At 71.4% G+C, this 115343-nt stretch carries 99 protein-coding genes, 1 tRNA gene, 1 other RNA gene, 3 pseudogenes and 3 riboswitches (1 of these 107 cut by a window edge); of the genes and pseudogenes, 56 read left to right on the top strand and 48 right to left on the bottom strand.

The window, feature by feature from the left end; genetic code table 11:
• The 3 genes in view from cobN to cobA are tightly spaced (each overlapping or abutting the next) and all read left to right on the top strand, a layout consistent with a single transcriptional unit that may run on beyond the window.
• Window positions 1–1302 carry the 3' portion of a cobaltochelatase subunit CobN gene (gene cobN / locus Q2K20_RS10400; RefSeq protein ID WP_269504631.1) on the top strand. Its footprint begins 2421 nt before the window's first position, so the window shows 1302 of its 3723 coding nt (coding positions 2422–3723); the start codon falls outside the window, past its left edge; its stop codon occupies window positions 1300–1302.
• Complete coding sequence (gene cobF, locus Q2K20_RS10395; protein ID WP_269504561.1) at window positions 1295–2083, top strand: precorrin-6A synthase (deacetylating); 789 nt, start codon at window positions 1295–1297, stop codon at window positions 2081–2083. Before cobN ends, cobF begins: the two co-directional genes overlap by 8 nt.
• Window positions 2080–2916 (top strand): uroporphyrinogen-III C-methyltransferase, encoded by an 837-nt coding sequence (gene cobA, locus Q2K20_RS10390; protein ID WP_269504563.1) that lies wholly within the window; start codon window positions 2080–2082, stop codon window positions 2914–2916. Before cobF ends, cobA begins: the two co-directional genes overlap by 4 nt.
• A gap of 54 nt (window positions 2917–2970) precedes the next feature.
• Here the strand turns inward: cobA and Q2K20_RS10385 are convergent, their stop codons facing one another.
• The 9 genes from Q2K20_RS10385 to Q2K20_RS10345 form a co-directional block, all read right to left on the bottom strand.
• Entirely contained in the window at window positions 2971–3729 is a 759-nt protein-coding gene (locus Q2K20_RS10385) for a (2Fe-2S)-binding protein (RefSeq protein WP_119192613.1), read from the bottom strand.
• Window positions 3722–4504: an ABC transporter ATP-binding protein gene (locus Q2K20_RS10380; protein WP_119192614.1), complete on the bottom strand. Its 783-nt coding sequence runs from the start codon at window positions 4502–4504 to the stop codon at window positions 3722–3724. The genes Q2K20_RS10385 and Q2K20_RS10380 overlap by 8 nt, the downstream gene beginning before the upstream one ends.
• A complete protein-coding gene (locus Q2K20_RS10375; RefSeq protein ID WP_390890272.1) occupies window positions 4501–5634 on the bottom strand; it encodes a FecCD family ABC transporter permease in 1134 nt (377 codons plus the stop codon). Before Q2K20_RS10375 ends, Q2K20_RS10380 begins: the two co-directional genes overlap by 4 nt.
• Before the next feature lies 1 nt (window position 5635).
• A complete protein-coding gene (locus Q2K20_RS10370; RefSeq protein ID WP_159149076.1) occupies window positions 5636–6634 on the bottom strand; it encodes an ABC transporter substrate-binding protein in 999 nt (332 codons plus the stop codon).
• Between the two features lie 120 nt (window positions 6635–6754).
• A riboswitch (cobalamin riboswitch) is annotated at window positions 6755–6897 on the bottom strand.
• Window positions 6867–7997, bottom strand: a complete 1131-nt coding sequence (locus Q2K20_RS10365; RefSeq protein WP_269504570.1) for a cobalamin biosynthesis protein — start codon at window positions 7995–7997, stop codon at window positions 6867–6869. It overlaps the preceding riboswitch by 31 nt.
• Window positions 7975–8748, bottom strand: coding sequence for an ABC transporter ATP-binding protein (locus tag Q2K20_RS10360; RefSeq protein ID WP_154830967.1), 774 nt, complete (start codon window positions 8746–8748; stop codon window positions 7975–7977). The genes Q2K20_RS10365 and Q2K20_RS10360 overlap by 23 nt, the downstream gene beginning before the upstream one ends.
• Entirely contained in the window at window positions 8745–9830 is a 1086-nt protein-coding gene (locus Q2K20_RS10355) for a FecCD family ABC transporter permease (protein WP_163376540.1), read from the bottom strand. Before Q2K20_RS10355 ends, Q2K20_RS10360 begins: the two co-directional genes overlap by 4 nt.
• A gap of 4 nt (window positions 9831–9834) precedes the next feature.
• The gene (locus Q2K20_RS10350; protein ID WP_159148688.1) at window positions 9835–10878 is read right to left on the bottom strand and encodes an ABC transporter substrate-binding protein; all 1044 of its coding nucleotides are present in this window, start codon (window positions 10876–10878) and stop codon (window positions 9835–9837) included.
• Between the two features lie 54 nt (window positions 10879–10932).
• Window positions 10933–11112: riboswitch (cobalamin riboswitch) on the bottom strand.
• Between the two features lie 12 nt (window positions 11113–11124).
• A complete protein-coding gene (locus Q2K20_RS10345; protein WP_235027867.1) occupies window positions 11125–12219 on the bottom strand; it encodes an alpha/beta hydrolase in 1095 nt (364 codons plus the stop codon).
• Window positions 12220–12278: 59 nt separating this feature from the next.
• On the opposite strand from Q2K20_RS10345, the gene Q2K20_RS10340 reads away from it, so the two are divergent.
• The 4 genes from Q2K20_RS10340 to Q2K20_RS10325 all read left to right on the top strand — a co-directional run bounded on the left by Q2K20_RS10340 (window position 12279) and on the right by Q2K20_RS10325 (window position 16509).
• Window positions 12279–13232: an ATP-binding cassette domain-containing protein gene (locus Q2K20_RS10340; RefSeq protein WP_163376539.1), complete on the top strand. Its 954-nt coding sequence runs from the start codon at window positions 12279–12281 to the stop codon at window positions 13230–13232.
• A complete protein-coding gene (locus Q2K20_RS10335) occupies window positions 13229–14809 on the top strand; it encodes an ABC transporter permease (protein WP_268099509.1) in 1581 nt (526 codons plus the stop codon). The genes Q2K20_RS10340 and Q2K20_RS10335 overlap by 4 nt, the downstream gene beginning before the upstream one ends.
• Window positions 14810–14921: 112 nt before the next feature.
• The gene (locus Q2K20_RS10330) at window positions 14922–15797 is read left to right on the top strand and encodes a serine hydrolase domain-containing protein (RefSeq protein ID WP_269504580.1); all 876 of its coding nucleotides are present in this window, start codon (window positions 14922–14924) and stop codon (window positions 15795–15797) included.
• 202 nt (window positions 15798–15999) lie between these two features.
• A complete protein-coding gene (locus Q2K20_RS10325) occupies window positions 16000–16509 on the top strand; it encodes a DUF3145 domain-containing protein (protein WP_159148118.1) in 510 nt (169 codons plus the stop codon).
• 219 nt (window positions 16510–16728) lie between these two features.
• Here Q2K20_RS10325 and Q2K20_RS10320 read toward each other — a convergent pair whose 3' ends face one another.
• From Q2K20_RS10320 to aceE, 5 genes are all read right to left on the bottom strand, one after another.
• A complete protein-coding gene (locus Q2K20_RS10320) occupies window positions 16729–18165 on the bottom strand; it encodes an acyl-CoA carboxylase subunit beta (protein WP_269504582.1) in 1437 nt (478 codons plus the stop codon).
• A 255-nt stretch (window positions 18166–18420) separates the two neighbouring features.
• Window positions 18421–18672: a meromycolate extension acyl carrier protein AcpM gene (gene acpM / locus Q2K20_RS10315; protein ID WP_067714230.1), complete on the bottom strand. Its 252-nt coding sequence runs from the start codon at window positions 18670–18672 to the stop codon at window positions 18421–18423.
• Between the two features lie 102 nt (window positions 18673–18774).
• Window positions 18775–19701, bottom strand: a complete 927-nt coding sequence (locus tag Q2K20_RS10310; protein ID WP_096905694.1) for an ACP S-malonyltransferase — start codon at window positions 19699–19701, stop codon at window positions 18775–18777.
• A gap of 155 nt (window positions 19702–19856) precedes the next feature.
• Entirely contained in the window at window positions 19857–21101 is a 1245-nt protein-coding gene (locus Q2K20_RS10305; RefSeq protein WP_159148116.1) for a PucR family transcriptional regulator, read from the bottom strand.
• 5 nt (window positions 21102–21106) lie between these two features.
• On the bottom strand, window positions 21107–23902 hold the full coding sequence (aceE, locus tag Q2K20_RS10300; RefSeq protein ID WP_159148114.1) for a pyruvate dehydrogenase (acetyl-transferring), homodimeric type: 2796 nt from the start codon (window positions 23900–23902) through the stop codon (window positions 21107–21109).
• A 306-nt stretch (window positions 23903–24208) separates the two neighbouring features.
• Between aceE and Q2K20_RS10295 the strand changes: the two genes are divergently transcribed.
• A complete protein-coding gene (locus tag Q2K20_RS10295) occupies window positions 24209–24643 on the top strand; it encodes a DUF3052 domain-containing protein (protein ID WP_096905691.1) in 435 nt (144 codons plus the stop codon).
• 97 nt (window positions 24644–24740) lie between these two features.
• Window positions 24741–24813 (top strand) — tRNA-Val (locus tag Q2K20_RS10290).
• Between the two features lie 64 nt (window positions 24814–24877).
• Here the strand turns inward: Q2K20_RS10290 and Q2K20_RS10285 are convergent.
• The 3 genes from Q2K20_RS10285 to Q2K20_RS10275 are packed head-to-tail and all read right to left on the bottom strand — an operon-like array spanning window position 24878 to window position 27110.
• Entirely contained in the window at window positions 24878–25909 is a 1032-nt protein-coding gene (locus Q2K20_RS10285; RefSeq protein ID WP_163376533.1) for an SURF1 family protein, read from the bottom strand.
• A 51-nt stretch (window positions 25910–25960) separates the two neighbouring features.
• Window positions 25961–26452, bottom strand: coding sequence for a low molecular weight protein-tyrosine-phosphatase (locus Q2K20_RS10280; RefSeq protein ID WP_268817100.1), 492 nt, complete (start codon window positions 26450–26452; stop codon window positions 25961–25963).
• The gene (locus Q2K20_RS10275; protein ID WP_069389227.1) at window positions 26442–27110 is read right to left on the bottom strand and encodes an HAD hydrolase-like protein; all 669 of its coding nucleotides are present in this window, start codon (window positions 27108–27110) and stop codon (window positions 26442–26444) included. Before Q2K20_RS10275 ends, Q2K20_RS10280 begins: the two co-directional genes overlap by 11 nt.
• 86 nt (window positions 27111–27196) lie before the next feature.
• Between Q2K20_RS10275 and cobC the strand changes: the two genes are divergently transcribed.
• From cobC to Q2K20_RS10245, 6 genes and pseudogenes are all read left to right on the top strand, one after another.
• The gene (gene cobC / locus Q2K20_RS10270) at window positions 27197–28315 is read left to right on the top strand and encodes an Rv2231c family pyridoxal phosphate-dependent protein CobC (protein ID WP_163376531.1); all 1119 of its coding nucleotides are present in this window, start codon (window positions 27197–27199) and stop codon (window positions 28313–28315) included.
• Between the two features lie 2 nt (window positions 28316–28317).
• The gene (locus tag Q2K20_RS10265) at window positions 28318–29475 is read left to right on the top strand and encodes a Nif3-like dinuclear metal center hexameric protein (RefSeq protein ID WP_096905686.1); all 1158 of its coding nucleotides are present in this window, start codon (window positions 28318–28320) and stop codon (window positions 29473–29475) included.
• 11 nt (window positions 29476–29486) lie between these two features.
• Window positions 29487–30218: a zinc ribbon domain-containing protein gene (locus Q2K20_RS10260; protein WP_159149159.1), complete on the top strand. Its 732-nt coding sequence runs from the start codon at window positions 29487–29489 to the stop codon at window positions 30216–30218.
• 26 nt (window positions 30219–30244) lie between these two features.
• Window positions 30245–30880: pseudogene (locus Q2K20_RS10255) on the top strand (histidine phosphatase family protein); the annotation flags it as partial.
• Between the two features lie 49 nt (window positions 30881–30929).
• An RNA gene (gene rnpB / locus Q2K20_RS10250) (RNase P RNA component class A) lies at window positions 30930–31356 on the top strand.
• A gap of 104 nt (window positions 31357–31460) precedes the next feature.
• Window positions 31461–31628 carry an SPOR domain-containing protein gene (locus tag Q2K20_RS10245; RefSeq protein ID WP_132061872.1) on the top strand — a complete coding sequence of 56 codons (168 nt, stop codon included), beginning with the start codon at window positions 31461–31463 and terminating at the stop codon, window positions 31626–31628.
• Window positions 31629–31658: 30 nt separating this feature from the next.
• Here Q2K20_RS10245 and Q2K20_RS10240 read toward each other — a convergent pair whose 3' ends face one another.
• Entirely contained in the window at window positions 31659–33329 is a 1671-nt protein-coding gene (locus Q2K20_RS10240; protein ID WP_185951730.1) for a CYTH and CHAD domain-containing protein, read from the bottom strand.
• A gap of 113 nt (window positions 33330–33442) precedes the next feature.
• Here Q2K20_RS10240 and Q2K20_RS10235 point away from each other — a divergent pair, with 113 nt between their 5' ends.
• Window positions 33443–34951 carry a flavin-containing monooxygenase gene (locus Q2K20_RS10235; protein WP_269504598.1) on the top strand — a complete coding sequence of 503 codons (1509 nt, stop codon included), beginning with the start codon at window positions 33443–33445 and terminating at the stop codon, window positions 34949–34951.
• 62 nt (window positions 34952–35013) lie between these two features.
• Window positions 35014–35832 (top strand): SDR family NAD(P)-dependent oxidoreductase, encoded by an 819-nt coding sequence (locus Q2K20_RS10230; protein ID WP_159148781.1) that lies wholly within the window; start codon window positions 35014–35016, stop codon window positions 35830–35832.
• Between the two features lie 27 nt (window positions 35833–35859).
• On the opposite strand, the gene pip is transcribed toward Q2K20_RS10230, so the two are convergent.
• Together pip and panB are read right to left on the bottom strand one after the other, a co-directional pair.
• Window positions 35860–36873 carry a prolyl aminopeptidase gene (gene pip / locus Q2K20_RS10225; RefSeq protein ID WP_390890273.1) on the bottom strand — a complete coding sequence of 338 codons (1014 nt, stop codon included), beginning with the start codon at window positions 36871–36873 and terminating at the stop codon, window positions 35860–35862.
• 2 nt (window positions 36874–36875) lie between these two features.
• Complete coding sequence (panB, locus tag Q2K20_RS10220; RefSeq protein ID WP_159148780.1) at window positions 36876–37754, bottom strand: 3-methyl-2-oxobutanoate hydroxymethyltransferase; 879 nt, start codon at window positions 37752–37754, stop codon at window positions 36876–36878.
• Window positions 37755–37952: 198 nt separating this feature from the next.
• Here panB and glnA (Q2K20_RS10215) point away from each other — a divergent pair, with 198 nt between their 5' ends.
• From glnA (Q2K20_RS10215) to Q2K20_RS10195, 5 genes are all read left to right on the top strand, one after another.
• Complete coding sequence (gene glnA / locus Q2K20_RS10215; protein WP_067714196.1) at window positions 37953–39293, top strand: type I glutamate--ammonia ligase; 1341 nt, start codon at window positions 37953–37955, stop codon at window positions 39291–39293.
• 11 nt (window positions 39294–39304) lie between these two features.
• A complete protein-coding gene (locus tag Q2K20_RS10210; protein ID WP_269504637.1) occupies window positions 39305–42394 on the top strand; it encodes a bifunctional [glutamine synthetase] adenylyltransferase/[glutamine synthetase]-adenylyl-L-tyrosine phosphorylase in 3090 nt (1029 codons plus the stop codon).
• An 82-nt stretch (window positions 42395–42476) separates the two neighbouring features.
• On the top strand, window positions 42477–42848 hold the full coding sequence (locus Q2K20_RS10205) for a hypothetical protein (RefSeq protein WP_269504602.1): 372 nt from the start codon (window positions 42477–42479) through the stop codon (window positions 42846–42848).
• On the top strand, window positions 42845–43810 hold the full coding sequence (locus tag Q2K20_RS10200) for an endonuclease/exonuclease/phosphatase family protein (RefSeq protein ID WP_154830951.1): 966 nt from the start codon (window positions 42845–42847) through the stop codon (window positions 43808–43810). Before Q2K20_RS10205 ends, Q2K20_RS10200 begins: the two co-directional genes overlap by 4 nt.
• 15 nt (window positions 43811–43825) lie before the next feature.
• Entirely contained in the window at window positions 43826–44374 is a 549-nt protein-coding gene (locus Q2K20_RS10195) for a DUF732 domain-containing protein (protein WP_269504604.1), read from the top strand.
• 81 nt (window positions 44375–44455) lie between these two features.
• Here the strand turns inward: Q2K20_RS10195 and Q2K20_RS10190 are convergent, their stop codons facing one another.
• Together Q2K20_RS10190 and Q2K20_RS10185 are read right to left on the bottom strand one after the other, a co-directional pair.
• Window positions 44456–45265, bottom strand: a complete 810-nt coding sequence (locus Q2K20_RS10190) for a DUF1206 domain-containing protein (RefSeq protein ID WP_269504606.1) — start codon at window positions 45263–45265, stop codon at window positions 44456–44458.
• A gap of 45 nt (window positions 45266–45310) precedes the next feature.
• Window positions 45311–45727 carry a hypothetical protein gene (locus tag Q2K20_RS10185; RefSeq protein WP_067714187.1) on the bottom strand — a complete coding sequence of 139 codons (417 nt, stop codon included), beginning with the start codon at window positions 45725–45727 and terminating at the stop codon, window positions 45311–45313.
• A gap of 189 nt (window positions 45728–45916) precedes the next feature.
• On the opposite strand from Q2K20_RS10185, the gene Q2K20_RS10180 reads away from it, so the two are divergent.
• Window positions 45917–46321 (top strand): hypothetical protein, encoded by a 405-nt coding sequence (locus Q2K20_RS10180; protein ID WP_159148443.1) that lies wholly within the window; start codon window positions 45917–45919, stop codon window positions 46319–46321.
• A 117-nt stretch (window positions 46322–46438) separates the two neighbouring features.
• Here Q2K20_RS10180 and glnA (Q2K20_RS10175) read toward each other — a convergent pair whose 3' ends face one another.
• Window positions 46439–47872, bottom strand: a complete 1434-nt coding sequence (glnA, locus tag Q2K20_RS10175) for a type I glutamate--ammonia ligase (RefSeq protein ID WP_067714185.1) — start codon at window positions 47870–47872, stop codon at window positions 46439–46441.
• 219 nt (window positions 47873–48091) lie between these two features.
• Between glnA (Q2K20_RS10175) and Q2K20_RS10170 the strand changes: the two genes are divergently transcribed.
• Window positions 48092–48577 (top strand): RDD family protein, encoded by a 486-nt coding sequence (locus Q2K20_RS10170; RefSeq protein ID WP_069389424.1) that lies wholly within the window; start codon window positions 48092–48094, stop codon window positions 48575–48577.
• 91 nt (window positions 48578–48668) lie between these two features.
• On the opposite strand, the gene Q2K20_RS10165 is transcribed toward Q2K20_RS10170, so the two are convergent.
• The 4 genes from Q2K20_RS10165 to sucB form a co-directional block, all read right to left on the bottom strand.
• Entirely contained in the window at window positions 48669–49424 is a 756-nt protein-coding gene (locus Q2K20_RS10165) for a DUF4191 domain-containing protein (RefSeq protein WP_159148444.1), read from the bottom strand.
• A gap of 85 nt (window positions 49425–49509) precedes the next feature.
• Window positions 49510–50526 carry a lipoyl synthase gene (gene lipA, locus Q2K20_RS10160; RefSeq protein WP_096905676.1) on the bottom strand — a complete coding sequence of 339 codons (1017 nt, stop codon included), beginning with the start codon at window positions 50524–50526 and terminating at the stop codon, window positions 49510–49512.
• Window positions 50527–50547: 21 nt separating this feature from the next.
• Window positions 50548–51225 carry a lipoyl(octanoyl) transferase LipB gene (gene lipB / locus Q2K20_RS10155; RefSeq protein ID WP_159148446.1) on the bottom strand — a complete coding sequence of 226 codons (678 nt, stop codon included), beginning with the start codon at window positions 51223–51225 and terminating at the stop codon, window positions 50548–50550.
• 104 nt (window positions 51226–51329) lie between these two features.
• Complete coding sequence (gene sucB, locus Q2K20_RS10150) at window positions 51330–53654, bottom strand: 2-oxoglutarate dehydrogenase, E2 component, dihydrolipoamide succinyltransferase (RefSeq protein ID WP_317176787.1); 2325 nt, start codon at window positions 53652–53654, stop codon at window positions 51330–51332.
• Between the two features lie 312 nt (window positions 53655–53966).
• Here sucB and Q2K20_RS10145 point away from each other — a divergent pair, with 312 nt between their 5' ends.
• Window positions 53967–54332, top strand: a complete 366-nt coding sequence (locus Q2K20_RS10145; protein ID WP_096905674.1) for an oxidoreductase — start codon at window positions 53967–53969, stop codon at window positions 54330–54332.
• 29 nt (window positions 54333–54361) lie between these two features.
• On the opposite strand, the gene Q2K20_RS10140 is transcribed toward Q2K20_RS10145, so the two are convergent.
• Entirely contained in the window at window positions 54362–55873 is a 1512-nt protein-coding gene (locus Q2K20_RS10140; RefSeq protein WP_269504614.1) for a leucyl aminopeptidase, read from the bottom strand.
• 142 nt (window positions 55874–56015) lie between these two features.
• Between Q2K20_RS10140 and gcvT the strand changes: the two genes are divergently transcribed.
• Window positions 56016–57128, top strand: coding sequence for a glycine cleavage system aminomethyltransferase GcvT (gene gcvT, locus Q2K20_RS10135; protein ID WP_061229909.1), 1113 nt, complete (start codon window positions 56016–56018; stop codon window positions 57126–57128).
• 32 nt (window positions 57129–57160) lie between these two features.
• Entirely contained in the window at window positions 57161–58252 is a 1092-nt protein-coding gene (locus tag Q2K20_RS10130) for a branched-chain amino acid aminotransferase (protein WP_096905672.1), read from the top strand.
• Window positions 58253–58263: 11 nt separating this feature from the next.
• Here Q2K20_RS10130 and Q2K20_RS10125 read toward each other — a convergent pair whose 3' ends face one another.
• From Q2K20_RS10125 to Q2K20_RS10115, 3 genes are read right to left on the bottom strand one after another with little or no spacing between them, the layout of a single operon-like run.
• Window positions 58264–59040: an adenosylcobinamide-GDP ribazoletransferase gene (locus Q2K20_RS10125; RefSeq protein ID WP_269504620.1), complete on the bottom strand. Its 777-nt coding sequence runs from the start codon at window positions 59038–59040 to the stop codon at window positions 58264–58266.
• 6 nt (window positions 59041–59046) lie between these two features.
• A complete protein-coding gene (cobT, locus tag Q2K20_RS10120; RefSeq protein WP_269504622.1) occupies window positions 59047–60795 on the bottom strand; it encodes a nicotinate-nucleotide--dimethylbenzimidazole phosphoribosyltransferase in 1749 nt (582 codons plus the stop codon).
• Between the two features lie 40 nt (window positions 60796–60835).
• Window positions 60836–61537: a DUF3043 domain-containing protein gene (locus Q2K20_RS10115; protein WP_096905669.1), complete on the bottom strand. Its 702-nt coding sequence runs from the start codon at window positions 61535–61537 to the stop codon at window positions 60836–60838.
• A gap of 166 nt (window positions 61538–61703) precedes the next feature.
• On the opposite strand from Q2K20_RS10115, the gene Q2K20_RS10110 reads away from it, so the two are divergent.
• Entirely contained in the window at window positions 61704–62051 is a 348-nt protein-coding gene (locus Q2K20_RS10110; protein WP_067714160.1) for a HesB/IscA family protein, read from the top strand.
• Window positions 62052–62124: 73 nt separating this feature from the next.
• Complete coding sequence (locus tag Q2K20_RS10105) at window positions 62125–63102, top strand: carbohydrate kinase family protein (protein ID WP_159149169.1); 978 nt, start codon at window positions 62125–62127, stop codon at window positions 63100–63102.
• Window positions 63103–63120: 18 nt separating this feature from the next.
• Here Q2K20_RS10105 and asnB read toward each other — a convergent pair whose 3' ends face one another.
• Window positions 63121–65046: an asparagine synthase (glutamine-hydrolyzing) gene (gene asnB / locus Q2K20_RS10100; protein WP_067714154.1), complete on the bottom strand. Its 1926-nt coding sequence runs from the start codon at window positions 65044–65046 to the stop codon at window positions 63121–63123.
• A 229-nt stretch (window positions 65047–65275) separates the two neighbouring features.
• On the opposite strand from asnB, the gene Q2K20_RS10095 reads away from it, so the two are divergent.
• Both Q2K20_RS10095 and Q2K20_RS10090 read left to right on the top strand, forming a co-directional pair.
• Complete coding sequence (locus tag Q2K20_RS10095; protein ID WP_317176786.1) at window positions 65276–66394, top strand: cytochrome c oxidase subunit II; 1119 nt, start codon at window positions 65276–65278, stop codon at window positions 66392–66394.
• Between the two features lie 36 nt (window positions 66395–66430).
• Window positions 66431–66847, top strand: a complete 417-nt coding sequence (locus tag Q2K20_RS10090) for a cytochrome c oxidase subunit 4 (protein WP_067714151.1) — start codon at window positions 66431–66433, stop codon at window positions 66845–66847.
• A 101-nt stretch (window positions 66848–66948) separates the two neighbouring features.
• On the opposite strand, the gene Q2K20_RS10085 is transcribed toward Q2K20_RS10090, so the two are convergent.
• A complete protein-coding gene (locus tag Q2K20_RS10085) occupies window positions 66949–68583 on the bottom strand; it encodes an HNH endonuclease signature motif containing protein (protein ID WP_317176785.1) in 1635 nt (544 codons plus the stop codon).
• Window positions 68584–68723: 140 nt separating this feature from the next.
• On the opposite strand from Q2K20_RS10085, the pseudogene Q2K20_RS10080 reads away from it, so the two are divergent.
• Window positions 68724–69296, top strand: a pseudogene (locus tag Q2K20_RS10080) (DUF6512 family protein).
• An 83-nt stretch (window positions 69297–69379) separates the two neighbouring features.
• Here the strand turns inward: Q2K20_RS10080 and Q2K20_RS10075 are convergent.
• Entirely contained in the window at window positions 69380–70537 is a 1158-nt protein-coding gene (locus Q2K20_RS10075; RefSeq protein WP_067713690.1) for an acyl-CoA dehydrogenase family protein, read from the bottom strand.
• A gap of 148 nt (window positions 70538–70685) precedes the next feature.
• Window positions 70686–71210 (bottom strand): DUF3253 domain-containing protein, encoded by a 525-nt coding sequence (locus tag Q2K20_RS10070; protein ID WP_069389987.1) that lies wholly within the window; start codon window positions 71208–71210, stop codon window positions 70686–70688.
• A 135-nt stretch (window positions 71211–71345) separates the two neighbouring features.
• Here Q2K20_RS10070 and Q2K20_RS10065 point away from each other — a divergent pair, with 135 nt between their 5' ends.
• The gene (locus tag Q2K20_RS10065; protein WP_069389985.1) at window positions 71346–72914 is read left to right on the top strand and encodes an FAD-binding protein; all 1569 of its coding nucleotides are present in this window, start codon (window positions 71346–71348) and stop codon (window positions 72912–72914) included.
• A gap of 34 nt (window positions 72915–72948) precedes the next feature.
• On the opposite strand, the pseudogene Q2K20_RS10060 reads toward Q2K20_RS10065, so the two are convergent.
• From Q2K20_RS10060 to Q2K20_RS10040, 5 genes and pseudogenes are all read right to left on the bottom strand, one after another.
• A pseudogene (locus tag Q2K20_RS10060) lies at window positions 72949–75406 on the bottom strand (AAA family ATPase).
• Between the two features lie 95 nt (window positions 75407–75501).
• Window positions 75502–77124 carry a cytochrome b gene (locus Q2K20_RS10055; protein ID WP_159149175.1) on the bottom strand — a complete coding sequence of 541 codons (1623 nt, stop codon included), beginning with the start codon at window positions 77122–77124 and terminating at the stop codon, window positions 75502–75504.
• Window positions 77121–78311 (bottom strand): ubiquinol-cytochrome c reductase iron-sulfur subunit, encoded by a 1191-nt coding sequence (locus tag Q2K20_RS10050; RefSeq protein WP_119192992.1) that lies wholly within the window; start codon window positions 78309–78311, stop codon window positions 77121–77123. Before Q2K20_RS10050 ends, Q2K20_RS10055 begins: the two co-directional genes overlap by 4 nt.
• Window positions 78308–79192: a c-type cytochrome gene (locus Q2K20_RS10045; protein ID WP_159149176.1), complete on the bottom strand. Its 885-nt coding sequence runs from the start codon at window positions 79190–79192 to the stop codon at window positions 78308–78310. The genes Q2K20_RS10050 and Q2K20_RS10045 overlap by 4 nt, the downstream gene beginning before the upstream one ends.
• 55 nt (window positions 79193–79247) lie before the next feature.
• Window positions 79248–79859, bottom strand: a complete 612-nt coding sequence (locus tag Q2K20_RS10040; RefSeq protein WP_159149177.1) for a heme-copper oxidase subunit III — start codon at window positions 79857–79859, stop codon at window positions 79248–79250.
• A 291-nt stretch (window positions 79860–80150) separates the two neighbouring features.
• Between Q2K20_RS10040 and trpD the strand changes: the two genes are divergently transcribed.
• A complete protein-coding gene (gene trpD, locus Q2K20_RS10035; RefSeq protein WP_120285798.1) occupies window positions 80151–81209 on the top strand; it encodes an anthranilate phosphoribosyltransferase in 1059 nt (352 codons plus the stop codon).
• Here trpD and Q2K20_RS10030 read toward each other — a convergent pair.
• Window positions 81196–82827 carry a DEDD exonuclease domain-containing protein gene (locus Q2K20_RS10030; RefSeq protein WP_269502510.1) on the bottom strand — a complete coding sequence of 544 codons (1632 nt, stop codon included), beginning with the start codon at window positions 82825–82827 and terminating at the stop codon, window positions 81196–81198. The two genes, trpD and Q2K20_RS10030, sit on opposite strands and share 14 nt — an antisense overlap.
• A 154-nt stretch (window positions 82828–82981) precedes the next feature.
• On the opposite strand from Q2K20_RS10030, the gene Q2K20_RS10025 reads away from it, so the two are divergent.
• The 4 genes from Q2K20_RS10025 (at window position 82982) to Q2K20_RS10010 (ending at window position 86678) form a co-directional block, all read left to right on the top strand.
• Window positions 82982–83200: a hypothetical protein gene (locus tag Q2K20_RS10025; RefSeq protein ID WP_096905661.1), complete on the top strand. Its 219-nt coding sequence runs from the start codon at window positions 82982–82984 to the stop codon at window positions 83198–83200.
• A gap of 79 nt (window positions 83201–83279) precedes the next feature.
• Window positions 83280–83428, top strand: a riboswitch (cyclic di-AMP (ydaO/yuaA leader).
• Between the two features lie 12 nt (window positions 83429–83440).
• Complete coding sequence (locus tag Q2K20_RS10020; protein WP_119192985.1) at window positions 83441–84052, top strand: C40 family peptidase; 612 nt, start codon at window positions 83441–83443, stop codon at window positions 84050–84052.
• Window positions 84053–84484: 432 nt separating this feature from the next.
• On the top strand, window positions 84485–85408 hold the full coding sequence (locus tag Q2K20_RS10015) for an NlpC/P60 family protein (protein WP_227022238.1): 924 nt from the start codon (window positions 84485–84487) through the stop codon (window positions 85406–85408).
• 136 nt (window positions 85409–85544) lie between these two features.
• Window positions 85545–86678, top strand: a complete 1134-nt coding sequence (locus tag Q2K20_RS10010; protein WP_067713719.1) for a glycosyltransferase family 4 protein — start codon at window positions 85545–85547, stop codon at window positions 86676–86678.
• Between the two features lie 34 nt (window positions 86679–86712).
• Here the strand turns inward: Q2K20_RS10010 and Q2K20_RS10005 are convergent, their stop codons facing one another.
• Window positions 86713–88512 (bottom strand): long-chain fatty acid--CoA ligase, encoded by a 1800-nt coding sequence (locus Q2K20_RS10005; protein ID WP_317176784.1) that lies wholly within the window; start codon window positions 88510–88512, stop codon window positions 86713–86715.
• Window positions 88513–88653: 141 nt separating this feature from the next.
• On the opposite strand from Q2K20_RS10005, the gene Q2K20_RS10000 reads away from it, so the two are divergent.
• The 5 genes from Q2K20_RS10000 to Q2K20_RS09980 are packed head-to-tail and all read left to right on the top strand — an operon-like array spanning window position 88654 to window position 92731.
• A complete protein-coding gene (locus Q2K20_RS10000) occupies window positions 88654–89115 on the top strand; it encodes an SRPBCC family protein (protein ID WP_154830756.1) in 462 nt (153 codons plus the stop codon).
• Window positions 89112–89999: a hypothetical protein gene (locus Q2K20_RS09995; RefSeq protein WP_096905656.1), complete on the top strand. Its 888-nt coding sequence runs from the start codon at window positions 89112–89114 to the stop codon at window positions 89997–89999. The genes Q2K20_RS10000 and Q2K20_RS09995 overlap by 4 nt, the downstream gene beginning before the upstream one ends.
• Window positions 90000–90043: 44 nt before the next feature.
• Window positions 90044–90784: a lysophospholipid acyltransferase family protein gene (locus Q2K20_RS09990; protein ID WP_096907274.1), complete on the top strand. Its 741-nt coding sequence runs from the start codon at window positions 90044–90046 to the stop codon at window positions 90782–90784.
• 6 nt (window positions 90785–90790) lie between these two features.
• Window positions 90791–91288 carry a polyadenylate-specific 3'-exoribonuclease AS gene (locus Q2K20_RS09985; protein ID WP_067713732.1) on the top strand — a complete coding sequence of 166 codons (498 nt, stop codon included), beginning with the start codon at window positions 90791–90793 and terminating at the stop codon, window positions 91286–91288.
• Window positions 91289–91324: 36 nt separating this feature from the next.
• The gene (locus tag Q2K20_RS09980) at window positions 91325–92731 is read left to right on the top strand and encodes a class II 3-deoxy-7-phosphoheptulonate synthase (protein ID WP_067713735.1); all 1407 of its coding nucleotides are present in this window, start codon (window positions 91325–91327) and stop codon (window positions 92729–92731) included.
• Between the two features lie 63 nt (window positions 92732–92794).
• On the opposite strand, the gene pknB is transcribed toward Q2K20_RS09980, so the two are convergent.
• Window positions 92795–95017 (bottom strand): Stk1 family PASTA domain-containing Ser/Thr kinase, encoded by a 2223-nt coding sequence (pknB, locus tag Q2K20_RS09975; protein ID WP_240341428.1) that lies wholly within the window; start codon window positions 95015–95017, stop codon window positions 92795–92797.
• Between the two features lie 131 nt (window positions 95018–95148).
• Between pknB and Q2K20_RS09970 the strand changes: the two genes are divergently transcribed.
• Window positions 95149–95517, top strand: coding sequence for an Rv2175c family DNA-binding protein (locus Q2K20_RS09970; RefSeq protein WP_067713740.1), 369 nt, complete (start codon window positions 95149–95151; stop codon window positions 95515–95517).
• Here the strand turns inward: Q2K20_RS09970 and mptB are convergent.
• The gene (mptB, locus tag Q2K20_RS09965; protein WP_269502536.1) at window positions 95486–97096 is read right to left on the bottom strand and encodes a polyprenol phosphomannose-dependent alpha 1,6 mannosyltransferase MptB; all 1611 of its coding nucleotides are present in this window, start codon (window positions 97094–97096) and stop codon (window positions 95486–95488) included. The two genes, Q2K20_RS09970 and mptB, sit on opposite strands and share 32 nt — an antisense overlap.
• Window positions 97097–97099: 3 nt before the next feature.
• Window positions 97100–98179, bottom strand: coding sequence for a polyprenyl synthetase family protein (locus tag Q2K20_RS09960; protein WP_119193378.1), 1080 nt, complete (start codon window positions 98177–98179; stop codon window positions 97100–97102).
• Between the two features lie 96 nt (window positions 98180–98275).
• Between Q2K20_RS09960 and metF the strand changes: the two genes are divergently transcribed.
• The gene (gene metF, locus Q2K20_RS09955; protein WP_096905653.1) at window positions 98276–99253 is read left to right on the top strand and encodes a methylenetetrahydrofolate reductase [NAD(P)H]; all 978 of its coding nucleotides are present in this window, start codon (window positions 98276–98278) and stop codon (window positions 99251–99253) included.
• Window positions 99254–99280: 27 nt separating this feature from the next.
• Here metF and Q2K20_RS09950 read toward each other — a convergent pair whose 3' ends face one another.
• The 3 genes from Q2K20_RS09950 to Q2K20_RS09940 are packed head-to-tail and all read right to left on the bottom strand — an operon-like array spanning window position 99281 to window position 102176.
• Entirely contained in the window at window positions 99281–100009 is a 729-nt protein-coding gene (locus Q2K20_RS09950) for an LppM family (lipo)protein (RefSeq protein ID WP_096905652.1), read from the bottom strand.
• Complete coding sequence (locus tag Q2K20_RS09945) at window positions 100006–101592, bottom strand: phytoene desaturase family protein (protein WP_269502542.1); 1587 nt, start codon at window positions 101590–101592, stop codon at window positions 100006–100008. The genes Q2K20_RS09950 and Q2K20_RS09945 overlap by 4 nt, the downstream gene beginning before the upstream one ends.
• Window positions 101589–102176, bottom strand: coding sequence for a GNAT family N-acetyltransferase (locus Q2K20_RS09940; protein WP_096907272.1), 588 nt, complete (start codon window positions 102174–102176; stop codon window positions 101589–101591). The genes Q2K20_RS09945 and Q2K20_RS09940 overlap by 4 nt, the downstream gene beginning before the upstream one ends.
• A 92-nt stretch (window positions 102177–102268) precedes the next feature.
• Between Q2K20_RS09940 and Q2K20_RS09935 the strand changes: the two genes are divergently transcribed.
• From Q2K20_RS09935 to ftsW, 11 genes are all read left to right on the top strand, one after another.
• Window positions 102269–102673 carry an SAV_6107 family HEPN domain-containing protein gene (locus Q2K20_RS09935; protein WP_119193376.1) on the top strand — a complete coding sequence of 135 codons (405 nt, stop codon included), beginning with the start codon at window positions 102269–102271 and terminating at the stop codon, window positions 102671–102673.
• Between the two features lie 177 nt (window positions 102674–102850).
• Window positions 102851–103267: a DUF3040 domain-containing protein gene (locus tag Q2K20_RS09930; RefSeq protein WP_096905650.1), complete on the top strand. Its 417-nt coding sequence runs from the start codon at window positions 102851–102853 to the stop codon at window positions 103265–103267.
• 460 nt (window positions 103268–103727) lie between these two features.
• The gene (gene mraZ, locus Q2K20_RS09925; RefSeq protein WP_067713759.1) at window positions 103728–104204 is read left to right on the top strand and encodes a division/cell wall cluster transcriptional repressor MraZ; all 477 of its coding nucleotides are present in this window, start codon (window positions 103728–103730) and stop codon (window positions 104202–104204) included.
• Between the two features lie 170 nt (window positions 104205–104374).
• Window positions 104375–105397: a 16S rRNA (cytosine(1402)-N(4))-methyltransferase RsmH gene (gene rsmH / locus Q2K20_RS09920; RefSeq protein WP_119193375.1), complete on the top strand. Its 1023-nt coding sequence runs from the start codon at window positions 104375–104377 to the stop codon at window positions 105395–105397.
• Entirely contained in the window at window positions 105394–106197 is an 804-nt protein-coding gene (locus tag Q2K20_RS09915; protein WP_269502550.1) for a hypothetical protein, read from the top strand. Before rsmH ends, Q2K20_RS09915 begins: the two co-directional genes overlap by 4 nt.
• A 29-nt stretch (window positions 106198–106226) precedes the next feature.
• Window positions 106227–108125 (top strand): peptidoglycan D,D-transpeptidase FtsI family protein, encoded by a 1899-nt coding sequence (locus Q2K20_RS09910; protein ID WP_269502552.1) that lies wholly within the window; start codon window positions 106227–106229, stop codon window positions 108123–108125.
• Window positions 108126–108200: 75 nt separating this feature from the next.
• Window positions 108201–109760 (top strand): UDP-N-acetylmuramoyl-L-alanyl-D-glutamate--2,6-diaminopimelate ligase, encoded by a 1560-nt coding sequence (locus tag Q2K20_RS09905; RefSeq protein ID WP_269502554.1) that lies wholly within the window; start codon window positions 108201–108203, stop codon window positions 109758–109760.
• Window positions 109757–111274: a UDP-N-acetylmuramoyl-tripeptide--D-alanyl-D-alanine ligase gene (locus tag Q2K20_RS09900; RefSeq protein WP_269502556.1), complete on the top strand. Its 1518-nt coding sequence runs from the start codon at window positions 109757–109759 to the stop codon at window positions 111272–111274. The genes Q2K20_RS09905 and Q2K20_RS09900 overlap by 4 nt, the downstream gene beginning before the upstream one ends.
• Entirely contained in the window at window positions 111259–112353 is a 1095-nt protein-coding gene (gene mraY, locus Q2K20_RS09895; protein WP_269502558.1) for a phospho-N-acetylmuramoyl-pentapeptide-transferase, read from the top strand. Before Q2K20_RS09900 ends, mraY begins: the two co-directional genes overlap by 16 nt.
• Before the next feature lie 5 nt (window positions 112354–112358).
• A complete protein-coding gene (gene murD, locus Q2K20_RS09890) occupies window positions 112359–113873 on the top strand; it encodes a UDP-N-acetylmuramoyl-L-alanine--D-glutamate ligase (RefSeq protein WP_317176783.1) in 1515 nt (504 codons plus the stop codon).
• 4 nt (window positions 113874–113877) lie between these two features.
• The coding region (gene ftsW, locus Q2K20_RS09885; protein WP_317176782.1) for a putative lipid II flippase FtsW at window positions 113878–115343 on the top strand (1466 nt) is incomplete at its 3' end.

The following is a 115343-nucleotide window of genomic DNA, read 5'->3' as shown; positions in this document are numbered from 1 at the left end:
GCCGCCACTGTCGACGAGCTGGACGCCGTCATCCACGCACTGGACGGCGGGTTCATCCCGGCCGGGCCCTCGGGATCCCCGCTGCGGGGTCTGGTCAATGTGCTGCCCACGGGCCGGAACTTCTACACGGTGGACCCGCGCGCCGTCCCGTCGCGGCTGGCGTGGGAGACCGGTCAGGCCATGGCGGACTCGCTGCTGGACCGGCACGTCGCCGAGACCGGGGAGTACCCGAGCTCGGTGGGGCTGTCGATCTGGGGCACCTCGGCCATGCGCACCTCCGGGGACGACATCGCCGAGGTCCTGGCACTGCTGGGCGTCCGCCCCGAGTGGGACGAGGCCTCCCGCCGGGTCACGGGCCTGGAGGTGGTCCCGTCCGAGGAACTGGGCCGCCCGCGCGTCGACGTGACCGTGCGCATCTCGGGCTTCTTCCGCGATGCGTTCCCGCACGTCATCGGGATGCTCGACGACGCCGTGCGGATGGTCGCCGAGCTGGACGAGCCCGACGAACACAACTTCGTCGCCGCCCACACGCGGGCCGATCTGGCCGAGCACTCCGACCACCGCCGGGCCACCACCCGCATATTCGGCTCCGCACCGGGCTCCTACGGCGCCGGGATCCTGCAGACCATCGAGGCGGGCAACTGGCGCGACGACCGAGACCTGGCCGAGGTCTACACCCGCTGGGGCGGGTACGCCTACGGCCGCGACCTCGACGGAGTCCCCGCGGCCGACGACATGCGCACCAACTACCGGCGCATCGCGGTGGCGGCCAAGAACATCGACACCCGCGAGCACGACATCGCCGACTCGGACGACTACTTCCAGTACCACGGCGGGATGATCGCCACCGTCCGCGCGCTCACCGGCGCCGAGCCGCGCGCCTATGTGGGCGACTCGACCACGCCTGATGCCGTGCGCACCCGGTCGCTGGCGGAGGAGACAACGCGGGTATTCCGCGCCCGCGTGGTGAACCCGCGGTGGATCGCGGCCATGCAACGTCACGGCTACAAGGGCGCGTTCGAGCTGGCGGCCACGGTGGACTACCTCTTCGGGTTCGACGCCACCGCCGGCGTGGTCCACGACTGGATGTACGACTCGCTCGCCCGCGAGTACGTCCTGGACGAGACCAACCAGGAGTTCCTGCGCCGGTCCAACCCGTGGGCGCTGCGCGGGATGATCGAGCGGCTCTCCGAGGCCGCCGACCGCGGGATGTGGGCCGAGCCCGACGCGGACATCATGGACCGGATGCGGCAGGTCTACCTCGATGTGGAGGGCGATCTCGAGGAGTCCCACGGTGACTGAGTTCCCCACCGGCCGCAGGCGGGTGCGGGTCGTGGGCATCGGCTCGGGCGGGCTCGACCAGATCACGGTCGAGGCCGCCCGGGCCCTGCGCGCCAGCGACTACGCCCTCGCGGCCGTCAAAGGCCCGGCCGACCCGTTGGTCGACCTCCGCGCGCGGCTGCTCGCCCGCCACGCGCCGGGCGTCGAGTTGGTGGGTGTGCCCGATCCGGAGAGGGACCGCTCGTCGTCGTCGACCTCCTCCGACGCCGGGTATCGCGGCGTGGTGACGGACTGGCACGAGGCCCGCTCCCTGGCCTGGGAACGCGTCGTGGCCTCCCGGCCCGGCGATGTGGCGATCCCCGTGTGGGGCGACCCGGCGTTCTACGACTCCACGCTGAGGATCCTCGACCGGATCGCCGAGCGCGGTGCGCTGGACCTGGAGGTGGACGTCGTGCCCGGGATCTCCGCGCTCCAGGTTCTGGCCGCGCGCCACCGTCTGGTCCTGCACGAGATCGGCGGCACGGTCACCGTGACCACCGGTCGCCGGCTGCGCGAGGTCGTGGCCGCCGGCGCCGACAACGTGGTGGTGATGCTCAACGGCGACCTGCCGCTCGATGACCTGGCCGACTGGCACATCTGGTGGGGCGGGAACCTCGGCGACGCCGGCGAGACGCTCGTCGCGGGCCGCGTGGGCGACGTCCTGCCGGACCTGCGCGCGCACCGCGAGCGGCTGCGCGATGAGCACGGCTGGGTGATGGACGTGTATCTACTGCGACGCGGAGAAGGGACGACGGCCCGATGACGGCTGAGAAGGACACCGCCGGGGCGACGGCCGGGACGACCGGCGGGAAGGACAGCGCCGGCGCCACGGCCGCGCGGGACTGCGCGGGCCGGGTCGTGCTGGTCGGCGGCGGGCCGGGGGACCCGGGGCTGATGACCGTGGCCGGCCTCGACGCCGTCCGCACCGCCGATGTGGTGGTGACCGACCGCCTGGGACCGGTGTCGATCCTCGACGAGCTCGACCCCGGCATCGAGGTGATCGACGTGGGCAAGGTGCCCTTCGGTCCGGCGACCCCGCAGGAGGAGATCAACCGGATCCTCGTCGAGCACGCGCGGCGCGGGCGCACCGTCGTCCGACTCAAGGGCGGCGACAGCTTCCTGTTCGGCCGCGGCGCCGAGGAGCACCTCGCGTGCACCGCGGCCGGGGTGCCCGTCACCGTGATCCCGGGCGTCACCTCGGCCCTGTCGGTTCCGGCCCTCGCCGGCGTCCCGGCCACCCACCGCGGGCTCTCGCAGGGCGTGTCGGTGATCTCCGGCCACGTCCCGCCGGACAGCCCGCACTCGACCCTCGACTACGGCGCGCTCGCCCGATCCGGGACCACGCTCGTGCTGCTCATGGCGGTGACGAACCTCGCCGCCATCACCGCCGAGCTTCTCGCCGAAGGGCTTGCAGCGGATACTCCCGCGATCATGATCGAGAACGGCTCGACCCCGGCGCAGCGCGTCCTGCGTGGGACGCTGGCGACGATCGCGCGGCAGGCGGCCGAAGCGGAGGTCGCGCCGCCCGCGATCACCGTGATCGGGGCGGTCGCCGGGCTGGCAGGGCAGCTGTCCGCCGGAACGAGCTGTGGGTAGTCGGCCGGCCGGGTCCGCCCTCGACGAGTGGTCGCGGATGCGCGGATCGCGAAACTATGGCCGACGGACGAGCTCGGCTCGGTGGTCCTCCGGGGCACGGCGCGGGCAGCTCGCGCACGTGCCGCCGTCGGTGGCCAGATAGATGAGGCAGCAGGAGCTGCGGCGGACGAACCGGCGCGTCCGCTCGGGGCCCTCCACATCGGTGTACCGAGCCGGTAGCAACGGCGGGCGGCACACGGCGTGTGCGAGCTCGGAGCCGCGGTTCGGGTCGCCCGCCGCGCGGCCCGCCTCGAGCGCGCGGTTCGCGATGGAGTCGGTCGCGATCGCCCACAGCGCCCGCGGTGCCGCGCCCGAGACCTCCGCGAGGGCGGCGATCACCTCGCCGTGGGCCTCCAGCAGCGCGTCGGCGTAGGCCGCGGTCGACGGCAGGAGGTGTTCCGACAGCGCCGAGTGGAGATAGCCGTTCGGCTGCAGCGAGACGGAGAGCCGCTGCGGTCGGGGATCGGGCGCGCGGCCGATCGCGAGCAGCATGACCAGCGGCGCGGCCACCAGCGTCGAACTGGCCGAGTACCACCACAGCGTGCCATTCACCCGCGGATCGCCATGGTTCCAGCGCCGGCCGGTGTTCTCCACCCGCCGGGCCAGCCACCGCGGGTCCGTCAGCACCGATCCGGGCAGGACCTCCGGGCCGTGTTCGATGGTGCGGACGAAGTCGCCGAGGAGGTCCGAGACGCCCGAGTACGCGGCTGTCACGGTCTCGGGGGCGCGGAGCTCGTCGTCGTCGCCGTCGTCACCCACGGTCCCGTCACTCATCGGCGAGCCCCGCCACGTCGAGCGTGCGGCGGCCGTCCGGCCCCGCCCGCACCTCGCCACGCACCCCGAACACCTCCCGCAGTACCGCGGCGTCCAGGACCTCCTCCGGCGCGCCGGTCGCGACAAGGTGACCGCGGTGCAGGACCGCGATGACATCGCAGTACTCGGTGGCCATCCGCAGATCGTGGATCGTGAGCAGCACCGCCAGCCCGTCGGCCGCCAACTCGCGGAGCAGGAGGAGAACCGACAATTGCTGGTGCAGGTCGAGGTGATTGGTCGGCTCGTCCAGCAGGAGCACCTCGGGCCGCTGGGCGAGGGTGCGCGCGATCGACACGCGTTGCTTCTCGCCGCCGGACAATGCCACCACGTCTCGCTCGGCCAGCTCGGTCAGCCCGACCCGGGCGAGGACATCCTCCACGACCGCCGAGTCGTCGGCGCCGAAGGGCTCGAGAAGTCCCCGTGTGACCGTCCGGCCCAGGCGAACCGATTCGCGGACCGTGATGCCGCCCAACGAGACCGGTTCCTGCGTACTGGCCCCCACCGCGCGGGCCAGCGTGCGGCGACGCAGCGAGGAGACGTCCGCTCCGTCCACCGAGACCATCCCGGCCGACACCGGCAGGGCGCGGTAGCAGGTGCGCAGCAGCGTCGTCTTGCCGCTGCCGTTCGGGCCGACGAGTGCGGTGACCCGGCCGGGCGCGACCGTGAGGTCGACACCGTGGAGGATCCGTCGACCGCCGAGCCGGGCGGAGACGCCGTGCGCGGAGAGGGTGCTCATCGCGACGCCTTCCCGTAGCGGTGCCACAGCATGAGCAGGAACACCGGGCCGCCCACGACGCCGGTCACCACGCCCACCGGCAGCTCGGTGCCCTCGCTCACCGCGCGGGCGGCGAGGTCGGCCAGCACCAACGCGACGGCGCCGAGCAGCGCCGCCGCGGGAAGCAGGCGCGCCGCCGTGCGGCCCGTGAAGAACCCCGCGAGGTGGGGGATGAGCAGGCCGATGAAGCCGATCGTCCCGGAGACCGCCACCGCGCCCGCGGTGAGCAACGAGACGAGCAGCAGCATGAGCACCCGGAAGCGCGGGACGTTGACGCCCATCGCGGTGGCGCCGTCGTCACCGGTGAGAAGCAGGTCGAGGTGGCGGCTGCACAGCATCACCACCGTGCCGGCGACGGCGAGGATAGCCACGGGCGCCCACAGCATGGTCCACCCGGCGTCACCGAACCCGCCCGCCAGCCAGCGCATGACGGTACCGAGTTGATGGTCGTCGCCGAGGACCAGCAACGTGAACGTGTTGAGCGCACCGAACACCATCGTCATGGCCGCCCCGACCAGCACGATGGCGGTCGTATCATGGGCGCGGCGGGCCACCAGGACGACGCCCGCCAGCGGGAGCAGCGCGCCGAGGAACGCCGCGATCGGCAGGGTGGACACGCCCCACATCCCGGCGCCCACGCCGAGGACCGTGAGCACCACGACGCCGAAGCCCGCGCCCGAGGAGACACCGAGCAGATACGGGTCGGCGAGCGGATTGCGGGTGACCGCCTGGGCGACGCCACCCGCCACGGCCAGCGACGCGCCCACGGCCGCCGCCATGAGCGCCCGGGGCAGTCGCGACTCGAGGACGATCGCCTCGCGGGCGTCGGTCCACCACGGGTCGAAGACCCCCGGCGCCAGTCGGTGCGCGACGATCGCCCACACGTCCCCGATCGGGATGGACACCGAGCCCAGGGAGACCCCGGCCGCGATCGTCATCGCGAGCACCGCCACGAGCGGGAGGCAGATGAGCCACAGCGACCGCCGCCCGGTGGGCGGGGCATCGGCGATGCGCCCGGAGCCGGGGCGGGGATCGATGCCCGTGCCGGCGCGGTCAACGCGCCCGCCGGTGTTCTCGGCGACGGTCGTCATGTCACTGCCCGAACGCGTGCGGGTGCAGCTCACGGGCGATGGTCTCGGTGGAGGTCGTCATCCGCGAGCTCTCGAAGAAGTCGGACAGCGGGACCACCACGATGCGGTTCTCACGGATTGCCGGCGTCGTGGACATGATGGGCTGCGCGCGCAGGTAGGCGATCTTGTCCTCCGCGCTGGTGGCGCCGTAGTCGAGTACCACGATCGCCTCGGGCTGACGCTCGCCCAGGATCTCCCATGTGGACGTGAGATAGGGGCGGTCGCCCTCGGAGAAGATGTTGTCCGCGCCCGCGTACTCGCCGATCAGTTGTCCGATGCCCACGCCGCCGATCGTCGTCGGTTCTGATTCGCCGCCGTCGTAGAAGAACGTGGGGGTGCCGGTGGCACCCGACGCATCGAGCGTCTCTCGGACCTCCCTCATCTCGGCGGAGATCCGGTCCGTGAGGTCCCGTGCCCCCGGCTCGACGTCGAGGATCCGGCCGAGCTGGGAGAAGTCGGTCTCGAGCATCGACAGGTCGCCGAAGCCTTCTCCGCAGTACTCGGAGAACAGGAAGGTGTTGATCCCCGCGGCCTCGAGGGCGTCGCGGCTGCGGCCTTCCTTGTCGTCGAAGGCGCTGCGCATCCCGGCCACCACGAGGTCCGGCTCGAGGTCCACGATCTGCTCCCAGGTGGGGTACTCCTCCGAGAGGGACGGAATGGCCTCGAACTGCTCGGCGACCTCCGGCAGGACATCGTCCTGCTCGCCGTAGCCCATGCCGACGATCCGGTCGCCGGCCCCCATCTGGATGAGGGTCTCGGTGACGTGGTCATTCATCGAGATGATGCGCCGGGGCGCAGCGGTGTAGGTGGTCTCGCGCTCACAGTTGGTGACGGTCACAGGGTCGGCGAACGACTCGACCGGGCCGCCTTCCGCGAGCGCCTCGCCGCGGGAGCAGCCGGTGAGGGCGACCCCCGCGACGAGGAGGGTGGCGAGCGTGATTCTGGGGTGGCGACGGAACATGATCAGTCCTCGGATCGTGTCGTGCGGTCGACGACACGTGAGACCCGCAGGAGGGTAGGAGTCGACGACGACACCACGTCACCTGACAGGACCCCGGATCGCAGACCTCGGCGATGTACTCGGAGTCGCGAACATCCGGGCAGGTAATCGGGCTCGCGGACACGAAAGTGGCCACACACCGTTGCGGGTCAGCGCCGGATTCCCACCGGTCTTCCCCTGCTCGTTCCGGATGTCAGCAGTACGCCCTCAGGATAGGCACACCGCGTCCGCGTGCGGTGCAGGTACCCCGGCTCGGCGGAGCCGACCACCCGCGCTTCGTGGCCCGGCGACGCCCGAGGACGGCGCGACGCACGACCACACCCAGCACGGCCATCGCGGCGGTGGCCAGCTGGACGCGGTCGTGCAGCAGAACCGCGCGGCGGATGTCGTCGGCCCGGACCGACCGGCCGTCACCGAGGACCGCCCGGTCCTCCACGCCGTACGGGTACGGCGTGGGCCCGCCGAGCCTGACCCCGAGCGCTCCCGCGCACACGGCCTCGACGACCCCGGCGTTCGGGCTCGGGTGCGCCCGCGCATCACGGAGCCACGCCCGCAGGGCCCCGGCGGGACTCCCGCCCACGGTCGGGGCGCAGACCACCCCGAGCGCGCCGGCCCCCCGGGCCGGCAGGAACCCCAGCACGTCGTCGAGCCGCGCCGCGGCGGTGCCGAAGTGGCGGTACCGCTCCGAACGGTGACCCACCATCGCGTCGAGCGTGTTGGCCGCGCGGTGGACGGCGGCGCCGGGCGAACCCGCCACCGCGGCCCAGAACAGCGTCGCCACCGCCGCATCGGAGGTGTTCTCCGCGACCGACTCGACGACCGCTCGCGCGAGATCCTCCGGGCCGAGCGCGGCCGGATCCCGTCCGCACAACCACGGCAACAGGTCCCGGGAACCCGCGTGATCGCCCCGGGCGAGCAGGTCACCCTGCCGCCGCGCGACCGCGAGCAACGAGGACCCGCCCAGGCATGACCACACCACGGCCGCGTCCCACACCACGGCCGCCGCGAGGTTCCTCCCGGCCAGACGGCGGACGACCGTCACCGCAGCGGCGGTGCCCCCCACGAGGACGCCGGTGAACAGCAGGCCCGCCGCCCGCTGCGCGTTGGGCGTCCGGCCGGGCCGCAGGAGTCGCGACTCCACGGCGAGCGCGACCCGGCCGAAGCCCGCGACGGGGTGGAACCGTCGTGGGTCGCCGACGAGGCGATCGAGGGCGAACCCCGCCGCGATGCCCGCCGCGCGGGCGGCAAGCGCGTACCCGTCACCGCGGCGGCGCGTGCACGACGCGCGGTGCGGGTGGGGGTCAGCGCGCGAGATAGCGGACATGCGCCCCCCGCCCGTCATGGGTCACCTCGGCCTCCACTCCGTACACCTCCCGGATCAGGTCGGCGGTGAGCACCTCGTGGGGCGCGCCGCCGGTCACGAGTCGCCCACCGGACAACACGATCAGATGGTCGCAGAACGTGGCCGCCAGGGTGAGATCGTGCAGGGCCGCGATCACCGTGGTGTCCGTGGCGCGGACCAGGGCCAGCAGGTCGAGCTGGTGGCGGATGTCGAGGTGGTTGGTCGGCTCGTCGAGGACCAGCACACCGGGTTCCTGGGCCAGGGCCCGCGCGATCTGCACCCGCTGCCGCTCGCCGCCGGACAGCGTCGCGTACCGCTGGTCCAGGCGGTCGCCGAGGCCGGTCGTGGCCGCCGCGCGCCGCACCACCCCGTCGTCCCCGGGACCCGGACCCGACCAGGCCGCGCGATGGGGGATGCGGCCGAGTTCGATGACCTCCCGGACCGTGGGGTTCTGGTCGGTGGTCGCCTCCTGCGCCACCAGGGCCACGCGCCGGGACAGGCGTTTGCGGGGGATCGACCGGATGTCCGTGCCGTCGAGGTGCACCGATCCGGTATCGGGCCGGAGCAGGCCCGTCAGGATGCGCAGGAGCGTCGACTTGCCGGACCCGTTCGGCCCCAGCACCCCGACCATCGTGCCGGGGGCGGGAGCTACGGTGACGTCGTCGAGGATGGTCCGGCCGCGCACGGACCACGAGACACAGCGCGCCTCGAGCGTCGACGGGGCGGCGGTCATCGGCCGTGTCCCCGTCGCAGGAGGAGCCCGACGAAGGCCGGGACGCCGATGAGTGCGGTCGCCACCCCGATCGGCAACTCCTGGGGCGCGATCACGGTGCGGGAGACGGCGTCGATCCACACGACGAACACGGCGCCCATCAGCGCCGCGGTCGGGACGAGGACCCGGTGCCGGCCCCCGACCAGGGCCCGCGCGGCGTGCGGCAGCACCAGACCCACGAAGCCGATCGCCCCGCAGGTGCTCACGATGACGGCCGTGACGAGCGCCGTCACCACCATGAGCACCAGCCGCGTGCGGGCCACGTTGACGCCGAGGGCGGCCGCGGCGTCCTGGCCGAAGGTGAACGCGTCGAGGCTGGAGGTGTGCAGCAGGCACGCCACCAGCCCGAGCAGGACCACGACGCCGCACACCGCCACGTCCGACCAGCGGACGGACGCCAGCGAGCCCAGCAGCCAGAACAGCACGCCGCGGGTCTGCTCGGCGTCGGCGGCGATGTAGACGACGAACGAGGTCACCGCGGAGAACAGCTGAGTCGCCGCGACCCCCGCCAGCACCACCCGGTCGGTGGTGCCGCCGGACGCGAAGGCCAGGACCAGGACGAAGCCGAACGCGGCGAGCGCTCCGACGAACGCCCCCGTGGTGAGCCCGACCGCGCCCGCGCCGACCCCGAGCACCACCACGAGGACCGCCCCGGTCGAGGCGCCGGAGGAGATGCCGAGGATGTACGGGTCGGCCAGGGGGTTGCGCAGCAGCGACTGCAGGATGACGCCGCACAATGCGAGCCCCGCCCCGGCCAGGGCCGCCATGAGGGTGCGCGGAAGCCGCAGGTTCCAGATGATCCCCTCCTGGATCCGCGTGAGCCCGGAGTCGGAACCGGTGAGGCGGGCCAGGGCGGACTGGACGACGTCGGTGGCGGTGAGTCCGGACGGGCCGATGGTGATGACGAGCGCCGTCGACACCGCCAGCAGCCCCAGGCCACCGAGCCATAGGGTGACCAGTGCGGACGGTCGCCGCAGAGCCGGCCGCCGGCGCGGTGGCGCCGGGACCACCGGGGCGGTGGTCCTCTCGGGTGCGAGGGTCATCGGGTCAGTTGGCCGGGTCCGGGGCGCCGACCGGGCCCGGCTCGGCGAGTCCCAGCTCGGTGAGCCCCGCCGCGACGGTCTCCACCCCGTAGATCGTGCGCAGCGACGGGTTCATCTCGGCACCGGTGATGTCGATGAACCGCTTCTCCCGGACCGCCGCCATCTCCCGGGTGACGGGGTTGGACTCGAGGTAGGCGATCTTGGCCCCCGCGGTCTCGGCGGTCTGGCTCTTGCGGGTCAGGTCGCCCACGACGATCACGTCCGGGTCGCGCTCGGCCACGACCTCCCAGCTGATCTGCGGCCACTCCTGGGTGGTGTCGTCGAAGACGTTCTCCAGGCCCAGGGTGGTCGAGATGAGGCCGGGGGCACCGCAGCAGCCGGCCAGGTACGGGGACTCGGAGTTGGCGAACCAGTACATCGCGGAGATCCCGCGGGCGTCGACGCTCTCGACGGCCTCGTCGAGCCGGCGCTGCAGGTCCGCCACCAGCTCGTCACCGGCCTGCTCCACGTCGAAGATCGTCGCGAGCTCGGTGATCTCGCGGTAGAGCAGGTCCGGGGTCAGTGGGGTCTCGCGGACGCCGTCCCCGGAGTCGGCGACCTTGCCCACACAGTCGGTGGGGGAGAGGTACGTACCCACGCCGAGTTCGTGGAACTGCTCGCGGGCGGCGACCCCGCCCTCGCCGAGGGTGCTGCCGAAGGAGGCGGTGACGAAGTCCGGCTCCACGTCCAGGACGGCCTCCATCGACGGCGCGTTGTCGGCCAGGCGGGGGACAGACCTGTTCACCTCGGAGAACTCGGGTAGGACCGGGTCTGTCCAGGTGGCGGTGCCGACCATCCGGTCGCCGAGGCCGAGGGCGTACAGGATCTCGGTGGAGCCCTGGTTGAGCGAGACGACCCGTTCGGGCGGGGCGTCGAGCTGCACCTGCTCCCCGCAGTTCTCGATCGGATCGGTGCCCGGGCCGGCGATCGCGGCCGGGTCGTGGGCGGTGCAGGAGGTCAGGGTGAGAAGGGTGACGCCGGCGAGGGCGACCAGGGTGGACGAACGCATGGGTGTGCTCCGAGGTCGCGGGCCTGGAACGCGAAGCCCGGTGATGACCTGGCGGTTGTCACCGCGAGGGCCAGCCGGTATTCGGACTCGGGATCACCTGGACGGAAGCGCCTTCCCAGACCGTGCGGCCCAGTGGCACCGTGCCCCGCCATCACCCTCACCGCTGCGCGTCAGCTCCGGATTCGCACCGGATTCCCGCGACCGATCGGTCTCGCTGGCGATCACAAGGTAACACGCGCTCCAGGGTCAGTACGCCAGCCCCATCCGCATCGCGCCCACCGCTTCTGACAGCGCCGAGCGCGCGAGCGGGGTGGCCCCGACGGCGTTGACGAACGGGTGGACCAGTGTCTCGTGGCGGCGCAGCGAGACCGGGACACCGGCATCGGCCATCTTCCGGGCGTAGGCCTCGCCCTCGTCGCGCAGCGGGTCGAACCCGCCCGTGGCCACGTGGGCGGGCGGCAGTCCCGAGAAGTCCTCCGCAAGCAGGGGGGAGGCGCGGGGGTCAAGCCGGTCCTCGTCGGACCGGATGTAGGTCTCCTCGTACCAGTCCATGTTGGCCCGGGTGAGGAAGAAGCCGTCGCCGAACAGCTCGTACGAGCGGGTCCGCGCGGACATGTTGGTGGCGGGGACGAACAGCAGTTGGAAGTCCGGCATCTTCTCTCCGGCGTCGCGCGTCTGCTGGCAGACCACCGCCGCCAGGTTGCCACCGGCGCTGTCACCGCCCACCGCGATGCGCGTCGGGTCCACGCCGAGTTCGTCGGCGTGGTCGCGGACGTACCGGAACGCGGCGATCGCGTCCTCGACCGCGGTGGGGAACCGGAACTCGGGTGCCAGCCGGTAGTCCACGCTGATCACCTTGAGCCGGCCCGTCTTGGCGATGTAGCGGCAGGTCGCGTCGTGCGAGTCGACGCTGCCGAGCACCCAGCCGCCGCCGTGGAAGAACACCAGTGCGGGCAGCGTCTCGTCACCGTGGACCGGCGAGTACAGGCGCGCGGGCAGGTCGGCCCGGTCCGGGTCGGTGCCGCCGAGCGGGAGGACGATGTCGGTGACGACGGCGAGGTCGATCTTCTTCCCCGAGACGGTGAACGCCGACCGCTCGACGGCCGAACGTGCCTTCTCGACGGTCAGATCCTCGTATTCGCCCTCGGACGTCATCGAGATGACCCGGAGCCCGGCCTGGAAGTGCGGGTCGAGGACCTGGCCGTCCATCCGTCGCGGGGTCCCGCCCACGAGTCGGAGTAGCGGGCCGGGCAGGCACCCGGCAGCGGTCATGACGGCTTTGGTCAGGCGATCCGGGATCGACGGGGAAAAGACTCGGTGGCCGGACATGGGAGAGCGCATGGCCACATTGTGACGCAGATCCCTGGGATGATCGGGGTAATCGGACGAAGGAGCTGATCATGCGTTCAGAACACGAGAGCGTGGTGCGGGTCGAGGGCCTGGTCAAGACCTTCGGCCGCGCCCGGGCCCTGGATGAGCTGGACCTGGACGTGCGCCGCGGCGAGGTCCACGGGTTCCTCGGACCCAACGGGTCGGGCAAGTCCACCACCATCCGGATCCTGCTCGGGCTCATGCGCGCCGACTCCGGGCGGGCGACGGTGTTCGGCGGCGACCCGTGGCGCGACGCGGTCGAACTCCACGCCCGGCTCGCCTACGTCCCCGGCGAGGTGACCCTGTGGCCGCGGCTGACGGGCGGCCAGTGCATCGACCTGCTCGGCCGGGCGCTCGGGGGACTGGACCCGGGCCGTCGGGACGAGCTGATCGAACGTTTCCGGTTGGACCCGACCAAACGCACACGTGACTACTCCAAGGGCAACCGACAGAAGGTGTCGCTGATCGCCGCGCTGGCCTCCGACGCCGAACTGCTCGTGCTGGACGAGCCCACGTCCGGCCTGGACCCGCTCATGGAGCAGACGTTCCAGGAGTGCGTCCGCGAGGCCGTCGATGGCGGCGCCACCGTGCTGCTGTCCAGCCACATCATGGGCGAGGTCGAGACCCTCGCCGACCGCGTGAGCATCATCCGCGACGGCCGCACCGTCACCTCGGGGACGCTGGCCGATCTGCGGCGTCACACGACGACCGAGGTCCACGCCGTCACCGACGCCGATCCGGGTTCACTCGGGCGCGTGACGGGGGTCGACGGCCTGCGGATCGAGAAGGCCGCCGACGGTCGGTTCGAGGTCCGCTGCCACGTGCCGGCCCCTAGGCTCGGCGAGGTCACCGGCCTCCTTCACGCGGCCGGCATCCACACGCTCACCGCGAGCCCCCCCAGCCTGGACGACCTGTTCCTCAACGCCTACTCCGGTGCCGGTGCGGCCACCGGGGGCGAGGAGCGGACAGGGGACCGGCGATGACCTCGCCGTTCGCCGGCACCGGCCTGCTGGCACGCATCGCCCTGCGCACCGGGTGGCGGGCCGCGGCCGCCTGGGTCCTCGGCCTGGCCGCGCTGTACCTCGTCACCGGGCTGTCGATCGCAGCCCTCTACGACACCCCGCAGGAACTCGCCACGTACGGCGCCTCGGTCGGCGAGTCGATGATCATGCTCACCGGCCGGGTGGCCGGGCTCGACACCCTCGGCGGCGTGATGATGAACGAGTACTCGTTCATGGTCGCCTTCGGCATCCCCGTCATGGCGATCGCCCTGACCGCGCGCGCCACCCGCAAGGAGGAGGAGTCCGGACGGTCCGAACTGCTCCTGGCGGGCCGGGTCGGCCGGCTCGCCCCGACGGCGGCCGCCCTCGTCGTCGTCGTCGGGGTCTTCACCGTTCTCGGCCTTGCGCTGTGGGCGGCGACCCTCACCGTCGACCTCGACCGCGCGGGCGCGGCGCTGTACGTGGCCTCCATCGTCGCCGCCGGCTGGGTGTACGCGGCCGGCACCGCCGTCCTCGCGCAGGTGTTCGCCCACAGCCGGACCGTGTGGGCGGCGGCGATGTCCGTGGCCGGACTGACCCTGATCACCCGCGGGATCGGCGACGTCAACCGCAACTGGTTGAGCTGGACCTCGCCGCTGGGCTGGCACGGGCTGACCCGGCCGTTCGGCGAGTCCTCCGTGGTGCCCCTGTTCGTCGCCGTCGTCGCCGCGGCCGGGCTCGCCGCGGCCGCGCTGTGGCTCGCCGCGCGCCGCGACGTGGGCCAGGGGATGGTCCCGGCCCGGACCGGCCCCGCCACCGCGTCCCGGTGGCGGGCGTCCCGGACCGGGACCGCCGTACACCAGCACCTGGGCGCGCTGACGGGCTGGACGATCGGCGTGGTGGCACTGATGGCCATGTACGGCGCGCTGATGAACGTGGTGGTCGAGACGATGATGTCCAACCCCGACCTCGCCGTGTTCCTCGGCGATTCGGGCACCGTGGTCGACTCCATCGTGCAGATGCTGGTGGCGTTCAGCGGATTCCTCGGGGCCGGGTTCGCGTTGCAGACGCTGACCGGGTTGCGCGGCGAGGAGACCGCCGGGCGACTCGAGATGGAACTGTCCACGGGGCGTTCGCGGTGGTCGTGGCTCGCCGCCCACACCGCGGTCGTCACCGTCGGCACCGTCGTCGTGGTCCTCGCCGGCGCCGCCGCGTTCGGGATCACCGCCGCCGCCGTGCTCGACGACCCGGGCCTGGCGGGACGCATCATCGGCGCCGGGGCGTGGTATGTGCCCGCCGCGCTGGTGTTCGGCGCGATCTCGATCGGCCTGTTCGGCGCATCCCCGAGACTGCAGGTCCTGGCCTGGGCGCCGTTCGCCCTCGCCGTCGTCGTCACCCTCATGGGGCCCACGCTCCGGCTCGACGAGGACCAGATGCGCCTGTCCCCGTTCGGCGCGGTGGGCACCGCGCCCGTCGGCCCCGTCAACGCGATCGGCGTGGCCGTGCTCCTCACGGTGACAGTCGTGCTGGTCGCCGTGGGGCTGGCCGGCTTTCGGCGTCGCGACGTGCCGCGGACCTGACCGCGGCGCCCGGCCCGACCTGACAGACTGGCTCGCACGGACGCCACACCTCACCGGCGCGGCCGTCACGGACACCGGCGCCGCCGGTCGCACGCGAACCAGAGAGGAACCGATGTCGAACGAGTTCGATCGAGACAGGCTCTCCACCGCACTGTCGGTGGTCGCGGACTGGCCGGTGGACACCGTCTCGGCCGCGGTGGTCGGCCCCGACGGCGCCCTCGCGGTCCACGGCGACGACACCCGCGTGTACCGCCTGGCCTCGGTGACCAAGCCCCTCGTCGCGGTGGCCGCGCTCCTGGCCGTCGAGGAGGAGGCCATCGGCCTCGATGACCCCGCGGGGCCCGAGGGGTCCACGGTGCGTCACCTGCTCGCCCACTCCTCGGGGCTGGACTTCGCCGACCGCGACAAGGTCCGCGCGGAGCCGGGGGAACGGCGGATCTACTCCTCGGCCGGGTTCGAGGTGCTGGCCGACCACATCGCCGACGCCACCGGGATCGCGTTCGGCGACTACCTCCACGAGGCTGTGTGTCAGCCGCTGGGCATGGAGTCCACCACGCTCGAGGGCTCCGCCGGGCACGGGGCCTCCGCCAACCTGGCCGACCTCATCGCGTTCGCCCGCGAGCTCGTGGCCCCGCGGCTGCTCGCGACCGAGACCCTCGAGGAGGCCGTGACCGAACAGTTCCGCGGCCTCGACGGGATCGTGCCCGGGTACGGCATGCACAAGCCGTGCCCCTGGGGCCTGGGCTTCGAACTCCGCGACGCCAAGCACCCCCACTGGACCGGGCAGCACAATTCGCCCGCGACCTTCGGGCACTTCGGGCAGTCCGGGACCCTGCTGTGGGTCGAACCGGAGATCTCCACGGCGCTGATCGTGCTCACCGACCGCGACTTCGGCGACTGGGCCAAGCCGCTGTGGCCGGAACTGTCCGACAGGGTGGTCGATGCGGCAACCCGGCGTTCGCGCGAAGAGGACTCGCTCGGGGGGTGAGTCCGCCACCCGCGACACGCCCGCACTCGTGCCGGGCGCGGGAATCACCGTGCTGTAACTTTGCTGAGAGTCGAGAAGTGTCGCTGGTGTAATTCAATCACTTCAGGCACAGTGTTAACTACAAACAACAGAAGCAACATCATTCACACGATTTCGTGAGGTCGTTGGGGAAGACGTCCCTCAGTGAGTCGGGAGTGAAGTGATGTCTGACCATAACTATCTCGCGGATACGACGACCGGCGTGGTGTTCATCCATGCCGCGCCTACCGCGTTATGCCCTCACGTCGAGTGGGCTCTCGCAGCCACGCTCGACGCCAACTCAGCCATGCGCTGGGAGGACCAGCCGGCCCAGCCGGGCGCTCGCAAAGCGATCGTCGACTGGATCGGCCCGGTCGGCACCGGCGCGCGTCTGGCCGATTCGCTGGCCAAGTGGTCGATGCTGTCTTTCGAGGTCACCGAGGACCCGAGCGACCTCGTCGACGGCGAACGCTTCTCCCACACGCCCGAACTCGGGATGTGGCGGGGGCAGACGGGCGCCAGTGGCGACGTGGTGCTCAGCGAGAACCGGCTCCGGCATCTCATGAAGGCCGGACCCGCCGCCTTCCATGCCGCGGTGGAGGACGAGCTCGGCGCCGCCTGGGACCGCGCCCTCGAACCGCTGCGCGGCCACCCGGCCGCCGCCGAGGTCACCTGGCTCTCCCGGGTCGGCTGACCCACCGCACCACCGCACTCCCGCACTCCGGACAGCGCCCGCCCCAGTTCTCGGGGGTGGGCGCTGACTCGTGTGCGCGACACGCTGGCGGCACCCGGCACCGGCTGCGGGTGGCCACCGCGTCGTCCCGGGACACGACTTCGCCCCCTCCCGTCAGATCGGGGAGGGGGCGCAGTCGTCGGGTGCGGATCTGCCGAAAGTGCTCCGGCCGGGGTCAGGTCACAGCGGGATGTTCTTGTGCTGGCCGCGGGTGTGCGCGGCCGCGTCCAGCGCCTCGGCGATGCGTCGGCGGGTGTCGGTGGGCTCGATGACCTCGTCGACCACACCGATGGAGACCGCGCGCCCCACGCCACCGGCGATGGCCGCGTGCTCATCGGCCAGACGGTCGTGCAGGTCCTCCCGCTCGTCCTCGGGTGCCGCCGCGAGGGTGCGCTTGTGGAGGATGCCGACGGCGGCCTTGGCGCCCATCACCGCGACCTCGGCGTCGGGCCAGGCGAACACGGCGGAGGCTCCGAGAGCGCGCGAGTTCATCGCGATGTAGGCACCGCCGTAGATCTTGCGGGTGACGAGCGTGACCCGGGCGACCGAGGCCTCGGCGAACGCGTGCAGCAGCTTGGCGCCGCGGCGCACCACGCCGTCCCACTCCTGCGAGACGCCGGGCAGGTAACCGGGGACGTCCACGATCACGACCAGCGGCACGCCGAAGGCGTTGCAGAGCCGGACGAACCGTGAGGCCTTCTCCGCGGACTCCGAGTTGAGGCAACCGCCCAACCGCAGCGGATTGTTGGCGATGACACCCACGGTGCGGCCGGACATCCGGCCGAAGCCCACCACGATGCTGGGGGCCCACTTGGCCTGCAGCTCCTCGAAGGTGGTGCTGCCGTCGAGCTCCGAGGAGTCGAGCAACCCGTGGACGAGAGGACGGACGTCATACGCGCGCTTCGGTGAGTCGGGGAGCAGGCCCGCAAGATCGGTGTGATCGCCCTCGAGGGCACGCGGGTCGAACTCACCCTGCGCGGACAGCAGGGTCACGAGACGACGCGCCCGGTGCAGGGCATCGCGCTCGTCGGTCGCGGCAATGTGGCACACCCCCGACTTGCGGTGGTGCACGTCCTGGCCGCCCAGGCCCTCCATGTCGACCTGCTCGCCGGTGACTGAGCGGACCACGTCGGGACCGGTGACGAAGATCTTGCCGGCCGGCGCCATGATGACGACGTCGGTCAGCGCGGGGCCGTAGGCGGCGCCGCCGGCGGCGGGCCCGAGCACGACGGAGATCTGGGGCACGTGGCCCGATGCGCGGACCATGGCCTCGAATACGAGGCCGACCGCGTGCAGCGCCTCGACGCCCTCCGCGAGTCGCGCCCCACCCGAGTGCCAAACGCCGACGACGGGCAGATGCTCGTCGATCGCCACGTCGATGGCGTGCACGATGTGCCGGCACCCGTCCAGGCCCATGGCGCCACCCATGACAGTGGCGTCCGTCGCGTACGCGATGGTGGGTTCGCCGTCGATCAGGCCGCGTGCGGCCATGGCGCCGGAGGCGTCGGGCTCGGTGATGAACTCGAGCGAAGCCGGGTCGAAGAGGTTCTCGAGCCGGACGACGGGATCTCGAGGGTCGATCTGGGTGTTCTGGTCAACAGGGCTGGTGATGGTCATATGTGCAGTCCTTTCCTCGGCGCGCGTCCCTGGGAGGGAGAGCGCGCCTGCGATGGACCCCCGGACTGGCTTGTGGGCGATCGGCGTTCGGATCGGGACCCCCGTCCCGGTCCGGACCTCCCGCCCGGCACCCCGCGGTGAGCGGGGTGATCATTGCTGGGCCCTGTGTGGGGGAGGGGACGCGGGCTCGACGTGGTGCACCGACCGCACCTTCGGCCCTGACTGCGTCCCCGCCCCGGCACACGGGGCCGGATGTCAGCTCTGGTCGAGCTTCTGGATGTAGTCGACCGCGTCCTGAACAGTACGCAACTTGGCGAGGTCCTCGTCGGGGATCTCCACCCCGTAGCGGTCCTCGGTCTGCACGGCGATCTCCACCATGGAGAGCGAATCGATGTCGAGATCGTCGACGAAGGACTTCTCCGGGGTCACCTCGGAGGGTTCGATCCCGGTGACCTCCTCGACGATCTCCGCCAGTCCTGCGATGATCTCGGCCTCGGTGCGTGCCATGTGGTGTCCCTTTCTGATGGGTGGTGCCGTGCCCGGCGGGCGCGACGGATGGTCTGGTCGCGATCGCCGGCCGGGGCCGACGATCGGGGGTGGGAGGAGCGGTCAGGCGCCGCTGAGTGCGGGGACCGACTCGAGGGCGAGTTCGAGGTCCTCGGGGGTGGTCACGCCGTACCGGGGAACGTCACGCATCATGCGCTTGGCCAACCCGACGAGTGAGCCGGAGGGCGGCAGCTCGATGAACGCATCGACGCCCAACTTGAGCATCGTCTGCGTACAGAGGTCCCACCGGACGGGATGGGTGATCTGGGAGACGACCCTGTCGAGGGCGTCGCGACCTGAGGTGACGACCATGCCGTCGGCGTTGGAGACCAGCGTCAGCTCCGGGTCGTTGACCTCGATCGTGTCGGCCAGGTCGCGGACCTCGTCGACGGCGGAGGCCATGTGGTGGGTGTGGAACGCCCCGGCGACCTCCAGCCGGCGCAGTCGCGCCCGGCTCGGTGGATTCTGCTCCAGGGCGTCGCAGGCCTCGAGCGGGCCGGCGGCCACGATCTGGCCCGCGCCGTTACGGTTGGCCGGCTGCAGCCCGGCGGTGTCCAGCGACAGCAGGACATCGGCCTCGACCCCGCCCAGCACCGCGATCATGCCGGTGGGGCGCTCGGCACACGCCCGGGACATCGCGGCACCGCGGACGGACGCCAGACGCAGGGCGTCGGCTTCCGACACCACCCCGGCGATCGCCAGTGCGGCGATCTCGCCGATCGAGTGGCCGGCCACCATCGTGTCGCAGGGCACCTGGCCGCGACGGCGCAACTCGGCGGCACCGAGCAGGGCCGAGGCGACGACGAGTGGCTGGGTCACCGCGGTGTCGGTGATCTCCTGCAGGGTCGCAGTCGTGCCGAGACGCTCGAGGTCGAGTCCGCTCGATGCGGACCACTCGTCGAGACGGTCCGAGGCACCGGGCAACTCGAGCCAGGGCGCGAGCATCCCGGCTTTCTGAGACCCTTGTCCAGGGGCAGTAAGGCAAAGCACGGGTATCAGAGAACACGCCCCGCCCCTCTTAGGATGATGTTCCCCAAGCCAGAAACACAGCCGGGATTTTGTACGATTCCCACAAATGGCGAGCTGGCTGGTCGTCCATCTCCGGTCGGTTCGGTTTCGTTACACCTTGTTACGGGAGTGATTGATTACGACTCCTGAGTGCTTCGGTCGGCGAACTTCCCGAGGACGAGGGCGATTCTCAGGACAAAAGCGTCCCTCGCGTTAAGCGGGTCGAATTTGGTGATTTGACTCACTCTCTTGAGGCGGTACCGCACGGTGTTGGGATGGACGTACAACTCGCGGGCACACGCCTCGACGTGCCCGCCGGAGTCCAGATAGGCCCGGAGGGTGTTCTCGACCGAGGTGTCTGCGCCCCTCAGCGGTGTGACGACCCGGTCGACCAACATCGTCGCCGCGCCCCGGTCGCCGGCGAGGACCCGCTCGGGCAGGAGGTCGATCGCCGCGACCGGTCGGGGGGCGCCGGGCCAGCCACAGACCGCCGCCACGCCGGAGAGCGCCTCGGTCGCGCTGTCCGGGGCCTCGGCGAGGGAGCTCACCGTGTGCCCGACGACGACCGGCGCGTCGGGTGAGAAGGAGTCGAGGACCTCGGCCGGGACGGCGGAGGAGGACTCGAGCTCCCCGGAGAGGATGACGACGAGGCGCGCGCCCTGTACCACGGCCAGTGCGTGGCGGCCGGCCGCGACCGCGGCTTTGTGGGCGGCGGGCACCGACGCCAGTCCCAGTTCTTCACGGGGCCTGCCGACGATCACCGTCGCCGCGGTGGTGGGGTCCCAGTTCAGTGCCGAGGCCCCGGAGGCGAGGTCGGCATGACGATCACCGCGGACCACGGCGTCGACCAGCATCGCCTCCATCCGGGTGTCCCAGGCTCCCCGGTTCTCCGCGGCGGCGGCGTAGACCGCCGCCGCGGTGAAGCCGAGTTCACGGCCGAACTTGAGCACCGCGGTGATCATGAGTCCGCGTTGGCGCTCGTTGTGGGTGATCCGGGGCATCACCAGCTCGAAGTACTCACACGTCGACCGGACGAGCTGGACCGTCTGCTGCAGGGTCAGCCCCTGGCCGAGCCCCTTGGGGAGCAACTTGAACCCCGCGATGGTGTCCGTGTGCGGAGCCTCGGGGTTGCGCATCCAGGTGACGAAGTCGCGCACCGCGCTCTGGATGATCAGCTGGATCTCGGCCCGCTGGTCGGCGGACAACTCGGCGAAGAACGCCAGATCCTGTTCCAACGCGCGGACCGCCTCGGTCGACAGGGTCCCCGAGTACCGGGTGATGCGCTTGAGCAGGGCATCGGAGACGGGACGATCGTCCGGCGGCGTCGCGGAGCGTCGCCGGACGGGTTGTGCGTCCCTCTCCCCGGTCCCGGGGTCGGCCATGTCTGTCACGCCACTCCGGGGTCCGTCGTCGGCTCGGGGGCGGCCATGACGTCGTCGATCCGGTACAGACGCGCCGCTTCGAGCAGGGTGGTCTTGTCGATGGTCCCCTCGCGGGCCAGGCCCGCGAGGACGGCCACGACGATCGATTCGGCGTCCGTGTTGAAGAAGCGGCGGGCGGCGGGCCGGGTGTCGGAGAACCCGAAGCCGTCACATCCGAGGACGGTGAAGTCCCCGGGGACCCAGGCGCGGATCTGGTCCGGAACCGCCTTCTGGAAGTCGCTCACCGCGACCTTCGGCCCCTCGGCCGACGCCAGTGCCGCGGTGACGAACGGGATGCGCGGCTGCTGATCGGGGTGGCGGAGCTCGTGGCGTTCGCACTCGAACCCGTCACGGGCGAGCTCCGTCCACGAGGTCGCCGACCACAGGTCGGCCGCGACGTCCCACTTGTCGGCGAGCATCTTCTGCGCCTCGACCGCCGCATACATCGCCACGCCGGACGCGAGGATGGAGGCCTTGTGGCTCCCGGCCTCCGCCGCGCGGAAGCGGTACAGACCGCGCAGGAGGGCGTCGACGTCCAGGTCCCCGGGCTCCGCCGGCTGCGGAACGGGCTCGTTGTACAGGGTGATGTAGTACGACACGTTGCGGTCGATGCCGTCGGTCTCGGTCTCGTTGGCCGCGCCGGGGCCGTACATGCGCTCGATGCCCGCGCGCATGATGTGGGCGACCTCGTACGCCCACGCCGGGTCGTAGGAGATGATCCCCGGGTTGGTCGCGGCCAACAGCGGGGAGTGGCCGTCCATGTGCTGCAGGCCCTCGCCGGTGAGCGTGGTGCGGCCGGCGGTGGCGCCCAGCAGGAAGCCGCGGGCGAGCTGGTCGGCGGCGGCCCAGATGCCGTCGCCGGTGCGCTGGAACCCGAACATGGAATAGAAGATGTACAGAGGGATCATCGGCTGGCCGTGGGTCGCGTACGCGGTCCCGGCGGCGGTGAACTCGGCGACGGACCCCGCCTCGCTGATGCCCTCGTGCATGATCTGGCCGTCCTTGGCCTCCTTGTAGCTCAGCATGAGGTCGTGGTCGACCGAGGTGTAGTTCTGCCCGTGCGGGTTGTAGATCTTCAGGGTGGGGAACCACGAGTCCATGCCGAAGGTGCGGGCCTCGTCGGGGATGATCGGCACGAAACGGTCGCGCAGGGACTCGTCGCGCATGAGCTCCTTGGCCGTCCGCACGAGCGCCATGGTGGTGGCGACGGCCTGCTTACCCGACCCCTTGCGGAGTGACTTCAGGGCGTCGATGCCCGGCACGGCCAGGGGGGTGAAGGTCTGGCGCCGCTCGGGGACGTGCCCGCCGAGGGCGGACCTGCGGTCCAGCATGTAGCGGATCTCCGGCGAGTTCGGCCCCGGGTTGTAGTAGGGCGGCTGGGTCGGATCGGCCTCCAGCTCCTCGTCGGTGATGGGGATCTGCTGCTTGTCGCGGAACAGTTTGAGGTCGTCGAGCGTCAGCTTCTTCATCTGGTGGGTCGCGTTGCGGCCCTCGAAGTTCTGGCCCAGTCCGAAGCCCTTGATGGTGTGGGCCAGGATGACCGTCGGCCGGCCGGTGTGCTCGAGCGACGCCTTGTACGCGGCGTGGATCTTGCGGTAGTCGTGCCCGCCGCGGCGCAGCGCCCAGATCTCGTCGTCCGTCATATCCTCGACGAGCTTGGCGGTGCGGGGGTCGCGGCCGAAGAAGTGCTCGCGGATCCAGGCGCCGTCGTTGGCGCGGAAGGTCTGGTAGTCGCCGTCGGAGACCGAGTTCATCAGCGAGACGAGCGCGCCCTCGGTGTCCTTGTCGAACAGGGCGTCCCATTCGCGACCCCAGACCACCTTGATGACGTTCCAGCCGGCGCCGCTGAAGTACGACTCCAGCTCCTGGACGATCTGGCCGTTCCCTCGGACCGGCCCGTCGAGACGCTGGAGGTTGCAGTTGATGACGAAGGTGAGGTTGTCGAGGGCGTCGTTCGCGGCGATCTGCAGCGCGCCGCGCGACTCGACCTCGTCCATCTCACCATCACCGAGGAACGCCCACACGTGCTGCTGCGACGTGTCCTTGATGCCGCGGTTGTGGAGGTAGCGGTTGAACCGTGCCTGGTAGATGGCGTTGATCGGCCCCAGACCCATCGAGACCGTGGGGAACTCCCAGAACTCGGGCAGCGAGCGGGGGTGGGGGTAGGAGGGGAGTGAACGCCCCGGATGGCTCTTCTCCTGCCGGAACCCGTCGAGGTCCTGCTCCCGCAACCGGCCCTCGAGGTAGGCCCGGGCGTACATGCCCGGGGAGGCGTGGCCCTGGAAGTAGATGTGGTCGCCGCCGCCGGGATGGTCCTTGCCGCGGAAGAAATGGTTGTACCCCACCTCGTAGAGCGGGGCCGCCCCGGCGTAGGTGGAGATGTGACCGCCCACGCCGATCCCGGGCCGCTGGGCGCGGTGGACCATGATGGCGGCGTTCCACCGGATCCATCGACGGTAGGTCCGCTCCACCGCCTCGTCGCCGGGGAACTCCGGCTCGAGACTCGTGGGGATGGTGTTGACATAGTCGGTGGACGTGAGGGCGGGCAGCGGAACACGCTGCTTGGAGGCCCGCTCGAGGAGACGCAGCATGAGGTAACGGGCGCGCTCGGGCCCGGCCTCGGCGAGCAGGCCGTCGAGCGAGTCCATCCACTCCTGGGTCTCCTCGGGGTCGGAGTCCGCCAGGTAGGAGGCGACCCCTTCCCGGAGAATCGGCACGTTGGTGGGTGCGGTCCCGTCCCGTGGGCCTTCGTTTCCGCTCATGCGTATCGTCCTCACTTCTGTGATTCGTACCGTGGACGCCCGGTGGGGCCACCACATGTCGTGGTACATCGTCGGGCCCGGGCCGCGGCCCGCAGGTGTGGGCGGATCGCGTCAGGCTCGGGGCGGGCCACCGTAGGCCCACCGGTTCCGATTGTGCCCCAAAGCGTGACGCGCGACACCGTCGCCTGAGCCGACACACCGCCAAATGGGCGGTAGTCGTTTCCCCGGCGGGTGTGCGCGGGTAGTGTTCCTGGTCAGCGAAAGACCCGAGAAGTAGCACGACGGAGTAGAGGGAGGAACACCACGGTGGTCGCCGCGGCGAACCAGCAGGACGGAGCGGACCAGGTAGCTGGTCAGCTCGAACTGACGGAGGGCATGCTCGTTCAGGAGGTCGGATGGGATTCCGACTGTGACGAGTCGATCAGCGAGGCCGTCGAGGACGCCGTCGGATCAGAGCTGCTGGAGGAGGACACCGATGAGGTGGTCGACGCGGTACTGCTCTGGTGGAGGGACGGTGACGGCGACCTGGTCGACCGACTCATGGACGTCATGACCCCCCTGGCGGACGACGGCTCGGTGTGGGTCCTCACCCCCAAGACAGGGCTCGACGGGCATGTGGTGCCCGCAGTGATCGCGGAGTCCGCCCAGACCGCGGGGATGCTGCAGACGCGCACCGCCGCGCTCGGGGACTGGGCCGGAAGCCGGCTCGCCCTGCGGAAGAACAGCATGCCCCGCAAGTGATCGCGGCACCCCGGACCCCTCGTGCGCCCCGGGGTGGGGCGCTGTCCCGGGTGGGATAATCTGACCGCACCGGCGCGATCGACGCGTCGGTGCGCACGCGCGCGTAGCTCAGCGGTTAGAGCTCTGGTCTTACACACCAGCGGTCGGGGGTTCGATTCCCTCCGCGCGCACCGATGATGAAGACCGACCGATGACAACCGACCGCACCCGGTGCCGAGGGCTCGGCGTAGGTGGTCAGGTCCGGAGGCGGTCCGCTCGGCGGAAAGCCCTGCGCTGCTCGGCGTCGTTGCGGTCGCCGTAGCGGGCCCGCATCGCGCGTTCACGGGCGGACGCCTCGTCGAGCTCGGTGGCTCCCCGGCCGCCGCCGTCTGAGCCGCCGCCCGACGAGTCACCGTTCGCGGGATCGCCGCCGCCGTCGCGGCCGAGGTCATCGGTGTCGCCTCCCCGGGCGTCGACCCCCGCGGTGGGCGTGGTGCCGTCATCCGGCGTCCCCGCCCCCTGATCGGCGTCGGCGTCGGCGGCCGCGACCTCGGCGTCGCGCCGCCGGGCCCGGATCTCCGCCCAGGCGAAGTAGATGAGCGCGGCCGGGGCGAGCACGCCGAAGGCCAGCCACTGCAGTCCGTAGGACAGGTACGGGCCGTTCTCGATGCCGGGGATCGGGGCGGGGGAGAGCGATCCTGGCTGGCCCCCGGCCAGCTGCAGGTAGCCCTCCGACACGAGGTCGTGCCCGAGGGTGTCGCCGATGACGACCGGGTCCACCACGCGCACCGCGGGCAGTCCGGCCATCGGGACGGGCTCGGCCTCGCCCGGCTCGGTGACCCGCAACCGGGCGGTGATCTCGACCTCGCCGGCGGGGGCGGCGGGATAGTCCGGGACCGCGTTGTTCTCCCCGACGAGCACGTATCCGCGGTTGACCAGCATGTCCGCGCCGTCCACGGGGTCGAACACCGTGAGAACCTGGTAGACCAGCTCGCCGTCCACCGACCGGAGTCGCAGCAGCGCCTCGGAGTCCGGTCGCCACTCCCCGGTGAGGGTGACCAGGCGCCATTCGCGCTCGGCGTAGGCCTGCGGGCCGTCCACCACCTGCGCCAGCGGCGCGGGCTCGGCCTCGACGGATTCGGCCAGCCGGGCGTTGCGGGCGTCGAGATCGTTGCTCTTGCCCAGCTGCCACGGGGCGAGCAGCGCGAAGCACGCCCAGGCGAACAGGGCCGCGGCGAGGACGCCGATCACCCATCCCGGGGTCAGGAAACGCCGCAGTATCCGCATGCTCCCAGGGTATCCGTCCCGGCGCGGCGGGTCCCGTGGCAGGTGTGCCCGCTACCCCGTGAGCTCGCGCACCTCGGCGACCAGCCCGGGCAGGGCCGCGGTGATCTGCAGGCGGGTGCGGGTGAAGCCGCTGTCGTCTCCGTAGTAGGGGTCGGCCACGTCGGTGCCGTCTGCGCCGTGCTCGTGTGCACGGGGGTCGTAGGACCGCAGCAGCCGGATGCGGCCCGGGTCGACACCCGCCCGACGCAGGTGGTCGCGGTGGCCGGTGTCGAGGGCCACCACCAGGTCGGCGTCGTGGTCGCCGGGGGACAGCTGCGAGGCCACGTGCCCGGTGTCGTAGCCGTGGGCTGCGAGTTCGGCGGCGGCGCGCGCGTCCATGCCGTTGCCGACGTGCCAGTCGCCGGTGCCGACGCTGGAGACGGTCACCCGGTCGCCGAGTCCGGCGTCGTGGAACGCCCGGCGGGCAATGACCTCGGCCATGGGGGAGCGGCAGATGTTCCCGGTGCAGACGAACACCACCCGCACCCGCGACTCACCACCCACGGATGATCTCCTCCAGCGCCGCGGTGTCGACGGCCGACCAGTGGGCGCGGTCCCACTCGTCGGGCCGCCCGTAGCCCCAGCGCACGATCGCGGTCGGGACGCCGTATCGGGCGGCGCCCTCGATGTCGTGTTCGCGGTCGCCGATCATGAGTACCTGCCCGGTCCCGCCGCCGTCGACGGGCGTCGGGTCGATCCCCATCGCCGAGAGGGAGTGCGCGATGACGTCGGCCTTGGCCATCCGGCCGACGGAGATGTCCGCCCCACCGATGAACTCGAAGGGGGCGGCCAGGTCGAAGTGCCCGAGGATCCGGCGCGCGGCGACCTCGTCCTTGCTCGTGGCGACCGCCATCCGGTAGCCGTCCACGGCGAGCCGGTCGAGCAGCGCGTCCATCCCCGTGAAGACGGCGTTCTCCAGCCACCCCACCTCGTCGTAGCGCTCGCGGTAGGCCGCCACCGCCCGGTCCAGGTCGGACCCGGCGAGGCCGAGCGAGGTCAACGTGTCGACCATGGGCGGGCCGGCGATGGAACGGATGTCGCGGTCGGAGTCCCAGCGCGCGCCCACCACGCCGAGCGCGTGGTGGAGGGACTTGGCGATGCCGTCGAGGGAGTCGGTGATGGTGCCGTCGAGGTCCACGAGGAGGATCGGGCGGTCGGTCATGCCGCCATCCTCCCAGAGTCCGCCGGGCGGGTTCCCCCGCCGGTCCGGGGCCGCGCGCCGTTCGTGGTCGTCCTACGCTTCCGGGAATGAGCGAGATACCCGGAGAGCGTCCCGACCAGGCGTCGTGGGCGGCGCTGCGACACCACGGTGACGCCGAGCTGGTCCCCGGCGCCCTGGACTTCGCCGTCAACGTGCGCGGATCGGGGCCGCCGGGGTGGCTCCGCGACAGGTTGGCGGCCCGCCTCGCCGACCTGGGGGGATACCCCGGGGGCGACGACGACGAGGCCGCCGTCTCCGCCGTGGCCGCCCGTCACGGGGTCGGACGTGACCGCGTCCTGCTGCTGGGCGGGGCCTCGGAGGGGTTCCACCTACTCGCCGCCCACGCGGCCCGGAACCTGCTGCGAGCGGCGGTGGTGCACCCGTCCTTCACCGAACCGGAGCTCGAACTGCGACGGGCCGGCGTGCCGGTGGAGCGGGTCCTCCTGCCGGTTCCGTTCGACCTCGACCCCGGCCTCGTCCCCGAGGAGGCGGACCTCGTCGTCGTCGGCAATCCCACCAACCCCACCTCGGTGGCGCACCCCCGGTCCACCGTGGCGGCGCTGTGCCGGCCCGGACGGGTGACGGTCGTCGACGAGGCGTTCTGCGACATCCTCGCGGACGAGGCGGCCCACACCCTGGCCGGTGCCGACCTGCCGGGCCTCGTGGTGCTGCGGTCGCTGACCAAGACGTGGGCGCTGGCCGGCCTGCGCGTGGGGTACGCCGTCGGGGACCCGTCGGTGTTGGCCGATCTCGCCGCGCGCCGTCCGCACTGGCCCCTGGGCACTCTCCAACTGGAGGCCATCCGGGCGTGCGTCGGTCCGGCGGCCGATCCGGAACTCGAGGCCGCGCGGGCGCAGGTCGTCTCCGATCGGGACACCATGGTCCGCGCCCTCGACGCCGCCGGGATCGAGGTGGTGGTGCCCCCGTCCGCACCGTTCGTCCTGGTCCGCACTCCGGCCGGGATCGACCCGGTCGCGTTCCGGACCGGGCTCGTGCGCCGGGGGATCGTCACCCGCCGCTGCGACACGTTCCCCGGCCTCGACGCCACCTACCTGCGACTGGCGGTGCGGCCGGGCACGATGGTGGACGAACTCGTCGGAGCCTGGCTCGGACAGGTCGCGGGACGGACAGGTCCCGCTGCGGCGGGTGAACAGGAAGGGGAGTGACCATGACCACCGGCAGGCCCACCCTGGCCGACGTCATCGACCTGTTGGAGCACGCCTACCCGCCGCGGCTGGCCGAGTCGTGGGACCGCGTGGGGCTGGTCGCCGGGGACCCGGCGGCCGAGGTCGGACGGGTCGTCGTGGCGGTGGACGCCACCGACGCCGTGGTCGACCACGCGCTCGCCGAGGGCGCCGACCTGCTGCTGGTCCACCACCCGCCGCTCATGCGCGGCGTGCACTCCGTGGCCGCCGACACCCCCAAGGGCCGGCTGCTGCACAAGCTCATCGCCGGCGGGTGCGCGCTGTACTCCGCGCACACCAACGCCGACTCCGCACGGCCCGGCGTCAACGATGCCCTCGCCGACGTGCTCGGCCTGGTCCCCGGCCGCCCCCTGGCCCCCACCGGTGACGGCACCGTCGACCGGTGGGTGGTGACCGTGCCCGACGACGACCTCGACGACCTGCTGAACGCGGTGTTCGCCGCCGGGGCCGGACGGATGAGCGGCTACACCGAGTGCTCGTTCTCCGTCCAGGGCACCGGGCGGTTCCGTCCCGGCGTCGGCACCGACCCGACGATCGGCACCGTCGGCGAGCCCGAGCGGGTCTCCGAGACGCGGGTGGAGTTCGTGGCGCCGCCCGAGCTGCGGTCCGCGGTGCGGCGAGCCGTCCTGGCCGGGCACCCCTACGAGGTGCCCGCCATGGACGTGTTCGTCAACCACGCCGGACCCGGGCCGGGGCCCGAGGACACCGGGCTCGGGCGGATCTGCGAACTCGACGCACCGATGACGCTTGCGCAGTTCACCGAGCTCGTGGCCGAGCGTCTGCCCACCACCGAGTGGGGGGTCCGCGCCGCGGGCGACCCCGACGCCGAGATCAGGCGCGTCGCGCTGTGTGGCGGATCCGGCGACTCACTGTTGGGTGCGGCCCGCGCGGCGGGCGCCGACGTCTACCTCACCGGGGACCTGCGCCATCACGTTGTGGACGAGCACCTTCGCTCGGGCGGACCCTTGCTCGTCGACGCCGCGCACTGGGCGCTGGAGTTCCCGTGGTGCGCCCAGGCCGCGGCCCTGCTCGAGGAGGGGGCGGACCTCACCGCGACGGTGTGCGATCAACGGACGGACCCCTGGACGGTGGCCGCCGGGGGAGGGCGCGTGCAGCGGTAGTCTTGGCACCCATGAAGGCCGATCCCCACGACCAGCGTCGACTCGTCGACATCGCCGACCTCGACCTGCGCCTGGCGAGTCTCGAGCACCGGCGGTCGCAGCTACCCGAGCAGACGACCCTGGACGAGCTGGAGGCCGAGCGGCGGGCCGCCACCGAGTCCGTCGCCCGTGCCCGGATCCACCTGGAGGATCTCGACCGCGCACTCGCCAAGCTGCGGTCCGATCTGGAGGCCGTGCGCCGGCGCCGGGCGGCCGACTCCGATCTGCTGGCCAAGGGCGGCCTGTCCGAGCGGCAGGCCACCGAACTGGACTACGAGCTGCGTTCGCTGGCCCGCCGCCAGGAGGCCCTCGAGGGCGAGCTGGGTGAGCTGGGCGAACGTCACGAGGCCATGGAGGCCGACGTCCGCCACTCCGGGGCGATCGTCACCGACCTGGACGCGCGGATCGGGATGGCCGTGACGCTGCGCGACACCGCCCTCGCCGAGCTCGAGGACGCGGTCACCGAGACGATGGCCGAACGGGCCCGGGAGGCGGAGACCGTCCCCGCCGACCTCCTCGATCACTACACCCGTAGCGCCGCGGAGGCGGGCCGAGGGGCGGCGATCCTCAACGGAGGCCGCTGCTCGGCCTGCGCCATGGACCTGGACCGGAGTACCGTCTCGGCGTTCCGCTCCGCCCCCGCGGACGAGGTCCTGAACTGCCCCGAGTGCGGCGTGATCGTGGTCCGCACCGACAACTCGTGACCGGCGGACCGGGCTCGACCGGCGGACCAGGCTGGACCGGCGCCACCGGCCGCCCCACCCGGATCGTCCTGGCCCGCCACGGCCAGACCCCGCTGTCGGTGGACCGGCGCTATTCGGGCCAGGGCGACCCCGAGCTCACCGAGTTGGGCGTCACCCAGGCCGAGCGCACCGCCGCCCGGCTCGCGGCACTGCCGGATCTCGCCGCGGTGGTCTCCTCCCCGCTGCGCCGGTGCCTGGGCACCGCCGAGCGGGCCGCCGACGTCGCCGGCGTGCCCCTGGTGGTGGACGAGGACCTCATCGAGACCGACTTCGGGGGGTGGGAGGGGCTCACCTTCCGGGAGGCCGCCGAGCAGGATCCAGACCTCCACTCGCAGTGGCTGGGCGACACCGCCACCGCGCCCCCGGGCGGCGAGAGCTTCGCCGTGGTGCGGGCGCGCGTCGAGCGGGGACTGCGGCGCATCGTCGCCGACCGCCCCGGCGGCGTGGTCGCCGTCGTCAGCCACGTCACCCCTATCAAACTGGCGATCCGGGCGGGCCTGGGCGCCGGTGACGAGCTGCTGTTCCGGCTGCACCTGGACCTCGCCTCCGTCTCCGACGTGCGTTTCTACTCCGACGGGCCGACCTCGGTGCACCTGGTCAACGACACCTCCCACCTCGTCTGAGCCCGCACCCCGACCGGCCCGCGCGGGCGACTAGACTCCCTGGGGCGAACGAGTCGGCCGGACGGCCGCGGACAGGGGAACCGGCGCTATCGGTGGCCAGGCCCCGGCCCGAGGAAAGTCCGGACTCCACAGAGCAGGGCGGTTGCTAACGGCAACCCGGGGTGACCCGCGGGACAGTGCCACAGAAAACAGACCGCCGCGCCTGCGGGCGCGGTAAGGGTGAAACGGTGCGGTAAGAGCGCACCAGCGCCCCGGGTGACCGGGGCGGCTAGGTAAACCCCGCCCGGAGCAAGGTCGAAGGTCGCACCGCTCGCGGTGCGGCTGCGCGGATGGCGTGCAGCGATGCACGGGAGGGCTGCTCGCCCGAGTCCGCGGGTGGACCGCTCGAGGTACCCGGTGACGGAGTGCCCAGATGGATGGTCGTCGCCCTCCGCCCGCGGAGGGCACAGGATCCGGCTTACAGGCCGGCTCGTTCGCCCCGTTCCCGGCAGGCGGTGCTGCGGCGCGCGGTGGCGGGCCCGGACCCGGATAGTAGGGTCCGAGGTGACAAGCCCGTCCCGTCGAACCGAGGAGGCCCACCGTGTCGGACGAACAATGGTACTACGACATCGCCACAGGTCAGGCGCAGCAAGGCAAGGTGACCAACTGGGACAACCGGATGGGCCCCTATGCCACGCGCGGCGAGGCCGAGGCGGCGCTGGCCAAGGCGAAGGCCCGCAACGAGGCCTGGGACGCCCAGGACGACTAGTACGAGCCCGGGAGGTCGAGCCGGGCTGTCCTACTTCTTCCCGCCCTTCTTCTTGCCGCTCTTCTTCTTGTCCTTCTTCTTCCGGCGCCGCCGTGCCGCACGCCGTGACTCGGACAGTTCGCGATAGGCGGCCGTGACCGCCGCGGCGTCGCTCTCGAACCCCTCGAGGGTGCGCTCGGAGAACGCCCGCTCGTGCTCGAAGAGCACGCCGAGGCCGAACGTCGACTCACCGGCGAACTCGGCCCGCCGCGCGATGCGCCGGATCCACTGCCGGGTGGTGACGCTGTCCTGGACCTCCCCGAGCACCGTGTGCAGCCGGTCGCAGGCCGTACGCAGCGGGGCCACCGTGAGGTCCTCCGTGTTCGGCACCGCGCTGACGTTGCGGCGCAGTGCCTTCGCGCGCTTGCGCACGACGTGGGTGAGTTCCTCCCGCTGGGCCAGCGTCAGGTCGAGGGAGTCCAGGTCGCGCTCGGTTCGGGTACGGACCTTGGTGAACTTGGAGAACTGCCGGTCCACCCCGCGCAGCAGTGTCTCCTCGGCCTCGCGCCGCTTCCTACCGCCCTTCGACGGAGCACCGCCCTTCGACGACGCCCCGCCCCCCACTGCGGCAGGGCCGGTGCCGGCGACGCGGACCAGCTCGTGGAGTCGGTCGACCACGTCGAGGTACCGGTCGGAGAGCAGCGCCGCGGTGACGCGTTCGCCCGCGCGCTGCTCCTCGAAGTCCAACTCGGTGCGCAGGAGATGCCGGGTCCGTGCGGTCACCACGTCCTCGGGGTAGTCGGCTGCCAGCGCCCCGAGTCGCTGGTCGACCACCTGGATGTCCCGGGCCTTGCCCAGCACCGCGGCGAGTTCCTTGAGTTCGGCGAGGAGCGCGGCCGGGTCGATGTCGGTGCCGGCGGTCTCCGCCCCGAGCTCGTCGGCGTACGAGCTGATGGTGCTCCGCAGGCCACGGACCGCGACGCGCATCTGGTGGACGCCCACCACGGTGACGCGCCGGGCCGCCGGATCGTGGTCGAGGAGTTGCTGCAGGTCCTGGACAAGGGCGTCGCGCACGGGCGAGACGCCGCGCTCGTAGAGGTCGGGGAGTGGGCCGATGGTGCGGGCGAGTTTGGACGACGACGACGAGGCGTGAGCCCCGGCGTCCGCGCAGGCGGCGGCGACGGTCGCGAGGAGATCGTGTGCATCGGGTCGCGCCGGATCGACCAGTTCGGTCTCCCATTCCCGCCATCCCGCCGTTGATCCGCCGGCGACGAACGACTCGGTGGAGACACGGTCGTCGCAGAACTCGATCACCGCGGCCCCGTCGGGGTCCCGCAGCGTGAGGACCTGCCGGCGGTTGTCGATGCGGGCGACGGGCTCGAGGGGCCGACGGCGGACCAGCCCGGCGACGGCCGTGACGAGCTCCGCGGGGACGACGTCGTCACGGGGGTCGCCGTCGCCGAGCGGGGCCTGCAGTTCGACGCGTCCCGCCCGGTCGGGCAGTTTGAGGTGCCAACCCTCGTCGTCCCCGCCGGTGCGGCGCCGGAGTGTGACCTTGTGCCGGGTGAGCGAGAGGTCGGCGGTGTCGTAGTAGGTGGCGGAGAGCTGGTGCTCCACCGGGACGTCCGCGACGAGAGGCGCCAGGGCGTCGACCGTGGGCAGCGGGGTGTGCTCGTCGACCTCGAACTTGCTCTCGACCTCGACGGTCTCGTTGATCGTCATGGTCCGGTTGTATCAGTAAAGGATGAACACCGGCAGTGAGCGCCGCCCCTTCCGGACTTACCGGCGGGTAAGGTCAGTGGCTACGGTCACACGTTCGTCGTAAGGGAGAGATTGTGGATCAGCCGAAAATCGTCGACGTCCTGGTGGTGGGGGCGGGGTTCTCCGGGCTCGGTGCCGCCATCCGGCTCGCGCAGGAGGGCTTCGACGACCTCGTCGTCCTCGAACGCGGCCCCGACGTCGGCGGGACGTGGCGCGACAACAGCTATCCGGGCGCGGCGTGCGACGTCCCGTCCCACCTGTACTCGTACTCCTTCGCCCTCAACCCCGACTGGTCACGGGCCTTCTCGCCGCAGGGCGAGATCTACGACTACATCCGGAAGGTCACGCACGAGGCCGGCGTGCGCGAGAAGATCCGCTTCGGCGTCGACGTCACCTCGGTGGACTACGACGAGTCCCGCGGCCGGTGGACGGTGCGCACCAGCGAGGAGGAGTACGACGCCCGCGTGGTGGTGCTGGGCGTCGGGGCACTGTGCGAGCCCAGGCTCCCGGAGATCGACGGCGTCGGCGACTTCGCCGGGCCCGTCTTCCACACCGCCCGCTGGGACCACTCGGTGACGCTGGCCGACAAGCGGGTCGCGGTGATCGGCACGGGCGCCTCGGCGATCCAGGTGGTGCCGTCCATCGCCCCGACCGTGGCGCACCTCGACGTCTACCAGCGCACCGCGCCCTGGGTCCTGCCCCGGATGGACCGGCAGTACCCCCGGTTCGAGCGGTCGCTGTACCGCCGGGTGCCCGGGCTGCAGCGCGCGGTGCGGGCCCTGCAGTACGCCAGCCGCGAGTTCCAGGTGGTGGGCCTGACCCGCACCCGCGCGGCGCTGGCACCCATCAAGGCGCTCGGACGGGCACACCTGGCGATGCAGGTGCGCGACCGTGCCCTGCGCGCGCGGCTCACCCCGCACTTCGAGATCGGGTGCAAGCGCATCCTGCTGTCCAACACCTGGTACCCGGCACTGTCCCGGGACAACGTCGACGTGGTCACCGAGCCGATCACCCGCGTCACCGAGGGCGGGATCGTCACCGGTGACGGAACCGAGCACCCCGCCGACGTCCTGGTGGTGGCCACGGGCTTCCACGTCACCGATTCACCGTTCTTCGAGCGCGTCCGCGGAACGGACGGGCGCACCCTGGCGGACAAGTGGCAGAGCGAAGGGATGGAGGCCTACAAGGGGACCACGGTCGCCGGCTACCCCAACCTGTTCGTCCTGGTGGGCCCCGCGACCGGACTCGGGCACTCGTCGATGATCTACATGATCGAGTCCCAGCTCAACTACCTCGTGGACGCGCTGCGCACCATGCGGGACCGCAGCCTGCAGACCGTCGAGGTGCGTGCGGCCGTCCAGGACGCGTACAACCGCGAACTGCGCGACAGCACCGGCGAGACCGTGTGGGTGACCGGTTGCCGGAGCTGGTACCTCGACGACAAGGGCAACGCGCCGGCCGTGTGGCCGGACTACACCTTCACTTTCCGCAACCAGACCCGGGAGTTCGACCTGAGCGCCTACCGGCGGACCGCGGCCGACGACACGGCCGCGACGCGTACCGGGCAGGAGTCCCTCCGGTGAGCGCCCCGATCGGCAGACTGTTCGGCGCCGTCGGGTCACTGGCCCGCCGCCCCCGCTGGCGGATGGACGGCAAGGTCGTCGTCGTCACCGGCGCCGGCTCGGGGATCGGGCGCGAACTGGCGCGCGAGGCCGCGCGGCGCGGCGCCCGGTTGGCACTGAGCGACATCGACGCAGACGGACTGGCCCGGACCGTCGAACTCGCGCGCGGTGACGGCGCCACCGACGTGCACTCGCAGCGTCTCGACGTCACAGAACAGGCGATGGTCGCTGAGTACGCGGGGGCGGTCGCCGAGCACTTCGGTGTGGTCCACCTGGTCGTCAACAACGCCGGCATCGCGTTCACCGGGGCGGTCGAGCAGTCCGGCTACAAGGACATCGCCCGCGTGATGGACGTCGACTACTGGGGCGTCGTGCACGGCACCAAGGAGTTCCTCCCGCACCTCATCGCCTCCGGCGACGGCCACCTGGTCAACATCTCCAGCATCTTCGCGTTCCTGTCCGTGCCCACCCAGAACGCCTACAACGCGGCCAAGGCGGCGGTGCAGCAGTTCACCGAGTCCCTGCGGATGGAGATGATGGCGGCCGGGCACCCCGTCGACGTCACCTGCGTCCACCCGGGCGGGATCAAGACCGCCGTCGCCCGGAGCGCCGGCGCGGCCGAGGGGCTGGACAGCGCGAACTTCGCCACGATCTTCGACGCGAAGTTCGCGCGCACCGAGGCGTCGACCGCCGCGCGGGTGATCCTCGACGGCGTCGAGCGACGTAGGGCGCGCGTGCTGGTGGGGGTCGACGCCCACCTGCTCGACGCCCTGGTCCGGCTGTTCCCGACCGGCTACCAGAAGGGCACGGTCGCGATGTCGCGCCGCTTCGGGGTGGTCTGAGACGGGGGCGCGCCCGGCCCGGGCTCCTCAGGGACGGAAGCGGTCCGTGGCCTCCAGCAGGTGGTGCGTCGTGCCGGGTTCGGCCATCGCGTGCCCCGCGTCGGGGACGATGTGCAGCTCCGAACCCGGCCACGCCGCGTGCAGCTCCCACGCGCCTGCGACCGGGCACACCACGTCGTAGCGGCCGTGGACAATCACGGCGGGCAGGTGGGCGATCCGGTCCATCCGGTCCAGGATCGCCCGGCCCCGCAGGAACGCGTCGTGGACGAAGTAGTGGTTCTCGATCCGGGCGAAGGCCAGGGCGAAGCGGTCCGGGTCACCGCCGGTGCCGGCGGGTCGGGGGAGCAGGGTCGAGGTGGACGTCTCCCACGTGGTCCACGCGCGGGCCGCCTCGAGTTCGACCTGCGGATCCCCGCAGTGCAGGAGCCGGTGGTAGGCCGCGACGTGGTCGTAACCCGGCTGATGGACGGCGTCGGGGCCGTCCGCGGCGAGCAACGGCGCGAGGTAGCCCTCCCACACGTCCGGGAACAGGTGCGCGGCCCCACCGCGGTAGAACCAGTCGATCTCGCTCGGGCGGCACAGGAAGACGCCGCGCAGGATCAGTCCGCGGACCCTGGAGGGATGCTCCTGGGCGTACGCCAACGCCAGGGTGGAGCCCCACGAGCCGCCGAAGACCAGCCACTCCTCGACCCCGAGGTGCTCCCGCAGTCGCTCGAGATCGTCGACCAGGTGCCAGGTGGTGTTGACCGTCAACTCCGCGCCGTCGGCGACGTGCGGGGTGCTCCGCCCGCACCCCCGCTGGTCGATCAGGATGATCCGGTAGGCGGCCGGGTCGAACATGCGTCGGTGCTCGGGCGTCGTCCCGCCACCGGGTCCGCCGTGGACGAACAGGACGGGGGCGCCGTGCGGGTTTCCGGAGCACTCCCAGTACACGTGCTGCCCGTCGCCCACGTCGAGCATCCCGCTGTCGTAGGGCTCGATCGCCGGGTACGGGGCACGTCGGGCGGCCCCGTGTCCGCTGTCGGTCGTCGGTGCCACCACGGTCAGAAGGAGTGCTCGGCGCCGGGGAAGGCCCGCGAGCGGACCTCGGTTCCGTACTCGCGGGCGGCGTCACGCAGCGTGTCGGCCAGCTCGGCGTACCGCTTGACGAACTTCGCGGTGCGGCCCGTGCTGTGCCCGGCCATGTCCTGCCAGACCAGCACCTGGGCGTCGCACCCGTTGCCGGCCCCGATGCCCACGGTGGAGATCTCCAGTTCTGCGGTCACCTCCCGGGCCAGGTCGGCGGGCACCATCTCCATCACCACGGAGAACGCCCCGGCCTCCTGGACGGCACGCGCGTCGGCGCGCAGCTGATCCGCCGCGTCGCCGCGTCCCTGGACCCGGAACCCGCCCAGCCCGTTGACCGACTGCGGCGTGAAGCCGATGTGGGCCATCACGGGGATCCCGGCGTCGACGATCGCCTTGATCTGCGGGACCATCCGCACGCCGCCCTCGAGCTTGACGGCCTGGGCACCGCCCTCCTTCATCATGCGGGTGGCCGCGGCCACGGCCTGCGTCGGCGAGGCCTCGTAGCTGCCGAACACCAGATCCGCTACGACCAGCGCCTTCGGGGCGCCGCGGGTGACGGCCCGCACCAGCGGGATCATCTCGTCCTCGGTCACCGGGACCGTCGTGTCGTAGCCGTAGACCACGTTGGCGGCCGAGTCGCCGACGAGCAGCACCGGGATCCCGGCCTCCTGGAACAGCCGCGCGGAGACGAAGTCGTAGGCGGTGAGCATCGGCCACGGCTCGCCGGTGGCCTTGAGCTCGGCGAGGTGGTGCAGACGGGTGACCCGGGTCAGGCCCTGCGGCCCGTCGCCCTTCGGCGTCTGGTCCGGTGCGCCGACGGCGCCGTAGACCGGGGAGTCGGGGGTGTCGCTCATGGGAGTGGGGCCTTCCTTCGGTGACCTCGAGGCCGGCTGGGCGCCGGTACCCGGGTGGACAGGGGGCGGTGACGTGCGCGGCGGGATCCGTTCGCTGTCGCGGACGAGTCTGCCACGACGGGCCCGGAGGGGGCCGGTGGGCGTCGCGGCGGGCGGATGTCACACGCTCGTAACACGACAGGCACTAGGTTGGAGCGCATGAACCGCCAGCAGGAGTACGTTCTCAGGACCTTGGAAGAGCGCGACATCCGGTTCGTCCGGCTCTGGTTCACCGACGTCCTCGGCACCCTCAAGTCGGTCGCCGTGGCGCCGGCCGAACTCGAGGGCGCCTTCGGGGAGGGGATCGGCTTCGACGGCTCCGCCATCGAGGGCTTCTCCCGGGTCTCGGAGGCGGACACCGTCGCCAAGCCCGACCCGTCGACCTTCCAGGTGCTCCCGTGGGCCCACGCCGACGGCAAACAGCACTCCGCGCGCATCTTCTGCGACATCTTCAACCCGGACGGCAGCCCCAGCTGGGCCGACCCCCGGCACGTCCTGCGGCGTCAGCTCAGCAAGGCCGCCGACCTCGGGTTCTCGTGCTACGTGCACCCCGAGATCGAGTTCTTCCTGTTCAAGGACCTGGACACGGACGGCGCGGAGCCGGTGCCCACCGACAACGGCGGCTACTTCGACCAGGCCGTGCACGACTCCGCCCCGCACTTCCGGCGCCACGCGATCGAGGCGCTCGAGGCGATGGGCATCTCGGTGGAGTTCTCCCACCACGAGGGCGCGCCGGGCCAGCAGGAGATCGACCTCCGCTACGCCGACGCCCTGAGCATGGCGGACAACATCATGACGTTCCGCTACGTGGTCAAGGAGGTGGCCATGAACAACGGGGTGTGGGCGTCGTTCATGCCCAAGCCCCTGCGTGACCACCCGGGCTCGGCCATGCACACCCACATGAGCCTGTTCGAGGGCGACGCCAACGCGTTCCACGACCCGGACGACGAGTACCAGCTGTCCGATACCGCGAAGTCGTTCGTGGCGGGCATCCTCACCCACGCGCCCGAGTTCTCGGCGGTGACCAACCAGTGGGTCAACTCCTACAAGCGACTCATCGGCGGAGGCGAGGCCCCCACCGCGGCCACCTGGGGCCGGGCCAACCGGTCGGCGCTCGTCCGTGTGCCCATGTACACGCCCAACAAGGCGTCCTCGCGCCGCATCGAGGTGCGTAGCCCGGACTCGGCCTGCAACCCGTACCTGGCCTACGCGGTGATGTTCGCCGCCGGGATCAAGGGCGTCCAGGAGGGGTACGAGCTGCCGCCGGAGTCCGAGGACGACGTGTGGACCATGAGCCGGCGCGAGCGGCGGGCGATGGGATACACCGACCTCCCGGGCAGCCTCGAGCAGGCGCTGGACGCCATGGAGGAGTCCGAGCTCGTCGCCGAGGCGCTGGGCGAGCACGTGTTCGAGTTCTTCCTGCGCAACAAGCGGCGCGAGTGGCGCGAGTACCGCAACGACGTGACCCCGTACGAGCTGCGGCACTACCTCAACTTGTGACCGGGGGCGGCATCGTGAGCAGGGACTCCTCGCGCCCTCGGTTACCGAGCCCGGGCCGCCTCGGGCTGCTCGACGACCGGGCCGCGGACTGGCTCGACTACCTGGGGTGGACCGACGACGACGCGGTCCCGGTGCTGTGGTCGCTGTCCCGGGCTCCGGACCCCGACCTCGCTCTGGGAGCCCTGGTGCGGCTCCACGAATCACTCGCCGCCGGGTCCCACGATGAGAGTGGCTCTGCCCGCGCCCGCGCCGGTGCCGACGTCGCGGCGCTGGACGACGCGCTGCGATCCGACTCGCGGCTCCGGGCGCGGCTGCTGGGGCTGCTCGGATCCTCGAGCGCGCTGGGGGACCACCTCGTCGCCGAACCCACCCGGTGGGCGCTGCTGCGCGGGGGGCTGCCCGCGTTCGAGGACGTCCTGGCCGACATGCTGGGAGCGGTCGAGGCCGTGCCCGAACAGGCCGTGGAGGGCGCGCCGTCGCCGTCCCAGGGAGAGGACCTGCGCAGCGTCGGTACGTATCGCGCCGGGGTCACCGGCGGCGCCGCCGTCAGCGTGCTGCGCTCGACCTACCGCGACCACGTGGCGCTGCTCGCCGCGCACGACGTGGCCGGGTCGGTCGAGGACGACGAGCCCGTCCTGCCGTTCACAGAGGTGGGCCGGCGCCTGTCCGACCTCGCGGACGCGGCATTGACGGCCGCTCTCGCGGTCGCGGTGGCCACCGTCTACCCGGACTCGCCGATGCCCGCCCGGCTGGGCGTGGTGGCCATGGGCAAGGGCGGGGCGCGCGAGCTCAACTACATCTCGGACGTCGACGTCATCTTCGTGGCCGAGCCGGCCGACGCCAGGACCGGCCGCGTGGCGGGGGAGCTGATGCGCATCGGGTCCATGGCCTTCTTCGAGGTCGACGCGGCGCTGCGCCCGGAGGGCAAGTCGGGCGAACTGGTGCGCACCCTCGAGTCCCATACGGCTTACTACAAGCGGTGGGCCAAGACGTGGGAGTTCCAGGCCCAGCTCAAGGCGCGCCCCATGACCGGCGACCTGGCCCTGGCGGTGGAGTACCACGACACCGTCCACCCGATGGTGTGGACCGCCGCCGAGCGGGACGACTTCGTGCACGACGTGCAGGCCATGCGTCGACGCGTGGAGGAGAACGTTCCCGAGGCGCTGCGCGAGCGTGAACTCAAGCTTGGGCGCGGGGGCCTGCGCGACGTCGAGTTCGCCGTGCAGTTGCTGCAGATGGTCCACGGCCGCACCGACGAGGACCTTCGCGTCACCAGCACCGTCGAGGCGCTCGGCGCGCTGCGCGACGGCGGGTACATCGCCCGCGAGGACGGCGCGGAACTACTCGCCGCCTACGAGTTTCTCCGCCTGCTCGAGCACCGCCTGCAACTGCAGCGTTACAAGCGCACCCACCTGCTGCCGGAGGACGACGACGAGGAGGCCTACCGCTGGTTGGCCCGCGCGGCGCACATCCGGCCGGACGGGCCGAACGACGCCGCGCAGGTGCTGCGGCAGAGTCTGCGCGAGCTGCGCCGCCGCGTCCGCCGCCTGCACTCCAAGCTGTTCTACCGACCGCTACTGGACTCGATCGCCTCGTACGACGCCGAGGCCCTCTCGCTCAGCTCGGAGGCGATGGAGCGTCAGCTGGCCGCACTCGGCTTCGCGGCGCCCCGCAATGCCTTGGGTCACCTGCGGGCGTTGGCGGGACAGAGCAGTCGCCGCGGCCGTATCCAGGCGCTGCTGCTGCCCACGTTCATGGAGTGGCTCGCGGACACCGCGGACCCGGACGCGGGACTGCTGGCCTACCGGCGACTGTGCGAGGAGAACGAGGAGATCACCTGGTTCCTGCGCACCCTGCGGGACGACAGCATCGTGGCCCGCCGCCTCGTACGGGTGCTGGGGACCTCGGCGTTCGTCGCGGGCCTGCTCATGCGCAACCCCGAGGTGATCCCCGACCTCACCGACGGCGCGCAGGGCCCGGTGCTCGTGGCCTCCAAGGTCTCCGACATCGCCTCCGCGCTCACCGCCTCCGCCGCCCGGCACCCCACTCCCGAGCGGGTCATCGCCACGGCGCGGTCGCTTCGCCGCGCGGAGCTGGCCCGGATCGGGGCCGCTGACGTCCTGCAGATGATCTCGGTACCCGACGTCGGGCGGCGACTGTCGGCCGTGTGGCGGGCGGTGCTCGAGGCGTCCCTGGCCGCCGTGGTCCGCGACATGATGCCCGAGGGCGGTGTGCAGCCGGCCCGCCTCGCGTACATCGGGATGGGGCGGCTCGGCGGGGACGAGCTGTCCTACAGCAGCGACGCGGACGTGATGATCGTGTGCGACCCGGTCGAGGGCGCCAAGGAGGACGAGGCGGTCCGGTGGGCCACGCAGGTGGCCGAGCGGGTGGGCAAGCTGCTGGCCTCGCCGTCGTCGGATCCCCCGCTGGACCTGGACGCCGACCTACGCCCGGAGGGCCGGAACGGCCCACTCGTGCGCACCCTGGCCTCCTACCGTGCCTACTACGCCAAGTGGGCCGAGACGTGGGAGTTGCAGGCGCTGCTGCGGGCCTCGTTCGCCGCCGGGGACCGCGAGCTCGGGCTGGATTTCCTCCACATGATCGACGAGTTCCGTTACCCGGAGCAGGGCGTGCCCCCGAAGGTCGTGCAGCAGATCCGCCGGATGAAGGCGCGGATCGACTCGGAGCGCCTGCCGCGTGGCGCGGATCCGGCCACCCACACCAAACTCGGCCGCGGTGGCCTGGCCGACGTGGAGTGGAGCGCCCAGTTGTTGACGATGCAGCACGCCGCCAGGGTGCCCGGGCTGCACACGACGTCCACACTCGAGGCACTCGACGCCGCCGCCTCGGCCGAGTTGCTGCCGGAGTCCGAGCGCGACGCACTGGTCGACTCGTGGCTCATGGCCGCCCACGCCCGCAACGCGTTGGTCCTGGCGCGCGGCAAGGCGGTCGACCAACTGCCGGGTCAGGGCTCGATCCTGGCGGCGGTGGCGATGATCTGCACCGGTTCCGCCGACGGCGCGGGGTTCCTCAACGAGTACCTGCGCGTGACCCGTCTCGGTCGCAAGGCGGTCGACCACGTGTTCTGGGGCGAGGACTGACGCCGGCCCCGGGGGTGAGCCGGGTCCGGGACCAGGGTCGTCCCTGATGCGGCAGGTGCTCCCACGCCGATAACCTGGGTCCATGCCTGTGACCATGAACCTCATCCTCACCCTCGACGGCGTGACCTACGGCGAGCTGTACGAGTTCGTCGACGCCGTCCGCGCCGCCGGGGTGCCGGCCGACGAGCGGGTCCGCTGCCTCGGTTCCGACGACAAGGGCGACCGCTTCGAGGTGGACCTCGGCCCGGACCGCCGCCGGGCAGGATCGGCCCGTGCGGCCTCCGGCGCGCTGGTGGGCCAGCCGGTGGAAGGTCCCGCCGCGCCCGGGGCTGCGTCGTCGTCCTCACCGACCGTGGCGTCGGTCGCCGAGACGGTGCGCTCGATGGTGCGTAACGGCGACGACCTGGACCGCGTGATCGCCGCGCTGGGGGACCTGCGCAAGTTCCTGCGTTGAGCCCTCGCCGCCCGGTCGCCCGGGCTGTCGCCGTCCTCGCCGCGCTCGTCGCCGGCGCGGGTGTGGCGCTACACCACTCCCGCTCGGAGATCCCGGCCGTGCCGGTGCTGGCGAGCTTCGCGGTCGCCGCCTGGGCGTTCTCCCTGGTGGCCCTGATCGCGGCACTGCGTGCGCGGTCGGTGCTGCTCGGGATCATCGCCGTCGTGTTGGTGGGTGCCGGGGTGGTCCAGTACGGGCCCCTCGTGGCACCGCCACGCCAGATCAACGACGACGAGGGCATCCCGATGCGGGTGATGGTGCAGAACCTCGAGTTCGGCCGAGCCGCCCCACACGACGTGGTCCGGGCCGTCCGCACCGGCGGGGTCGATCTGCTCATGACCGTGGAGACGACCCCGGAGGCGGCGGACGCGCTGCGCACGGCGGGTCTCACGGGGCTGCTGCCGCACGAGGCCGCCTCGACCGCTCCCACGACGCAGGGGGTCGCGGTGTGGTCGCGGTTCCCGCTCTCCCCGCCCGAGCGGGTCCCGGGCTTCAGCCTCGGGCTGGTACGCACCGAGATGGCGGGGCCGGGCGGCCCGGTGACGGTGGTGGCCGCGCACCCGGTGGCCCCGGTGTTCGACGCCCCCGCCGCCGTGGAGGAGGCCGATCGCCTGCGCTGGTACCTCGGCAGCCTTCCCGGGCCCGCGCCGGTGGTGGTGGGCGGGGATTTCAACGCCACCTGGGATCACGTGCGGTTCCGTGACCTGCGGGGCCTCGGGTACACCGACTCGGTCTCCGGCGGGAGTGACGGCTGGGTACCCACCTGGCCGGCGGGTCGACGGATCCCGCCGCTCATCGGGATCGACCACGTGCTGGCCCGCGGGGCGGTCGCGGTGGGGGACACGGACACCGTGGAGGTGGCCAGGACGGACCATCGCGGCGTGGTCGCGACGGTGCTTCTGCCCGCGCCGCGGGCTCGGTGACCTAGCATGCGCACCATGAGTTCACGCATCCGCCTGATCGTCAGCGGCGTCACCTCGGCCGCGGCGGTGGCCCTCCTCGCGGGGTGCGGCGGGGCGACGGTGGACGGTCAGGCCCCGGAGGTGTCCTCGGACCCGGCCGCGTCGGCCGCCTCGTCGTCGCCGTTCGCCGAGGAGCGGCCGGAGAAGCCCACCGGTCCCGTCCCGCCCCCTCCGCCGCAGTCGCCGGCGCCCGAACCGATGCCGGGGGAGCCCGAACCACTGCCTCCGCCCGAGGACGCGCCCGGACCCGAGCCGGAACCCGCGCCCGCGGAGCCCGCGCCGCCGGCTCCGGGTGCGGGGGACTTCGTCGCCCTGCTCGAGCGGCGGGGTGTCGTCCTGCCCGAGGGCGTGGACCCGGTCGCCACGGCCACCGAGGCCTGCGGCCGGTTCGACGGCGGGCAGCAGATGGACGAGGTCTCCGGATGGCTGGGTGAGCGGGCCCGCCTCGACGCGGACGGCCAGGGCTTCTTCCTCGGCGCCGCGGTGGGGACCTACTGCCCGGAGAACTTCCCCAAGCTCGGCTGAGGCACGCCCGGCCGGGTCACGCCCGGCGGGGGAGTGCTCGGCGGGGGAGTGCTTTGCCGTGTCACGCCCCGCGCGGCCGGGTCACATCCGGCCGTACCGGGCCCGCCCGATCGAGTAGAGGCCGTACAGGGCGATCCCCGCGCCGGTGAGCACCAGCAGTACCTGACCGAAAGGTTGCTCGCCGACCGCCCGCAGGGCGGCGTCCAGCCCGCCGGCCTTCTCCGGATCCGCGGTCACGACGGCCGCGATCACCAGGCCCCCGAGGATCGCCAAGGCGATGCCCTTGGCGACATACCCCACCCGGCCCGTGATGATCATGGCCCGGCCGACCTCCCCGGACCCGGTGCGTTCGAGGTCCTCGACGAACTTCGTGGTGGCCCCCTTGTAGACGTGATAGCCGCCCACCGCGAGGATGGCGAGCCCGGCGACGATCAGGGCCATCTTCCCCACCCCGGAGCCGAGCAGCCCGGCCGTGGCTCCGGAGGCGGTCGCGGAATCGGACCCCCCGCCCCCGGAGGCGAACCGCGCGGTGGTCAGTCCCAGGACCACGTACACGGCCGCCTTGGCCGCGGCCTTGATCCGGTCAGAGGTCTCCTCGGACCCGAGGAACAGCTCGGTGATCTGCCACAGACCCAGCGCGAGGAAGCCCACGGCGCCGACCCATAGCATGACCTGACCGCCCGGTGCGCTCGCGATCTCCGCCAGCGCACCCGAGTTGGACGCCTCGCCGCCGCCCGACCCGAGTGCGATCCGGACGGCGATCCAGCCGATGAGCAGATGGAGCACGCCGTTCATGACGTATCCGGCGCGGGCCAGCCACTCGAGCGCGGGATGGTCGGCGGCGGAGCGCGCGGCGCCGGACACGGTGGCAGAACGTATCGGGGAGTTCATGGGTGAACTCTCCCACGTCGCCGCGGATTCACCACTCGAACCCTGTCACCACTCGATCTCGCCGAGGACCTCGTTGCGACGGCGCAGTTCCGCCAGCCGCAGTTCGGCCGCGCGGTGCTCCTCCATCCGCATCCGCGCCTGTTCGGCGAGGGCGTCGGCCTCGACCTCGGCGAGCAGGAGCTGGAGTCGGTCCTTCTGCTCACGGAGCGTCTCCACCGAGGTGTCCATGGCGATGAGCTTCCGGGAACCGGCCACGGCGTGGAGGAAGGGGTTGCGCTCGAGGATCAGGCGCGCCTCCTCGGGGGCCAGCACCCTCGACAGTTTGAGCAGGACCGGATAGCCCTGCCCCTGTCCCTGCCGGTCAGTCTCGGGGTCGTGTCCGGGATCCAGTGCTGCGGCGACGACCTTGAGCGGCCGGGCCCGGGGCGAGGAACTCCGGAAGTCGAACTCGTCGGTGTCCATGTGGTCCGGCTCCTTCCCGGCGTCCTGCCCGGCAGTGGCTGCTTACCTGCCACCACCGTAGGCGTACCGGCCGGGACGGCCGGGCGGTTCAGGGTTTTTGCGCTCCGGAGGGGCTCAGCAGCTGTAGCGGGGTGTGCGGGACGACCGCGTCCCGGCGGTGTGCCCGCCCGGCGCCGATACACTCGAGCTGTGACTACCGGCAATGAAGGCGCAACCGACCTCGACTACCTGCTCCGCCAGATGGCAGAGGGCATCGAGCAGGCTCCCGTGAACTTCCCGATCACCCTGGTGATCAACGGGAACATCTGGGAAGGGAACCTCACCACCGAGGGTGAGTTCATGCGGATCCAGGCGGCCACCTTCGACGCGCTGACGGGTGATGAGAAGTCCGAGCAGGTGGCTGATGCCCAGGCCAGTGCATTCCGGCAGATCGGCATCACCAAGTACGAGGAGGCTCTGGACGGGGAGGACAGGGTGGCCTCGTTCATCCACGTCACGGACGCCTGGCAGAGGGGAGAGAAGGCTCCGATCCCGGTCATGCGCGTCCGGATCTCGTCGGTGGATGCGTGGACCTTCGGCCACGCGAGTAGCTAGAAAGGCGCCGCCCGCCCGGCCATCGAGGTGATGACCGCGCGGGCGGCGCCCGGCACTACTACCGAAGTCGATGCCCGCCCCGGCCTGCGCGGGGGCAGGTCAGGGCGGGCATGAGGGTCAGCAGTCGTAGTAGAGCTCGAACTCGTGCGGGTGCGGACGGAGGTTCACCGGGGCGATCTCCTTCTCGCGCTTGTACGAGATCCAGTTCTCGATGAGGTCCTCGGTGAACACGCCACCCTCGGTGAGGTACTCGTGGTCCTGCTCGAGACGGTCGATGACGGCGGGCAGCGAGGTGGGCGCCTGCGGGATGTCGGCGGCCTCCTCCGGCGGGAGCTCGTAGAGGTCCTTGTCGACCGGGGCCATCGGCTCGATCTTGTTCTTCACACCGTCGATGCCGGCCATCATCATCGCGGCGAACGCGAAGTACGGGTTACCGGACGAGTCGGGGCAGCGGAACTCGATGCGCTTGGCCTTGGGGTTGTTGCCGGTGATCGGGATCCGGACACACGCCGAGCGGTTGCGCTGCGAGTACACAAGGTTGATCGGGGCCTCGTAGCCCGGGACGAGCCGGTGGTACGAGTTGATCGTGGGGTTGGTGAACGCCAGCAGCGACGGCGCGTGGTGCAGGATGCCGCCGATGTAGTAGCGGGCGATGTCGGACAGCCCCGCGTAGCCGGACTCGTCGTGGAACAGCGGCTTGCCGTCCTTCCACAGCGACTGGTGGGCGTGCATGCCCGAGCCGTTGTCGCCGAAGAGGGGCTTGGGCATGAACGTGGCCGACTTGCCGTTCTTCCAGGCGGTGTTCTTGACGATGTACTTGAACAGCTGGACGTCGTCCGCGGCGTGCAGCAGGGTGTTGAACTTGTAGTTGATCTCCTGCTGGGCGCCGGCCACCTCGTGGTGCAGACGCTCGAGCTCGAAACCGGCGTTGGTGAGATTGGTCGACATCTCGTCGCGCAGGTCGACGAAGTGGTCGTACGGGGCGACCGGGAAGTACCCGCCCTTCTCGCGGACCTTGTAGCCGAGGTTGGCCGAACCGTCGGCCTCCTGGGAGGCACCGGTGTTCCAGTGGCCGGCGCTGGAGTCGACCTCATAGAAGCCGTGGTTCGTGCCGGAGCCGTAGCGGACGGAGTCGAAGACGAAGAACTCGGCCTCGGCCCCGAAGAAGCACGTGTCGGCGATGCCGGTGGAGAGCAGGTACTCCTCGGCCTTGCGGGCGACGTTGCGCGGGTCGCGGCTGTAGGCCTCACGGGTGAAGGGGTCGTGGACGAAGCAGCTGATGTTGAGCGTCTTGGCCCTGCGGAAGGGGTCGAGACGGGCCGTCGCGACATCCGGCAGGAGCATCATGTCGGACTCGTGGATCGACTGGAACCCCCGGATGGAGGAGCCGTCGAAGGCCAGGCCGTCCTCGAACATGTCCTCGTCGAACGCCGCTGCGGCGATCGTGAAGTGCTGCTCGTTACCCGGCAGGTCGGTGAACCGGATGTCGACGTACTCGACGCCCTCGTCCTTGACGTACTTGATGACCTCGTCCGGCGTGGAGAATGCCACGATTCGCTCCTCGTCTCTGAAGTGCGACGGGAAACCGGTGTCTCCCGTCGTGCGGTGACCTCACGATATGGGCGAGGTGTTGCCCGGCCGTCAAGCGAATGTTTCGCTGGTGTTACGTCACCGGCCGGGTGGGTCCCTCCCAATAGGGTCAGTTTAGTCACCCGAAGCGGGGTATCGCCGACATGGGGATCGGCAGGTCGCCCGGCTACCCTGGGCAGTATGCGTGACGTTGCGGGATCATGGTTGTCCGGCCCCACCTCCGGCAGTGGGCCGGAGCAGAAGTACAAGGGTGAGAATCTCGGTCTCCCGGCGTCCGGCGCGGGCTCGATCGCCCCGTTGGGCGTTCGTGTCGGCGCGCTGGCGGTGGACTGGTTCCTCGCCTACGGGCTGGTCGCCGTCATCGTGATGCTGCTCGGCCCGGAGACGCTGGGGGGCGACTCGTTCTCCGCCGTCTCCAGCTGGGCCGTGCCACTGCTGTGGGGCGTGAGCGGCGTGGTCTGCGTGTGGCTGTTCGCCCAGACGCCGGGGCAGGCGCTGGTCGGCATCGGCACGGCACGGGTCGACGCCGAGGAGCGGGTGGGTTTCGTCCGTGCGCTGGTGCGCGTGGTGTTCATCTTCTTCCTGCTGCCCCCGCTCATCCAGGACGAGGACGGACGCGGCATGCACGACCGCGCCACCGGCACCACTCTGATCCGTACCCGTTGATCCGTACCCGCTGACGAGACGACGCCCGCCGCCCGGGACGGGCGGCGGGCGTCGTGAGCCCGGTGGCTGCGACAGCCTGACGGCGGACGGCTCAGCCGCGGCGGCGGGCGCTGCGCTGGATGTTGCGCACCTTCGCGCCCTGGGGGACCGGGCCCTTGGGCATCTGGTTCTGAATGCCGGTCTTGGTGCTCAGCGCGCGGAGCCGGGTGTCGAGGGCGTCGACCTTCGCCCGGCTGATGTTCATCGGGTATCGGGTGAGCCGGCGGTTCAGCTTGCGCAGTGGCACCTGCTCGGGGGTCGCGTCCTGCTCCTCGCCGACGATCAACTCGTAGATCGGGGTGTCGCCGACGACCCGGGCGACCTTCTTCTTCTCCTGTGCCATGAGCGGCTTGAGCCGGCGCGGCTCGCCCTCGCCCACGATCACGATCCCGCACCGGCCGACCACGCGGTGGACCGCGTCGAAACTCGTCGTGGCGGCGACGGCCTGGTTGACCCGCCACCCGGAGCGCAACTGGTCCAGGGCCCACGCGGCCGCGCCCGGCTGCCCCTCGGCCTTGCCGTACACCGTGTTCTGCACGCGGCGCGAGAAGATCACCATCGCGAGCATGAGGCCGGTGAGCACACCGAGGGGGAGCATCCACCACTCGCCGCCCCACAGCATGCCGAGGAGGAAGAACACGACCGTCGACAGGACGACCGCGCCGATCATCAGCGGCCACAGGAGCTTGTCCTGCTTGGACTGGATCTTCAGCGCCTGCCACATCTGGCCGCGTTGTTCCTTGCCCGCCTGCCGCCGGACGGCCCGGGCCGCCTTCTTGTCCGCCTTGGTGAGCTCGCTCTTCGCCATGGTCATCAGGATACGTGCCCGCCACCGCGGTCCGGGAACCGCGGCTGACCCGAGGGGTGACCCGCCCCGGCCGACTGTGGGCGGGTCAGACGCGGGCGCGCTCGCGGTCCAGGACGCTCGACGCCTCCTGGGACGCCGAACCCCCTGTCGTCAGCTGCTGCAGGTGCTCCGGAACCGCCTGCCCGCGGTGCTCCAGCGCCTGGACGTAGAGGCGGCCGGCTCGGTACGACGAGCGGACGAGCGGTCCGGCCATGACGCCGGCGAAACCGATCTCACGGGCCTGATCGGACAGCTCGACGAACTCCTCGGGCTTGACCCAGCGGTCGATCGGGTGGTGCAGCGGGCTGGGCCGGAGGTACTGCGTGATGGTGAGGATGTCGCAGCCGGCGGAGTGCAGGTCGCGCATCGCGTCGACGATCTCGTCGGTGGTTTCGCCCATCCCCAGGATGAGGTTGGACTTGGTGACGAGGCCGAAGTCGCGCGCGGCGCGGATCACGTCGAGGGAGCGGTCGAACCGGAACGCCGGGCGGATCCGCTTGAAGATCCGCGGCACGGTCTCGAGGTTGTGCGCCAGCACCTCGGGACGCGACTCGAACACCTCGGCCAGCTGGTCCGGGTCCCCGTTGAAATCGGGGATGAGGTTCTCGACCCCCGTGTTGGGGTTGAGCTCGTGGATCTTGCGGACGGTCTCCGCGTAGAGCCAGGCCCCGCCGTCCTCCAGGTCGTCGCGCGCGACGCCCGTGATGGTGGAGTAGCGCAGACCCATCTCGCGCACGGACTCGGCCACGCGCCGCGGCTCGTCACGATCGAGGGCGCTGGGTTTGCCGGTGTCGATCTGGCAGAAGTCGCAGCGGCGGGTGCACTGCTCGCCGCCGATGAGGAACGTGGCCTCCCGGTCCTCCCAACACTCGTAGATGTTGGGGCAGCCGGCCTCCTCGCACACCGTGTGCAGGCCGCCGGTCTTGACCAGCGTCTTGAGTTCCTTGTACTCGGGACCCATGGTGGCCCTCGTACGGATCCACGACGGCTTGCGCTCGATCGGCGTCTCGGCGTTGCGGGCCTCGATACGGAGGAGCTTGCGGCCTTCAGGAGTCACAGTCACGGCCGCAAGCCTACGCGCGAATCACGCCACGGGCAGTCGGCCGTCCAGCGCCTCCACCATGTCGGAGGTGACCTGGTCCAGAACCTCCGACACCGGCACCACGCGACCGAGTTCGGCGCTGAGCGAGGTGACCCCGGCGTCGACGATCCCGCAGGGGACGATCCGCGAGAACGCGGTCAGATCGCAGTCGCAGTTGAGGGAGAACCCGTGCATCGTCACGCCCCGCTGGACACGGATCCCGATGGCCGCGATCTTGCGCTCGGGCCTGCCGTCCGAGGCCGCACACCACACCCCGGAGCGCCCGTCGACGCGCCCGGCTTCCACGCCGAGTCGCGCGCAGGTGGTGATGAGGGCCTGCTCGACACGACGGACGTACTCGACCACGTCGATGGGGTCGGTCAGCGCGACGATCGGGTACCCCACCAGTTGGCCGGGTCCGTGCCAGGTGATCCGGCCGCCGCGGTCCACGTCGACGACCGGGGTCCCGTCGGTGGGACGGTCGGACGGCTCGGTGCGCTTGCCGGCGGTGTAGGTGGCGGGGTGCTCCAGGAGGAGGATCGTGTCGCCCCGCTGCCCGTCGGCGCGCTCCTCGGCGAGGGCACGTTGGAGCTCCCAGGTGGGGCTGTACTCGACGGTGCCGAGCCGACGGATCTCCGGGGGCGCCGGGTCACGGCGGAGGGACTGACCGGTGTGCGACATGTCCCCAGGGTAGGCCGAGGGGTGTGACGACGACGACGACGGGCGCCCTCCGTGAAGGAGGACGCCCGTCGCGGGGTTCAGCGGAACCTACCGATCAGCCGGCTTCACAGGTCGAGGTCACCGTCGAACTCGGCCTTCTCCAACCGGTCCTTCACCGTGGTGAGGAAGCGGCCGGCGTCGGCGCCGTCGATCAGGCGGTGATCGTAGGTCAGCGGCATGAAGCCCATCGACCGGATGGCGATCGACTCGCCGTCGGCGTCGGCATCCACCACGGGCCGCCGCACGATCGCGCCGGTGCCGAGCATCGCCGCCTGCGGCGGGACGAGGATCGGGGTGTCGAACAGGGCCCCCTCGCTGCCGATGTTGGTGATGGTGAACGTGCCGCCCTGGAGGTCGTCCGGCGTGAGCTTGGACGCCCGCGCCCGCTCGGCCAGGTCGATGATCGCCTTGGCCAGCCCCGGGATGTCCAGGTCCTGCGCGTTCTGGATGACCGGGGAGAGCAGCCCCGCCTCGGTGTCCACGGCGATCCCGAGGTTCACCGACCCGTGGTAGGTGATCTCGTTGGTCTTCTCGTCGTACGACGCGTTGACGTTCGGGTGCGACACCAGGGCCTCGACGACCGCCTTGGCGTAGAACGGCAGGTACGAGAGCTTGGCGCCGTGCTTGTCGGCGAACTGCTCCTTGATCTGCGAGCGCAGTTGCGCCACCCGGGTCATGTCCACCTCGAAGACCTGCGTGAGCTGAGCAGTCTGCTGCAGCGACTCACGGGTCTTCTGCGCCGTGATCTTGCGGATCCGGTTGGCCTTCTTGGTGGTGCCGCGCAGCTCCGCGAGCTCGGGCCGGACGCCGGCCTTCGACGGGCCGCCGCTGGGCGCCTTCTCCTCGGCCGGGGCCTCGGAACCGGAGTCGGAACCCGAGCCCTCGGCCGCCGCGAGGACGTCCTGCTTACGGATCCGGCCGCCGATGCCGGTGCCCTTGACCGAGTCCAGGTCGACGCCGTGCTCCTGCGCGAGCTTGCGCACGAGCGGGGTGACGTACGGCGAGCTGCCGGACTTGGCGGCCGCCGCGGGCTCGGCCCGCTCGGGCAGGTCGCCGGAGGGCCCGCTGTCGGACTTCTCCGACCCGCGCGGCTTCGCGGCCTTCTTCTCGCTCTTCTGCTCGGCCTTCTTCCCGGACGTCGACCCGGACCCGGACTCCGCCTTGGCGGCGGCCTTCTTCTCGGTCTCGGGGGTGTCCTCGGGGACCTCGTCCTCGTCGGAGGCGTCCACGCCCTCGTCCTTGGCGTCGGTGGCGTTCTGCTCCTCGGCCGACTGTTCGTCGGAGTCGGAGCCGGAATCGCCGGAGTCGTCGTCGGAGTCGCTTCCGGCATCGCCGTCGCCGATGACGGCGAGGGTGGCGCCGACGTCGACGGTCTCGTCCTCCTCGGCCACGATCTTCTGCAGGGTGCCGGCGACGGGGGAGGGGATCTCGGTGTCGACCTTGTCGGTGGAGACCTCGAGCAGGGGCTCGTCGACCTCGACGGTGTCGCCGACGGACTTGAGCCACTTGGTGATGGTGCCCTCGGTGACGGACTCGCCGAGTTCGGGCATGACGACGTCGGTGCCCTTGCCGCCGCCCCCGCCTCCGGAGGACTTCTTGGCCGGGGCGGGCTCCTCGGCGGGCTCGTCGTCCGCGGGCTCGTCCGCGGCATCCGACTCGTCGGCCTCGTCGGCCTGATCGTCAGAGTCGTCGGCCTCATCGGCGGAGTCAGAGCCGGAGTCGTCGTCGGAGTCGCTTCCGGCATCGCCGTCGCCGATGACGGCGAGGGTGGCGCCGACGTCGACGGTCTCGTCCTCCTCGGCCACGATCTTCTGCAGGGTGCCGGCGACGGGGGAGGGGATCTCGGTGTCGACCTTGTCGGTGGAGACCTCGAGCAGGGGCTCGTCGACCTCGACGGTGTCGCCGACGGACTTGAGCCACTTGGTGATGGTGCCCTCGGTGACGGACTCGCCGAGTTCGGGCATGACGACGTCGGTGCCCTTGCCGCCGCCCCCGCCTCCGGAGGACTTCTTGGCCGGGGCGGGCTCCTCGGCGGGCTCGTCGTCCGCGGAATCGTCGGCCTGGTCGGCCTCGTCGTCAGAGTCGTCGGCATCATCGGCGGAGCCGGAGCCGGAGTCGTCGTCGGACTCGTCCGAGTCGTCGGACCCGCCCGAGCCGTCGTCGATGACGGCGAGTTCCCCGCCGATCTCGACCGTCTCGTCCTCATCGGCGACGATCTTCTTCAGCGTGCCGGCGGCGGGCGACGGGATCTCGGTGTCGACCTTGTCGGTGGAGACCTCGAGCAACGGCTCGTCGACCTCGACCGTGTCCCCCTCCTTCTTGAGCCAGCGGGTTACCGTGCCCTCGCTGACGGATTCACCGAGAGCCGGCATCTGTACGGAGAAGGCCATGGTGTCGTGACTCCTCAAGAGTTCTCATTCGCTGCCAGCAAGCGCGGTCCGCGCCCGCGTGAGCGGCGTCGTGGGTGTGAGTTATCTGTTCGTCGTGTCGATCCGGGGCCGGATGCGCGGTGGCGCCCCCACCCAGGATCGTCGTCCATTGTGCCCTCTGCCACCTCTCGGCGTCGGCGGACGTGCCGATCCCGACCCCGGCCGGTGCCCGATTCGCCGGTCGCCCGCAGCGTGACGGGCGTCGGGCGTCGGTACGATCGTGTCCCATAGGCGGCCCTCACCCCGTACGGGGGCCCGACGGAAGGACCGACGGTGGGTATCCGTGACCTGTTCGGGCGTCGTGGGCCTCGGGTCCCGGCGGATCCGGCCGATCTCGACCACCTGCGCCGGTGGTGCCGCACCCGCGTGGGCGTGGAGGCGTATCTCGAGCCGGAAACCCTCGTCTCGGTCCCCGGCCTGTGCCTGGTGGCCTTCGACGGCGAATGGACCCGCAGGCCGGTCGGCGACGTGGCCACCGCGCGCAAACTCGCCGCGCAGTTGAAGCTGCCCCTGTTCGACGCCGCCGTCCAGGGCTACCCCCAACGGATGCGCGACTACGAGGAGGTCCGCATCAAGCGTGAGCGGCGCGAGCGGGCCGAGCGCCTCCGCGACCGGCTGCGCGAACCGGAGGGGGGCTAGCCGCGCTGACCCCGCCGCCCGCGGCCGACTCAGGCTCCGGCGGCGATGTCCTCGAGGACGGCGAGCATGGTCCGCACGGGCACCCCGGTTCCGCCCTTGGGCAGGTACCCCTCCGGGCCACCGTCGTTGTAGGCGGGGCCGGCCACGTCGATGTGCGCCCACTCGACGCCGTCCGCGACGAACTCGGAGAGGAACAGTCCGGCCGAGAGCATGCCGCCCCACCGGTGCGGGGTGACGTGGGTCAGGTCGGCCACCTCGGAATCCAGCCCGGCACGCAACTCCTCGGGCAGTGGCATCGGCCACCCGCCCTCGCCGACCGACCGGCTGAGGTCGGCCACCCGGTCGCGGAAGTCCTCGGTTCCCATGACACCCGGGGTCTTCTTGCCCAGCGCCACCATCTGCGCACCGGTGAGGGTGGCGGTGTCGATGAGATGGGACGGGGAGTCCTCGCAGGCGCGGACGATCGCGTCGGCCAGGATGAGCCGCCCCTCGGCGTCGGTGTTCTTCACCTCGACGGTCGTGCCCCCGTACATGGTCAACACGTCGCCGGGCCGGTACGCCGTCGACGACGGCATGTTCTCCGCCATGGGCACGGTCGCCACCACGGTGAGATCCAAGCCCAGCCGCGCGGCGAGGATGACGGTGGCGACGACGGCCGCGGCGCCACCCATGTCCATGGTCATCTGCTCCATGCCGGCGGCCGGCTTGATGGAGATGCCGCCGGTGTCGAAGGTGATGCCCTTGCCCACCAGGGCCACGGTGGGTCGACCCTCGGCGCCCCGGTGGGTGAGCCGCACCATGCGCGGGCCGCGGGACGAGCCGCCGCCGACGGCGAGGATGCCGCCGTAGCCGCCCTCGGTGAGCGCCTCCTCGTCCAGCACCTCGACCTCCAGACCGGCGTCGCGGGCCAGTTCGGCGGCCCGGTCGGCGAACGATCCGGGGAACAGCAGGTTGGGCGGGGTGTTGACCAGATCGCGCGCCAGCCCGACACACTCGGCGACGGTGGCGGCGCGGGTCACGGCGTCGGCGCCGCCCTCGGCGACGAATACCTTCAGCGAATCGCTGTTCTCGTCGTCGTCGTTCTTGGAGGTGACCTTGGCCGGGCGGAACGATCCGAGCCCCGCTCCCAGGGCCACCGGCTCCGCGCGCTCGGCGTCCAGCAACACCAGGGCGGACCCGAGTCCGCGGCAGGCGCGCGCGGCGGCGCCGGCCGCGCGGCGCAGGGACTCGTCGGACACCTTGTCGTCGGAGGACCCGAGCCCCACCAGCACCACGGACCCGGCCGACACACCGTCCGGCGCCGGGACACGGGTGGTGGAGGCGACCTTGGTGGACGCGCCCACCGAGCGCGCGACCGCGGCGAGCGCCGCAGTGGCCTCACCCTCCAGGCCGGGGGCGACGACGACGGGCGCCGCATCCTCTCCGGCCCCGGCATCGGCCGCGATACCGACCACCACGACGTCGGCGTCCACCGGCGTCGTGACCGCCTCGATCGGGGCGAGATCAGGGCTGTGGGTGAGGATCGACTGCGCGGTCGGCATGAAGCGCTCCTGGGGGTCGGCGGGACGTACGGGAAGGGTCGTGATGCCCGGACGACGCGGCGGGACCGCCACGGCGAGGGCACCATAGTCTATCGACTAACGTGGGCAGGCAGCCGGACCGAAGAGCGCGAGGAGTGGCCACATGACAGACACAGGGGACCTTCACGAGGGACCACTGCACTCCCGCCACGTGGAGGCCGGCGCCACCTTCGCCCCGTTCGGCGGCTGGTCGATGCCGGTGCAGTACGCCGGCACCGTCGCCGAACACACCGCCACCCGCACGGCCGTCGGGCTGTTCGACGTCAGCCACCTCGGCAAGGCGCTCGTGACCGGCCCGGGCGCCGCGGAGTTCGTCAACTCGTGCTTCACCAACGACCTCGACCGGATCGCCGCCGGCAGCGCCCAGTACACGCTGTGCTGCGACGAGTCCGGGGGAGTGGTGGACGACCTCATCGCCTACCGGGTCTCCGACTCCGAGATCTTCCTCATCCCCAACGCCGCCAACACCGCCGAGGTGGTCCGGCGGATGCAGGCAGCCGCCGCCGAGCGGGCGCCCGGGGTCACCGTCACCGACGAACACCGTTCCCGCGCCGTGATCGCGGTCCAGGGCCCGCTCGCCGGAGAGGTGCTCGAGGCGGTGGGGCTGCCGACCGACCTCGACTACATGGCGTACGTCGACGCCGGCTGGAACGGACACTCCGTGCGGGTCTGCCGTACCGGGTACACCGGCGAGTACGGCTTCGAGGTGTTGCCCGCCTGGGACGAGGCCGGCCCGATCTGGGACGCGCTCGCCGAGCAGGTGCTGTCCCGCGAGGGTGCCCTGTGCGGTCTCGGTGCCCGCGACTCGCTGCGCACGGAGGCCGGCTACCCGCTGCACGGCAACGAGCTGTCCGTGGACCTCAGCCCGCTCGAGGCGCGCTGCGCTTGGGCCATCGGCTGGGACAAGCCCGCCTTCTGGGGGCGCGAGGAACTGCTGCGTCAGAAGGAGGCCGGCCCCGCCCGCCGCATGTACGCGCTCGAGGTCACCGGACGCGGGATCCCGCGCGCCGGACAGACCGTGCGCGCCGGTGGACGCGACGTGGGCGTCACCAGCTCCGGCACGTTCTCACCGACCCTCAAGACGGGGATCGCGCTCGCGTTCATCGAGCTGGACGCGGGTCTGAAGAAGGGCGACGAGGTCGTCGTCGACGTACGCGGACGAGAGGTACCGTGCCGCCTCGCGGTACCCCCGCTCATCGAGATCCGCACCCGTTGACCCGCCCCCTTCCTCCAGGAACGAGACCCGCAATGTCCGAGTTCGACGTCCGTCCGTCCGCCTCGCCGAGATCGACCGCCGAGCGCGAGGCCATCCTCGCCGCCCCCGGCTTCGGCAAGCACTTCACCGACCACATGGTCACCCTCCCGTACTCGAACGGGCAGTGGGGCACCCCGGTCGTGGAGGCGTACGCCCCCCTGTCCATCGACCCGTCCGCCGTGGTCCTGCACTACGCGCAGACGATCTTCGAGGGCCTCAAGGCCTACCGGCAGGCCGACGACTCCATCGCCTCGTTCCGACCCGAGCAGAACGCCGCCCGCTTCAACCGCTCCGCGGAGCGCCTCGCCATGCCGCAGCTGCCCGAAGAGCTGTTCATGGAGTCGTTGCGGCAGATCGTGGCGATCGACCGCGACTGGGTGCCCGCCGCCGGCGGTGAGGAGGCGCTCTACCTGCGGCCCTTCATGATCGCCACCGAGACCGGGCTCGGCGTGCGGCCGGCCGACGAATACCTCTACTCGGTGATCGCTTCCCCGGCCGGCGCGTACTTCTCCCGCGGCGTGGCCCCCGTGAGCGTCTGGCTGAGCACCGAGTACGTGCGCGCCAGCCCCGGCGGCACCGGCGCCGCCAAGTTCGGCGGCAACTACGCCGCCTCGCTGCGCGCCCAGGAGCAGGCCGCGGCCAAAGGATGCGACCAGGTGGTCTGGCTCGACGCGATCGAGCGGAAGTACGTGGAGGAGATGGGCGGGATGAACCTGTTCTTCGTCCTCGGCTCCGGCGACTCCGCCGAGATCGTGACCCCCGAACTGTCCGGCTCGTTGCTGCCGGGCGTCACCCGCGACAGTCTCCTGCAGTTGTCCCGCCACCTCGGCTACCCCGTGACCGAGCGCAAGGTCTCGGTGGACGAGTGGGAGTCGGGCGTGGCCTCCGGCGAGATCACCGAGGTGTTCGCGTGTGGCACCGCCGCCGTCATCACCCCCGTCGGGTCCGTGCAGCACTCCGGCGGCGGCTACACGGTGGGTGACGGCGGGCCGGGGGCGATCACCATGCGGCTGCGCGAGACGCTAACCGGCATTCAGCGCGGGTCCGTGGAGGACCCGTTCGGCTGGATGACGACGCTGGTCTGAGCCGCGCCCCGTCAGAGCAGGAGCACCGCCGCCACCAGCGCGGCGGCGGTGCCCGTCTCGATCACCGCTCCGAGGACGTCCCCGCTGATCCCGCCGAACCGGCGGACCGCGTGTCGGCCGAAGCCCGCCGCGGCGCCGTAGGCGGCGACGCCCGCCACGGCGCCGGCCGCGGGGGCCCACCACGTGGCGGCGGACCACCCTGACCCCGCCAGCGCGGCGCCCGCGGCCGCACACACCAGTCCGGTCACCACCACGGCGACGCGGGACTGGGAGCCGGCGACGAGCGCGCCGAAGCCGGTCGGCGACGCCGCGGGGACGCCCCGGCGCAGCAGGACGGCCGGTAGGCACCGCGAGAGGACGACGGCGGCGACCGGGGCGAGCCAGGCCCCCGAGTCGACCAGGGTGCCCAACGCTGCCACCTCGGCGAGCAGAACCAACACCAGGACGGCGGCCCCCATCGGCCCGACGGACCCGGACCGCATGATCTCCAGTGCGCGATCCGGGCCGGCGTACGACCCGAGTCCGTCCGCGGTGTCGGCCAGCGCGTCCACGTGCATCCCGCGGGTGAGGGCCAGAACGACCGCCACCCCGATCACCCCGGACAGCAGCGCGCCGGCCCCCATCGCGTGCACACCGTGGGCCAGTGCGGTCGCGACGACGCCGCACACCAGGCCGACGACGGGCATCGCCGTCATCGCCCGGCCGGCCGCCGCGGAGTCGGGGACACCCGGTCGCCCCACGGGCAGCACCGTCATCCACGACAACGCGAGTCGGACCGCGGCGAGCACGGGTCGTCAGTCCTTGCCGGCGACCCCGGCGTCGGCGAAGGTCGCCATCTGCGTGAGGATCGCGACTGCGTTGTGGACGACGGGCAGGGCGGCGACGGCCCCGCTTCCCTCACCCAGACGCATCGAGTGTTCGAGGATCGGGTCGAGGGACAGGTACGTCAGCGCGGCGGTGTGGGCGGGCTCCGCGCTGCGGTGGCCGGCCGCCCACCACTGGCGGGAACCGGGTGCCATCGCCTCGGCCATGAGCGCGGCGGAGGTGACCACGGACCCGTCGAGCAGGCACGGGGTCTTCCGGATCGCCGCCTGGGCCAGGAATCCGGCCATCGCGGCGAGGTCTGCACCACCGACCTTGCGCAGCATGGCCACGGGGTCCCGCAGGTCGCCGGACGCCCGGAACATGGCGTCCCGGATCGCGGCGGTCTTGCGCATCCAGCCCTCGTCGTCGATGCCGGTTCCGCGGCCGACCAACTCGACCGGTTCCCGACCGGTGACGAGGCAGGTCAGCACGGTGGCCGGGGTGGTGTTGCCGATGCCGAGGTCGCCCGCGATGAGCAGGTCCGCCCCGGAGTCGACCTCCTCGTCGGCGATACGGCGTCCGGCGGCGATCGCGGCCCGCACCTCCTCGGGGGTCAGGGCGTCCTCCCTGTCGATCGACCCGCTGGAGCGGCGGATCTTGTGGTCGTCGAGCCCTCCGGGACGCTCGGCCGACATCGCCATATCGGCCACCCGGACCGTGGCGCCGGCCATGCGGGCGAGGACGGACACCGCCGCGCCGCCGCCGACGATGTTGTCGGCCATCTGCAGCGTGACCTCGCGCGGGAACGCGGACACCCCGTGTTCGGCGACGCCGTGGTCACCGGCGAACACCACCACCCTGGCGCGGTCGAGCGGTCGGGGCGGGCACGCCTCCTGGCACGAGGAGACCCACACGCTCAGCTCCTCGAGCCGACCTAGGGACGTCGCGGGCTTGGTCAACGTGAGATGCCGGGCGCGGGCCTCCTCGGCGACGGAGTGGGACGGCGGGTGAACCGGGGGGAAGGCGACGGGGTCGTCGTAGTACGACACGTCGCCCAGGCCGGGGAAGTCGTGGGGGACGGTATCGAGGTCCCGGGGCGCGGCCGCGGCCTCGGCCTCGGGCGCGCCGGCGGCGGCCACCGTCGTACCGCTGGCCACGGCGGCCGCCCCCGTCCGGGCGTCCGGGGTGCGAGTGGCGCCACCGGCGGTCGGGTGCACGGCCTCGAGGGGGAGGGGGCGACCGGCGACGACGAGGACCGCCGAGTCGCACACCCCGGCCAGCCGCCGGTTGAGCGAACCGATCACATCGGCGAACACCCGACCGGAGAGCGTGTCCGGCACGACTCCCAGACCGACCTCGGGCGAGACGAGGACGAGGGTGCCGGAGTGCTCGGCGACAGCGGTGACGAGGGCGTCCAGGTCCGCCGCGACCGCGGCACCCCCGTCGGTCCACCCGAGTGTGGCGTCCATCCGACGCGTCAACCAGCCTCCGAGGTCGTCCACGAGGACCGTCGATGTCGGGTGGTCGGCGAGGACCCGGACGATGTCCTCCGTCTCCTCGGTCACCCACCGGGTGGGCCGGCGCTCGCGGTGTGTCTCGATCCGCGCGGCCATCTCGTCGTCCCCGGGGTCGCGCCGGGCCGTGGCGACGTACACGACGTCGTCGTCGGTGGCCGCGGCCACCGACTCGGCGTGGGCGGACTTGCCCGAGCGGATACCACCGAGGACGAGCAGGCGCATGGGGGTCAGGCCCTTCCGGGGATCAGTGGCTCTGGACGGGTCAGATGGCGTCGCCCGGGCGGACCCGGGGGCGGGGGGTGCGGAGCATGCGGGGCTGCGTCGCACGCATGACGGCGTACCACCCCATGCCGAAACCGGTGTCGTCGGTGGACGGGAACCTCTCGCGGACCGCCTTGTTCACGGTTCGTCCGAGGAGGATGCCGTCGACGACGACGACCATGATGAGCACCAGGAAGAGGGTCTGGCTGTAGACCATGAGGGTCGGGTTCGGGATGAGCTGGAACACGATCACGAACAGGGCGAGCGGCATGAACCAGTTGATGAGGCGCCGGTGGGTGTCGACCCAGTCGCGCGCGAACCGGCGGACCTCTCCGCGGTCACGGGAGAGCACGTAACGGTCGTCGCCCTCCATCATGAGCTGGCGGCGCTCCTCGCGCGCGGCGCGCTCGCCGGCCCTGGCGGCCCGACGCTCGTCCTTGGTCATGGTCGCCTGGGCGGCCTTCTTGCGCTCCTTGGCCTCTTTGCGGGTGACCGGCGCGGTCACCGGACCCTGGCGCACCCCGCGGGCGCGCTCCTGGTCGCGACGACGGGGCGTCGGCTTCCCCTTGCCCGCGGGGCGGCGCGGGTCGCCGGAGGGCTCGGAGGCAGCCGCATCCGCGGACGCGGACGCGGGCCGCCCCTCGGGGGCGGGGGAGCCTTTGCCGCTCTCGTCGTCTCTGGAGCCGAATGCACGCAACTTCACACACCCAGGCTAGGCGATCGACACCGGCGCCGGACATTCACCCATGGGCGACAGCAGGCGTATCGTGTGCGGGGGAACGGGTGCCGGGGAATAGAGGACTCCCCGGTGGGCGTTGAACCTTTCACGACGCCCCCGAAGCCCTCTTCCGATCGCAAGGAGAACCGACATGACCACTGCGGAGAACACCGCTACCGGCGTACTGCTCACCGAGGCAGCCGCCGCCAAGGCCAAGGCCCTGCTGGACCAGGAGGGTCGTGACGACCTCTCGCTGCGCATCGCCGTCCAGCCCGGTGGCTGCGCGGGCCTGCGCTACCAGCTCTTCTTCGACGACCGCTCGCTCGACGGTGACGTGGTCGACGACTTCGGCGGCATCAAGCTCGCCGTCGACCGGATGAGTGTCCCGTACCTGACCGGTGCGTCCATCGACTTCGTCGACAGCATCGAGAAGCAGGGCTTCACCATCGACAACCCGCAGGCCACGGGCTCCTGCGCATGCGGCGACTCGTTCAACTGACGCCGCGGTCGCACTGACGACCGGGCGACCCGGGCCGATCACCGATCGGTCCGGGTCGTCTACTGTCTGGGGCATGCCCGTCGTCATCACAGGTTCCATCGCCACCGACCACCTCATGACCTTCTCGGGTCGCTTCTCCGAGCAGTTGCTGCCGGACCAGCTCGCGCACGTGTCGCTGAGCTTCCTGGTGGATTCGCTGCAGATCCGCCGGGGCGGGGTCGGCGGCAACATCGCCTTCGCGCTCGGCGTCCTGGGTCGGCGACCCCATCTGGTGGGGGCGGCGGGCGAGGACTTCGTCGAGTACCGCGACTGGCTCGAGCGGCACGGTGTCGACTGCTCGGCGGTCCACATCAGCTCCGCGCTGCACACGGCGCGGTTCGTGTGCACGACCGATTCGGAGATGGCGCAGCTCGCGTCGTTCTACCCCGGAGCGATGGGGGAGGCGGCGACGATCTCGCTGGCTCGCCTGGCCGAGCGGATCGGCCGTCCGGACATCGTGCTCATCGGGGCCAACGACCCCACGGCGATGCGCTCCCACACGATGGAGTGCCGCGAGCTCGGTCTGGACTTCGCCGCCGATCCCTCCCAGCAGCTCGCGTTCCTCGACGGGGACGCGGCCGGTGAGCTGGTCGACGGGGCGCGGTACCTGTTCACCAACGAATACGAGTACGAGCTGCTGCTCAACAAGACCGGGTGGTCGGCCGAGGAGCTGGACGCCAAGGTCGGCACCCGCGTCACCACCCGGGGTGGGAAGGGCGTCGTGATCGTCGAGCAGGGCGCGGAGCCCATCGAGGTCGGGATCGTCCCGTCGGACAACCTGCTGGATCCCACGGGGGTCGGCGACGCGTTCCGGGCGGGCTTCCTCTCCGGTGTCCTGGACGGGTTGTCGCTGGAGCGTTCCGCCCAGTTCGGAGCCCTCATCGCCACCCACGTCCTGGAGACCACGGGCACGCAGGAGTGGACCATCGACCCGGCCGCCGCCCGCCGCCGGCTCGTCGATGCCTACGGGGACGAGGCCGCCGAGGAACTGTCGGCGCTCCTGCCCGCCTGACCGTCCCGCCGCCTCCTGCTAGAGGCGGACGGGGTACTCGCGCTGCTCGATGTCCGGGGTGATCCGGCCCTCGACGAAGATGCCGTGCCAGATCATGAAGCACAGCATGGTCCAGATGCGACGACTGTGATCGGACTCGCCGCGGCGGTGCTCGTCGAGCATCCGCAGTACCGCGGCCTTGTCCACGAACTCGTCGGTGCCGGACGCCGCCACGTGCTCGCGTGCCCAGTCGTGCAACTCCGGCCCGGCCAGCCAGTGACGGGTCGGGACGGGGAATCCCAGTTTCTTCCGGTGCAGCACGTGGGCGGGAACGATCCGTTCGAGGGCCTTGCGCAGTGCGTACTTGGTGGTGCCGTGGGCGACCTTCTCGGTGTGGGGGAGCCGCGACGCGACCTCGTAGACCTCACGGTCGAGGAACGGCACCCGTAGCTCGAGGGAGTTGGCCATGGTGACCTTGTCGGCCTTGACCAGGATGTCGCCGCGCAGCCACGTGAACAGGTCCAGGTGCTGCATCCTCGCGACGGGGTCCCATCCACGGGAACGCTCGTAGATCGGCGCGGTGACGTCCTGGTGGCTCCACTCCGGTCGGTAGTCGCGGAGGACCGCCTCCACCTGCGCGTCGGAGAAGGAGCGGGCGTTGCCGTAGTACCGGTCCTCGAGGCTCATCGAGCCGCGGTGCAGCAGGCTCTTGCCCCGGGTGCCCTCCGGGATCCGGGTGCTGAGTCGGCCCAGCGCACGACGGATCCCACCGGGGACCTTCTCGAACGGCGCCAGCGACAGGGGCTCCTTGTAGATGGTGTAGCCGCCGAACAGTTCGTCCGCGCCCTCACCCGAGAGGACGACCTTGACGTGCTTGCGCGCCTCGCGGGCGACGAAGTACAGCGGGACCAACGCCGGGTCGGCCACCGGTTCGTCGAGGTACCAGATGATCTCGGGGATCGCGGCGGCGAACTCCTCGGGCGAGACCACCTTGACGATGTGCTCCACGCCGATCGCGGCGGCCGACTCGGCGGCGACGTCGATCTCCGAGTACCCCTCGCGCTCGAAACCGGTGGTGAACGTCAGGAGGTTCTCGTTGTGGCGTCGCGCGAGGGCGGCGATGGCGGTGGAGTCGATGCCCCCCGAGAGGAACGAGCCGACGGTGACGTCGGCGCGCATGTGCTTGGCGACCGAGTCCTCGAGTGCGGCGGCGATCTCGTCGTAGCGGCGCTCGGCGTCGCCGTCGGCGACGGGCACGACGGGGAACGTGGGCTCGAAGTAGCGCTGGATCACGGGCTCGGTGCCGGGGGTGACCGTGGCATGGCATCCCGACTCCAGGCGCCGGACGCCCCGGGTGAGGGTCTCGTCCTCCGGGACGTACTGGAGGGTGACGTAGTGCTGGAGGGCGCGGGTGTCGAGGGAGGTGTCGACGACGACGAGGTCGATCAGTTCGGTGACCGACTTCTTCTCGCTCGCGAACACGGTTCCGCCGGGTCCGGTCGCCATGTACAGGGGCTTGATGCCGAAGGGATCCCGGGCGACGAACAGCGAACGCTCGACGGTGTCCCAGATCGCGAAGGCGAACATTCCGCGGAGCCGGCGGACGGCCGAGGGGCCCCAGTGGTGGAACGCCACGACGATCGGCTCGCCGTCACCCTCGGTGGCGAACACGGCACCGTGCTCGCGCTGCAGCTCCTCGCGGAGTTCGAGGTAGTTGTAGATCTCCCCGTTGAACACCAGCGCGTAACGGTCCGGCTGCTCGGGCGGACCCCAGCGGAGCGGCTGGTGAGAGTGCGCGATGTCGATGATCGACAGGCGGTTGAACCCGAAGGCCATGTCGCCGTCGACCCAGGTGCCCACCTCGTCGGGGCCGCGGTGGCGCTGGCACCCCATGGCGCCAAGGACCCGCGCCTCGTGGGTACGGGCGGAGCCGTCGGGGGTGATCAGACCAAGCAGGCCACACATGCGTCGGGTACCTCGTCCATCGTCGTCGGGGCGTCAGCGGTGACCCGCCCGAGCGGGTCGCGACGCGATCGAATACTACTGGTCGGCGGAACCCCTCCGGCCCCCCGCCGACGGCGTGGGGGAGCGGGCGGGTGAATTGCCGGACCCGCGGCTTCCATTCTGAGAGCCGTGGTCTACTCTTTTAAGGTGTCCCGGCCACGTGGTCGGTGCCGCTGATCAGGAAGGCGTGATGGTGGAACAGCGTGACGGGCGTCGTCGGACGCGCAGGGCGACACTCGCGATGTCTCTCGGCACATTGGGCTTGCTGTTGTCCGGTTGTAGCCTCCACACCGACAACAAGTGGTGGAACCAGACGATGAACTTCGGCTTCCCGACCGGGATCACCCCGGAGGGCGTCGCGATCCGTGAGTTCTGGACGGGCACAGTCATCACGTCGCTCATCGTCGGCTTCTTCGTGTGGGGCCTGATCTTCTGGTCGATGGCGTTCCACCGCAAGCGGAAGAACGACGACGGCGAGTTCCCGCGCCAGACCGCGTACAACGTGCCCCTGGAGCTCATCTACACGGCTGCGCCGTTCGTGATCATCTCCGTGCTCTTCTACTTCACCGTGGTCACGCAGAACAAGGTGCTCGATCTCCGTCCGCAGGAGGAGGTCGGCGTCAAGGTCGACGTCACCGCCTACCAGTGGAACTGGAAGTTCGGCTACAACAAGGTCGACGTCGCGGGGGCCAGCATCGAGGACGGCACCAACGTCGAGGCGCAGCGCGCGGCCGAGGAGGCCGGTGTGCTCTCCGACGAGGTCCGTGAGGCCCTGGGTCACCACGGTGAGCCGGCGGCCGGCGGCCCGATCCACGGTCGTCTTGCCGAGGACAAGTCGTACCTCCACTACAACAACATCGAGACCGTCGGTACCTCCGAGGAGGTTCCGGTCCTGGTTCTGCCGACCGACACGCGCATCGAGTTCCGCCTCGCGTCGGCCGACGTGGTCCACTCGTTCTGGATCCCCGAGTTCATCTACAAGCTCGACGTCATGCCGCACCCGGGCAAGAACCAGCAGTTGAGCATGTTCCAGATCGAGGAGATCGATCGCGAGGGTGCGTTCGTCGGACGCTGTGCCGAGATGTGCGGTGTCTACCACGCGATGATGAACTTCGAGCTGCGCGCGGTATCGCCGGAGGCCTTCGCCCAGTACATCCAGTTCCGTCAGGACAACCCGACCGCGTCCAACGCGGAGGCGCTGGAGTCGATCGGCCAGGACCCGTACTCGACCTCCACCGCACCGTTCAAGACCGGACGCAGCGATACCCGTGACCAGAACAACATCATCGAGACCGCGTCGGGCAACTGACGGTTCTCCCGGTATCACGCGAAGGATTCCTGAACGATGAACGCAACAGTACGAATTTTCGACGCCCTGTTTATCTTCCTGGCCGTCATGGGTATCGCGTACGCCTACCTCACCGGTACGTCTCGGACGGGCGTCGAGTGGGTCGGCGCCACGGCCTTCGTGCTCTCGGCCGGCCTGAGCCTGCTGATCGGTGGTTACCTCCGCTTCGTGGCGCGGCGCATCAGCACCCTGCCCGAGGACTTCGAGGAGGCCGAGGTCTCCGACGGCGCCGGCGAGCTCGGCTTCTTCAGCCCGCACAGCTACTGGCCCGTGCTGGTGGCCTTCTCGGTCTTCATCATCGGCTACGGAGCGGCCTTCTGGAACTGGTGGGTGCTCATCGGCGGCGCCGTCGCGCTGGTCATCACCGCCTGCGGCCTGGTCTTCGAGTACCACTGGGGTCGCGAGAAGCACTGACCGTCTGACCGTCTTCCACCGGGGCCCGGTGTCGCACGCTGCGACACCGGGCCTTTGTGCTGTCGCCACCAGGGTGTCGGCCCGGGCTCGCCGCGCGCCGGTCAGAAGGGTGGTGGGTCGGGGTCGGGGTCGTGGTGGTGGTCGGGTGGGGTGTCTGGTGGTGGGGCCATGGTGTTGGCTTTGCGTTCGGCGGCCAGGCGTAGGGCGCGTCGGTACCAGTGGGTGCTTTGTGGTCGGGGGTCGAGCCAGGGTCGGCGTGGGGGTGGGATGTCGGCGTCGGGGTCGGCCCTGGTGTCGGTCGCAGCCCCGGTGTCGGTGTCGGTGGTGTGGTGGCGCCAGCGTGCGAGGGGTCCGTCGGGGTGGGTGGTGAGGGTGTGTCCGGTGTCGGTGGTGATGGTCAGGGTGCCGTCGGGGGCGAGTTGGTAGTGCCAGTTGTGGAAGGTTTTGAAGCGGTGGTGGTTGCGGCACATGGCGGCGAGGTTGTTTTCGAGGGTCGGGCCGCCGGCGGTGGGGTCTGTGTGGTTGAAGGGGCGGACGTGGTCGATGTCGCAGGCGTCGGCGGGGACGGAGCAGCCGGGGTGGCGGCAGGTGCCGTCGCGTAGGCGGATGCGGTGGGCCAGGTCGGCGCTGATGCGGTAGCGGTGGGCGTGGTGGGGGGTGTCTGCGGCGCCGGGTGCGGTGTCGGGCACGGTGATGGTGGCGCCGGTGCTGCGGGTGAGTAGTTCGATGAGGGCGTCGATGGTGGCCGGGCCGCCTCGGGGGAGGTAGACCTCGGGTTCGCCGTCGGGGCCGGGGGGTGCGAGCACGGTGATGGTGGGGCGGATCTGGGTGGCCGGCGGGCGGTGACCCGCACCCGCGACCCCGCCCGCCCCGGCGCCCCTGCCTGCGTCGGTGTCGGTGCTGGGGTTGCCGAGGAGGGCGGTGACGAGGGCGTCGGCGCGTAGTTCGTCCATGCTGCGGATGGTGTCGGTGTCGAGGGCGTCGGCGCCGTGGCGGCGGGTGGTCTCGACGCGGGTGCGGGTGTCGCGGTGGCGTTGGGCGGTGGCCCTGGTCTGCAGCAGGGTGTGGATGGCGGAGGCTTCGGTGGCGGTGAGGTGGGCGGTGAGGTCGGCCATGCCGTCTGGGCCGCGGCGCAGGGTGACGCGGCGTTCGCGGACCGCGGCGGTGCGGCGCAGGCGTACGCCGTCGGGGTCGTGGGCGGCGATGATGCGGTCGGTGTGGGACAGGATCGCGTCGCGTCCGGGGCGCCTGCCGGCGGCGAGGGCGGCCAGGAGCCAGTCGATGACCTCGCGGTGGACGGCGTCGCGGTGCAGGGAGTCCACGGTGCGCATGTGGCGTGCGAGCAGGGTGGCGGTGGCTTCGTCGAGGTGGCCGGTGTCCATGGCCTCGACGAGACAGGGGAACTTGGTGACCAGGGTGATGGCCAGGGTGAGCAGGCTGCGGGCGCGGTTGTGGTGCACGCCGTAGGCGGCGACGATCTCACTTGTGGCGATGGTCAGTGGGTCGATGACGGCGTGTTCGGGGCGTTGGTCCAGGCCGGGGCCGTAGCCGGCGGCGATGTCGCGCAGTTCCTGTTCCTCGCGGCAGGTGGCCCACAGGTCGTGACAGGCGCGCAGCCGGGCGGCGGCCGCGCGATTCTCGGCGTTCAACGCGGCCAGGGCCGCGGAGCTGGCGGCGGTGACGGCGGGACTCCCGGCCACCGCTCCGGCATCATCCCCGGTAGTCGCCTCCCGCATGTGCACCCCCTCGGGCGGGCGAGTGCCGCACCCCGTATCGCTCGTGTGTTCGATTGGGGAAACACTAGCAAGCAGGTCCGACACACGGCTCTGACCTGGGAAGACCGGCGGACTGCGCCGGTCGGTGGGAGGATGAGACCGTGTTGGACACGGGTGCCGTCGTCTCGGTGAGTTGGTGGGCGATCATCCCGCTCATCGTCGTCGGCTCGGTGCTCCACTTCGCCTACGACTGGAGCGGGCACAACCGGGTCGTGGCCGTGTTCGCCGCGGTCAACGAGAGTTACTGGGAGCACATCAAGATCGCCGCCTAGCCGACCATGGTGCTGTACGCGGCCCTCTTCGTGCTCGGCGGCGCCTCGCAGCCGTCCTTCGTGCCCGCGGCCACTGTCGCCCTCTATTCGATCCCGGTGACGATGATCGGGGTGGTCTTCGTCTACAAGGCCGTCGCAGGTCGCAATGTGCTGTGGGTGGACATCGCCGTGTTCGGCCTGTGCATTGCGCTCGCCCAGGTGATCTTCGTGTGCCTGCTCAGCGGACTGGAGGCGGACGTCCTCGTCGTCGTCCTCTCGGTTTTCTACCTGGTGGGCATCGTCGCCGCCTACGTGGTGTTCACCCTGAGGCCCCCCGCCGAACCCGACGTCTTTATCGACCCCATCACATACAGATACGGGGTCGAGGGGCACGCCGACTACGAGGCCGCACCCGGGGACTGACGGGCAGAGGGAGTCCGTCGGACGACTCGGGCCCCGTCCGCGGGGAGCGGACGGGGCCCGACGGAGCCAGGGGGTCGTGGGACCTACAGGCCCATGTCCTTGGCGATGATGGACTTCATGACCTCGTTGGTGCCACCGTAGATGCGGTTGACGCGGTTGTCCGAGTACAGGCGGGCGATCGGATACTCGTTCATGAAGCCGTAGCCGCCGTGCAGCTGGAGGCAACGGTCGATGACCTCGGCGGCGACCTCGGTGCAGAACAGCTTGGCCGAGGCCGCCTCGGCGGCGGTGAGCTCGCCCTCGTCCAGCGCCTCGAGGGCGCGGTCCGCGACGGCCTGCGCGGCGTCGACCTTGGCCTGGCACGCGGCCAGCTCGAACTTGGTGTTCTGGAACGAGGCCACCTCCTTGCCGAAGACCGTGCGCTGCTGCGTGTACTCCTTGGCGAACCGCACGGCGGCCGCGGCCTGGGCATACGCACCGTAGGCGATGCCCCAGCGCTCGGACGGCAGGTTCTGCCCGAGGTAGTAGAAGCCGCGGTTCTCTTCGCCGAGCAGGTCCTCGACCGGGACCTTGACGTCGGTGAAGGACAGCTCGGCCGTGTCGGAGGTCTTGAGTCCGACCTTGTCGAGCTTGCGGCCCACCGCGTAGCCCTCGAGCTTGGTGTCGACGGCGAGCAGCGAGATGCCGAAGCGGCGGTCGTCCTCACGCGGGGGAGCGGTACGGCAGGCCACGATCACGCGGTCGGCGTGGACGCCGCCGGTGATGAACGTCTTGGCACCGTTGAGGACGTAGTGGGTGCCGTCAGCCGAGAGTTTGGCGGTGCTCTTCATGCCGGCCAGGTCGGACCCGGTGCCGGGCTCGGTCATCGCCAGCGCCCACATCTCCTCGCCGGAGACGAACTTGGGCAGGTAGCGCTGCTTCTGCTCCTCGGTCGCCAGGGCCTTGATGTAGGGGAGCCCGAGCAGTACGTGGACACCCGAGCCGCCGAAGTTCACGCCGGCGCGGGCGGTCTCCTCGGACTGGATGGCCTCGAACTTGTGGGAATTGATCCCCGCGCCGCCGTACTCCTCGTCGACGTTGATGCCGAACAGGCCGAGGTCGGCGAGCTTGTAGTAGAACTCACGCGGGACGATGCCGGCCTCGAACCACTCCTGGAAGTGGGGGGTCACCTCGGACTCGATGAAGTCACGGAGGGTCTGGCGGAAGGCCTCGTGGTCTTCGTTGAACACAGTGCGGCGCAAGTGCGTGCCTTTCCGTTGGACGTTCTGCTCCGGTGGCAGGCCACCGTGGAGGGGAGCGGAGCGTCAGGTTGGTGTACTCCTACTGGTGAGTAGCCTACAAGAATTCGAACTCTCTGACCCGTCCGCCGGCCCGTCCGACGCCGCGACGTCACCCCGTCGGCGGAGTGAATTCCAGGCCGACGTCGGCGATCAGCCTGATCGGCCCGGTCACCTCACGTCCGGTGACCCGCTCGCCACGCTGGGTCACCGCCACCACGCCCTCCTCGCGGAGGTCGAACGCGACCTCTCGGGCGACGGGCATGAGGTCGCGCCAATGATCCCCACCCGCCACCCGGGCCGCATCCGACGGGCAGGTCGACCCCTGGCCGCGCGAGCGCAGGAGCGTCCTGATCGTCGCGGCCAGTCGATCGCGTGTCCCCTCCCGGGTGGGTGCCCACCACGGGTCGCCGCGCTCACCGAGCGCGACCTTGGCGTCGTGCACCATCACCCGGGCGGCATCGCCTTCGGTCTTGACCAGCCGGCGACCGGTCATCAGTGCCCGGACGAGCTCCGAGCGGAGCTTCTCGGGGATGGACGGATCCGTCGCGCGCCACCGCGGGCCCCCGACCGCGATGTGTCGACCGTCCTCGGTGTGCTCCACGCCGGCGCCGGTGCTGTCGTCTCGATCGGTCACACCCAGATCCTGCCCCGCCTCCCCCTCGTTCCCCACCGATCGCCGATCGAGGGTGTCGCACACCGGGCCGGTGTTAGGGTCACGGCAGAAACTGGAACGTGTTCCACCAGAGCTGGATGACGATGAGGGGCTGCCGTGACGGCGCAGGACAACACATTCGACGCGGAATTCGACGTGGTGGTCGTGGGGTCGGGGGTGGCAGCCCTCTTCGGTGCCGCGGCCGCCGCCGCCCGGGGTCTGTCGACCTGCCTGATCGAGAAGACCGACCGCTTCGGGGGGACCTCTGCGTACTCCGGCGGCGCCGTGTGGCTCCCTGGCAACTCCGTCCTCGCCCGGGACGGGGTCGAGGACTCCGTCGAGCGGGGGCGCACCTACTTCCGCGCCGTGGTGGGGGACCGCACCGCCGCCGACGTCCAGGACGCGTTCCTCAACACCGGGCCGCAGGTCGTCGAGTTCCTGCAGGACGAGCTGGGCATCCCGACCCGCTTCCAGGCCTTCCCCGACTACTTCGACGCCCCGGGGCGCCAGGAACTCGGCCGGAGCATCTACCCCAAGCCCATCAAGGGCGAGGAGGTCGGCGACCGGGCGACCGACATCCGTCCGCCGGTTCCGGCCGACCAGTTCGGCGCGGACGAGGACACCACCAAGCTCGAGGGCGGCAGGGCCTGGGTGGCGCGACTCGTGCTCGCTCTCGACGCGATGGACACCGCGGAGACACGACTGAACACCGCGGCCGAGGAACTGGTCCGTGACGATGACGGACGTGTCGTCGGGGTGGTCGTGAACGGTGTCTCCGGCCGGCAGGTGCTGGGCGCACGCCGTGGGGTACTGGTCGCCGCCGGCGGATTCGAACGGTCGGCGGACCTCCGCCGTCGCTGGCAGGACATGCCCACCGCCGACTGGTCGTCGTCCCACCCCGCCACGGGCTCGGGCGACGCCGTCCGCATGTTCGAGCAGGTCGGCGCGGAGCTGGACCTGCTCGACCAGTCCTGGTGGTGCCCCGCCACGCTGTTCCCCAACGGGCACGCCGCGTTCACCCTGGGCTTCCGCTCCGGGATCATCGTCGATGGCACCGGCCGGCGATTCGCCAACGAACTGCTGCCGTACGACCAGATGGGGCGCAAGATGCACGCCCGCATGGCCGACGGGGCCGGTGACGAGTTCTGGTTGGTGTTCGACGACGCCGAGGCCGGCGGCTACCCGGCGATCTGTATCCCCGCACCCGAGCCCGACGCGTTGCGCGGGGCCGGCCTGTGGCACACCGCGGGATCCGTCGAGGAACTGGCCGAGGCCACCGGGCTCGATCCCGCCGCGTTGCGCGAGAGCGTGGACCGGTTCAACGGCTTCGCCGAGCAGGGGCGCGACGCCGACTTCGCCCGCGGCGAGGACCCGTACGGGCGGTTCTTCCTGGGTGCCGCCACGGCCGATCAGTGCCTGCGGCCCGTCGGCGGCGACCAGCTCCACGCCGTCCGACTCGTCCTCGGCGACCTCGGCACCAAGGGCGGTGCGGTCATCGACGCGAACGGCGCCGCGGTCGACGCGGACGGTCGCCCCATCCCGGGTCTCTACGCCGCCGGCAACTCGTCCGCGTCGGTCTCCGGTGAGGCCTACCCGGGGCCGGGGGTGCCCCTGGGGTCCGGGATGACCATGGCGTACCGGGCGGTGGCCGACATGGCCGGACAGGCCCTCCCGATCGCTCCCTGAGCACGGCGCCGGCGCCGGCGACGAACCACCCCGGTCAGCGGCCGGCCCATGCGAGGAAGTCCGCGGCCGCGATGACCGGCGTGCTCCACTTGTGGGCCGCCCTCGCCTTGGTCGACTGGCTGCCCGGCTCCGCGACCACCAGGGCGTCGCAGCGACTCTTGGTGACCGCACCGACGGGAACCAGGCCACGGCCGAGGGCGAGGGCCTCCATCTCGTCCCGGGACACGAGGACGCCGCTGCGGTCCAGGGCGCTGCCGGAGAAACACACCCGCGTCCCGGGCCGCAGGACGTCCGCCGCGCCCGCCTCCGGCGTAGCCTCCAGCCCCGGCGTCAGGTCCGAGCCCACGATCTCGGAGGCCAGCCGGAGCCGCTCCAGCACGTCGGCGGTCATCGGCACCCGCTTCGCGGCGCGTCGGATCTGCCCGGCGACGAGTCCGCGCGCGCCTGCCCGGAGATCGCGGTCGCCCGGGGTGACGATCTCGTCGTCGTCGTCGTCGTCGTCGTTGTCGTCGTCGTCGACCTCGGCCCCCGGGCGCCCACCGCGGCGGGGGCGCCCCAACAGAGCGGCCCCGACCTCGGCGCTGATACCGAGCATCGCCGACAGTTGGGGGAGTACCTCGGAGGTCGGTGGGCGGACGTCGGCGTCGCGGCTGAGCAGGTAGCCGACCGCGACCTCGTCGACGAGGTCGGCGTCGAACGTGCCGGCCGCCGCGTCATCGAGGTGCAGCCGCCCGTGGGCCTCGAGCGCCACCCGCGCACGGGCGAGGGCCGATCCGGAGCGGCCACGGGCCCGCTCACCCGGGGTTGTCGACCCCGACCGGCAACGGCACCGTGCCTCCCAGGCGCGCGAACTCGGCGTCCAGTCGACCGAGAGTGACGTCGAGGTCCACGCCGACCGGGGTGTGCCCGTCCACCAGCGGGGCGACCATCGACCACGCCTCGAGGAGCGTGGGGGCGAGAAGGACATCGGAGACGGTGATGCCGTAGTCCGTCCGCGCCCGGGCCAGGTCGCGCTGGGGATTGACCAGCGTCGTCACCGCGGTGCCGTCGGGGAAGGCGATGGCGAGCTCCACCGGCCGGGGCCGGGACCGGGGCCCGTCCTCGCCGACGGACACCACCGCGACAGCGCAGTAGCGGCGGGCCGAGGGCCCACCGTCCGGCGCCCGCAGGAACCGGATGATCCGCCGGTCCGTCTTGAGGTCCCCTGGCAGCACCGGCCGGGTGAGGACGAGGCCTTCCAGAGACCGGCAGCGGCTCAACGCCACGTAGAGCTGCCCCGCCACGAACGTGCCGCCGCCGAGATCCACGACGACCCTGTCCAGGGTCTGTCCCTGGCTCTTGTGGATGGTCACCGCCCAGGCGAGGGTGAACGGGAACTGGGTGAAGGACCCGACCACCTCGTGTCGCAGACCGCCGCCGTCCGTCACCGGTCGGGTGACGTCCCAGGTGTGGAGCGCGACCTCGGCGACCTCACCGCCGGTGAATGCGACGACGACGACGGGTCCTCGCTCTCCGCGGTCGCCCCGTCGCCCGAGGGTCACATCGAGCACCCGTCCGATGGATCCGTTCACCCACCGGTCCGCCGGGTCGTTGGTGAGCATCATGACCTGCGCGCCGACCTTGAACCCCAGCACCTCCCGGGTGGGGAGCTCGAACCCGGTGAGATCGCCGGTGAGCGTCGCCTCCATCGCCAGTTCCGACCCGGATAGCCGATCGAGGCGGTGTTGGTTGTGGCTCGCGGCCCTGCGGTTGGTGGTGGTGAGCGTCAGCCAGAACTCGTCGTCCGGCGGATCGAAGTCCGGGTCGGTGCGGGAGTTGAGCCGTTCGCGCGCCGGGCCGACGAGAGCGCCCTCGCGGATCGAGTTGAGGATCGCGGTGAGCTCCGGGTCACCGGACTGCCGGAAGACATGGGTGAGGTCGACGGTGGGGAAGTGCTCGGGGTGGTAGCGCTCGGCCGAGAAGAAGTACGGCGTCGGGTAGGTCGCCTCGAAGGACGATCTCTCGGAGGCCGTCACCACCGGCGGTAGCTGGAAGAGGTCACCGACGAGGACGAGCCGGACGCCCCCGAACGGCATCGTCGGGTCCGGGCCGAACCTCTCGAGCGCGATGGCGACCATGTCGAAGACGTCGGCCCGCAACATCGACACCTCGTCGATGACGAGCGTGTGGGCGCCGGCGAGGGCCTGGGTGAATCGCCCGGGACGGTAGGCGCTGCTGCGCACGTGGTCGACCGTGTGGTCGGGGTGGAAGCCGAACAGCCGGTGGATGGTGTAGCCGCCCACGGTGAGGGCTGCGATCCCGGTGGGCGCGGCGACGAGGGTGGGGTGGTCGGTCTCGGCGAGGAACCGGCGGATCAGGGTCGACTTTCCGGTTCCGGCCCTACCGGTGAGGAAGAGGTCGTGGCCCGAGTGTAGGAGCTCGAGTGCGCGGTCGACCTCGTCGGTGAGCACGAGTCCGCGTCCGGGGTCCACAGGCATCCGATCATCGCTCATCTGCGTCTCCCCTCGGCCGCGGCCGTCGGCGTCCAACGACCGCGGGCCGGACCTCCAGGTGGAGATCCGGCCCGCGGTCGGGTGCTGTCGGGGAATCAGTGCCCGTCGTGGCGACGAGACCGGTTCTCCTCCTGCAACGTGGTGAGCATCGAGTGCTCGCGGTGGTGCTTGTCGTGGTCGGCGTCCTCGAGCAGACGGGCCTCCTCGACCGGGTCGGCCTTGAGGGCGCCCCGCGGGGGACGGCCGGCCACACCGAGCTGGTTCATCTTGGTGGGCACCTTCGCGCCGGCGTAGGCGAGCGGAACGGCGTGACCGTGCTCGTCCATCTCGCCGAGCGGCTGGTGCACCTCGATGAACTCGCCCTGCGGCATCCGCATGATGATGCCGGTCTCGATCCCGTGCTCCAGAACCTCGCGGTCCGCGCGCTGGAGACCCAGGCACAGGCGGTAGGTGGCGAAGTACGCCAGCGGCGGCAGGAGGATCAGGCCGATTCGACCCGCCCACGTCGTCGCGTTGAGCGAGATGGAGAAGAAGTACGAGATGAGGTCGTTGGACCCCATCAGGACCAGGATCACGTAGAACGTGATCGCCATCATGCCCGCAGCGGTGCGGACGGGCACGTCACGCGGACGCTGCAGCAGGTTGTGGTGCGACTTGTCGCCCGTGATCTTGGACTCGATCCACGGGTACGCGAACATCAGCGCGACCATGGCGCCCAGCATGACGGCCACCCAGGTGGTCGCGGTCACGGTGTACGGGCCGAGGTAGAGCTCCCAGGCCGGCATCACTCGCGCGCCGCCCTCTGTCCACAGCATGTACCAGTCGGGCTGCGAGCCCGCCGAGATGTGTGAGGGGTTGTACGGCCCGAGGTTCCATATCGCGTTGATCGTGAACAGGCCCGAGAAGAGCATGAGCATGCCGACCGTGATGGCACCGAAGGCGATCGACTTGACGGCGAAGACCGGGAGGATCCGGACGCCGACGACGTTGTTCTCCGTGCGGCCGGGCCCGGGGAACTGCGTGTGCTTCTGGTACCAGACCAGCGCCAGGTGGGCGGCGATCAGCGCGAGGATGATCGCGGGGATGATCAGCACGTGCAGGACGTAGAAGCGCGGGATCATCAGCTCGCCGGGGAAGTCCCCGCCGAAGATCAGCCAGTGCATCCAGGTGCCGATGACCGGCAGGCCGACGATGATGCTCGAGGTGATCCGGAGGCCGGTGCCCGAGAGGACGTCGTCCGGCAGGCCGTAGCCGAGGAAGCCCTCGACGATGCCCAGGAGCAGCAGCACACAACCGATGACCCAGTTGGCCTCACGCGGGCGACGGAACGCGCCGGTGAAGAAGATGCGGATCATGTGGACGACCATCGAGGCGACGAACAGCAGGGCCGCCCAGTGGTGGATCTGGCGCACGAAGAGTCCGCCACGGACCTCGAACGAGATGTTCAACGCCGTCTCGTAGGCACGGGAGATCTCGATGCCGTTGAGCGGTGCGTAGGCACCCTGGTAGATCACCTTCGACAGGGACGGGTCGAAGAACAGGGTGAGGTAGACACCCGAGATCAACAGGATGATGAAGCTGTACAGGGCGATCTCGCCCAGCAGGAAGGACCAGTGCGTCGGGAAGACCTTGTTGATCTGCCGGCGCAGGCCCTTGGACATGGTGTACCGCGAGTCCAGGCCATCGCCCAGTGCCGCGAGTCTCGTGTTGTTGCTCATGAACGACGCTCCCAGAAGGCAGGTCCGACCGGCTCGATGAAGTCACCGTTGGCAACGAGGTAACCCTCGCTGTCGGCGGCGATGGGCAGCTGCGGCAGTGCACGGGCGGCGGGGCCGAAGATCGGCTTCGCGTACTCGAGCGCGTCGAACTGCGACTGGTGGCACGGGCAGAGGAATCGATGGGTCTGCTGCTCGTACAGCGACGTGGGGCAGCCGAGGTGGGTGCAGATCTTCGAGTAGGCGTACAGGTCGCCGTAGTTGAAGTTCTCCTGGCCCTTGCGCTTGGTCACGCGGGCCGCGTCCTCGGGACGGAAACGGATCAGCATGACCGCGTTGCGTGAGCCGTGGATCGAGTGCATGTGCTCTTCGAAGTTGCCCAGGGCGCTTGCGGGGAGGGGGAAGACGGACTCGAGGCCACCGGCGGAGAGATCCTCCACATGGATGCGCTCGAGGCGACCCTCGCCGGCCGGCGGGTGCCCGTCGGGGTACACCTTGCCGGTGTCGCGGCCGAGGTAGACCTTCTCCGGCGGGAGGCCGTCGGGACGGGTGTCGGACGCCAGGGTCCAGCCGGTGGTGTGCAGGGTGCCGTCTCCGGCGAGCGTCATCTCCCCGCGCTTCCACGGGTTCTTGATCATGCCGCCGAGCGGCAGGATCGCGGAGAGGCCGATGAGCCCCACACCCGCACCGAGGAAACCGCCCATGACCTTGCGGCGACCGAGGGTGGAGGTCTTCCAGGAGTCGTTGAGCTCGGCGACGAAGGTGCGCCGGTCGAGATCGTCCGAGGCGCCGTCGTGGCGGGTCTGGACCGAGATCTCCTCGGGGATGAACTTCTTGGTGAACTGCACCGCGCCGAAACCCAGGAACAGGATCGACAGCCCGATCGTGAGGCCGAGCAGCGGGGTGTAGGTCATGTACAGCCAGTAGCCGTCCTCGCCCTCGCCGCGGTACTCCCACGGCCAGAAGATGTAGACGACGGCGAAGGCGAGGCCGAACAGTGCCGACAGCGCGAACCAGGTGGTGACGGTCAGCGCCGCGCGCTTCTCGGCGCGGGTGGTGGTGCCCTCCGGGAAACGGGCCTCGCGGAACCGGACGTCGACCTCGTCGAGTTCGGTGCCCAATCGCACGAGCTCGGCATCGCTCATCCGGTCGAGGTCCGCCGGGGACGGGTTCTTCGGGGTCTCACTCATGAACGGGATCCGATCCACAGGGTCGCACCGATGAGGGCGACGATGCCGACAAGCCACATGGCCACACCTTCGGTCACGGGGCCGAGCCCGCCGAGGCCGTAGCCTCCGGGCGAGACCTTGCTGTCCGCGTCCTTGATGAAGGCGATGATGTCCTTCTTCTCGTCAGGCGTGAGCTGGCGGTCCGAGAACTTGGGCATGTTCTGCGGCCCGGTCAGCATCGCCTGGTAGATCTCCTGCTCGTTGGCAGGGTCGAGAGTCGGGGCGTACTTACCCGCCGACAGTGCGCCACCGCGGCCGGTGAAGTTGTGGCAGGACGCGCAGTTGAGCCGGAACAGCTCGGAACCGCGGGCGATCTCCTCCGAACGACTCTCGCCGGAGGCGCCGCGCAGCGACTCCTGAGCGATGGTGCCGTCCGGGTTGGTGATTATGCCCGGTCCACCGCCGTGGACGTCGACATACGCCGCCAGGGCGATGATCTGGTGCTCGCTGTAGCGGGGCTTCTTGCGCTCCGCCTGGGCCTCGTTGTCCGCCGCGGGCATGCGGCCGGAGTGGACCTGGAAGTAGGTCGATCCCGCACCGACGCCCACGAGCGAGGGACCGCGGTCCTCGACACCCTGCAGGTTCTGGCCGTGGCAGGTGATGCAGGCGACGTCGTAGATCGACTTGCCCTCGGCGATGAGCGCGGCCTGGTCCTGCTGGGCCGTCGCCACCTGCGGCTCGGGCACGACTGCCGTGGCGATGGCTCCCGCGCCGAGGAGGCCGGCGGCGATGACGAGCGCGCCGGTCGCCTTGCGGCGCCGCTTGGTGGACGCCGGACGCGTCGGGGTCGTCGCCGGGTCCGGCGACGGCGTGTCCGCAGCGGGTGGGTGAGGTGAGTTCATTGTGAGTTCCCTTTGGTGTTGGGACCTGCTGGACACAGCGTCCTGCGGCCAGCTGCTACTGGATGAAGTAGATGGTGACGAAGAGGCCGATCCAGACCACGTCGACGAAGTGCCAGTAGTACGACACCACGATGGCGGCCGTGGCCTGCGCCGGGGTGAACCGCGACATCGTGGTCCTCATGACGAGGACGACGAAGGCGAGGACACCCGCCGCGACGTGGAGACCGTGGAAGCCGGTGGTGATGAAGAAGACGGACCCGTAGACGCTGGAGGAGATGGTGGTGCCCTCGAGGACCAGCATCACGTACTCGTACGTCTGGCCGATGAGGAAGACCGTGCCCATCACCGCGGAGATGATGTACCAGCGGCGGAGGCCGAAGACGTCACCCTGCTCGGCGGCGAACACGCCCATCTGGCAGGTGAACGACGACGCCACGAGGATGACGGTGATCGTCAGGGCGAACGGCACGTTGAGGTGCACCGGGTAGGAGGGCCAGTCACCTCCCGAGTTCGCCTTGGAGACGAAGTACATCGCGAACAGACCCGCGAAGAACATCAGCTCCTGGGACAGCCAGACAATGGTGCCCACACTGACCATGTTCGGCCGATTCAGCGAATGAACACGCTGGGCCATGGCCGATCCTGAGTTATCTACTGCGCTCGTCACGTGGCCAAGTATGACCCCTGAGGAGGGACGAGTCTGCACGGACCCCCGAAATTGGCGTGTCTGTCCAGCGTTTCCGCAGGTCGCTTCGGAAACCCTCAGGGCAAGGGTCGGTATTGGTCCCCCTTGCAGGGGCTATCAGGGCACTCTCAGGAGAGCCCCGGCCGCTCGCCGCCGCCGGAGTGCAGGGTGTCAGCGCACGGGCCGGGTCGGAACAGTGGCACGATTGACGACGTGCGGGCGGCGCCCTGTGGGGCGTGTCCGTTTCCATGACACCAGAGGAGGTCGGGACACGTGGGCAGTTCGGCAGCGTTCGACGGGGGCCGGTCGTGGCCCGGGGTTCTCGGCACCCTCACCGCGGGCGGGGACCTCGATCCGGCGGAGGCCGGGTGGGCGATGTCCCGGATCATGGAGGGTGTCGCCACCGACGCTCAGATCGCAGCCTTCGGCGTTGCCCTGAAGATGAAGGGCGTCACGGGTCCGGAGCTCGATGCGCTGGCCTCGACCATGCTCGACTACTCCCGTCGGGTGCCCACTGATCGTCCCTGCGTGGACATCGTCGGTACCGGTGGTGACCGCCAGGGCACGGTGAACATCTCGACGATGTCCTCTCTCGTGGTGAGCGCCTGCGGAGTGCCCGTGGTCAAGCACGGCAACCGGGCGGCATCGTCCAAGAGCGGCGGTGCCGATGTGCTCGAGGCGCTCGGGGTGGCGATCGACCTCGGCCCGGAGGACGTCGGGCGGTGCCTCGACGAGGTGGGCGTGGCCTTCTGCTTCGCGCCCGTGTTCCATCCCGCGCTGCGTTTCGCTGCGACCCCCCGGCGTGAGATCGGGATCCCGACCGTCTTCAACATCCTCGGGCCTCTCACGAATCCCGCGGCACCCGCCGCGAACCTCATCGGCTGCGCCTTCGAGGGGCTGATGACGGTGATGGCGGAGGTGTTCGCGCTGCGCGGCAGGTCGGCGCTCGTGGTGCGTGGGTCGGACGGCCTCGACGAGATCACCATGACCGGTCCCACCCGGGTGCTGCGGGTCTCGGACGGTCATGTGGACGAGGATCAGGTCGAGCCCGCCGACTTCGGGATGAGCACCTGCTCGATCGAGGAGTTGCGGGGCGGGGACGGCGTCCACAACGCCGGGGTCGCCCGCGATCTCCTCGCGGGAGCACGGGGCCCGGTGCGCGATGCGGTATTGCTCAACTCCGCGGCCGCGCTGGTGGCCTTCGACGGTCTCGAGCGTGGTTCCGACCTGGTATCTGCCATGCGGGCCGCGGTGGACCGGGCCGCCGCGGCGATCGACGACGGCGAGGCGGCGCGGCTGCTCGAGAAGTGGGCCGGGTTCAGCGTGCGCTGACGAGTCCGGTCCCGCGGTGCTCGGCGGCGGCGCTCTCGGCCAGGGTCGCCCAGCCGGTCAGCGTGTGCGCCCCGTCAAGGGGGAGCGTCCAGCAACCCTCGACCGAGACGATGCGTGTCCTGGTCGAGTCGATCCACCGGTGGACGTTCCGGATCTGGGCGGCGGTGGCACCGGCGAAGGGGCCCGGGCCGGGCTGCACGGTGGTCGCGGCGGCCCGGAGTCCGTCGATGACCGGCATCGGTGCCGCTCCCGGCGGGACGACCCCGGATCCGGCGAGTCGACCGTGGCGCACCACCGCGACCGCCCACGTCCGGCGCGGCGCCGGCTGTGCGAGAACGATCTCGGGCAGCGATGCCGTTGCGGCGAGTTCCTGCCGTCGGGAGAGGACCCGCACGAGGGCTGCGGTCCTGTCGCGGAGCCTGGCCGCGCGTTCGAACGCGCCCTCGGCCGCGAGTACCTCCACGCGGTCGACCAGATCCCGCAGGGGACCGGAGTCCCGTCCCTCCGCCAGCGCCGCCCAGCGATCGGATCCCGGGGCGGTGCCGAACACGCCGAGGAGGTCCTCCCAGGCGGCCCGGGCGTCCTCGGCGCGCCGGAAGGGCCCGATGGCGGCGGGGTCGTCCGGGGTTCGCACGACCTTCGGGCGGGTGGCGCGGCCGGTGGGGGGCGTGAGCCACCAGCCGCGGCGAGGGCTCCGCGACCGGGTGTTGAACGGGGGTTGAAGCGAGTCGATGAGCTGTTCCTCGACGGTCCACGCCTCGAGGAGGTGGGCGCACGCGACCGAGTCGATCGAGTCGGCCAGCCCGACCATGGTGCGCATCCGTCCGCGCGTGTCACCGCCGGAGTAGTAGGACCGGGCCCGTCTGCGGACCGCGCCGGACGAGCCGACGTACAGGGCGCCACCGGCGTCGTCCCGGAACACGTAGACACCGGGCCCCTCGGTCAATGACCCGGTCATGGCGGCCCGCCGCCTCACCTCCGGGGAGAGGCGACCGTCGTAGGCCCGTAACTCCGACAGGGTCGAGACCCCGCAGTCGCCGACCCGCGAGATCAGTGCGTGGAGCACGTCGACCGTGGCGCGGGCGTCCTGCAGGGCCCGGTGATTGGGCTCCACGGTGGCCCCCAGGTGCGCGGCGAGGACTCCCAACCGGTGGCCTCGTGTCTCCCCGCGGTGCAGCACCCGCCTCGCGAGAGCCAGGGTGCAGAGCGACGGGGGATCGGGCCACGGGTGCCCGGTCGACGCGGCGGCGGCCCGCAGGAACCCCAGGTCGAACCGCGCGTTGTGGGCGACGAGGATGGCCCCGCGGGAGAATTCGAGAAACGTCGACATCACCTCGCCGAGACTCGGGGCACCGACGAGGTCGTCCGGAGCTATCCCGGTCAGTCTGCTGATGTGGCCGGGCAGGGCACCGTCGATCGAGACGAACGTCGACAGCTCCGCCTGCACCTCGCCGCCTCGGACGCGTACCGCGCCGATCTCGGTGATCTCGTCGCTTCCGGTCCGGGTGCCCGTCGTCTCCAGGTCGACCACGACGAACGTGACGTCGGACAGCAGAGGCTCGAGATCGTCGAAGGCTGCCTGCACCCCGGTAGAGACGGGGGAGGGGGATCGGGGCATGCCGGAGACGGTAGCCCCGCCCTCCGACACCGCCGGCCCCGCCGTGGTTGTCGGACCTTGTCCCTAGGGTGCCCCGCAGTACGACCACCCCGGGCCCGGATCGCGGCTCGATAACGAACGGGCAACACGCCCAGGACGAAGTGTGAGGTAGATCATGTTCACGATGGACTGCGTGCGGTGTCCCGCAGGACCCGCCGCATGTGACGGGTGCATCATCGCCGTTCTCGACGCCGGAAAACCGCAGGTGGACGAGCTATCTCCGGAGTCGTGCGGCTATGTTCTGGACCCGGAGGTTCGCGAGGCGATCGACGTCCTGCGCGAGGTCGGAATGGTCTCCACGGTCGAGATTCTGGGGGCTGACGTCGCCGCGTGAGCGATGAACTGGACTTCGACGAGACGGTTTCGTAACCTTTTCGAGACCTCGGAAGTCATCGCCCGCCTGCCGGCGGGGAGCCGGGGTCACACCTAAGCGCCGAAGGGCGCACCGGGGAACCAAGATCCACTGGGGTGAATCGCACGAGGGCCTACAGGTCCGAAGCGTAGGACAGACTTCCGTGTCCGAACCCGTCAGCTAACCCGGTCGGTGCCGCAGGAAGAAAGAGGAACAGTCTTCGTGGGAGCCCACAGCATCAAGACCAGCTCGACCGGCCGCCGTGTCGCCGCCGCCGGCCTGCTCGCAGCCGGAGCCGCTGTCGCCGGTTCCGGAACCGCCGCCGCCGCACCCGTCACCGTCGACGTCCCCGTCGAGCTGCGGCTGCCCGGCGTGCCGAACCAGGTCTCGTTCGACCTACCGGAGGGCATCGAGCTCCCGGCCGGCCTGGCCCAGGCCCAGGCACAGGCGGCGCCCGTCGAGTTCGCCGCCCCCGCGCCGGTGGTCTCGACCGGCCAGCGCATCCTCGACGCCGCCACCACCCGGGTCGGCTCGCCCTACGTCTGGGGCGCTACCGGCCCCAACTCGTTCGACTGCTCCGGTCTGACCTCGTGGGCCTACAAGGAGGCGGGGATCTCCATCCCGCGCACCAGCCAGGCCCAGATCGGCGGCGGCACCCAGGTCTCCAAGGCCGACCTGCAGCCCGGCGACATCGTCGCCTTCTACAGTGGCGCCAGCCACGTCGGGATCTACGCCGGCAACGGCCAGGTCGTCCACGCCCCGTACTCGGGCACCTCGGTGAGCTACGCGCCGGTGGACTCCATGCCGTTCTACGGTGCGACACGCTACTACTGAGTCGGGTCGCTCCCCGAACCTCCGCAGACCCCGTCGGCGTCCGGTCTCGAACCGGTCACCGGCGGGGTCTGTCGTCTGTAACATCCCCTCTCGGGTACCCGATTCCACCGTAGGCGTCGGCTGGGCGCCCGCGCCCTGCGTGACCCGGATCCGAGAGTTCGACGACACCAGATGACCCGCAGCCTCAGCGTGCTCGCGATCGCAGCGACCGTGACCACCTCGTTGACCCTCGGTCCCGCGCCGGCCGGAGCGCAGACCACCACCCCGGACCGGTCGTCGCCAACCGCGACCACGGCGCCTGTCCCGGGTCCGGTTACCCCGCCTGATCAGGTTTCGACTTCTCCCGCTCCGTCGTCGACCGCTCCGTCTTCCCCCGCTCCGTCGCAGACTGCACCGTCCACCACGCCGTCCGCCACAGCGGTGCCCGGCGAGATGAGCGAGGACCTGGCGGAGCTGGCCCGGTTGTCCGAGGAGGCGGGAGCATTGGGGGAGCAGCTCCACCTCGCGCGCGGGGAACTGGACCGCGCCAACGGGGAGCGCGTCCGCCTCGAACGGGCCGCCGGGGTCGCAGCCGGACGGTCCGCCCTCGCGGACGGCACCGCGCGCCGGGACCAGTCCATCGTCGATCACCTCGCGACCATGCGGTACCGGGGCGGGGACACCGGCGCCACACGGGCGGCAGTGCTCGCCGAGAGCCCCCGGGACCTGGTCGACAGGCTCGACACGCTGCGCCGACTGTCCGGGGCCACCACGAGTGCACTGGACGCCTCTAGAGCTGCGTCCCGGGATGCGGTGCAGCTCAGGGAAGAGGCCGCGCGTTCCGCGGCCGAGGCCCGGGACGCGGCCCGCGTCGCGCAGGAGCGAACCGACGCGCTCGCCCGCCGAACCGAGGAGATGCGGGTACGGATGGATGAGGTCCGTCGCCGGGTCGACGCACTGTCGGACGCACAACGCGATCTCTGGATCGGCGGACCGGTGGTGCCGGAGGGGTACGTTGCCCCGCCGGTGGACGACGTCAATTCCGCGGCGCTCCGAGTCGCACTCTCCCGGCTGGGCGCGCCCTACTCGTGGGGCGCGACGGGCCCGTCCGAGTTCGACTGCTCCGGTCTCATGGTGTGGTCGTACGCGCAGGAGGGCAAGGCGCTGCCCCGGGCGAGCCAGGCGCAGGCGGTCGCGGGCGCCCCGGTGGCGATGAACGACATCCGGCCCGGTGACCTTGTCATCTACTTCCCCGGCGCCACCCACGTCGGGATGTACGCCGGCGACGGTCTGGTCCTGCACGCCCCGACCTACGGTGTGCCGGTCCGCCTCGAGCAGGTCGACGCGATGCCGATTCACGGGATCCGCCGCTACTGACCCCGGCCGACCCGGCCAAGCACGGCCGCCCCGCGCAGACACCGGCCGTCCCCGATCGCGCTCCGCCCCTTCCCGACGAGGACGACGCACCGGGCGGGGCCGAGGCGGGCCGGGTTGTGTGGCAGGCTCGGAGCCGATGACCAAGACGCTGTTGATCACCAACGACTACCCGCCGCGCCCGGGCGGGATCCAGTCGTACCTGGAGACGTATCTGAGCCACCTGGACCCGACGGACGTCGCGGTGCTCGCCTCGACGTTCCGGGGTGGCGAATCGGCGGAGTACGACGCCGCCAAGCCCTATCTGGTGGAGAGGGTGCCCACCGAGGTGTTGCTCCCCACGCCCGACCTCGCGGCACGCGCACGAAGGCTCGCCTCGGACTTCGGCGCGACGACGATCTGGTTCGGGGCCGCCGCCCCCCTCGCCGCCATGGCGCCGGTGCTACGGCAGGGCCCCGTGGACCGCATCATCGCGAGCACACACGGACACGAGGTCGGCTGGTCGATGCTGCCGGGCTCGCGCCAGATCCTGCGACTGATCGGCGAGTCCACCGACGCGGTCACCTACGTGAGCGACTACACACGGAGGCGGTTCGCGGCGGCGTTCGGCCCCCGCGCCCGCCTGGTGCACCAGCCGGGTGGCGTCGATACGGAGAGGTTCCGGCCGGATCCCGCACGGCGAAGGGCGATCCGCGACCGTTACGGACTCGCGGACCGCGACGTGATCGTGTGTCTGTCCCGCCTCGTGCCGCGGAAGGGCCAGGACATGCTCATCCGGGCGATGCCGGAGATCGCCCGGCGGGTGCCCGGGGCGGTCCTCGTCGTCGTCGGCGGTGGGCCCTATCGGCGCACGCTGGAAGGACTGGCACGCCGCCTCGGGGTGGCCGACCGGGTCGTCTTCACCGGCCGCGTCCCCGCGGACGAGATCGTCGACCACCACCGACTCGCGGACGTCTTCGCGATGCCGTGCAGGACCCGAGGGGGAGGGCTGGACGTCGAGGGGCTGGGAATCGTCTACCTGGAGGCGTCCGCGTGCGGGGTGCCGGTCGTGGCGGGCCGGAGCGGCGGTGCCCCGGAGACGGTGCGCGACGGCCGGACCGGTCTCGTGGTCGACGGGACGTCACAGGGCGAGGTCGCCGACGCCGTCGCCGGCCTGCTCGAGGACCGGCCCAGGGCGTCGGCCATGGGGGTCCGCGGCCGCACCTGGGTGCTGGAGAACTGGCGCTGGGAGGACCTGGCCCGGGACATGGAACGCGTGCTCTCGGGGGAGTGACCCGCGAGAGCACGCGTTCCGACGCGCGGTCCGATCAGGCGTAGAGCGACTCGATCTGCTGGGCGTACTTCTGGTGCACGACGTTGCGCTTGACCTTCAGGGACGCGGTGAGCTCACCGGTCTCCTCGGTGAACTGGTCCGGGAGGACGTGGTACTTCTTGATCGACTCGGAGTGCGACACGCTCCGGTTCGCCCGCACCAGCGCCTGGTCCAGGTGCTCGATCAGATCGGCGTCCTTGAGCAACTCGTACAACGAGCCGGACTTGTCGTGGTGGGTCTTCCACCGTTCGACGGCCTCCGGGTCGAGGGTCAGCAGGGCCGAGACGAACGGCTTGCCGTCGCCCACGCACACCGCCTCCGCCACGAGCGGGTCCGCACGCAGCGCGTCCTCGAGCTGGTTGGGCGCCACGTTCTTCCCGCCGGCCGTCACGATGATCTCCTTCTTGCGGCCGGTGATCGACAGGTACCCGTCCTCGTCCATCGAACCCAGGTCACCGGTGCGGAACCAGCCGTCGCTGAAGGACTCGGCGGTCGCCTCCTCGTTCTGCCAGTAGCCGGAGGCGACGACGGGTCCGCTGACCTCGACTTCACCGTCCTGCGCGATCCGGACCGCGCAGCCGGGCAGCGGATGGCCGACGCTGCCGATCCGCATCCGCCCCGGGGTGTTGACCGTGATCGCCGCACAGGTCTCCGTCAGGCCGTAACCCTCGAAGATGTTGACCCCGATGCCGTCGAAGAAGTGGGTCAGACGGTCACCCAGGGCCGCGCCGCCGGAGATGGCGACCTCGCAACGCCCACCGAGCGCGTTGACGAGTTTGCCGTAGACCAGCTTCGAGAAGATCGCGTGGCGCAGCCCGAGCAGCGGACCCACCCGGCCGTCACCCCGGTTGGCCTTGGAGTACGCGACCGCGGTGTCCGCGGCCTTGTCGAACATCCACGCCTTGACCGTGCCGCCGTCCTGCGCGGTCGCCTGGGCCTTGTTGAAAACCTTCTGGAACACGCGGGGGACGGCCAGGATGTAGTGCGGCTTCATCTCGCCGAACGTCTCGACCAGGTTGGTCAGGTCGGAGGAATGCGCGATGGTCACGCCGGCGTGGAAGCCGGCGTAGGTGATGGCGCGGGCCAACACGTGGGCCAGGGGCAGGAACATCACCGAGGTGGCGTCGTCCCGCAGGATCCCGCTGAACGGCGTCTCGAGCACGGCGAGCGTCTCGGACATGAAGTTGCGGTGGCTGAGCATGACGCCCTTGGGGCGGCCCGTGGTCCCCGAGGTGTAGATCAGCGTCGCGGGGGAGTCGGCGCGGACCGAGGCCCGGCGCTCGTCGAGCACCGAGACGTCGACCGTGGCCCCCTCGGAGGCGAGGGTCTCGAGGACCGGGGTCGCGCCGTCGATCACCAGGACGTCGGCGACCTCCAGGCCCTGCACGCCCTCTCGGGCGGTGGTGGCGTGGATGTCGTTCTCGACGATGATCAACCGGGCCGCGGAGTCCTCCATGATCCAGTGGATCTGGTCGGCGCTGGAGCTGTCGTACACGGGAACGGTGACCGCGCCGACGGCCCAGATCGCGAAGTCGATGAGATTCCACTCGTACCGGGTGGAGCTCAGCAGGGCGACCCGATCGCCCGCCCGGACACCGAGCGCCACCAGTCCGCGGGCGATCGTCCGGACCTCCTCGGCGAACTCGCGGTTGGTGACGTCCGTCCACCGACCGTCGACGGGCTTCTGGAACGCCACGTTCTCCGGGGTGTTCTCCGCGCGGTCGTATGCCGACTGAACGCAGGACCAGTCGTCAGGGACGGTGAAGTTGGCGGGTACCGCGACGTATTCGCGCAAAGGGTCCTCCCGGTGGAGACGTTCAGAGTATGTCGGTGACCACACACACTATCGCCGGGACCACACGGTGGTCACGTCGCCTGCCTTCCGGGCGCCGCGGGTGGGGCGCATCGCGGAGCGGGATATGTGAAGCTTGTGGGTATGAGCGAGCACGACGGCGCCCCCGAGGTGTGGCCGACCAGAGACTCCACGGTGGTCGACGCACCGGTGGAGGACGTCATGGCGGTCATCTCCGACTTCGCCGCGTACCCGGAGTGGTCCGCGTCGATCCGCGCGGCCGAAGTGCTCTCCACCGGTCAGGACGGCCGTCCGGACCGGGTGCGGTTCGAGCTCGAGGCGGGCGCGATCGTCGACGAGTACGTCCTCGTCTACTCCTGGTCGGCGGACGACCGCGGTCTGGAGTGGCGGCTCGAGAGCTCGGCGTTGCAGAGGGCCCAACGGGGCTACTACCGGCTCGAACCGGTGGAGGGCGGCACGCGTGTGGACTACGAACTCGAGATCGAGCTCACGGTCCCGGTGATCGGGAGCCTGCGCAGCCGCGCCGAGCGCCGGATCCTGGGCGACGCACTGAAGGAACTCAAACGCCGGGCGGAGTCGCGGTGAGCAGAACTCGTGTCGTCGTCGTCCTCGGGGGAGATCCCGAGGACCGCGCGGGCGTCACCGCCGACCTCCTCGCGGACCCCGGCTGCACGGCGTTGATCCTGACCGGCCATCCCGATGCCGTCGACCCCCGTCTCGACGTCTCGGAGGACGGGCCCGTCGAGGTCCGGGTCGACGACCCGACGGCGAGGCTCGAGACCTACCGGTCCGGCGCCGCCGATCCGGACGACGACGTACTCGCGGCGCTCGCCGCCGGAGGGGACGCCCCACTGGCCGCGGTGCTCGGGTGGGAGTACGCGCGACGGGCCGCGTCGTCCGAGTACTGGGACGTCGTCGTGGTCGAGCTCGACGGGGACCTGACCGCGGTGCGCCGGCTCGCGGCGGCCGGGGAACTGGCCGCGTTCGTGGAATCACGTTGGCCCGCCAATGTGCGCTTCGCCTCCATGGCGGCGGGCGGACGCGCCGACGTGCGGGTGCGGGAAGCGCACAGACTCGCGCTGCTCGCCGGTGACGTGGCCGGCTTCCTCGCCGGGAGGATCGAGACCATCGTGGTGGGGTCCCCGGCCGGCTCCACGGCTGCCATGGCGACTCTGGCCCGCGGCGCCGTCACCCCGGTGGTGGCGCCCGACGGCGAGGGCGGATACCGGGTCGAGTACCCGGCCCCGACCCGCCCGTCCGCGCCGGTCTCGGTCGAGGGGGACCGGCTCCGCCTGGAGTTCGACGGGTTCCGGGCGGTGGTGGCGCTGCCGCCGCTGCTGCGCCGGTGTGTGCTCACGCAGTCCGTCTTCGAGCGCGACGCGGGTCGACTGGTGATCAGCTTCCTGCCCGACCCGGATCTGTGGCCCCCGAACCTCGTACCGTCCGGATCCGCGGACCGCGCCGGGTAGTATCCGCATTCGTCGACAGCCATCACAAGAGGACCGGTGACCCGTTGCTGTACTACCTGTTCAAATACGTGCTCATCGGCCCGTTCCTACGTCTGACGAGTCGTCGGGTCGTCACGGGACGCGAGCACTTCCCCGAGCGCGGTGGCGCCCTGCTGGTCGGCAACCACCAGTCCGTCGCGGACTGGTTGTTCACCGCTCTGCTCATGCCCCGCCGGGTCACCTTCCTGGCCAAGAGCGACTACTTCACCGGAACCGGTGTCCGCGGCATACTCAGCCGGTGGTTCTTCGCCGGCTCGGGCCAGCACCCGATCGACCGCACCAACGCCGACGCCGCGCAGGCCGCCCTCGACGCCGGGCTCGAGGTCCTCTCATCGGGGGAGATCCTGTGCATCTACCCGGAGGGGACGCGCTCGCCGGACGGTCGTCTGTACCGCGGGAAGACCGGGCCCGCCCGCCTCGCACTCCGCGCCGGGGTGCCCATCATCCCGGTGGGCGTGACCGGGACCCCCGAGTACGTACGCCGGATCTCCCGGTTCCGCCCCGGGCGGCGCACCGAGATCCGGGTCATGCTCGGCGAGCCGCTCGATCTGTCCCCGTGGGCCGGGCGCGAGGGGGACCGGGACGCTGAGCGCGAGATCACCGACGAGCTCATGCGGCGGATCCAGGCGCTGACCAATCAGGAGTACGTCCACGACACGTATGGCGCCGAGATGAAGAAGCGCTACGAGGCGGTGCGCAAGGCCGGGCGGAACCTGCTCGACCACCCCGTCGAGGGACAGCGCTGATCGCCGGTGCGCTACTTCTACGACTGCGAGTTCATCGAGGACGGCACGACGATCGAGTTGGTCTCCGTGGGGATCGTCGCCGAGGACGGCCGGGAGTTCTACGCCGTGTCCACCGACTTCGACGCCTCGGCGGCCGGGCCGTGGGTGCGGCGCAACGTCCTTCCGAAGCTGCCCAACCCGTCGTCGTCCGCGTGGATGTCCCGGAGCCGCATCCGGGACGAGCTCTACGAGTTCGTCACCGCGCCGCCCACCGGCGGGGTCGAGATGTGGGCGTGGATCGGGGCGTACGACCACGTGGCCGTCTGCCAGCTGTGGGGCGACATGACAGCCCTTCCCGCCGCCATGCCCCGGTTCACGCGCGACGTCCGCCAGCTCTGGGAGACCGCCGGCAAGCCCGACCTGCCCGCACACCCGGGAGGGGAACACGACGCCCTCGCCGACGCCCGCCACGCCGCGATGCGCTTCCGCGCCATCGCGGCGAAGTCGCCCCACCTGGGTCTCTGAGGCCCGCTCCGCCGGTGGTGGCGTATCGTCGCCGGGGTGAGCAACTGGACAGTCGACGTCGACATCGCGCAACTCCCCGACCTCCCGCCGCTCTCCGCGGACCTGGATCGGCAGCTGGCGGACGCCCTCTCGCGGCCCGCCCTTCAGCAGCCGTCGTGGGATCCCGGTCACGCCGCGGCGATGCGCAAAGTGTTGGAGAGCGTGCCGCCGATCTGCGTCGCCTCCGAGGTCGAGCACCTCTCCGATCGCCTCGCCGACGTGGCGCACGGGCGTGCGTTCCTGCTCCAGGGCGGTGACTGCGCCGAGACGTTCGAGGCGAACACCGAGCCGCACATCAAGGGCGTGATCCGCACCCTGCTGCAGATGTCGGTCGTGCTGACCTACGGTGCGTCGATGCCCGTGGTCAAGGTCGGCCGGATCGCCGGCCAGTACGCCAAGCCCCGCTCGGCGGACCGCGACGGAACCGGGTTGCTGTCCTACCGCGGCGACATGGTCAACGCGCTCGAGCCGGACGAGGCGGCCCGTGAGCACGACGCCTCCCGGCTCGTCCGTGCCTACGCCAACGCGGCCGCGGCGATGAACCTGGTCCGTTCCCTCACGGCGTCGGGCACCGCGGACCTGCATCGCGTCCACGAATGGAACATGGAGTTCGTCGCGGGCTCGCCCGCTGGTGCCCGCTACGAGGCCCTCGCCGCCGAGGTGGATCGTGGCCTGCGCTTCATGGACGCGTGCGGGGTCTCGGACCAGAACCTGCGCTCGGCCGACATCTTCTCCTCCCACGAGGCGCTCGTCCTGGACTACGAGCGGGCCATGTTGCGCCTGGCCGACGACGGCACGGGCCTGACCGGCGACGCCGAGCAGGGGTTGTACGACCTGTCGGCGCACTTCCTGTGGATCGGGGAGCGGACCCGCGGCATCGACGACGCCCACGTGGCGTTCGCCTCGCTCATCCAGAACCCGATCGGCCTGAAGATCGGTCCCACCACCACGCCCGAGTTGGCGGTCGAGTACGTGGAGAAGCTCGACCCCCACAACCGGCCGGGTCGACTGACGCTCGTCTCCCGGATGGGCAACGACAAGGTCCGCGACGCGCTGCCGCCGATCGTCCAGGCCGTCGAGGCGACCGGCCACAAGGTCATCTGGCAGTGCGACCCCATGCACGGCAACACGCACTCGACGTCCAACGGGTACAAGACCCGCCATTTCGACCGGATCATCGACGAGGTACAGGGCTTCTTCGAGGTCCACCACGCTCTCGGTTCCCACCCGGGTGGCATCCACATCGAGCTCACCGGTGAGGACGTCACCGAGTGCCTCGGCGGAGCCCAGGACATCTCGGACATCGATCTGGCCGGTCGCTACGAGACCGCCTGCGACCCGCGCCTCAACACCCAGCAGTCGCTCGAGCTCGCCTACCTCGTGGCGGAGATGCTGCGCAGCTGACGCCGTAGGGGCCGGCCTCGCGCCCCGGAGGCACGGCCGGCCGCGCCGGAGACGCGGCCGGTCCTAGCCGAGCGCGTCGATCTCGACCTCGCTGCCCCTGGCCACCACCCGGCCGGGCAGCGGGGTCTGGCCGTAGACGATCCCCCTCGACGTTCCCGAGTCGATGGTGGCCTCGAGCCCGGCGTCCTGCAGCGTCCGGCGCGCGTCGGAGGCCCGCGAACCCAGCACCACCGGGACGGTCACCGCGTCCGACGGGACGACCCGCAGCACCGCGTTCGTCGGGTCGAGCCGGGTCCCGGCGGGCGGATCGGTGCGCACCACGCGGCCGTCGGAGATCTGACGATCGGTCACGGGCGATTCGCGGACGATCGTGAACCCCTCGTCCTCGAGGATCCCGGTCGCCTCGTCGAGGGGCACATCCCGGAGGTCCGGCACGGTCAGTGCATTGGAGACGAGCAGGACGACCCCGTCCCCGCGGGACACGTCGGTTCCGCTGTCCGGGTCGGTGCCCACGGCCGCGCCGCCGTCCACCTCGTCGTCGTAGACCCGTCTGACCTGTGACACGGTGAGGCCCGCGCCCTCCAGGGCCGCCCGCGCCTGGTCCTCCTCCAGGCCCACGACCTCGGGGACGGCGACGGGTGCGGGGCCGGAACTGGTCACCATGGCCACCCGGGTGCCCACGTCGACGGTCGTGCCCGCGCCCGGCTGGAGGGAGACCACCTGGCCGACGGGTACCGAGTCCGAGTACTCGTTCCCGCCCCGGACCGGTTCCAGTGAGTTCTCCCGCAGCGCTGCGGACACGGCGTCCACCGACCTGTCGGCGCCGACCTCGGGCACCACGGGGCGACCGACGGACACCAACACATCGACGGTGTCGCCGCGCGGCACCCGCTCGCCCGCCGCGGGGTCGGTGCCCACCAGCGCGGACGGGGGGACGTCGTTGCTGAAGGCGTCGCGGGTCGCGGCGGCCAACCCGACGGCGTTGACCGCCTCGGTCGCCTGCCCCGCCGACATACCCTGAACCGACGGCACCTCCACGAACCGGCCGGAACCCAGCCACCAGCCGGCCACGGCCAGGCCGATCGCGGCGGCGAGCACCACGATGAGCCACAGCATGCCGCGCTGGCGGCGGGGCCGGATGACGTCCCGGTCGGGCGCGGGCTCGATGCCGCCGGGGGGATAGTGGCCCGATCCCGCGCCGTGCCAGTGCGCAGGAGCAGGGCCGGCCCCCGCTCCCGCCCCGGGACCCGCCGCCGCCGGGGCCACCATGGTGTCCACCCGCGTCGGCGTCGGCCCGTCGCCCCGGCGCAGCGCCTCCCCGCTCTCACGGTCGGCGGCGTCGAACTCGGACTCCCCGCCCGGGGTGGCCCGCGCGGCGTTGGCCCGCGCCCGCGACCACGAGGACTGCCGTGGTGCCGGGACGACATAGTCGGGGAACCGGCCGATCCTGGCGGCCTGGTCCAGGTCCCGCAGCATCTCGCCGGCGTCGGCGTAGCGGTCCTCACGGCTGCGTCGCGTGGCGCGCAGGATCAGGTGGTCGAGGTCCTCGGCCACGGTGTCGGACTGGTCGGACGGGGCCGGCACGTCGGTGTCGAGGCGACGGTAGGCCACGGCGATGTTGTTGTCACCGCTGAACGGTGGCTCCCCGGTGAGCATCTCGTAGGCGAGAACGCCGAGGGAGTACAGGTCGGACCGGGCGTCGGTGTCGGCGCCGGAGATCTGTTCGGGGGACAGGTAGGCCGCCGTGCCCATCACCACGCTGCTCGAGGTGGCGCGGGACTCGGCCACCGCCCGGACCAGGCCGAAGTCGGCGAGTTTGACCGCGCCGCTGCCGGAGATCAACACGTTCTCGGGCTTGATGTCGCGGTGCACCAGCCCGGCCTGGTGGGCCTCCCGCAGGGCGCCGAGGAGCGGACGCAGGACGGCGGCCGCGGCGTACGGGGGCATGGGGCCGCGCTCGTCGAGCAGTTCCCGCAACGTGCCACCGGGCACGAGTTCCATCACGAGGAACGCGGTGTCGGCCTCGACGCCCTGGTCGAACACCTGGACGATGCCGGAATCCGACAGGCGGGCCACCGACCTGGCCTCGAGGGTGAAGCGGTCCACGAACGCCTTGTCCCCGGCGAGGGTCGGATCGAGCAGCTTGACGGCGACGTGGCGGTCCAACCGCTCGTCGGTGGCCAGGTGGACGGTGGACATCCCGCCGCGGGCGATGACGGCGTCGAGCCGGTATCGCCCGTCGAGCAGTGTTCCTGGGCCGGGGGGCTTCCCGTCGTAAGTGCTCATGTCGTCCATTCTGCCCCTCCCGTCCCGTCCGCGGTACGTCCCGAGCGGACGGGGTCCGTAGCCCGACGCCGTCGGCCGCGCCGGCACCGCCGGTGGGGCCCGGGTGCGCCCGTGGGACTAACCTGGGTGGCGTGAGTACTGTTCCGCACGCCGACGACGTCCTGCCCGCCGACGTCGAGACCATCAACCTCCCCGCGGTGTCCGAGCGCCTGGGCATCCCCGTGACCCGCGTGCACGATCTCCTGCGCGACGGGACCCTGCTCGCCGTGCGGCGAGCGGGCATCGTGGTGGTGCCGGCGACCTTCCTGGATGACGACGACGAGGTCGTGCGCTTCCTGCCCGGGCTGGTCGCGGTCCTGCGGGACGGCGGCTACCGGGACGAGGAGATCCTGCGGTGGCTGTTCGCCGAGGACGACAGCCTGCCCGGCCGGCCGGCCGACGCGCTACACGGTCACCGCGCCCGCGAGGTCATGCGGCGCGCCCAGGCGATGGCGTTCTGACCCCGGCGGTGGCGCGCCGCCACCACCAGACCGCGGCGAGGGCTGCCGCGAGGGCCGCCCCGACGAGCGCGGGGCTGTAGAGGCTGGTCGACCCGTTGGGTCCGATCGCCATCACGAGGAAGACGGTCACCGCAACGACGGCTGTGGTGGCGCGTCGACCGGGTCGGGCGGCGACCCAGAACGCCGCCACCCACACGTAATACCAGGGCCAGGCCAGCGAGTTGAGGATGACGAAGGCCAGCAGCGCGACCATGATGCCGCGGAGCGCCGAGCGGGTGTAACGCCGGTGGAGCCACCACACCACGACGAGGGTGACCCCCAGGACCACGCGTCCGACGCGGCGGGCGACCGCCAGGACGTCCTCGAATCCGGGGGTGTCGACCACGGCGTGGACCAGGTGCGCCGCGGCGGTGGGCGCGCTGAGGTAGTTGATGACCCGGTCGGAGACGGAGATCGCGTCCAGCCAGCCGAACCCGGTGCCCGAGGCGAGGGTCGCCAGGGCGAACGCGACGGCGGCGGCCCCCGCCGCGGCCCCGGTGTCGACGAGGGCGCCGACGAGGGGGCGCCGCGCCCCGGTCGACGCCCGCCGCCGGTCCAGGGCGATCCACAGCAGGAACGGCGCGACGATCACGGCGGTGGCCTTGAACGCCACCGCGATCCCGATCGCCGCCCCCGCCCACGCGTAGCGCCGGTCGAGCGTGAGGACCACGGCGCCGACGCATGCCACCAGCGGGAAGATCTCGTTGTGCAGCCCGCCCGCGAAGTGGATCACGGACAGCGGGGAGGCGCCCGCCATCCACACCGCGGCGCCGGCGTCCACCCCGGCGCGGCGGGCCAGGGCGACCACGAGCGCGACGAGCGCGGCCAGTGCGGCGAGCACCACCACCCCGAGGATGACGATCCCCACCGCCGGGTGGCCGCCGGACAGCGCCACGATGACGCGCATGAGCAACAGGTGCAGCGGGCCGTACGGGGTCGCGGTGGACCGCCAGTCCGGGCTGACCTCGTCGGTGAAGGGGCCGGGGTTGGCCTCCGGTCCGTGGTGGTACGGGTCCACTCCCGCGGCGCTCATGGCGCCCTGCGCCAGGTAGGACCAGGCGTCGCGGCTGAACAGGGGGACCGCGGGCAGCATCGGCGCCGACCACAGGGCCGTGGCCCACACGGCGTCCCGGGTGGGGAGGCGGCCCGAGACCGCTCGGGGGCCGAGCGCGAGCCACGAGGTGACCAGCAGCGCGACGCCCGCCCAGCAGAGGATGAGGGCGAGGGCCTCACCGTGGCCGAACGTGTACCCGGGCAGCCCCACCGCGACCGCGACGCCGCCGTCCACGGGCAGGGCGCCCGCGCCGAATCCGGCGATGGTGAGCAGGACCGAGCCGAGGACGCCGCGCCACAGTGCCGGACCGGAGGGGCCGTTCAGGGCGGCGCGGGCCGAGGCGGTCGTCGCGGTGGTCGCCCGGCGGATCCGCGACGATGGTGTCGACGGCGACGGTGATGATGACGGTGACGACGGCGGTGATGACGACAATGGTGACGACGACGAGGTGGTCGTCTCCGGCCGGGGTCCGGTCGCTCCCTGCACGGATCAAGCCCGCCTGCGGGTCGCGGCCTCCGCCAGTGCCCGCAGCGTGTCCCGCCCGTGGTCGCTGATCGCGTCGGAGGCCACGGCGTCCAGGGCGCGGGTGGTCAACGCGTCGATCTCGGCCTCCACCGAGACCACGGCACCGGATTCCACGAGAATGGTGCGCGCGCGTTCGAGCGTGGCCGCGTCGGGTTGCGTCCCGAGGACGCCGAGGAGGAACTCGGCGTCCGGGCGGGGGGCGAGGGCGGTCGCACGGGCGAGCAGCAGGGTGCGCTTGCCCTCCCGCAGGTCGTCCCCGGAGGGCTTGCCGGTGACCTCCGGGTCGCCGAACACGCCCAGCATGTCGTCCCGCAACTGGAACGCCTGGCCCACGGCCACCCCGAACTCCCGCAGGGCCGAGACGGTCTCCGCCCCGGCACCCGCCAGCTCGGCGCCGATGTGCAGTGGCCGCTCCACCGTGTAGGCCGCGGTCTTGAAGCGGTTCACCCGGGCCGGGGTGAGCTCGTCTGTGGCGCCCGAGGCCTCGGCGAGGATGTCAAGCATCTGCCCCGACAGGACCTCTGTCTTCATGGCGTACCAGGGACCCAGCGCGCGGGCCAGGGCCTCGGGGGGTACCCCGGAGGTCACGAACATCTCGTCGGCCCACGTCAGGGCCAGGTCGCCCACGAGGATGGCCTGGGAGACGCCGTAGCGGGCCGCGTCCCCGTCCCAACCCTCGTTGCAGTGCGCGGCCTCGATCGTCCGGTGGACGGTGGGGCGGCCTCGCCGGGTGTCCGAGGCGTCCACGATGTCGTCGTGGACCAGCGCACAGGCCTGGATCAGCTCGAGGGCGGCGCAGGCGGTGACGACCTCGTCCGGGGCGGGAGCGTCCGTGTCGCTCGCGGCGGCCCAGCCGGCCAGGGCGAACCGCGGTCGCATCCGTTTGCCGCCGTCGAGGACGAAGTCGGAGAGCAGGCCGGCCAGGCGGTCGACCCGCTCGTCTATCCCCGCCACGACCGTGCGCCGTTCGTCGATGAGTCGGCGGAGCGCGTCGAGGACGCGTTCTCCGTCGTCGGGGCGAGTCGCCGAGACCACGGGCACCATCCCTTCCGGGCGCCGGTGTCCGGCCGCCCTCGTCGCCGACGATCCTAGTCGTCGGGCGGCGGCCGGACGTGGTGCGCGTCGGGCTACCCTGGTCGGGTGACCCAGCTACCCGACTCCGACCCGACGGACGGCGGCCGGCACCCGAGCATCGTGGAGCGGATCGCGACGTCGACCACCCCGAGGGTTCCGTTCTCCGTCGAGTTCTACCCGCCGCGAGACGAGGCCGCCGAGGACCGACTCTGGCGCGCCGCCACCGTGTTCTCCGACCTCGGGGCGGCGTTCGTCTCGGTCACCTACGGGGCCGGCGGATCCACGCGGGACCGGACCGTCCGGGTCGTCGAGCGGCTCGTCCGTGAGACCGACCTGCTGCCGATCGCGCACCTGACGGCGGTGGACCACACGGTCGCCGAACTCACCGACATGATCCGCATGTACGGCGAGGTCGGGGTGTCCAACATCCTCGCCCTGCGCGGGGACCCGCCCGGGGACCCGCTGGGCGAGTGGACGGCTCACCCGGAGGGGCTGCACTACGCTGAGGAGCTCGTCCGTCTGATCCACGAGGTGGGGGGCTTCCACGTCGGGGTGGCGTCCTTCCCCGAGGGGCACTACCGGGCCCGGGACCTCGAGCACGACTCCGAGATCCTGGTGAACAAGCTCCGGGCCGGCGCCGAGTACTCGATCACCCAGATGTTCTGGGACGTGGAGCACTACCTGCGCCTGAGGGATCGCGCCGTCGCCGCCGACCCGGAGCAGGGCGCCAAGCCCATCATCCCCGGACTCATGCCGGTCACGAGTCTGCGGCAGGTCCAGCGGATGGTCGAGCTCTCGGGCTGCGCCCTGCCCGACGACCTGGCCGAGCGGCTCCGGACCGCGGCCGGGGACGGGCCCGAGGAGAACCGGGCGGCGGTCCGTGAGGTCGGGATCGATCTCACCACCCGCATGTGCGAGCGACTGATCGCCGAGGGTGTCCCGTGCCTGCACTTCAACACCCTGAACTTCTCCAAGGCCACCCACGAGGTCCTCACCAACCTGTCGATGGCCCCCGCCCCCGGGGTGGCGGCCGGCAGGATCTGATCCGCCCCGGTGGGGGTGCGGCTCGGGTCAGCGCACCAGCCGGTCGGCACGGGCCCTGGACGTCCGGGCGGCCAGGATCGTCCCGATGGACACCAGCAGGGCGGCGCCGATCCCGACGATCATCCACACCGCGAACCCACGTGCGGCCGGGTCGGGATACGACGACGAGGCCTGCATCCGCGTGATGGACCCCGGAGCCGGGGACCAGCTGACGGAGTTGCCGGCCCCGATGGTGCCGTTGGTCTCCTTGATGCGGTTGGGGAAGGTCAGGTCGACCCGGGTGGTCGCCGTCTCGGCGCGGTCGGCGGGCAGCAGGGACAGGTCCACCGATCCGCTGAACGACACCGTGTCGCCGCTGCGGCGGAAGCCCAGGCTGTACGGCCGTGCCCCCTCGATGTCGATCGCGAGGGTGAGGGTGTCGACCTCCGCGAACGTCAACTGGGTGAAGTAGATCTCGCGGCCGGTGAAACCGTCCGCTGAGTAGGGGGTGATGCGCACCTTCTGCTCGAGCCCGGACGGCGTGGTGATCCGGTCGAGCGCGGCCGCCTGAGCGGGCTGGTCACCCGCCACGAGGATCCGGCCGGAGACGGTGTCGTCCTTGCGGACGCTCATCTGGGCGTTCAGCTGGAGGCACCCGGACAGGAGCACCAGGAGGGTGGCCAGGGCCGTGAGGCCCGCCAGTCGCCGGGGCAGTCGGGAGCGGCCACTGCTCGTGGGGGCGTTCGCTGTCGGATGGGGCGGGGTCACGGCGGTCATTGTGCCCGTGATCCCCGCCGTCGCCGCGCCGACCTGCCGAGTCGGCGGGTCACGAGCCGCGCCACCGTCCTGCCGCTGGTCCCGATCACACCGCCACCGGGGTGGGTCGAGGCCCCCGCCAGGAACACGCCGTCGGCCCCGGGCACGGCGTGACCGCGCAGATCGGGGTGGGGACGCATCGGCAGCATCTGGTCGAGGGACATCTCCACGTGCATGACGTTCCCGCCGATCAGCCCGAGTTCGGTCTCCAGGTCCTCGGGGGTCTGGACGTGACGGTGGACGATCGAGTCGGCCAACCCCGGCGCGAAGCGGTCCGCGACGGCGATGATCCGGTCGGCCTCCGCGGCGCCCTCCTCCGACCAGCCACGGCCGTCGGCCAGGTGGCGCGGGTGCCACTGTGACCACAGTGTCAGCTCGTGGCGGCCCTCCGGAGCCAGCGAGGGGTCGAGCGCGCTGAAGCTCATCGCCAGGACGGCGGGATCGGCGTCGAGGCCGCCCGCGGCGGCGACGCCGTAGCGGCGATCGAGGTGCCGTCGGTCCGTGACGAGCAGTTGCAGGCCGTGGGCGCTGGTGCTCGTGGGTACGCCGGGATACGTGGGCAGTGCATCGGTCCCGAGTCTGACGGCCATCCCCAGTCCGAAACCGGGCCTGATCCGCCGCCGCCACCCGTCCAGCGTCGCCGCCGGGAGTTCGCCGGCGAGGAGGTCCAGGGTCGTGTGGACGTGGCAGGCGGCGACGACGGCCGAGCAGTACAGGGATCGTCCGCCCTCGGTGTCGACGCGCCACCCCGAACCGGCGCGCCGGATCGAGGTGGCCCCGGCACCTGCGGTGACCGTCCCCCCGTGCGCCCGGACGGCGGCCGAGAGGGACTCCGCGAGCGCGCCCGAACCGCCGATCGCGCGCCCCGGCGGGATCCGGTGCATCAGGGCGGCGAACCCGATCATGGGGGCTGTGGCGGGGTGGGACATCGGCGGTCCCGACTGCGCGCCGAACCACGACAGTGCCGCCTTGAGGCGCTCCGAGGTGAACATCGCGTCCAGCAGCGCGTCACCGGAGGACAGGAAGGTCTGGACCGCGCCGAACGGATCGCGCAGGTCGTCGGCCCCGAGGAACGCCGAACCGAGACCCGGGGCGGTGGGGCGGACCGCGAACCCCTTCATCATCCGTCCCGCCAGGACGTCCCACCGGCGGACGAACTCCCGGTACGCGCCGGCGTCGGCCTCACCGCAGGCCGCGGCGATGCTGGCGCACGTGGCGTCGAGGTCACGGTGGAAGACGATCGGTGGCGCGTCGGATCTCGGCGGGGCGGGCGCGAAGCCCCACGGGTCGCAGTCCACGTAGCGCAGTCCGTGGGCCTCCAGCCCGAGCTCTTCCGGGATCCCGGTGTGGCGGATCATCAGATGTGCCGAGGACCCGCGGTCGGTGCGGTGGCCCGGGTACCGTTCGACCGTCGACGTGGCGCCGCCGATCACCGTGTCCCGTTCGACCACGTGCACGTCGAGCCCGGCGCGGGCGAGATAGGCGGCGCACACCAGTCCGTTGTGGCCGGAGCCGACCACCACCACGTCATGCCGGGGGGTCACGTCCGATCTCCGTTCCCGGCGAGCGGTAGCGATCGGGCCAGGACGGCGAACGGTCTCGCGTCCCCCTGGAACCGATACGAACGCAGCACATCGGTGAACCCCAACGACCGGTACAGGCGCCAGGCCGCGTTGTCCTCGCCGTCGACCTCCGGGGTCGACAGCAGCACCGTGCTCTCCGGCCGGTCGGCCAGGAACGTCCTGACGAGGGTCGCGCCGATGCCGCGCCCCTGCAGTCCCGGCGAGACGTGCAGCTCGGTCAGTTCCACGTAGTCGGGCGGGAGCTCACGGTCCCGGTCCCGCAGTCCCCGGGAGACCTGGTCGTACCACCACTGCCCGGGAGCGCCGTGATAGCCGTAGCAGATGGCGACGAGCTGCCCCCGGGTCTGACCGAGCAGGCGTCGGCGCGGGGCCTCGAACGCGGCCACACCCGACCAGCCGTCCCGGTAGCTGTGCTCCATCCACGCCGCGGCCCGGGAGCGGACCACCTGCGGCGGGTAGCCCATGGCGTCGACGTAGACCCCCAGAGCCTCGGGCAGTCGGTCTCGGAAGTCGGCTGCGTCGAGCCGGGTGATCACGGTGTCCATCCACCCCATTTGATCACGGGCGCGGATACGGGGCGTCCGGATGTGTCGTACCCCGGCGATACCGTGCGCGCAGAAGGGGAGGTGCAGGAGAGATGGACACCAGGAACAGGATGCGGACGGCCGGCGGGGGAGCGGTGGGAACCCTCGGACGGGCGAGCCGTGCGGAGCTGCACCGTGGGCGCGCGATCGCCGCCGCTGCTCCCTCCGAGCGGTTCCTCGAGTCGTACCGCGCCGCGAGGTACGCGGCCGGGGCCCTGCTGGCCCCCGGGCCGCGGCGGCGCGGTCCCGCGGACGTCTGGCACCGGCTCGCGGCGGAGGTGCCGGAGCTGGAGCGGTGGGCGACCGCCTTCAGTGGGTACTCCGCTCTGGCGGCGGCGGTCGAGGACGGGCTCCCGCGTACGGTCTCGGATCGGATGGCGGACGATTTCCTGTGGGCGGCGGGACGGTTTCTCGACCTGGTGGACGAGCGGTTGGGGGTCCTCGGCCCCGCCGCCTGAGGAGCCGGGCGGTGAGACGGGGGAATCCTCAGGTGTCAGAGGGGAATCCCGGTGGTACCCGCCGCGTTGCCCTCGTATGATGGGGGGAACCCTGACCGGCTGATCCCCATCCACGGTTGGTGCGAACCGACCGAGCCGGCCGCGCTCGTTCGTCACGAGCATCTGAAGGAGGTCGAAGTGCCCCTGTCCGAGCACGAGCAGCGCATGCTCAAGGAAATCGAGAGCGCGCTCTACGCCGACGACCCGAAGTTCGCGTCGTCTGTCCGAAAGACCGGTGCGACCGGTGCTCGTCGTCCGGCGGGCCTGGTGGTCGCGCTGGCGATCCTCGGTGTGGCGCTTCTGATCGGCGGGCTCGCCCTCGACTTCAAGCCCGGCGGCTTCCCGGTACTGAGTCTCGTCGGGTTCCTGGTGATGTTCGCGGCGGGTGTCCTCGCGCTGCGGTCCACGCCGTCGCACGGCGCCGCCGGCGCCAAGGGCACCGGCGGACCCCGGGTCCCCGGCACCGGGCGGACATCGGCCAAGCCCGCCGACGGGCGGAACTACTCCTCCCGCATGGAGGACCGCTTCCGCCGACGGTTCGACCAGGAGCCCTGACCGGCCCGTCCCACGGCCTTTCGACGAAGGGGTGAGCGCACACGCGCTCACCCCTTCGTCCATTTGTCTGACGCTCTCGGGCCGGCAGCCCAGAGCCCATCGCGACCCGGAACGTCCGTCCCCGCCGAGATGCCGGCGCTCCGTCCTTCCTCCCCACCACGCCCCACCCGTGCTCCCCACCACGCCCCACCCCTCCTCCCCACATCTCCCCACAGGGGCCGGCTCGGCTGCCACGTGAGTCGTCTCGAGTCACATGAGTCCCAAAAGACTCGCGGAAGTGGGCTCCCTCCGGGCTGTTGATCCGGTGTCGGGACGGCGACGGCAGGGTCCCTATGGCCACTGAACTGCGGTGATGCGAGGCGGTGGGGCGAAGTGGGGCGCAGGCCTTGTTTGTGGGGCGTTGTGGGGTAGAGTGGGGCACGCAAGGAGCTCGATGGGCCTGGACCCCAGGAGGTGGCGGGTGACCGACACCGATCTCGTCGACTCCGGACGTGAACGAGCCTTCGTCGGGTACGGGACACACCGTCCCAAGCTCGACGACAAGGGGCGGCTGACGATCCCCGCCAGATTCAGGCCAGGCCTGGCGGACGGGGTGGTGGTGTGTGGGTGGTTCACCAACACGCTCTCGGTTTTCCCTGAGGACGAGTTCGACGCGCTGGTCAGAAAGGTCCGGCCGACCGCCAACCTCAGCGAGAGGCACATGGCGTTCTTCCGGCTCCTGGTGAGCGGCGCGGAAGTCCAACAACTGGACTCGCAGGGACGGATCTCCATCCCGGCGAGTCAGCGGAACTACGCGGGTCTGGACAAGGACTGCGTCGTCAACGGCCTCGGGGAGCGTCTCGAGGTCTGGGACGCCGAGGCGTGGGACCGCTACAGCGAGGAGAACCTACCCGTGTTCTCCGAGATGGAGGGCACCTCGCTCGGGATCGAATTCTGATCCGGGGAGAGGACGGACACGAGCAAGCGAGAGCACGACGGACGGAGCCCCCCGGCCCCTGCCCGGCACCACCCTGACGTACTTCCCCAACGCCAGGTGGGTACCGGACGGGGACCAGGGGGCTCCACCACAACCGGAGCACCGACGACTTCCGGACGCGAGGAGGCGAGATGGCAGACGAGTCCGACGCCGACCGCGACGCCACGCGCTCCGGGCACATACCCGTCTTCCTCGAGCGGACCATCGAGTTCTTCCGGCCCGTCGTCGAGGCGGCCGCGCAGGACGGCCGCGTCCCCGTGATCGTGGACGGGACCCTCGGGCTCGGGGGGCATTCCTCCCACCTGCTGGCCGAGTTCGGTGAGCTGCGCATCCTCGGCGTCGACCGTGACCCCGAGGCCCTCGAGATGGCGACCCGTCGCCTCACGGCCTACCGCGACCGGTTCACGCCGGTTCACGCCCGCTTCGACGATTTCGACCGCGTCGTGGCGGCCCTCCCCGGGGAGTCCCGGGACGAGGCGGGCCCCGCGATCGACGGGATCCTGCTCGACTTCGGTGTCTCCTCCATGCAGCTCGATGTGGCCGAGCGAGGTTTCGCGTACTCCGTCGACTCCCCGCTCGACATGAGGATGGACCCCACCACCGGCCCCACCGCGGCCGACATCCTGGCCGACTACCCGCGTGACGACCTCGCCCGCGTCCTGCGCGTCTACGGCGAGGAGCGATTCGCGCGACAGATCGCCGCAGCGATCGTCCGCCGCCGGGACACCGACCCCGTCGTGACCAGCTCCCAACTCGTCGAGCTGCTCTACGACACCATCCCGCAAGGTGCCCGCCGGACCGGCGGACACCCGGGCAAACGCGTGTTCCAGGCCCTGCGCATCGAGGTCAACGCCGAGCTGGAGGCCGTGGAGAACGCGGTGCCCGGATACCTGGACCTGCTCCGCCTCGGCGGCCGTGCGGTGTTCATGTCCTACCACTCCCTCGAGGACAAGATCGTCAAACGCGAGCTGGCCACGCGGACCGCATCGCGGACTCCGGCGGGCCTGCCCGTGGAGCTCCCCGGTCACGGCCCCGAGTTCGAGGCGATCACCCGGGGAGCGGAGAAGGCCTCACAGGAGGAGATCGACCACAACCCGCGCTCGGCCTCGGTGCGGGTGCGGTGTGTCCGGCGTATCGACGGGAGAACCCCATGACGAGCACGATCGACACGCCCGGCACCGCCGGCGGGCTCGACACCCGCCCGGCGACGACACCGGGTGCCGACGCGCCCGCACCCGCGGGACGGCCCGTCGGCCTCCGACGCAAGCCCGTCACCCGCTCGGTTCGCGGCCGCCGGACCGTGGTCGTCCCGGCGGAACGTCTGAGTCCCGCCGAGCTCGCCGCGAGGGTTCCCTTCGTCGTCGTCCTCCTCCTTCTCATCGGCGCGGGGGTGGGCGGCACCCTCCTGCTGTCCGCGCAGACCACCCAGGACACCTACGACCTCAAGAACGCCCGCGACGCCAATGTGGAGTTGGTGGAACGGATGGAAGCTCTGCAGGCGTCCAACGAACGCGCCCGGTCCGCCGAGGTGCTGGCGCAGCGCGCGGAGAAGCTCGGCATGGTCGGAGTCGCCAGCGCACCCATCCTGACCAGGGGATCGGACGGCGTGCTCGAGATCGTCGGCGAGCCCGAGGCGAAGCTCGGCGCGCCGATCAAACCTCTGCAGCCCGCTCCGGTAGCGTCCGGACCGTCGAGGTCGTCCGACCGGGACGGATTCGACGCCCCGCCCGCGCAGGCGCCCCAGGACCGCACGCCCCGCGGGGTCGCCCCCGTTCCCTATCCGCCCCTCGCAGCCCCTCCGTCCCCGGTCACCCCACCGCCCGCCATGGCCGAGTCCGCCCCACCGGCTCCCGCCCCACAGGCGGACCCCGCGCCCGACCTCGTCCCGCCGGCTCCGGCACCGCCCGGTGAGGACGCCGCGACCCTCGCCCCGGTGCCCGGACCGCTCTTCTAGACACCCGAACCCCGAAAGGCCCGCTGGAGATGACCGAACGACGCAGCCCGGGAACGGGCGCCCGGGTCCCCTCGGGCGCCCCGCGCGGCACCGCGCCGGGAGCCGGACGGCCACCGAACCGGTTCGGCAGGGTCCTCACCGCCTCGGCGACCGAGCGACGCTTCACCTTCATGCGCTCCGCCTTCGCGATGATCATGGTCATCGCGCTCGTCAAGCTCTTCTGGGTGCAGACCCTCGGGGGAACGGAGCTCGCGGCCCGCGCCGAGAGCCAACGCCAGGTCCACGAGGTCCTGCCCGCCACGCGGGGAGCGGTCGTCGACCTCAACGGCGACCCCATCGCGTTCACCCGCGAGGCCCGCGATCTGTCGATCCAGCCGCTGGTCGAACAGCGCAACGCCGAGGTGCGACGGGAGCTCGACAGCACCAAGCCCACCTGGGACGAACTGGTCGAGGAGATCGCCGACGAGTTCGAGACCGTGCTCGGTGACGCCGTCGACCGCGACGAGATCGAGGCCAAACTCACCTCGGAGGGTGGCTTCACCTATCTCGTCCGCAACGTCGACGTCACGCTGGCCAACGCCATCACCCGCGATTACCCCATGATCGGGGCCGAGCGGGTCGACATCCGTGAGTACCCGGGGGGCGCGCTCGCCGCGAACGTCGTCGGTGCGACGACGAAGAGCGACGAGGGCAAGCTGATCGGGCTCCAGGGCATCGAGGCACACTTCAACGACGAACTGGACGGGGAGGACGGGCGGCAGACGTTCGACCGGGCCCAGGACAACACCGTCATCCCGGGCACCCTGCGCAACGTGACCGAGCCGCGCGACGGCGACACCATCCGCCTCACCCTGGACGCGGACCTGCAGTGGCACGTGCAGAAGGCCATCCAGACCGCCAAGGACACCTCCGGAGCCGAGACCGCGTCCGCCGTCGTGCTCGATGCGCGCACCGGTGAGGTCCGCGCGATGGCCAACGACAACACGTTCAACCCGGCCGTCGGGGTCGCTGCCGAGCTCGAGCGGGGGGCGGACCTGGGCAACCCGGCGATCACCTCGCCGTTCGAACCGGGCTCCGTGCAGAAGATCATCACCGCCGCCGCCGCGATCGAGGCGGGGCTGACCGATCCGAACGAGGTCCACTCCGTGGACGGCAGCATCCGCATGGAAGGTGTCACCGTCTCCGACGCGTGGCAGCACGGCCCCACCCCGTACACCACCACCGGCATCTTCGGGAAGTCCTCCAACGTCGGCACACTCATGCTCGCCCAGCGGGTGGGCAAGGAGCCGTTCTCCGAGTACCTCGACAAGTTCGGCCTCGGCCAGCGCTCGGGGATCGAACTCGCCGGGGAGTCCGAGGGTCTGGTGCCCGACCTGCAGAACTGGCAGGGCGGCACCTTCGCCAACCTGCCCATCGGGCAGGGCCTGTCCATGACCACCCTGCAGATGGCGGGCATCTACCAGACCATCGCCAACGACGGTGTCCGCGTGCCGCCGCGGATCGTCGCCGAGCGCGTCGGCCCCGACGGCGAGCGCACCGAGACCGAGCGTCCCGAAGGTGAGCGGGTCATCAGCACCGAGACCGCCCGCACGGTGCGGGACATGTTCCGCTCCGTCGTGCAGTCCGGGGGCACCGGCCCGCAGGCCGCGGTCGCCGGCTACCAGATCAGTGGTAAGACCGGCACCGCGCAGCAGATCGACCCCGGGTGCTCCTGTTACTCCAACTCGCGCTACTGGATCACCTTCTCCGGCATCCTGCCCGCCGACGACCCGCGGTATGTGATCGCGATCATGCTCGACGCCCCCTCGCGCGGCGTGCTCGGGGCCTCCGCGGCCCCGCTCTTCCACGACATCGCATCGTGGCTGGTCAATCGCGACAACATCCCGCCGTCCGCCCCCGCGCCGGAACTGGTCCTGCAGGCGCGGTGATCAGCGTCCGGCAGGGTAGCGTGTAGCGGGTTCACGGGAGGGTAGCGAGCAAGGAAGGCGGGGCGAGGACAGGCGATGACGACAGCGCGAGAGCTGGCAGACGCGGTGCGGGCCACCCTTCTCGGCGACAGGACCCGGGGTGGTGACGACCTCGTCGGTGCGACGATCCGCGCACAGGACTGCGGCCCCGGCATCCTCTTCGCGGCACTGCCCGGCACGCGGGTCCACGGCGCCTCGTTCGGCGCCACCGCGATCGAGGTGGGCGCGGACGCCGTGCTCACCGACCCCGAGGGTCTCGAGATGATGGCCGCCGTGGCCGACCGGGTCCCCGTCCTCGTGCATCCGGACCCCCGATCCGTCCTCGGCGCGGTGTCCGCGGCGGTCGCGGGAGACCCCTCCGCCGCACTCGACGTCGTGGGGATCACCGGGACGTCCGGCAAGACCACCACCTCCTACCTCGTCGAAGCCGCGCTCGAAGGCGGCGGCCATGTCGCGGGCCTCATCGGCACCACCGGGAGCCGGGTCGACGGTCGGGCGCTGCCGAGTCGCCTCACGACCCCCGAGGCCCCCGAGTTCCAGGCCCTCCTGGCCCGGATGAGGGATGAGGGGGCCCGCGCGGTCGCGGCCGAGGTCTCCAGCCACGCCCTGCGGCTCGGGCGCGTGGACGGCACCAGGTTCGCCGTGGGTGCATTTCTCAACCTGACCCAGGACCACCTGGATTTCCATCCGAGCATGGACGACTACTTCCGTGCCAAGTGCCGTCTGTTCGACGCCGAGGCCGACCCGGGGTCCGCGGTCCGCCCCGCCGAGCGGGCCGTCGTCGTGGTGGACGACGACTGGGGCCGGAGACTGCTCGGGATGCGGCCGGACGCGGTCACGGTCTCCGCCGAACCCGGGGCCGACGCGGACTGGACGGCGGGGGAGTCCGCGACCACCGATCGCGGCACCCAGACCTTTACCGTGCACGGCCCCCGCGGGCTGACCGCCGACGTCGAACTACCGCTGCTCGGCCGGTTCAACGTCGCCAACGCTCTTGTCGCACTGGCCGTCGTCGATGCCCTCGGCTCGGACGTGGCAGGCGCGGCGGCCGGTCTGGCGCGCGTCCGGGTCCCCGGCCGGCTCGAGCCCGTCGTGCGGGGCCAGGACTTCCGGGTGCTCGTCGACTACGCCCACAAGCCCGGCGCGGTCGCGGCGGTGCTCCGGTCGGTCCGCGCGCAGACCGAGGGCCGCATCGCCGTGGTCCTCGGTGCCGGTGGCGACCGCGATCCGGGCAAGCGCCCGCTCATGGGCGCCGCCGCCGCCGAGGTCGCCGACCTGGTCGTGGTCACCGACGACAACCCGCGCAGCGAGGACCCGGCCGAGATCCGCGCGGCGGTCCTCGCGGGCACCGAGTCCACCGCCGGTGACGACACCCTGATCGAGGAGGTCGGTGACCGGGGAGCGGCGATCGCGACGGCGATCGACTGGGCCCGCACCGGGGACGTCGTCGTGATCGCCGGCAAGGGCCATGAGACCGGTCAGGAGAGGAACGGGACCGTGTTCCCGTTCGACGACCGCACCAGAGCCGCCGAAGAACTCATCAGACGACTCGGATACGCCGCCCCCACGGGCGAGACGGAGGACAACGCACCATGATCGACCTCACCCTCGGCGAGATCGCCGGGATAGTCGGCGGTCGGTTGGTCGGTGGAGACCCCGCGTCGGCCGTCACCGGTTCCGTGGAGTTCGACTCCCGCCGGATCGGGGAGGGCGGGCTGTTCCTGGCCCTGCCCGGGGAGCGCGTCGACGGTCACGACTACGTCGCCCGCGCCCTCGACGCCGGGGCCGCCGCGGCACTCGTCGCCCACGAGGTGGACGGGGCGGACGGCGCGCAGATCGTCGTGCCCGCGGTCGACCGGAGGCAGACCAACGCCATGGCGCTCGCCGCGGACACGGACGGCTCCGGCGCGTCGGTGCTCGCCGCGCTCGGCGCCCTCGCCCGCGCGAGTGTCGACCGGCTGGTCGCCGACCACGGTCTGGTCGTGGTGGGGGTGACCGGTTCGTCCGGCAAGACCAGCACCAAGGACCTCATCGGCGCCGTGCTGTCCGAAGCCGGCACTGTCGTCGCGCCACCCGGATCGTTCAACAACGAGATCGGGCATCCCTGGACCGCGCTGCGCGCCGACTCCGGCACCGACTTCCTCGTCCTGGAACTCAGTGCCCGTGCGCCCGGGAACATCCGCGAGCTGGCGGCCCTGGCACCGCCCCGGATCGGCGTCGTGCTCAACGTCGGCACCGCACACCTCGGCGAGTTCGGCTCGCGAGAGGTCATCGCCGACACCAAGGGCGAACTCGTCGAGGCGCTCCCGGACGCCGCCCACGGCGGGGTGGCCGTCCTCAACGCCGACGACGAGCGGGTCCGGACCATGGCCGGACGCACCGCCGCGGAGGTGGTCTCCGTGGGGGTCGAGGGATCCGCGGACGTCCGTGCGGAGCGGGTACGGCTCGACGACGAGGTACGCGCCTCCTTCCGCCTGGTCACCCCGCGGGGTGAGGCCGATGTGGCGCTCCGTGTGCACGGGGAGCACCAGGTGGGCAACGCCCTGTCGGCGGCCGCGGTGGGTCTCGCGTGCGGGATGTCGGTCGAGCAGGTGGCCGCCGCCCTGGGGACCGCGGAGGCCGCCTCCGTACGCCGGATGGACGTACGGATGACCGCCGACGGCGTCACCGTCGTCAACGACTCGTACAACGCCAACCCCGATTCGATGCGGGCCGCGCTGAAGTCCCTGGCCGTCATGGCCCGCTCCGGCGGCGGCCACCGGCGGACCTGGGCGGTGCTGGGGGAGATGGCCGAACTCGGCGAGGACGCGGTCACCGAGCACGACCTGCTCGGGCGTTTCCTCGTCCGCCTGGACGTGTCCCAGCTCGTGGTCGTGGGCCTGGGCCGCCCCCAGCGTGCGCTGTTCCAGGGCGCGATCCAGGAGGGCTCGTGGGGTTCCGAGGCGGAGCACGTCGCCACCGCCGAGGAGGCCGTGGCGATCCTGGACGAACGCGTGGAGCCGGGCGACATCGTCCTGGTCAAGGCCTCTGCTGCCGTCGGTTTGTGGAGCGTCGCCGAGCACCTGCTCGCGTCGCGTGGTGAGGAGAACCAGTCATGGCCCAGATCATGATCGCAGGCATCGTCGCCTTCGTCGTGAGCATCTTCCTCACACCCCTGCTCATCATCTATTTCCGGCGCAAGGGCTACGGCCAGGAGATCCGTCTCGAGGGACCGCAGTCCCACATGAGCAAGCGCGGCACGCCCAACATGGGTGGCGTCGCGATCCTCACCGCCGTGTGGCTCGGATACATCGTCGCCGGGGTGATCGGGCAGGTCACGGTGGGTGGGGGCGGGTTCACCGCCTCGGGCGTGCTCGTGCTCGGCCTGGCCACCGCGCTGGCGGTGGTGGGGATGGTCGACGACGGACTCAAGGTCTTCAAGCGCCACAACAAGGGCCTGGGCATTCTGTCCAAGACCGCCGGCCAGGTCCTCGCGGCCCTCGCGTTCGGCATCCTCGTGCTGCAGTTCCGCAACAACGACGGGCTCACCCCGGCCAGCACGTCATTGAGCTACGTGCGGGACTTCGTCGCGGTGAGCTTCCCCGTCGTCGTCTTCCTCGTCTTCATCGTCGTCCTCGTCTACGGCTGGTCCAACGCCGTCAACTTCACCGACGGCCTGGACGGCCTCGCCGCCGGGTCCATGGCGATGGTGATGGGCACCTACGTGGTGTTCACCTTCTGGCAGTTCCGCTACTCCTGCTTCTCCACCGCGGAGGGCGTCGATCTGTCCGGCTGCTACCAGGTCCGTGACCCCCTCGACATCGCGGTGGTCTGTTCGGCGGCGCTCGGCGCCTGCCTGGGCTTCCTGTGGTGGAATGCCGCGCCGGCCAAGATCTTCATGGGGGACACCGGGTCGATGTTCCTCGGCGGCATCGTCGCGGGCGTGTCCGTGGTTTCTCGCACCGAGCTGCTCATGGTGGTCGTGGGCGCCGTGTTCGTCATCGAGTTCGTCTCGGTGCTCATCCAGGTGGCCGCCTTCCGCACCACCGGGCGTCGGCCGTTCCGGATGACCCCCATCCACCACCACTTCGAGAACGGCGGCTGGGCCGAGACCACGGTGACCATCCGGTTCTGGCTGCTGGTGGCGATCTCCTGTGGTCTGGCGATCGCACTGTTCTACGGCGACTGGCTCGCGAGCTCGACGGGATGACCGACATGACCGACACGACCCACACCGCAGGTACCGCCGGCACGGCGGCCGACGCCGGTCCCGACGTGCGCGAGCTGACCGGCTCCCGCGTGCTGGTCCTGGGCGCGGGCGTGTCCGGCCCGGGCGCGGTCCGCATCCTCCACGCGCTGGGCGCCGAGCCGGTCGTCGCCGACTCCCGTCCCGAGGCCATCTCACGACTCCGAGAGGCGCTGCCCGACGACATCGGGTGTGCGGGCGTCGACCTGGCCCGCGCGGCCGAGCTCCTCGACGGATCCGATGGTCCGTGCCGTGTCGACCTCGTCATCACGAGCCCGGGCTGGCGGCCGGACTCGCCGCTGCTGCTGGCAGCCGCCGATGCCGGGGTTCCGGTGTGGGGTGATGTCGAACTGGCCTGGCGGGCCGACGCCGCCGAACTGTTCGGGCCGCGACGCACCTGGTTCGCGGTGACCGGCACCAACGGCAAGACCACCACCACCTCGATGCTCGAGGCCATCTGCCTGGAGGCCGGGATGGCCGCGCGCGCCTGCGGGAACATCGGGCTGCCGGTGACGGACGTCCTCCTGGCTGAGCCCCGCGTCGACGTGCTGGCGGCCGAGCTGTCGAGCTTCCAACTGCACTGGGCGCCGAGTTGCCGCCCGGACGTCGGGGTGGTGCTCAACGTCGCCGAGGACCACCTCGACTGGCACGGCTCCATGGAGGTCTACGCCGAGGCCAAGGCCCGTGTCCTCACCGGCCGCGTGGCCGTGGCCGGCGCCGACGACGAGATCGCCGCGCGCCTGCTCGCCGCCGCGCCCGCCCCGACCGCGATCGGGGTGCGCCTCGGTGCGCCCGGTCCGGGGGAGTGTGGCGTCGTCGACGGCGTTCTCACCGCGCGGATCGGCGGTGGTGACGAGGACGACGACGAGGTGGCGCTGCTGCCCGCAGCGGACGTCCGCCCGGCCGGGCCCGCGGGCGTGCTCGACGCGCTCGCCGCCTCGGCCGTCGCCCTCTCCGTGGGCGCGCGACCCGAGCACGTGGCCGAGGCCCTGCGGGGCTTCACCGTGGGCGCCCATCGCGCGGAGCCGGTCGACACGATCGACGGGGTCGCCTACGTGGACGACTCGAAGGCCACCAACCCCCACGCCGCCCGGACCTCGCTGCTCGCGGGCGGGACGATGGTGTGGATCGCCGGGGGCCTGCTCAAGGGCGCCGACGTGGAGCCGCTGGTCGCCGAGGTCTCGGGCGTGCTGCGCGGCGTGGTCCTCATCGGCCGCGACCGTGGGCGGATCGCCGAGGCATTGGCCCGACACGCGCCGGCGGTGCCCGTCGTGGAGCTGGCCTCGGGAGACGATGACGATGCCGCGGGTCCCGACGAGCCGCAGCAGACGATGGACCGGGCGGTCGCCGAGGCCGCACGGATGGCCACCGGAGGCGACACCGTGTTGCTCGCCCCCGCGGCCGCGTCGATGGACATGTTCACCGACTACGGTCACCGCGGGCGCAGCTTCGTCCTCGCCGTGGGCCGCGTGGCCGGGAGGTAGGGCAATGGCAATCGACAAGGCAGCGCGCCAGAAGCCGGCGCGTGAGAAGACGGCGCGTGAGAAGCCGGTGCGTGAGAAGACACAGCACGAGCGCGCGGACACCGAGACGCGACCGGACCTGCTCGGGCGGATCGCCGCACCCCTGGCCGCCATCAATCGCGCGCCCCTGACCTCGTACCACGTGGTCATGGTGGTCACCGCCCTGCTCACCGTCATCGGATTGGGCATGGTGCTGTCCAGCTCCAACGTGCTCGCCTTCTCCGGCGGCGGCACGCCGTTCGACATCTTCCTGCGCCAGGCGCTCTTCGTCCTCATCGGCTGGGTCGGCTTCGTCACCGCGCTGCGCGTCCGCATCGAGCTGGTCCGGGCCGCGGCGTTCCCGCTGCTGTTGGTCGCGATCGGACTGCTCGTGGCCGTGCTGATCCCCGGGGTCGGGTCCGAGATCAACGGGTCGAAGGGCTGGATCGACCTGGGGCTGTTCTCGATCCAGCCCGCGGAGATCGCCAAGTTCGCCTTCATCCTCTGGGCGTGCTCGGTGGTCGCCAAGCGGATGCGCACGGGGTACTGGCTCGATCTGCTCTTCCCGGCCGTGGTCGGCTACCTCGTCGTGGCGGTCCTCGTCGTCGTCGCCCCCGACCTGGGCATGGCCACCGCGGTGACCATCGCCTTCCTGTGTGTGCTGTGGTTCTCCGGGTACCCCACCCGGCACTTCGTGTGGGTCATCGCGGTCGGCGTCGTGGTCTTCGGCGTGCTCGCCGTGGCGTTCGCCTACCGCTTCGAGCGGATCCGGACCTACTTCGACACCTTCCGGGGCGATTTCTCCAACCCCCAGGGCGCGGCCTACCAGTCGTACCAGGGCATGCTCTCTCTGGCCGACGGCGGATTGTTCGGCGTCGGGCTGGGGCAGTCCAGCGCCAAGTGGTTCTACCTGCCCGAGGCCACCAACGACTTCATCTTCGCGATCATCGGCGAGGAGCTGGGCTGGTTCGGTGCCGCGGTCGTGGTGTCGCTCTACCTCACCCTCGGGTGGGTCGGCATGCGCGTCGCACTGCGATCGGTCGACCCGTTCCGCCGCCTGCTCGCCGGCACCGTCACCGCGACGATCGTCATCCAGGCCTTCATCAACATCGGGTATGTGGTCGGCCTGCTGCCGGTGACGGGTCTGCAGCTGCCCCTGATCTCCAACGGCGGCACGTCGGCGGTCGTCACCCTGACCTCGCTCGGGCTGCTCGCCAACTGTGCCCGCCACGAGCCGGAGGCCATCTCCGCGATCCTCAGCTCCCCGTCGCGGCGTCGGCGCAGCTGGCTCGCGCTGCCGGACCCGCGGCCCTACACGCCCGAGCGGCCGGTCCCGGCCTCCGCCACGCCCGGACGGTCCAGCGCCGGCACCCGCCGGTTCGGGGACCCGGTGACCAGGCCGCAGCCGCCGCGGACCGCCGGACCCGCCCCACGCGACAGGTCCGCGGGCGC

Origin of the sequence: Dietzia sp. IN118 (assembly GCF_032905965.1) — a bacterium.
GTDB lineage: Bacteria > Actinomycetota > Actinomycetes > Mycobacteriales > Mycobacteriaceae > Dietzia > Dietzia kunjamensis.
The sequence above is the reverse complement of the archived record's forward strand: the minus strand, read 5'-3'. Positions and strand labels throughout refer to the sequence as shown.

Excerpts from the sequence above, each read along its gene's own strand:
- Q2K20_RS10055 (WP_159149175.1), bottom strand. The coding sequence starts at position 77,124 with ATGAGCAACAACACGAGACTCGCGGCACTGGGCGATGGCCTGGACTCG.
- lipB (WP_159148446.1), bottom strand. The coding sequence starts at position 51,225 with ATGTCGCACACCGGTCAGTCCCTCCGCCGTGACCCGGCGCCCCCGGAG.
- Q2K20_RS10045 (WP_159149176.1), bottom strand. The coding sequence starts at position 79,192 with ATGAACTCACCTCACCCACCCGCTGCGGACACGCCGTCGCCGGACCCG.
- Q2K20_RS10335 (WP_268099509.1), top strand. The coding sequence starts at position 13,229 with ATGACCTCGCCGTTCGCCGGCACCGGCCTGCTGGCACGCATCGCCCTG.
- Q2K20_RS09960 (WP_119193378.1), bottom strand. The coding sequence starts at position 98,179 with ATGGTGCCCGTGGTCTCGGCGACTCGCCCCGACGACGGAGAACGCGTC.
- Q2K20_RS09950 (WP_096905652.1), bottom strand. The coding sequence starts at position 100,009 with ATGACCGCCGTGACCCCGCCCCATCCGACAGCGAACGCCCCCACGAGC.
- Q2K20_RS10110 (WP_067714160.1), top strand. The coding sequence starts at position 61,704 with ATGACCACTGCGGAGAACACCGCTACCGGCGTACTGCTCACCGAGGCA.
- rsmH (WP_119193375.1), top strand. The coding sequence starts at position 104,375 with ATGGCAGACGAGTCCGACGCCGACCGCGACGCCACGCGCTCCGGGCAC.
- Q2K20_RS10305 (WP_159148116.1), bottom strand. The coding sequence starts at position 21,101 with ATGGCCGACCCCGGGACCGGGGAGAGGGACGCACAACCCGTCCGGCGA.
- Q2K20_RS10330 (WP_269504580.1), top strand. The coding sequence starts at position 14,922 with ATGTCGAACGAGTTCGATCGAGACAGGCTCTCCACCGCACTGTCGGTG.
- panB (WP_159148780.1), bottom strand. The coding sequence starts at position 37,754 with ATGAGCGACACCCCCGACTCCCCGGTCTACGGCGCCGTCGGCGCACCG.
- Q2K20_RS10340 (WP_163376539.1), top strand. The coding sequence starts at position 12,279 with ATGCGTTCAGAACACGAGAGCGTGGTGCGGGTCGAGGGCCTGGTCAAG.
- cobT (WP_269504622.1), bottom strand. The coding sequence starts at position 60,795 with ATGCGCCTGCTCGTCCTCGGTGGTATCCGCTCGGGCAAGTCCGCCCAC.
- Q2K20_RS09910 (WP_269502552.1), top strand. The coding sequence starts at position 106,227 with ATGACCGAACGACGCAGCCCGGGAACGGGCGCCCGGGTCCCCTCGGGC.
- Q2K20_RS10240 (WP_185951730.1), bottom strand. The coding sequence starts at position 33,329 with ATGACGATCAACGAGACCGTCGAGGTCGAGAGCAAGTTCGAGGTCGAC.
- Q2K20_RS10360 (WP_154830967.1), bottom strand. The coding sequence starts at position 8,748 with ATGACCGCCGCCCCGTCGACGCTCGAGGCGCGCTGTGTCTCGTGGTCC.
- Q2K20_RS10370 (WP_159149076.1), bottom strand. The coding sequence starts at position 6,634 with ATGTTCCGTCGCCACCCCAGAATCACGCTCGCCACCCTCCTCGTCGCG.
- Q2K20_RS10320 (WP_269504582.1), bottom strand. The coding sequence starts at position 18,165 with ATGACCATCACCAGCCCTGTTGACCAGAACACCCAGATCGACCCTCGA.
- Q2K20_RS10350 (WP_159148688.1), bottom strand. The coding sequence starts at position 10,878 with ATGCGTTCGTCCACCCTGGTCGCCCTCGCCGGCGTCACCCTTCTCACC.
- Q2K20_RS09940 (WP_096907272.1), bottom strand. The coding sequence starts at position 102,176 with ATGGACACCGTGATCACCCGGCTCGACGCAGCCGACTTCCGAGACCGA.
- Q2K20_RS09935 (WP_119193376.1), top strand. The coding sequence starts at position 102,269 with ATGGACACCAGGAACAGGATGCGGACGGCCGGCGGGGGAGCGGTGGGA.
- Q2K20_RS10285 (WP_163376533.1), bottom strand. The coding sequence starts at position 25,909 with ATGCGGATACTGCGGCGTTTCCTGACCCCGGGATGGGTGATCGGCGTC.
- Q2K20_RS10365 (WP_269504570.1), bottom strand. The coding sequence starts at position 7,997 with ATGTCCGCTATCTCGCGCGCTGACCCCCACCCGCACCGCGCGTCGTGC.
- pknB (WP_240341428.1), bottom strand. The coding sequence starts at position 95,017 with ATGAGCACTTACGACGGGAAGCCCCCCGGCCCAGGAACACTGCTCGAC.
- Q2K20_RS09905 (WP_269502554.1), top strand. The coding sequence starts at position 108,201 with ATGACGACAGCGCGAGAGCTGGCAGACGCGGTGCGGGCCACCCTTCTC.
- Q2K20_RS10095 (WP_317176786.1), top strand. The coding sequence starts at position 65,276 with ATGGTGGAACAGCGTGACGGGCGTCGTCGGACGCGCAGGGCGACACTC.
- Q2K20_RS10085 (WP_317176785.1), bottom strand. The coding sequence starts at position 68,583 with ATGCGGGAGGCGACTACCGGGGATGATGCCGGAGCGGTGGCCGGGAGT.
- gcvT (WP_061229909.1), top strand. The coding sequence starts at position 56,016 with ATGACAGACACAGGGGACCTTCACGAGGGACCACTGCACTCCCGCCAC.
- Q2K20_RS10380 (WP_119192614.1), bottom strand. The coding sequence starts at position 4,504 with ATGAGCACCCTCTCCGCGCACGGCGTCTCCGCCCGGCTCGGCGGTCGA.
- Q2K20_RS10050 (WP_119192992.1), bottom strand. The coding sequence starts at position 78,311 with ATGAGTGAGACCCCGAAGAACCCGTCCCCGGCGGACCTCGACCGGATG.
- Q2K20_RS09900 (WP_269502556.1), top strand. The coding sequence starts at position 109,757 with ATGATCGACCTCACCCTCGGCGAGATCGCCGGGATAGTCGGCGGTCGG.
- Q2K20_RS10105 (WP_159149169.1), top strand. The coding sequence starts at position 62,125 with ATGCCCGTCGTCATCACAGGTTCCATCGCCACCGACCACCTCATGACC.
- Q2K20_RS09915 (WP_269502550.1), top strand. The coding sequence starts at position 105,394 with ATGACGAGCACGATCGACACGCCCGGCACCGCCGGCGGGCTCGACACC.
- aceE (WP_159148114.1), bottom strand. The coding sequence starts at position 23,902 with ATGAGCGGAAACGAAGGCCCACGGGACGGGACCGCACCCACCAACGTG.
- Q2K20_RS10000 (WP_154830756.1), top strand. The coding sequence starts at position 88,654 with ATGAGCGAGCACGACGGCGCCCCCGAGGTGTGGCCGACCAGAGACTCC.
- Q2K20_RS10385 (WP_119192613.1), bottom strand. The coding sequence starts at position 3,729 with ATGAGTGACGGGACCGTGGGTGACGACGGCGACGACGACGAGCTCCGC.
- glnA (WP_067714196.1), top strand. The coding sequence starts at position 37,953 with ATGAACCGCCAGCAGGAGTACGTTCTCAGGACCTTGGAAGAGCGCGAC.
- Q2K20_RS10170 (WP_069389424.1), top strand. The coding sequence starts at position 48,092 with ATGCGTGACGTTGCGGGATCATGGTTGTCCGGCCCCACCTCCGGCAGT.
- acpM (WP_067714230.1), bottom strand. The coding sequence starts at position 18,672 with ATGGCACGCACCGAGGCCGAGATCATCGCAGGACTGGCGGAGATCGTC.
- Q2K20_RS10260 (WP_159149159.1), top strand. The coding sequence starts at position 29,487 with ATGAAGGCCGATCCCCACGACCAGCGTCGACTCGTCGACATCGCCGAC.
- Q2K20_RS10165 (WP_159148444.1), bottom strand. The coding sequence starts at position 49,424 with ATGGCGAAGAGCGAGCTCACCAAGGCGGACAAGAAGGCGGCCCGGGCC.
- Q2K20_RS10185 (WP_067714187.1), bottom strand. The coding sequence starts at position 45,727 with ATGGACACCGACGAGTTCGACTTCCGGAGTTCCTCGCCCCGGGCCCGG.
- Q2K20_RS10230 (WP_159148781.1), top strand. The coding sequence starts at position 35,014 with ATGGACGGCAAGGTCGTCGTCGTCACCGGCGCCGGCTCGGGGATCGGG.
- Q2K20_RS10030 (WP_269502510.1), bottom strand. The coding sequence starts at position 82,827 with ATGCCCCGATCCCCCTCCCCCGTCTCTACCGGGGTGCAGGCAGCCTTC.
- Q2K20_RS10265 (WP_096905686.1), top strand. The coding sequence starts at position 28,318 with ATGACCACCGGCAGGCCCACCCTGGCCGACGTCATCGACCTGTTGGAG.
- Q2K20_RS10375 (WP_390890272.1), bottom strand. The coding sequence starts at position 5,634 with ATGACGACCGTCGCCGAGAACACCGGCGGGCGCGTTGACCGCGCCGGC.
- Q2K20_RS10195 (WP_269504604.1), top strand. The coding sequence starts at position 43,826 with ATGAGTTCACGCATCCGCCTGATCGTCAGCGGCGTCACCTCGGCCGCG.
- Q2K20_RS10090 (WP_067714151.1), top strand. The coding sequence starts at position 66,431 with ATGAACGCAACAGTACGAATTTTCGACGCCCTGTTTATCTTCCTGGCC.
- murD (WP_317176783.1), top strand. The coding sequence starts at position 112,359 with ATGACCGACACGACCCACACCGCAGGTACCGCCGGCACGGCGGCCGAC.
- sucB (WP_317176787.1), bottom strand. The coding sequence starts at position 53,654 with ATGGCCTTCTCCGTACAGATGCCGGCTCTCGGTGAATCCGTCAGCGAG.
- Q2K20_RS10130 (WP_096905672.1), top strand. The coding sequence starts at position 57,161 with ATGTCCGAGTTCGACGTCCGTCCGTCCGCCTCGCCGAGATCGACCGCC.
- Q2K20_RS10325 (WP_159148118.1), top strand. The coding sequence starts at position 16,000 with ATGTCTGACCATAACTATCTCGCGGATACGACGACCGGCGTGGTGTTC.
- Q2K20_RS10140 (WP_269504614.1), bottom strand. The coding sequence starts at position 55,873 with ATGCCGACCGCGCAGTCGATCCTCACCCACAGCCCTGATCTCGCCCCG.
- Q2K20_RS10355 (WP_163376540.1), bottom strand. The coding sequence starts at position 9,830 with ATGACCCTCGCACCCGAGAGGACCACCGCCCCGGTGGTCCCGGCGCCA.
- mraY (WP_269502558.1), top strand. The coding sequence starts at position 111,259 with ATGGCCCAGATCATGATCGCAGGCATCGTCGCCTTCGTCGTGAGCATC.
- Q2K20_RS10345 (WP_235027867.1), bottom strand. The coding sequence starts at position 12,219 with ATGCGCTCTCCCATGTCCGGCCACCGAGTCTTTTCCCCGTCGATCCCG.
- Q2K20_RS10025 (WP_096905661.1), top strand. The coding sequence starts at position 82,982 with ATGTTCACGATGGACTGCGTGCGGTGTCCCGCAGGACCCGCCGCATGT.
- Q2K20_RS10190 (WP_269504606.1), bottom strand. The coding sequence starts at position 45,265 with ATGAACTCCCCGATACGTTCTGCCACCGTGTCCGGCGCCGCGCGCTCC.
- cobA (WP_269504563.1), top strand. The coding sequence starts at position 2,080 with ATGACGGCTGAGAAGGACACCGCCGGGGCGACGGCCGGGACGACCGGC.
- Q2K20_RS10015 (WP_227022238.1), top strand. The coding sequence starts at position 84,485 with ATGAGCGAGGACCTGGCGGAGCTGGCCCGGTTGTCCGAGGAGGCGGGA.
- Q2K20_RS10275 (WP_069389227.1), bottom strand. The coding sequence starts at position 27,110 with ATGACCGACCGCCCGATCCTCCTCGTGGACCTCGACGGCACCATCACC.
- cobC (WP_163376531.1), top strand. The coding sequence starts at position 27,197 with ATGAGCGAGATACCCGGAGAGCGTCCCGACCAGGCGTCGTGGGCGGCG.
- Q2K20_RS10010 (WP_067713719.1), top strand. The coding sequence starts at position 85,545 with ATGACCAAGACGCTGTTGATCACCAACGACTACCCGCCGCGCCCGGGC.
- asnB (WP_067714154.1), bottom strand. The coding sequence starts at position 65,046 with ATGTGTGGCCTGCTTGGTCTGATCACCCCCGACGGCTCCGCCCGTACC.
- Q2K20_RS10205 (WP_269504602.1), top strand. The coding sequence starts at position 42,477 with ATGCCTGTGACCATGAACCTCATCCTCACCCTCGACGGCGTGACCTAC.